Annotated in this window: 93 protein-coding genes, 1 tRNA gene and 2 pseudogenes; 36 read left to right on the top strand and 60 right to left on the bottom strand. The window is 67.5% G+C overall.

Annotated elements, in window-relative coordinates:
• Positions 1-311: 311 nt before the first annotated feature.
• From AC1DK4_RS19290 to AC1DK4_RS19270, 5 genes and pseudogenes are all read right to left on the bottom strand, one after another.
• Positions 312-785, bottom strand: a complete 474-nt coding sequence (locus tag AC1DK4_RS19290) for a DUF6130 family protein (protein ID WP_441620640.1) — start codon at positions 783-785, stop codon at positions 312-314.
• Between the two features lie 337 nt (positions 786-1122).
• Positions 1123-1323 (bottom strand): annotated as a pseudogene (locus AC1DK4_RS19285) (porin); the annotation flags it as partial.
• Positions 1324-1357: 34 nt separating this feature from the next.
• The gene (locus tag AC1DK4_RS19280; RefSeq protein WP_441620639.1) at positions 1358-2512 is read right to left on the bottom strand and encodes an FAD-dependent oxidoreductase; all 1155 of its coding nucleotides are present in this window, start codon (positions 2510-2512) and stop codon (positions 1358-1360) included.
• A gap of 10 nt (positions 2513-2522) precedes the next feature.
• Positions 2523-2690 (bottom strand): rubredoxin, encoded by a 168-nt coding sequence (locus AC1DK4_RS19275; RefSeq protein ID WP_441643368.1) that lies wholly within the window; start codon positions 2688-2690, stop codon positions 2523-2525.
• A 99-nt stretch (positions 2691-2789) separates the two neighbouring features.
• Positions 2790-3476, bottom strand: a complete 687-nt coding sequence (locus AC1DK4_RS19270; protein ID WP_441620635.1) for a M24 family metallopeptidase — start codon at positions 3474-3476, stop codon at positions 2790-2792.
• A gap of 185 nt (positions 3477-3661) precedes the next feature.
• Here AC1DK4_RS19270 and AC1DK4_RS19265 point away from each other — a divergent pair, with 185 nt between their 5' ends.
• The 3 genes and pseudogenes from AC1DK4_RS19265 to AC1DK4_RS19255 form a co-directional block, all read left to right on the top strand.
• Entirely contained in the window at positions 3662-4888 is a 1227-nt protein-coding gene (locus tag AC1DK4_RS19265; protein ID WP_441620633.1) for an MBL fold metallo-hydrolase, read from the top strand.
• Between the two features lie 423 nt (positions 4889-5311).
• Positions 5312-5851, top strand: a complete 540-nt coding sequence (locus AC1DK4_RS19260; RefSeq protein ID WP_477131706.1) for a Tar ligand binding domain-containing protein — start codon at positions 5312-5314, stop codon at positions 5849-5851.
• A gap of 13 nt (positions 5852-5864) precedes the next feature.
• Positions 5865-6710, top strand: a pseudogene (locus AC1DK4_RS19255) (methyl-accepting chemotaxis protein); the annotation flags it as partial.
• Positions 6711-6889: 179 nt separating this feature from the next.
• On the opposite strand, the gene AC1DK4_RS19250 reads toward AC1DK4_RS19255, so the two are convergent.
• The 3 genes from AC1DK4_RS19250 to AC1DK4_RS19240 form a co-directional block, all read right to left on the bottom strand.
• The gene (locus AC1DK4_RS19250; protein ID WP_441620629.1) at positions 6890-8437 is read right to left on the bottom strand and encodes a sensor domain-containing diguanylate cyclase; all 1548 of its coding nucleotides are present in this window, start codon (positions 8435-8437) and stop codon (positions 6890-6892) included.
• Positions 8438-8946: 509 nt separating this feature from the next.
• On the bottom strand, positions 8947-10353 hold the full coding sequence (locus tag AC1DK4_RS19245) for a sensor histidine kinase (protein ID WP_441620627.1): 1407 nt from the start codon (positions 10351-10353) through the stop codon (positions 8947-8949).
• Positions 10337-11017, bottom strand: coding sequence for a response regulator (locus AC1DK4_RS19240; protein WP_441643367.1), 681 nt, complete (start codon positions 11015-11017; stop codon positions 10337-10339). Before AC1DK4_RS19240 ends, AC1DK4_RS19245 begins: the two co-directional genes overlap by 17 nt.
• Before the next feature lie 93 nt (positions 11018-11110).
• Here AC1DK4_RS19240 and AC1DK4_RS19235 point away from each other — a divergent pair, with 93 nt between their 5' ends.
• Positions 11111-12205 (top strand): ABC transporter substrate-binding protein, encoded by a 1095-nt coding sequence (locus AC1DK4_RS19235; RefSeq protein WP_441620623.1) that lies wholly within the window; start codon positions 11111-11113, stop codon positions 12203-12205.
• 2 nt (positions 12206-12207) lie between these two features.
• Here AC1DK4_RS19235 and AC1DK4_RS19230 read toward each other — a convergent pair whose 3' ends face one another.
• From AC1DK4_RS19230 to AC1DK4_RS19215, 4 genes are read right to left on the bottom strand one after another with little or no spacing between them, the layout of a single operon-like run.
• Positions 12208-13419: an ABC transporter substrate-binding protein gene (locus AC1DK4_RS19230; protein WP_441620621.1), complete on the bottom strand. Its 1212-nt coding sequence runs from the start codon at positions 13417-13419 to the stop codon at positions 12208-12210.
• Between the two features lie 12 nt (positions 13420-13431).
• Entirely contained in the window at positions 13432-14745 is a 1314-nt protein-coding gene (locus AC1DK4_RS19225; RefSeq protein WP_441620619.1) for a CitMHS family transporter, read from the bottom strand.
• A gap of 18 nt (positions 14746-14763) precedes the next feature.
• Entirely contained in the window at positions 14764-17463 is a 2700-nt protein-coding gene (locus AC1DK4_RS19220) for a CoA-binding protein (RefSeq protein WP_441620618.1), read from the bottom strand.
• 21 nt (positions 17464-17484) lie between these two features.
• Positions 17485-18759, bottom strand: coding sequence for an ATP citrate lyase citrate-binding domain-containing protein (locus AC1DK4_RS19215; RefSeq protein WP_441620616.1), 1275 nt, complete (start codon positions 18757-18759; stop codon positions 17485-17487).
• A gap of 757 nt (positions 18760-19516) precedes the next feature.
• Here AC1DK4_RS19215 and AC1DK4_RS19210 point away from each other — a divergent pair.
• Complete coding sequence (locus AC1DK4_RS19210; protein ID WP_441620614.1) at positions 19517-21583, top strand: di-heme oxidoreductase family protein; 2067 nt, start codon at positions 19517-19519, stop codon at positions 21581-21583.
• Between the two features lie 69 nt (positions 21584-21652).
• Positions 21653-22606, top strand: coding sequence for a glycosyl hydrolase (locus tag AC1DK4_RS19205; RefSeq protein WP_441620612.1), 954 nt, complete (start codon positions 21653-21655; stop codon positions 22604-22606).
• A 38-nt stretch (positions 22607-22644) separates the two neighbouring features.
• Here the strand turns inward: AC1DK4_RS19205 and AC1DK4_RS19200 are convergent, their stop codons facing one another.
• From AC1DK4_RS19200 to AC1DK4_RS19155, 10 genes are all read right to left on the bottom strand, one after another.
• Entirely contained in the window at positions 22645-23040 is a 396-nt protein-coding gene (locus AC1DK4_RS19200) for a VOC family protein (RefSeq protein ID WP_441620610.1), read from the bottom strand.
• Between the two features lie 20 nt (positions 23041-23060).
• Positions 23061-23411: a ribbon-helix-helix domain-containing protein gene (locus tag AC1DK4_RS19195; RefSeq protein ID WP_441620608.1), complete on the bottom strand. Its 351-nt coding sequence runs from the start codon at positions 23409-23411 to the stop codon at positions 23061-23063.
• 41 nt (positions 23412-23452) lie between these two features.
• Entirely contained in the window at positions 23453-25018 is a 1566-nt protein-coding gene (locus tag AC1DK4_RS19190) for a GMC family oxidoreductase (protein ID WP_477115755.1), read from the bottom strand.
• Positions 25019-25126: 108 nt separating this feature from the next.
• Positions 25127-25744 carry a twin-arginine translocation signal domain-containing protein gene (locus AC1DK4_RS19185; RefSeq protein ID WP_441620604.1) on the bottom strand — a complete coding sequence of 206 codons (618 nt, stop codon included), beginning with the start codon at positions 25742-25744 and terminating at the stop codon, positions 25127-25129.
• A gap of 73 nt (positions 25745-25817) precedes the next feature.
• Positions 25818-26126 (bottom strand): c-type cytochrome, encoded by a 309-nt coding sequence (locus AC1DK4_RS19180; RefSeq protein ID WP_441620602.1) that lies wholly within the window; start codon positions 26124-26126, stop codon positions 25818-25820.
• Between the two features lie 458 nt (positions 26127-26584).
• A complete protein-coding gene (locus AC1DK4_RS19175; protein ID WP_441620600.1) occupies positions 26585-27550 on the bottom strand; it encodes a tripartite tricarboxylate transporter substrate binding protein in 966 nt (321 codons plus the stop codon).
• A 25-nt stretch (positions 27551-27575) separates the two neighbouring features.
• On the bottom strand, positions 27576-28484 hold the full coding sequence (locus AC1DK4_RS19170) for an amidohydrolase family protein (protein ID WP_477131705.1): 909 nt from the start codon (positions 28482-28484) through the stop codon (positions 27576-27578).
• Positions 28477-29670, bottom strand: a complete 1194-nt coding sequence (locus AC1DK4_RS19165) for a CoA transferase (RefSeq protein WP_441620596.1) — start codon at positions 29668-29670, stop codon at positions 28477-28479. The genes AC1DK4_RS19170 and AC1DK4_RS19165 overlap by 8 nt, the downstream gene beginning before the upstream one ends.
• Before the next feature lie 37 nt (positions 29671-29707).
• Positions 29708-30658, bottom strand: coding sequence for a tripartite tricarboxylate transporter substrate binding protein (locus AC1DK4_RS19160; protein WP_477131708.1), 951 nt, complete (start codon positions 30656-30658; stop codon positions 29708-29710).
• A 78-nt stretch (positions 30659-30736) separates the two neighbouring features.
• Positions 30737-31615, bottom strand: coding sequence for an HpcH/HpaI aldolase/citrate lyase family protein (locus AC1DK4_RS19155; RefSeq protein ID WP_441620651.1), 879 nt, complete (start codon positions 31613-31615; stop codon positions 30737-30739).
• Positions 31616-31711: 96 nt separating this feature from the next.
• Between AC1DK4_RS19155 and AC1DK4_RS19150 the strand changes: the two genes are divergently transcribed.
• Together AC1DK4_RS19150 and AC1DK4_RS19145 are read left to right on the top strand one after the other, a co-directional pair.
• Positions 31712-32587 (top strand): LysR family transcriptional regulator, encoded by an 876-nt coding sequence (locus AC1DK4_RS19150; protein ID WP_441620594.1) that lies wholly within the window; start codon positions 31712-31714, stop codon positions 32585-32587.
• A gap of 376 nt (positions 32588-32963) precedes the next feature.
• The gene (locus tag AC1DK4_RS19145) at positions 32964-33938 is read left to right on the top strand and encodes a homocysteine S-methyltransferase family protein (RefSeq protein ID WP_441620592.1); all 975 of its coding nucleotides are present in this window, start codon (positions 32964-32966) and stop codon (positions 33936-33938) included.
• Between the two features lie 21 nt (positions 33939-33959).
• Here AC1DK4_RS19145 and AC1DK4_RS19140 read toward each other — a convergent pair whose 3' ends face one another.
• A complete protein-coding gene (locus AC1DK4_RS19140) occupies positions 33960-34742 on the bottom strand; it encodes an IclR family transcriptional regulator (protein WP_441620590.1) in 783 nt (260 codons plus the stop codon).
• Positions 34743-35025: 283 nt separating this feature from the next.
• Here AC1DK4_RS19140 and AC1DK4_RS19135 point away from each other — a divergent pair, with 283 nt between their 5' ends.
• The gene (locus AC1DK4_RS19135) at positions 35026-36120 is read left to right on the top strand and encodes an NADH:flavin oxidoreductase (protein ID WP_441620588.1); all 1095 of its coding nucleotides are present in this window, start codon (positions 35026-35028) and stop codon (positions 36118-36120) included.
• Positions 36121-36334: 214 nt separating this feature from the next.
• Positions 36335-38269, top strand: a complete 1935-nt coding sequence (locus AC1DK4_RS19130) for an FTR1 family iron permease (RefSeq protein WP_441620586.1) — start codon at positions 36335-36337, stop codon at positions 38267-38269.
• 109 nt (positions 38270-38378) lie between these two features.
• Here AC1DK4_RS19130 and AC1DK4_RS19125 read toward each other — a convergent pair whose 3' ends face one another.
• On the bottom strand, positions 38379-39290 hold the full coding sequence (locus AC1DK4_RS19125; protein ID WP_441620583.1) for a LysR family transcriptional regulator: 912 nt from the start codon (positions 39288-39290) through the stop codon (positions 38379-38381).
• A 146-nt stretch (positions 39291-39436) separates the two neighbouring features.
• On the opposite strand from AC1DK4_RS19125, the gene AC1DK4_RS19120 reads away from it, so the two are divergent.
• From AC1DK4_RS19120 to AC1DK4_RS19095, 6 genes are all read left to right on the top strand, one after another.
• Positions 39437-40399, top strand: coding sequence for a tripartite tricarboxylate transporter substrate binding protein (locus AC1DK4_RS19120; RefSeq protein ID WP_441620581.1), 963 nt, complete (start codon positions 39437-39439; stop codon positions 40397-40399).
• Between the two features lie 5 nt (positions 40400-40404).
• Positions 40405-41328: an isocitrate lyase/PEP mutase family protein gene (locus tag AC1DK4_RS19115; protein WP_441620579.1), complete on the top strand. Its 924-nt coding sequence runs from the start codon at positions 40405-40407 to the stop codon at positions 41326-41328.
• Positions 41329-41523: 195 nt separating this feature from the next.
• Complete coding sequence (locus AC1DK4_RS19110) at positions 41524-42084, top strand: carboxymuconolactone decarboxylase family protein (RefSeq protein ID WP_441620577.1); 561 nt, start codon at positions 41524-41526, stop codon at positions 42082-42084.
• A 39-nt stretch (positions 42085-42123) separates the two neighbouring features.
• Entirely contained in the window at positions 42124-42324 is a 201-nt protein-coding gene (locus AC1DK4_RS19105; protein WP_441620575.1) for a hypothetical protein, read from the top strand.
• Positions 42325-42864: 540 nt separating this feature from the next.
• Positions 42865-43695 carry an MlaA family lipoprotein gene (locus tag AC1DK4_RS19100; RefSeq protein WP_441620573.1) on the top strand — a complete coding sequence of 277 codons (831 nt, stop codon included), beginning with the start codon at positions 42865-42867 and terminating at the stop codon, positions 43693-43695.
• 256 nt (positions 43696-43951) lie between these two features.
• Positions 43952-44080 (top strand): hypothetical protein, encoded by a 129-nt coding sequence (locus AC1DK4_RS19095; protein ID WP_441620571.1) that lies wholly within the window; start codon positions 43952-43954, stop codon positions 44078-44080.
• An 11-nt stretch (positions 44081-44091) separates the two neighbouring features.
• Here the strand turns inward: AC1DK4_RS19095 and AC1DK4_RS19090 are convergent, their stop codons facing one another.
• The 3 genes from AC1DK4_RS19090 to ku all read right to left on the bottom strand — a co-directional run bounded on the left by AC1DK4_RS19090 (position 44092) and on the right by ku (position 46401).
• The gene (locus AC1DK4_RS19090; RefSeq protein ID WP_441620569.1) at positions 44092-44490 is read right to left on the bottom strand and encodes a hypothetical protein; all 399 of its coding nucleotides are present in this window, start codon (positions 44488-44490) and stop codon (positions 44092-44094) included.
• 171 nt (positions 44491-44661) lie between these two features.
• Complete coding sequence (locus AC1DK4_RS19085) at positions 44662-45480, bottom strand: tetratricopeptide repeat protein (RefSeq protein WP_441620567.1); 819 nt, start codon at positions 45478-45480, stop codon at positions 44662-44664.
• A gap of 30 nt (positions 45481-45510) precedes the next feature.
• Positions 45511-46401 (bottom strand): non-homologous end joining protein Ku, encoded by an 891-nt coding sequence (ku, locus tag AC1DK4_RS19080; protein ID WP_441620565.1) that lies wholly within the window; start codon positions 46399-46401, stop codon positions 45511-45513.
• 203 nt (positions 46402-46604) lie between these two features.
• Here ku and AC1DK4_RS19075 point away from each other — a divergent pair, with 203 nt between their 5' ends.
• The 3 genes from AC1DK4_RS19075 (at position 46605) to AC1DK4_RS19065 (ending at position 49264) form a co-directional block, all read left to right on the top strand.
• Positions 46605-47735: a methyl-accepting chemotaxis protein gene (locus AC1DK4_RS19075; RefSeq protein ID WP_441620563.1), complete on the top strand. Its 1131-nt coding sequence runs from the start codon at positions 46605-46607 to the stop codon at positions 47733-47735.
• Between the two features lie 364 nt (positions 47736-48099).
• Complete coding sequence (locus tag AC1DK4_RS19070; protein ID WP_441620562.1) at positions 48100-48465, top strand: RcnB family protein; 366 nt, start codon at positions 48100-48102, stop codon at positions 48463-48465.
• Positions 48466-48943: 478 nt separating this feature from the next.
• Positions 48944-49264, top strand: coding sequence for a high-potential iron-sulfur protein (locus AC1DK4_RS19065; RefSeq protein ID WP_441620560.1), 321 nt, complete (start codon positions 48944-48946; stop codon positions 49262-49264).
• Between the two features lie 74 nt (positions 49265-49338).
• Here the strand turns inward: AC1DK4_RS19065 and AC1DK4_RS19060 are convergent, their stop codons facing one another.
• Complete coding sequence (locus AC1DK4_RS19060; protein WP_441620558.1) at positions 49339-50784, bottom strand: M81 family metallopeptidase; 1446 nt, start codon at positions 50782-50784, stop codon at positions 49339-49341.
• Between the two features lie 2 nt (positions 50785-50786).
• A complete protein-coding gene (locus AC1DK4_RS19055; protein ID WP_477131704.1) occupies positions 50787-51767 on the bottom strand; it encodes a tripartite tricarboxylate transporter substrate binding protein in 981 nt (326 codons plus the stop codon).
• A gap of 197 nt (positions 51768-51964) precedes the next feature.
• On the opposite strand from AC1DK4_RS19055, the gene AC1DK4_RS19050 reads away from it, so the two are divergent.
• Positions 51965-52903 carry a LysR family transcriptional regulator gene (locus AC1DK4_RS19050; RefSeq protein ID WP_441620554.1) on the top strand — a complete coding sequence of 313 codons (939 nt, stop codon included), beginning with the start codon at positions 51965-51967 and terminating at the stop codon, positions 52901-52903.
• Here the strand turns inward: AC1DK4_RS19050 and AC1DK4_RS19045 are convergent.
• The 3 genes from AC1DK4_RS19045 to AC1DK4_RS19035 all read right to left on the bottom strand — a co-directional run bounded on the left by AC1DK4_RS19045 (position 52900) and on the right by AC1DK4_RS19035 (position 56037).
• A complete protein-coding gene (locus AC1DK4_RS19045) occupies positions 52900-54258 on the bottom strand; it encodes a BON domain-containing protein (RefSeq protein WP_441620552.1) in 1359 nt (452 codons plus the stop codon). The two genes, AC1DK4_RS19050 and AC1DK4_RS19045, sit on opposite strands and share 4 nt — an antisense overlap.
• 265 nt (positions 54259-54523) lie before the next feature.
• On the bottom strand, positions 54524-54937 hold the full coding sequence (locus tag AC1DK4_RS19040; RefSeq protein WP_441620550.1) for a MarR family transcriptional regulator: 414 nt from the start codon (positions 54935-54937) through the stop codon (positions 54524-54526).
• A 338-nt stretch (positions 54938-55275) separates the two neighbouring features.
• Complete coding sequence (locus AC1DK4_RS19035; RefSeq protein WP_441620548.1) at positions 55276-56037, bottom strand: metallophosphoesterase; 762 nt, start codon at positions 56035-56037, stop codon at positions 55276-55278.
• A gap of 295 nt (positions 56038-56332) precedes the next feature.
• Here AC1DK4_RS19035 and AC1DK4_RS19030 point away from each other — a divergent pair, with 295 nt between their 5' ends.
• A complete protein-coding gene (locus tag AC1DK4_RS19030) occupies positions 56333-57682 on the top strand; it encodes an MFS transporter (protein ID WP_441620546.1) in 1350 nt (449 codons plus the stop codon).
• A 30-nt stretch (positions 57683-57712) separates the two neighbouring features.
• Here AC1DK4_RS19030 and AC1DK4_RS19025 read toward each other — a convergent pair whose 3' ends face one another.
• The gene (locus AC1DK4_RS19025; protein ID WP_441620544.1) at positions 57713-58690 is read right to left on the bottom strand and encodes an aldo/keto reductase; all 978 of its coding nucleotides are present in this window, start codon (positions 58688-58690) and stop codon (positions 57713-57715) included.
• Positions 58691-59028: 338 nt separating this feature from the next.
• Between AC1DK4_RS19025 and AC1DK4_RS19020 the strand changes: the two genes are divergently transcribed.
• Entirely contained in the window at positions 59029-60249 is a 1221-nt protein-coding gene (locus tag AC1DK4_RS19020) for an MFS transporter (protein ID WP_477131707.1), read from the top strand.
• 87 nt (positions 60250-60336) lie between these two features.
• Positions 60337-60867, top strand: coding sequence for a MarR family winged helix-turn-helix transcriptional regulator (locus tag AC1DK4_RS19015; protein ID WP_441620542.1), 531 nt, complete (start codon positions 60337-60339; stop codon positions 60865-60867).
• 48 nt (positions 60868-60915) lie between these two features.
• Here AC1DK4_RS19015 and AC1DK4_RS19010 read toward each other — a convergent pair whose 3' ends face one another.
• From AC1DK4_RS19010 to AC1DK4_RS18965, 10 genes are all read right to left on the bottom strand, one after another.
• Positions 60916-61440, bottom strand: coding sequence for an aromatic-ring-hydroxylating dioxygenase subunit beta (locus tag AC1DK4_RS19010; protein WP_441620540.1), 525 nt, complete (start codon positions 61438-61440; stop codon positions 60916-60918).
• Between the two features lie 5 nt (positions 61441-61445).
• A complete protein-coding gene (locus AC1DK4_RS19005) occupies positions 61446-62735 on the bottom strand; it encodes an aromatic ring-hydroxylating dioxygenase subunit alpha (protein ID WP_441620538.1) in 1290 nt (429 codons plus the stop codon).
• A 13-nt stretch (positions 62736-62748) separates the two neighbouring features.
• Positions 62749-64035: an NAD(P)/FAD-dependent oxidoreductase gene (locus AC1DK4_RS19000; protein WP_441620536.1), complete on the bottom strand. Its 1287-nt coding sequence runs from the start codon at positions 64033-64035 to the stop codon at positions 62749-62751.
• A gap of 11 nt (positions 64036-64046) precedes the next feature.
• Complete coding sequence (locus tag AC1DK4_RS18995; protein ID WP_441620534.1) at positions 64047-64364, bottom strand: non-heme iron oxygenase ferredoxin subunit; 318 nt, start codon at positions 64362-64364, stop codon at positions 64047-64049.
• An 85-nt stretch (positions 64365-64449) separates the two neighbouring features.
• A complete protein-coding gene (locus AC1DK4_RS18990; protein ID WP_441620532.1) occupies positions 64450-65508 on the bottom strand; it encodes a branched-chain amino acid ABC transporter permease in 1059 nt (352 codons plus the stop codon).
• Positions 65508-66392 (bottom strand): branched-chain amino acid ABC transporter permease, encoded by an 885-nt coding sequence (locus AC1DK4_RS18985; protein WP_477131703.1) that lies wholly within the window; start codon positions 66390-66392, stop codon positions 65508-65510. The genes AC1DK4_RS18990 and AC1DK4_RS18985 overlap by 1 nt, the downstream gene beginning before the upstream one ends.
• A gap of 77 nt (positions 66393-66469) precedes the next feature.
• A complete protein-coding gene (locus tag AC1DK4_RS18980; protein ID WP_441620528.1) occupies positions 66470-67201 on the bottom strand; it encodes an ABC transporter ATP-binding protein in 732 nt (243 codons plus the stop codon).
• Positions 67198-67965 (bottom strand): ABC transporter ATP-binding protein, encoded by a 768-nt coding sequence (locus AC1DK4_RS18975; RefSeq protein ID WP_441620526.1) that lies wholly within the window; start codon positions 67963-67965, stop codon positions 67198-67200. The genes AC1DK4_RS18980 and AC1DK4_RS18975 overlap by 4 nt, the downstream gene beginning before the upstream one ends.
• A complete protein-coding gene (locus AC1DK4_RS18970) occupies positions 67962-69239 on the bottom strand; it encodes an ABC transporter substrate-binding protein (RefSeq protein ID WP_441620524.1) in 1278 nt (425 codons plus the stop codon). Before AC1DK4_RS18970 ends, AC1DK4_RS18975 begins: the two co-directional genes overlap by 4 nt.
• Positions 69240-69425: 186 nt before the next feature.
• A complete protein-coding gene (locus tag AC1DK4_RS18965; protein ID WP_441620522.1) occupies positions 69426-71030 on the bottom strand; it encodes an MFS transporter in 1605 nt (534 codons plus the stop codon).
• Between the two features lie 278 nt (positions 71031-71308).
• On the opposite strand from AC1DK4_RS18965, the gene AC1DK4_RS18960 reads away from it, so the two are divergent.
• The 8 genes from AC1DK4_RS18960 to AC1DK4_RS18925 all read left to right on the top strand — a co-directional run bounded on the left by AC1DK4_RS18960 (position 71309) and on the right by AC1DK4_RS18925 (position 80378).
• Positions 71309-72271, top strand: coding sequence for an amidohydrolase family protein (locus tag AC1DK4_RS18960; RefSeq protein WP_441643365.1), 963 nt, complete (start codon positions 71309-71311; stop codon positions 72269-72271).
• Positions 72272-72309: 38 nt separating this feature from the next.
• The gene (locus AC1DK4_RS18955; protein WP_441620518.1) at positions 72310-73062 is read left to right on the top strand and encodes a maleate cis-trans isomerase family protein; all 753 of its coding nucleotides are present in this window, start codon (positions 72310-72312) and stop codon (positions 73060-73062) included.
• A gap of 23 nt (positions 73063-73085) precedes the next feature.
• Positions 73086-73931 carry an alpha/beta fold hydrolase gene (locus AC1DK4_RS18950; RefSeq protein ID WP_441620517.1) on the top strand — a complete coding sequence of 282 codons (846 nt, stop codon included), beginning with the start codon at positions 73086-73088 and terminating at the stop codon, positions 73929-73931.
• Between the two features lie 26 nt (positions 73932-73957).
• The gene (locus tag AC1DK4_RS18945; RefSeq protein WP_441620515.1) at positions 73958-75004 is read left to right on the top strand and encodes a 2,5-dihydroxypyridine 5,6-dioxygenase NicX family protein; all 1047 of its coding nucleotides are present in this window, start codon (positions 73958-73960) and stop codon (positions 75002-75004) included.
• A 14-nt stretch (positions 75005-75018) separates the two neighbouring features.
• Entirely contained in the window at positions 75019-75660 is a 642-nt protein-coding gene (locus tag AC1DK4_RS18940) for an isochorismatase family protein (protein WP_441620648.1), read from the top strand.
• 247 nt (positions 75661-75907) lie between these two features.
• On the top strand, positions 75908-78370 hold the full coding sequence (locus AC1DK4_RS18935) for a xanthine dehydrogenase family protein molybdopterin-binding subunit (RefSeq protein ID WP_477131702.1): 2463 nt from the start codon (positions 75908-75910) through the stop codon (positions 78368-78370).
• Positions 78371-78372: 2 nt separating this feature from the next.
• Positions 78373-79200 (top strand): FAD binding domain-containing protein, encoded by an 828-nt coding sequence (locus AC1DK4_RS18930; protein ID WP_441620511.1) that lies wholly within the window; start codon positions 78373-78375, stop codon positions 79198-79200.
• Positions 79201-79208: 8 nt separating this feature from the next.
• A complete protein-coding gene (locus AC1DK4_RS18925; RefSeq protein WP_441620509.1) occupies positions 79209-80378 on the top strand; it encodes a xanthine dehydrogenase family Fe-S subunit in 1170 nt (389 codons plus the stop codon).
• A gap of 89 nt (positions 80379-80467) precedes the next feature.
• Here AC1DK4_RS18925 and AC1DK4_RS18920 read toward each other — a convergent pair.
• A tRNA-Met gene (locus AC1DK4_RS18920) sits at positions 80468-80543 on the bottom strand.
• A 325-nt stretch (positions 80544-80868) separates the two neighbouring features.
• Positions 80869-81111: a hypothetical protein gene (locus tag AC1DK4_RS18915; RefSeq protein WP_441620507.1), complete on the bottom strand. Its 243-nt coding sequence runs from the start codon at positions 81109-81111 to the stop codon at positions 80869-80871.
• A gap of 192 nt (positions 81112-81303) precedes the next feature.
• Here AC1DK4_RS18915 and AC1DK4_RS18910 point away from each other — a divergent pair, with 192 nt between their 5' ends.
• The gene (locus AC1DK4_RS18910) at positions 81304-82107 is read left to right on the top strand and encodes a 5'-3' exonuclease (RefSeq protein ID WP_441620505.1); all 804 of its coding nucleotides are present in this window, start codon (positions 81304-81306) and stop codon (positions 82105-82107) included.
• A gap of 69 nt (positions 82108-82176) precedes the next feature.
• On the opposite strand, the gene AC1DK4_RS18905 is transcribed toward AC1DK4_RS18910, so the two are convergent.
• The 5 genes from AC1DK4_RS18905 to AC1DK4_RS18885 all read right to left on the bottom strand — a co-directional run bounded on the left by AC1DK4_RS18905 (position 82177) and on the right by AC1DK4_RS18885 (position 88742).
• Positions 82177-83625 carry an FAD-binding oxidoreductase gene (locus tag AC1DK4_RS18905; protein WP_441620504.1) on the bottom strand — a complete coding sequence of 483 codons (1449 nt, stop codon included), beginning with the start codon at positions 83623-83625 and terminating at the stop codon, positions 82177-82179.
• Between the two features lie 123 nt (positions 83626-83748).
• Positions 83749-84552: a 4-hydroxy-2-oxoheptanedioate aldolase gene (gene hpaI, locus AC1DK4_RS18900; protein ID WP_441620502.1), complete on the bottom strand. Its 804-nt coding sequence runs from the start codon at positions 84550-84552 to the stop codon at positions 83749-83751.
• Between the two features lie 61 nt (positions 84553-84613).
• Positions 84614-86092, bottom strand: a complete 1479-nt coding sequence (locus AC1DK4_RS18895) for an NAD-dependent succinate-semialdehyde dehydrogenase (protein WP_441620500.1) — start codon at positions 86090-86092, stop codon at positions 84614-84616.
• Positions 86093-86146: 54 nt separating this feature from the next.
• Positions 86147-87715 (bottom strand): UxaA family hydrolase, encoded by a 1569-nt coding sequence (locus AC1DK4_RS18890; RefSeq protein ID WP_441649855.1) that lies wholly within the window; start codon positions 87713-87715, stop codon positions 86147-86149.
• A gap of 7 nt (positions 87716-87722) precedes the next feature.
• Positions 87723-88742, bottom strand: coding sequence for a tripartite tricarboxylate transporter substrate binding protein (locus AC1DK4_RS18885; RefSeq protein WP_441620497.1), 1020 nt, complete (start codon positions 88740-88742; stop codon positions 87723-87725).
• A 157-nt stretch (positions 88743-88899) separates the two neighbouring features.
• Here AC1DK4_RS18885 and AC1DK4_RS18880 point away from each other — a divergent pair, with 157 nt between their 5' ends.
• Positions 88900-89838, top strand: coding sequence for a LysR substrate-binding domain-containing protein (locus tag AC1DK4_RS18880; protein WP_441620495.1), 939 nt, complete (start codon positions 88900-88902; stop codon positions 89836-89838).
• Positions 89839-89994: 156 nt separating this feature from the next.
• Here the strand turns inward: AC1DK4_RS18880 and AC1DK4_RS18875 are convergent, their stop codons facing one another.
• Complete coding sequence (locus tag AC1DK4_RS18875; protein WP_441643364.1) at positions 89995-90861, bottom strand: class I SAM-dependent methyltransferase; 867 nt, start codon at positions 90859-90861, stop codon at positions 89995-89997.
• A gap of 391 nt (positions 90862-91252) precedes the next feature.
• Between AC1DK4_RS18875 and AC1DK4_RS18870 the strand changes: the two genes are divergently transcribed.
• Positions 91253-92023, top strand: a complete 771-nt coding sequence (locus AC1DK4_RS18870; protein ID WP_441624350.1) for a ferredoxin--NADP reductase — start codon at positions 91253-91255, stop codon at positions 92021-92023.
• Between the two features lie 74 nt (positions 92024-92097).
• Here the strand turns inward: AC1DK4_RS18870 and AC1DK4_RS18865 are convergent, their stop codons facing one another.
• Positions 92098-92355: a hypothetical protein gene (locus tag AC1DK4_RS18865; protein ID WP_441624348.1), complete on the bottom strand. Its 258-nt coding sequence runs from the start codon at positions 92353-92355 to the stop codon at positions 92098-92100.
• Positions 92356-92617: 262 nt separating this feature from the next.
• Between AC1DK4_RS18865 and AC1DK4_RS18860 the strand changes: the two genes are divergently transcribed.
• Positions 92618-93715, top strand: a complete 1098-nt coding sequence (locus tag AC1DK4_RS18860; protein WP_441624346.1) for an LLM class flavin-dependent oxidoreductase — start codon at positions 92618-92620, stop codon at positions 93713-93715.
• A 28-nt stretch (positions 93716-93743) separates the two neighbouring features.
• A complete protein-coding gene (locus tag AC1DK4_RS18855) occupies positions 93744-94715 on the top strand; it encodes an ABC transporter substrate-binding protein (RefSeq protein WP_441624352.1) in 972 nt (323 codons plus the stop codon).
• 19 nt (positions 94716-94734) lie between these two features.
• On the opposite strand, the gene AC1DK4_RS18850 is transcribed toward AC1DK4_RS18855, so the two are convergent.
• From AC1DK4_RS18850 to AC1DK4_RS18815, 8 genes are all read right to left on the bottom strand, one after another.
• A complete protein-coding gene (locus AC1DK4_RS18850) occupies positions 94735-95469 on the bottom strand; it encodes a GGDEF domain-containing protein (RefSeq protein ID WP_441624344.1) in 735 nt (244 codons plus the stop codon).
• A 17-nt stretch (positions 95470-95486) separates the two neighbouring features.
• A complete protein-coding gene (locus AC1DK4_RS18845) occupies positions 95487-95876 on the bottom strand; it encodes a DUF1987 domain-containing protein (RefSeq protein ID WP_477131701.1) in 390 nt (129 codons plus the stop codon).
• Positions 95877-95897: 21 nt separating this feature from the next.
• Positions 95898-96467, bottom strand: coding sequence for a SiaB family protein kinase (locus AC1DK4_RS18840; RefSeq protein ID WP_441624340.1), 570 nt, complete (start codon positions 96465-96467; stop codon positions 95898-95900).
• 59 nt (positions 96468-96526) lie between these two features.
• Positions 96527-97777, bottom strand: coding sequence for a SpoIIE family protein phosphatase (locus tag AC1DK4_RS18835; protein WP_441624338.1), 1251 nt, complete (start codon positions 97775-97777; stop codon positions 96527-96529).
• A 187-nt stretch (positions 97778-97964) separates the two neighbouring features.
• A complete protein-coding gene (locus AC1DK4_RS18830; RefSeq protein ID WP_441643363.1) occupies positions 97965-99131 on the bottom strand; it encodes an acyl-CoA dehydrogenase family protein in 1167 nt (388 codons plus the stop codon).
• Position 99132: 1 nt separating this feature from the next.
• Positions 99133-100017 (bottom strand): SDR family oxidoreductase, encoded by an 885-nt coding sequence (locus AC1DK4_RS18825; protein WP_441643362.1) that lies wholly within the window; start codon positions 100015-100017, stop codon positions 99133-99135.
• A gap of 37 nt (positions 100018-100054) precedes the next feature.
• A complete protein-coding gene (locus AC1DK4_RS18820) occupies positions 100055-101041 on the bottom strand; it encodes a tripartite tricarboxylate transporter substrate binding protein (RefSeq protein ID WP_441624333.1) in 987 nt (328 codons plus the stop codon).
• A 54-nt stretch (positions 101042-101095) separates the two neighbouring features.
• Positions 101096-101833 (bottom strand): acetate--CoA ligase family protein (locus tag AC1DK4_RS18815; protein WP_477131700.1); only part of this gene is annotated, 738 nt, incomplete at its 5' end.

Raw genomic sequence — 101833 nt, 5'->3', positions numbered from 1 at the left:
GCCAACGTCAATGTCAACGTCAACCAGAACATCCTCCAGCTGCAGAGCGTCAACGTGAACACGCTCAACAACGWCGGCGTGATCGGCTCCGGCCTCGGGCTGGCGATCGATGTCAATCCTTCGCAATGGGCTGCCACCCACGCCAAGGTCTGAACGACACGCGCCGCGCCCCGTGGAAGCCCGCTGGCTTCCACGGTAATTCGCTCATGGCTACGCAGGAAACGGGGCAACCCTGGTTTCGCGAAGCGAAGCAACGGTCGGATTCGCCGATGGCAAGGTACCCCGGGACGATCCCTTTCCTGCGCGGGCTATCAGTGCTCGTGGGGTTTGGATGGCTTTAGCTCCGGGACGGTAACGGCGACAGTTTCGCTGGTAATGATCTTGTGAACCGGATCGGACAGCTCGAGCAGGATCTTGTGCGCGCCGGGTTTCAATCCAACCAGGATGATCGGATCCTCGCTTGTGTGGGCCCAGGTTCCGTGCCAATCATCGACCGTCACGTGAAGGTGGCCGAGATGCGGCGATACCTCAACGGCGTTCTTGCCGAATACCGGCATGATTCGCATGTTCTCGGTCCGGTACTGAATGATGACGACCCCGCGAGCCAATGCCTCGGCTAGCGGCGGATACGCAATGAGTTTTGGCGCCGGCTCCGATTCCACGGGAATCACAGCCGGCGGACGGCCTTCCGCGGTCTTGGCCGGCTCCGCGGCATGGGCAGCATTGGCGAGGACGCTGATCGAGAGAGCGAGCGTGGCCGCGAAAAGAGCGTTTGAGCGCTTCATGGGGAACTCCTGGGTTGCGAACGGAAAAAGCGCCAGACCAATCGACTGGAATTGATCGCGGCAATGTTGGTCACAGTCGGCGCGCAGCGGAGGATCGCATTGATGCTGCTCGCTGCCGGGCTACCGGACGCATTTGACGCGACGGATGTATCCCGCCTGTAGCGCGCGAGGGGCGTCGACGTAAGGGCATGTGTCGCCACCGCGGGGAGATACACACCGATACGAAAATCCTGCTTCAGGGGCCAGCACGTTCCTTGAGCGGATCCAGTGTTTTCCCTTGTTGCCGCAAGGAGAGGATTCCCGCTATCCCTGACGGTTAGTTCGTCAAATCAGTGGGTCGATAGCCGGCCACCACCTTGGCCTTGCCAACGGTGTAGCCGGCCGCTGCGGCAGCCTTCTTGACCGTTCCCGTATTGCCCGTTGCGGTGAGCGTCGGGTTGTACTGGTCGTAGGCGGCCGTGACGCCGAAAGGACCCGCACTGTAGGCCAGGCCGGCGCCATGGCCGGAATCGCGCCGGAACTGTCCCGGAACTGTCCCGGAACTTCGCCACCCCCCTGGCACGCGCGAGAAACTACTGCGGCGTGTAGGGCGTGCCAAGCGCCTTCAGGAGTGCCTGCTGCGCGGCGACGGCCTTGTCGCTGACGGCGAATCCGTGCAGTACGCCGCTGTCATCCTGGAACACGAGCCGGCGGCCGCCGTCGACGGTTTCCTCCTTCCAGGTCCCGGCCGTGGACTGCGGAGGCCGTACCACCGAGATCGGGTAGGCCGGCGTCTTCACCATGATTGGCATGGCAGGAAAGTCAATCGGGGTGCGCGTGCCGGCGATGGTGGCAGCGATGCTGCGGGCAGCGACCAGGATCGGGCGGATGTAGGGCAACCAGCGGCCATCGGCGTACTGCGCGCAGTCGCCCATCGCGTAGACGTTGGGTGCGCTGGTCTGGCCGTGATCGTCCACGCGGATGGCGTGATCGACGGCGATGCCGGAAGCCGCCGCCAGGTCGGTGCGCGGACGCAGTCCGATGGCCGACAGCACGGCATCCACGTCCTCGTGGCTGCCATCGGCCAGCGACACGCGATAGCCATCGGCGGTGCGGTCGATGCGGCGCACGGTCGTGCCGAGTTTCCACGCGACGCCCTCGCGCGACAGCGCGCCGCGCATGCCTTCGCCCAGGGTCGCCGGTACCAGCGATGCCAATGGCTGGGGCGACGGGTCCACCATCACCGACGCGATGCCGCCATGGACAAGGTCGTTGGCGAACTCGCAACCGATCAGGCCGGCGCCCATGATCAATACGCGGCGCGCGCCGTCGATCCGCGCGCGGAATGACTGGTAGTCGTTGAAGGTGTTGACTGACATCACGTCGGCAGCGCCATCGCCTTCGATGGGCAGCCTGACAGGTATCGCGCCCAGCGCCAGCATCAGGTCGCTATAGGCGTGGGTGCCGGCGGATGTGTGCACGCAGCGGCTTGCGGTATCGATCCGTTCCACACGCGTCTGGCGGAGCAGCGTGAGATTCAGCCGCTCGATCATCGCCTCGTAGGTGCCCGTGATCAGGTCGCCGAAAGCCTTGTTCTGCGCGAACGCGTTGGAGATCATGGGTTTACTGTACGCATCGCCGCCATCTTCGGTGATCAGCAGGATCGGCCGGGTGGCGTCGAGCTTGCGATACGCGCCTGCAAATGCAAAGGCGCCATGCCCGGCGCCAATAATGATCAAAGGGTCCATGGTTTGTTCTTTAGCCAATTTCAGTCATTTCGAAGGCTTCCTTGCTGAGGCCGCATTCCGGGCAGGCCCAGTCGTCCGGCACATCGCTCCAGGGCGTGCCGGGAGCAAGCCCGTGCTCGGGGTCGCCGAGGGCCTCATCGTAGACGAGGCCACAGACGATACATTGCCAGACTTTCATGAGAGGTTCCTTCTTAAAATGAGGTGACGACGTGCCGCCCGCGCGGAGCGGCACCGTGGTGTGAAGGGAAGTCGACCGCACCGGCGGACAGGGCCGCGCTTACAGGTAGTCTTCGTCTTGCAGCAGCATGTCTTCGAAGAACGCGCCGAATCGCTTCTGCGGATCGCGTACGTGGATCTCGAGGATCCAGCGCATGGACGACGGGCTGGCTTCGAGTTCGGCCAGCGAGCCGGTGTGGATCGTGGCATGAGGGAAGTCCGACACGCGGTGACCCGGCAGGTCGAAGTTGAGCTCCCAGCCCATCGACCTGGCGATGCGGTCGGCTTCCGCATAGAGTGCCTGGCCGGTCAGGCGGTCACGCTTCCAGATATTGCGTACCTCGTGGAACAGCGCCTCGGCATCGCGCGCGCAACGCTCGTATTCCTCATGCTGACCCACCACGAACGACGCACCGCCGTCGCCTTCCCATGCATCCACGCGCGGGGCGATGTCGACGAAGAAGATGTCGTTTTCCTGCAGGATCACGCCGGGCTCGGAAGCCTGCTTCATCGGCTTGATGGTGTTGCGGCCGAAGCGGACGCGCGTGGGGTGCCAGCTGAGGGCGAGGCCGGCGTCGAGCATGACGCGCTTGGCCATTTCGACGGCATCTTCCTCGACCATGCCCGGCTTGACGCGCGAGGCGATCCTGGCGACAGCCTCGCGGGTCTTGTTGCGGGCCAGCAGCATGCCATCGACGGAAAAGGCCGGGCCGACGCGCTCGGCGAGGGATGCGGGAACTGCGCTCATTCTGTTTTCTCCAGTGGGAAGGCCGAAACGGCTTCGAACCTTGGGTGAGATTGTTCCCGCGATCACCTTGGAAGACAGCGCTGACGGACGGCCGGGAAGCGCCAATCTGCGTGGCTTTCATGCCAGCTGCGGCTGCTCATGACGGTAGTCGTGTTTTTCGTGCCAAAAGGCGTGGGATTCCGGCTATGCGCATCGTGGGCAACGACATGCGGCAGATCTTCAGGAGACGGTTCGGGGTGTCGCCGCAGCAATATCGAGCAGGAACGTCTCCACGCCGGCCGCGGCCCGGCTGTCCACGCGCGCCGAGATCGATCCGGGGACTGGCCGAAAACCACCGCCATTTGGCCGGAATCCCCCTCTGCGGCGATGCCGCCGCGCGTCCGCGATCGCCATACTCGTCCGCGATGCGCGCAACCCGGCTCGCATCCACTCATTTGGCAGACGACGTCATGTTCAAGCGATCCTCCCTGTTTATCCTCATTGTGGCGAGCCCCTTGCTGGCCTCCGCGCTGGCCAGCGCGGCTACCGCCGAGCCCGCCGAAGTCACGCCCGACGACTACTTCCATACCGGCGCAGGGGCCCGGTATCTGCGTCGCGCTGACGCAGATCTCGTGGTTCAACCCTTGCGCGGGAACATCACCGTGCTGATGGGTTCCGGCGGCAACATCACGGTCCTTTCCGGCAAGGAAGGAAAATTCCTGGTCGACGCCGGCATCAGCAAGTCGCAGGAGAAACTGCGCGCGGCGCTGTCGAAGATCAGCCCGTCACCGCCGAAGTTCGTCGTGAACACGCATTGGCACTGGGATCACACCGACGGCAATGCCGGCATGCATGAGGCGGGCGCCACCATCGTCGCGCAGGAGAACACCTTCCGGCATCTGACCGAGACCACGCATGTAAACGCGTGGAACTGGACCTTCGATCCGGTACCGGAAGCCGCCCGCCCGACGCTGCTGGTCAAGAACGAAAAGACCTTCGATTTCGGCGGTACCCGGGTCGAGGTCGAGAACTTCGGCCATGGGCATACCGACGGCGATCTGTGGGTCTACTTCCGCAAGGCGGATGTACTGGCTCTCGGCGATACCTTCTGGAACGGCTTCTACCCCTATATCGACAACGAGGATGGCGGCAGCATCGATGGCGCGATCAAGTGGGCCAACCAGGCCGTAGCCCGTACCACCGCGCGCACCATCGTCATTCCCGGTCACGGTGCGGTCGGCACGCGCACGCAACTGATCGAATTTCGCGACATGCTGGTCACGGTCCGCAACAACGTGGCCACACTGAAGCAACAGGGCAAGTCGCTCGACGAGATCATCGCCGCCAGGCCGACGGCCGCCTTCGACGCGAAATGGGGCAACTTCGTGTTCAACGGCGACCAGTTCACGAAAATGGTCTACGCCGGCCTCTAAGGGCATCCGCCGCCCCCCGCCAACGGGGGCGGCGCGATGTCCCATCATCACCCCCGCATGAAGCAGATGTTCCCGATATTGAGTTCGTGACGCGCCCGCCCGAACTGCTGACGACGCGGCAAGTCCGGGGTCTGTTCAGCTTCAGTTGCTCCGCGGATCGCCATTGCGGCAACAGCCCCTCAACAAACACTCATCAGCTCCACGGGACGGGAATCGAAAGATTGCACTTCCCCATCGCGTGGCGATCGCCGTGGGAACGGTGATGGCAGGAGCCATTGGCGCTTGTTACGAAGGAACCACAAGCGCCCTAAAGATTGGCGCGGCCTTGCCGTTGAAACCGTAAATCGGAGCAAGGCGCGCTATCTGCCCCGTCGAGCCATCGCCCACCGGGTGGGATCGATTCCCCCCCTACATTGAGAGTGAATGATGAAGCACTTGCGGGTTAGCACCAGTTTGATGGTCATACTTGGCTTATTTGTCGTCCTCATGGCGATCAACAGTCTCCTGGCTTGGCGAGGCCTGCACGACACCACCGGATCCCTCGCGCGCATGATCCATTCGACCGAGGAAATCCAGGCCGCGAACGCGGCGTTTGCCGCCACGCAGCGTGCCCGTGTCTCCCTTGCGGGCACGCAGAGCGCCGCGCGCTCGGGTCAGGAGGATGCCGCCAAGGATCTGATCAAGACGGTGGCCGCGCGGCTGGAGCAGGGGCAGCGGCAAATCGAGGTGTTCGCCGCGTCGCCCAGGGATAACCCTGAGGACGTCGAACTTGCCAAGAGGGTGGTGGCTACGTACCAGGCGCTCAATGAGAGCGTCAGGGCCGAGCAGAGCGCCGTTGTCGCGGGCGACACCGCGCTGTATGACAAACTTTCCGCGGTCCAGAGCATTGCCGCATCTCGCGCCTTCAATGCCGAGCTTGAAAAGCTCGCCAAGCGCTCGGCACTCAAGAGCGATACGGGGTAGTTTCGAACAGAACGCGGACAATGAGATCGGTGCGCTCGCCGCCGCCGGGAAGCGCATGCAGGACGGCCTCATCGAGGTGATTGGCTCTGTCCGTGCGTCCACCGAATCGGTTACGGTCGCGTCCCGACAGATCGCGGCCGGCAACGCTGATCTGTCGGCACGCACGGAACAACAAGCCAGCTCCCTCCAGGAGACGGCTTCGTCCATGGAAGAGCTCACCGCCACCGTCAGGCAGAACGCCGACAACGCTCGCCAGGCGAATCAGCTTGCGGTCTCCGCATCGGACGTCGCCGCCAAAGGCGGGGCGGTAGTGTCCGATGTGGTACAGACCATGGAGTCAATCGACGCGTCGTCAAAGAAGATTGTCGACATCATCAGCGTGATTGAAGGCATCGCGTTCCAGACAAACATCCTGGCGCTGAACGCGGCCGTGGAAGCCGCGCGCGCTGGCGAACAAGGCAAGGGCTTTGCGGTGGTGGCCGCCGAGGTCCGCAGTCTGGCGCAGCGCTCGGCGTCCGCGGCCAAGGAGATCAAGGCACTGATCGACGATTCGGTGGAGCAGGTCACCACCGGCAGCCAGCTCGTCGAGCAGGCGGGCGCGACGATGAACGAGATTGTCCAGAGCGTCAAGCGAGTCACCGACATCATGGCCGAGATCTCGGCGGCAAGCCAGGAGCAGACATCGGGCATTGAGCAGGTCAACCAGGCAATCACGCAGATCGATGAAGTGACGCAGCACAATGCCGCGCTGGTCGAGCAGGCAGCTGCCGCCGCCGGCTCGCTGGAAGATCAGGCAGGCAGGCTCAAGCAAGTGGTGAGCGTGTTCAATATGGGGATTGGGCCGAGGCTCGCACGGTAAGCTTGCCTGCGTTCAGGCAGATAGGAGCCCTCGCATCAGTCCGGCGGAGTAGTGGCACGTTTGCAAGCGCGAAATTGAACCCACCTGGCATTTGCGGCTGAGCGTGGGCAGGCTTGCTTGCGCAACCACCATTTGCGGACGCAAGCACGATGGACAACGAGAGCCAAGGTGAGCCGAAACTAGTGCCCGCAATTCTGGAAAGCAATCCGGGCATTCTCGCGCGACTCAACCACGCAGTCACGTCCTTCGCGTTTTGCCAGGTAGAGAGCTTCGTCTCCGACACGGAAGAAGTGCCGCAGGTCAGCAAAGGTACGGCATCCGAGTTTATCTTGAGCGTCCGTTGCGACCCCAATGCTGACGGTCAATTTCGCCGGAACACTGCTGGCCCCGATATGCAGACTTTGAACCGCGACCCGGATGCTGTCGGCAACCATGACCGCACCCTGCGCATCGGTATCCGGAAGCAAGATGGCGAACTCTTCGCCTCCGTAGCGACCTGCATAGTCGCCCGGTCGGCGGATATGTTGCTGGATGCAGTGCCCGACGGCGGCCAGGGCGTCGTCACCGGCTAGATGACCGTATCGGTCATTGAACTGCTTGAAGTGGTCGACGTCGACCATCAGCAAGGAGAGCGGCGTACCGGCGCGCCGGGCCCGACGCCATTCCTTGTCTGCGGCGTCGTCAAGAGCCCGCCGGCTTCCAACGCCGGTGAGCCCGTCAGTATCGACCATCCATCGCAGATGGTCTTCCATCTTGAGGCGGCGCTGCCACTGACGCGACAGCATGACAGCGAGGCCAATGATCAAGGTGCCAACGCCAACGACAAGACCAGCAAACAACCACGCTCGCCGATGCCACTGCGCAAGGACATCATGAACGGAGAGGCCAACCACGATCACAAGCGGATAGTCGGGAACCCGACGATAGCTGTAGAGACGTCGCACGCTATCGACCGCGGCCACACCGATGAAGTTGCCATCGGTGCCCTGGAGCAGGGGCCCAAAGGAGGCGCTATCTGAAATGTTGCGTCCAATATCGTCCTCACCGTACGGCCGGCGCATGATGACGGTGCCGTCGGTCCGGAGCAAGGTGAGGGTTCCGCCCGCGCCTAGATTGACGCCGTCAAAGAGCTTGCGAAAGTAGTCCAGGCGAAGCGTGCCGACTACGATGCCCGAAAAAGTGCCGTCGCGGGTCTCGAGGCGTCGGCTCAGTGCGATGGACTTGTTTTCCGTTGTCAGTCGCGGTTGAAACGGCCGGCTAAGAAACACGCCGCTGTATGCCGCTTCGGCATGGACCTGAAAGTAGTCCCTGTCCGAGACGTTGTTGCGCCGAGGCGGCCAACTCGTAGAATCCAGCACGAGGTTTCCCTGCGCGTCGGTTGCTAGCAGCGAACCCATATCCTCGGCGTTCATGGAGCGGTCAAAGATAACGCGTTGCCGCAACTGGGCAGGCATCGCCATGACTACCGGATCCTGCATGGTCTCCATGACGCCACCGAGCGCTAGCTCATAGATGTGCAGGTTGCGCGAGATGCTTCGTTCCAAAGTCAGGGCGACGTTCGAAGACGCCTCGCCGGCGCCGACCAGGGCGTCGCTGCGCATCTGGATGAGCGCGAATGCAACCAATCCCGCAACGGCACACGTCAGCGCAATCGCAGCCGGAACGATGAATGCTGCAGGGGAGTGGCGAGGACGACGCTTCTTTGGTAAGTGACTAAATAACCTCATCCACTCTTCCGTTCTCTAATCAGGCGTCATTGTAGTGCCGCTTGGACTTGCGATGACCGCCGGTGAGTATCGCGCACGGATGGCGTGGGCAGCTAACGGCCGACGGCCTGGCTCGTCTTGGTTTTGCGTGGCATGACATGCGCCTAGGCGACATGTTGTGCCCTAAGCACAAAATTCCTGACGGGCCCGTCTACGCACCGTACTGGCGGCGGCCCGTATTGCCGGGGCGGCGCGTGCCTGCAAAACCGTGTTCGCAAACACATTCCGTAGTGCGATTCGGCAATACACACGCCTCCCGCAAAATGGGACAAGCCCAAGAACGACGAAGCTCGCTCCATTCCCGATGAAAGGGAAAGCACATGTCGATGGAAACGAAATGCCCGTTCATGCATGCCGCGGGCAGCGGCACGTCGAACCGGGACTGGTGGCCCAATCAACTGAACCTGAAGATCCTGCACCAACACTCGCTCCTCTCCGACCCCATGGGCAAGGACTTCAACTACGCCGTCTCAATCGAGTCGCTTGCCATCCCGCGCTGCCGACGGCCGGGACGACGGAAATCGCACGCGCACGCGCAGGCCTGCGTTGCCGGGGGCCTGGCCCAGTTCGACATGGGCACCGTGCCGGTCGGCAATCTGCTTGACGATCGACAGCCCAAGGCCGCAGCCATCGGCCCGCGCGCCGCGTGCGCGATAGAAGCGGCCGAAGACCTTGTCTCGCTCGTCGGGCGGGATGCCCGGCCCGTTGTCATCGACTTCAAGCACGGCGTCACCCGCCGCATCACGCGTGACCGACACATCGATCTTCCCGCCCTCAGGCGTATAGCGGATCGCATTGTCCACAAGATTGGAGGCAAGCTCGCGCAGCAGCAGGGCCTTGCCTGTCATCCACACGGGTGCGCTGCCGTCGAAGCCGAGGTCGATCCGCTTGTCGAGTGCCTGCGGCAACAAATCAAAGCTCGCCTGACGGGCGAGTTCCACCAGATCCAGTTCCTCGTCGTCGACAATATGCCCCGCCTCGCTGCGCGCCAATGCCAGCAGTTGCTGGATCATGCGCGAGGTGGCATCGGTACTGTCGTGTATCTCCTCGACGATCTGGCGCATGCGTTGCGCATCGGACTGCGCCAGCGCCTGCGCGGCCTGGGTCCTGAGCACCGCGAGCGGCGTCTTCAGCTGGTGCGAGGCGTCGGCGATGAATTGCCGGTGCGCCTCGTTGATCTGGCGCTGGCGCTGGGTGTGCAGGTTGATTGCCTCGACCAGCGGAACCACTTCGCGCGGCACGGTCTGCGTCGCGATGGGCGTGAGGTCGGTCTCGTCGCGGCCCTTGATCTCGTCCCGGATGCGCCGCAAGGGCAGCAGGCCGCGCCGCACGCCGAGCGCGATCAGCAGCGCAGCCACAACGATCAGGGTCAGCTGCATCGCGCTGGCGTCGACCAGGATGCGCTTGGACAACGCCTCGCGGGCGCCCGTGGTCTCGCCGACCTCGATCAGTAACGGGCCGCAGATCCTGGCGTCGTAGACGGGCCGCCGCAGCGCCACCAGCCGCACGGGTTCCGCGTTGTACACGGCGTCGAGGAACAGCGGCGCATCGTCCTGCGGCGGCCTGGGTGGATCGGGAAGGTCTTCGTGGCCGGTGAACACCTTGGGCGGGTCGAGACAGCTCACCTTGTAGAAGATGCGGTCCTGCGAGCGGGTTTCCAGCATCTCCAGCGCGGCGTATGGCACGTCGACGCTGAGCTCGCCGTTCTGCACCGATACCCGCTCGGCGATGGCGAGCGCCGAGCCAAGCAGCGTGCGGTCGTAAGCCTGGTTGGCCTGCTCCAGCGTGCGCACGTAGCTGATGCAGAATCCGACCGCCCAGACGATCACCAGGGGAATCAGCAGCCACCGAAGAAGATGGTTACGCAGCCGGATCATCGCTGGCTTCCAGGCGATAACCCAGTCCGCGCAAGGTGCGGATCAGCGTGCCGCTGCCCTCCAGGCGCTTGCGCAGCCGGTGCACATAGATTTCCACGGCCTCCGCGCTGACGGCGTCGTCCAGCGAGCACAACTGCGCGCACATCTCCTGCTTGCTGACCGGCCGGCCGGCGCGGGTGATCAGCGTTTCCAGCACGCCGTGCTCGCGCCGCGGCAATACCAGCGGCTGGCCCGCCACGGTGAACTCCATGGCCACGCTGTCAAAGCACAGGCGGCCGAGTTCGAACAGCGCATGGGTGCGTCCCTGCCGGCGCCGCGCGATGGCGCGCAGGCGGGCGACCAGTTCGGTCAGGTCGAATGGCTTGGGCAGGTAGTCGTCGGCGCCGGCATTCAGCCCGCGCACGCGATCGGGCGTCTCCCCCGAGGCGGTAAGGATCAGGACCGGGACATCGTCGCCGCGCGCCCTGGCGCGGCGCAGCACCTCGATGCCGCTCAGGCCCGGCAATGCCAGGTCGAGTACGACCACGTCGTAGCTTTCGGCCTGCAGCAACTGATCGGCATGGAGCCCGTCGGAAACCACATCGAGCACCATGCCTGCGGCTCCCAGCGCCTCCATCAGCGAGCGGGCCAGTTTCGGGTTGTCTTCGACGAGTAGTGTGCGCATGGGCTTACTCCCGGGAGGAAACGCCAGCGCCCGCGGGAAATGCATTGGCGTAGATATAATGATGCGCCGACTCGGGCAGACTTGGGGGGGAACATGGCATTGAGAGCATGGTTGAGCGGTCTCCTCTTGTTGCTGACACTGGTCACGGCGAAGGCGCAGGTCCCGCAGAATTATCCCGGTGACTATGCGGCAACCATCACGGCCGCCCGCCAGGAGGGCAGGGTCGTCGTCTATTCTCCCACCGACATGGCCGAGGCCAGGTACCTGATTGCCGATTTCAAGTCCATGTACCCCGGCGTGGAGGTGGAGTACCACGACCTCAACAGCACCGAGATCTACGACCGCTTCCTGAGGGAAATCCAGAGCCGCAGCGCCACGGCCGACGTGCTGTGGAGTTCGGCCATGGACCTGCAGGTCAAGCTGGTCAATGACGGCCATGCCTTGCAGTATGCCTCCCCCGAACGCGCCCACCTGCCGGACTGGTCCGTGTGGAAGAACGAGGCCTGGGGCACGACGCTGGAGCCGGCCGGCTTTGCCTATAACAAGCACGCGCTGCCCGCGGCCGAGGTGCCACGCACGCATGCCGGTTTCATTCGCTTGCTCAAGGCGGATCCCGCGCGCTTCAAGGGCCGCGTCGTCACCTATGACCCGGCGGCCTCCAGCCTCGGCTTCCTGTTGGCCACGCAGGACGCCAAGGCGTCCGGCATGCTGTGGGAGGTAGCGCAGGCGCTGGGTGCCAGTCGCGCGCGGCAGGCGCCCAGCACGGATGCCATGCTGCAGAGCCTGTCCTCCGGTGAAAGCCTGCTGGCGTACAACGTGCTCGGTTCCTACGCTGCCAGCAGGATGCTCGCCGATCCCGCCATCGGCCTGGTCTATCCGCAGGACTACGTGCTGGTCGGCTCGCGCATTGCCTTTATCCAGCGACGCGCGGCGCATCCCAATGCCGCCAGGCTCTGGCTCGACTACATCCTCTCGAAGCGCGGGCAGGGCGTGCTGGCGAACAAGATGGGCTTGTTTGCGTTGCGCAGCGATGTGGCCGGCGGCGGCAACGCGGCGGTGTTTCGGCTTGACGCAGGCAGCAACATCCGGCCGATCGCAATCGGGGTCGGCCTGATGGCCTACCTCGACCGAAACAAGCGGCAGGACTTCCTAAGGCGCTGGAACGATGCGCTGGCGCGCTCGCCCTGACCCTATGGGTGCGCGAGCGCTTGCCGCCATTGCAGGATGAAATCCCGGTAGTTCTGATTGTTGAGGTAACCGATCAGGTCGGGGCCGACCGCGATCGGCCGCAGGCTGGCGCCAAGCGTCTGTCTCAGGCGCGCCGCGGTGTCTTCGCCTTCGACGTCGTCGCGCACGGCGAACAGGCGCGCGTTATTGGCAATCACGGTCTGGCCGCGCTTTGACAGCAGATAGTCGACCCACAGCTTCGCGGCATTCGGATGCGCCGCCTTCTTGCTCACCACCATGATGCGCGACATCACCAGCGTGTAGTCCTTCGGAAACACATAGCCGATCGATGGGTTCCTGCGCGCCTGCGCGAGCGTGTATGCGCCGAGCAGGTTGTAGCCGATCAGGGCCTGGCCGGAAGCCACGCGCCTGACCATGGCGTCGGTGGTCAGGTCGAGCCGCACACTGCTCTTGCCCAGGGCGCGGGCGACATCCCAGAAGTCCTGCGACACGGCGACATCCTGCGTTGCCAGGAAGAAGCCGAGCCCGGACTTCTCGATGTCGTAGCTGACCACCTTGCCCTGGAAGCGTTTCGGGTCCGCATTCAGCAGCCGCGCCAGATCCGCGTGCGTCTGCGGCACCTCGCCGGCTTTCAGTTGCGCCTTGTTGTAGGCAAGGACGACCGGCTCGTAGGTGGTGGCGAAGGCCTGGTCCTTCCAGTTCGCCCACTTGGGCAGGCTGGCCTTCTCCGGCGAGTCGTAGCGCATCGCGTAGCCATTGCTGACCAGCGCCGCCTGCTGGTCCATGGCCGAACTCCACAGCACGTCGGCCGATTCGCCGCCAAGCTGCGTTTCGGCGACGAACCGGTGGTATAGCACGGTGCTGTTCAGGTCCTCGTACGTGACATCGATGCGCGGGTACATCGTCCGGAAATCCGCGATCAGGACGTTGGCGACGCTGGCATCGGTGGTCGAGTAGATCACCAGCCGCCCTTCGTCTTCAGCGGCCCGGACGGTCGTCGCATAGGCCGGTGCATAGCCTGCCGGCACCCTGCCTCTGGCCGCATAGCCCATCAGCTCCCCGGATTCCCCCGGTTCCTGTGCCTGGCCGAGCGAACACAACAGTCCCAGTCCCATGGCGACAAGGAGCTTCATGCCTTGCCTTCGGGTGCGTACGGTGCGCGCAGCGGCGGCAATCGCCTGCGTGGACGGGATGGATTGGATGTCGTCGTGCATGGAGGGATGCCATCAAGGCGCATGGCCAACGAGGGGAATGACGCCGAGTACGACGGTGGCGATCAGCATGACCAGCGCCGCCGACAGCGCCCAGAGCATGGTGTAGCGCTGGTGGTCGCCGAACTCCACCTCGGCCAGGCCCACCAGCAGATAGGTCGAAGCCACCAGCGGGCTAAGCAGATGCACCTGCTGGCCGATCAAGGATGCGCGTCCGATCTCGGCGGCGCCGATGCCGTAGACCGCGGCCGCCTTGGCGAGGATCGGCAGGATGCCGAAGTAGAATGCGTCGTTAGAGATGAAGAAGGTGAAGGGGACGCTCAGCACGCCGGTCACGATCGCCATGTAAGGACCCATCCAGGGCGGCACCGCGGCAATCACGCTGGCCGCGATCGCATCGACCATCTTGGTGCCCGACAAGATGCCCACGAAGATGCCCGCCGCGAAGATCAGGGCCACCACCGGCACGATATTCCCCGCATGCGTGCTGATTCGTTCCTTCTGTTCGGCGAGGTTCGGGTAGTTGATCATGATCGCAATGGCCGAGGCCACCATGAACAGGACCTGCAGCGGCAGCGTGCCGAGGATCAGCAGTACCATCAGCACCACCGTCAGCAGCAGGTTGACCCACAACAGCCTGGGCCGGGCGATGCTCGGGTCGCCCATCGCCACGTCGGGCGCGGCAAGGCCGGCGGCCGCGCCGTCCAGGGCGATCGCACCGAGCCGCCTGCGTTCGCGACGCCCAAGGATGAACGCCACGAACAGGCCCCAGCAACCGGTAACGACCATCGGCAGGATCATCGGCACGAAGATCAGGCCCACGTCCACGCCCAGCGCGCTTGCCGCGCGCGCGGTGGGTCCGCCCCAGGGCAGGATGTTCATCAGCCCGCCGGCCATCATGATCACGCAGGCCAGCACGAGGCGGCTGATGCCCAGCCGCTTGTAGAGCGGAAGCATGGCGGCGCAGGTGATCATATAGGTGGTCGACCCGTCGCCGTCGAGCGACACCAGCACCGCCAGCACGAAGGTACCGACCACGATCTTCATCGGATCGCCGCCCACCAGCCGCAGGATCCGGCGCACGACAGGGTCGAACAGCCCGGCGTCGATCATCAGGCCGAAATACAGGATGGCGAACATCAGCATCACGCCGGTCGGCGCGAGCTTCTTGATGCCATCCAGCATCATCGGGCCTAGTTGCATGCCGAAGCCCCCGATCAGCCCGAATACGATCGGCACCAGGATCAGGGCGACCATGGCCGACAGGCGCTTGGTCATGATCAGCGCCATGAACACGATGACCATCGAGTAGGCAAGCAGGGTCAACATACCGCGTTCCTCCTGTTCCTAGGCCACGAACTGGCACTTGGAAGCCGCCGTGCGCGTATCCATGTTCCGGCCCCGGTTGAGGTGATCGTCGATCTCGGCGGCGCAGCCGAGCATGCGCGGGTACAGGAAGATCGTGAAGGCAGCCGTCTCCAGCGCACTTTCCGTGTATTGCCCGCTCTGGTAAGGCTGCCACAACATCTTGAGCAGCAGCGCGGCGATCACGGCGTCGATATTCACGCAGTAAACATTGCGCGACACACCCTCGTCGAACAAGGTCTGCACCAGTGTGCGGTAGAACGCGTGGAACACGTTGTACTCGCCGCGCTCGGCGAACAGCGTCGCGATGAACACTTCACGCGGGTCGTGGTTCACTGGTTTGTCCTTGAACACCGGGTGGTTGACGCCAGGGATTTTCTGGATGTCAAGGCTGCCCGTATTCTTCTTGTTTGCCTTGTAATCAGCATAGTGCTTGACGTAGCGCTGCGCGAGTGCTTTGAGGTCGATGCCGTGGTTGGGGTTGCCCGGGTCCTTGAGTCCCGCATCCCTGAACTGCTCGATCAGGAACGCGATGCCCTCGTAGCCGTTGCCGCCATGCGCATAGCCGGTGTGGGTCAGGAAGCCGACCAGCCCCTTGTTGAGCTGCACGCGCTCCGGGTCTTCCGGGCCGTCGGCGGACACCGCGCCCTTGGCGCCCTGCGCCGAGATCGTGCCCGGCCCGTTGCTCAACAGCAGCCCGACCAGCACCTGGAATGCGTGCAGATCTGCCGCATTGGCCGGCAGGCCCAGCAGTGCGATGAAGGCAACCTCGCTGATCGAGCGCTGCTCGAGGATGTCGCGGGTCGCCATGCCGCAGAAGCCATCGGCCGTGTGCTGGTCCGCCGGAACGGAGGCGCCGATCAGCGCGCCGAACAGGCGTATCCACCATGGCAGGCTCTCCGCGGTGATCCGCGACACGCGCTTGCGCTTGAGCGGGCCCCAGGCCAGCGTGGTGGCGATGGCGGCCAGTACGGCATCTTCCGTCGGATGTCCGGGCAAGGCCTGGAGGTAACGCACGAACACCGATCTGGCCCCCCGCGCTTCCAGCCCTTTGAGCATGGCGGCAGCACGGTCGTCGGGCCGATCCGCGACGAACAGGCCCGGCGATTCAAGCCGGACCCTGCCGGTGTCGAAGTCTTCGTCCATCGCGTCACCGAGGCCGGCCGCGGCGAAGGCGTCGATCAGCATGCGCGTCAGGGCGCGCGCGCGCTCCTGCGTGCGTGGACCGAGGATGCTGGCGGCCGCGGCCAACACGCTGTTGGGCGCATTGCCGGCATCGCGCGAGGCTTGGGCCGCCGCCAGGGCAGGGTGGCCGTGCAGGTTCAGCGAGGCAGCCACGGCCACGTTGATCAGCTTCTGATCGTTGATGCCGCCGGGCTCGTGCAGCAGCGCAAGGCTTACGTTGACTTCCAGCGGATACTGCGCCGCATCGAGCATCGATACCCCGTGCAGGCTGGTCAGCTGCGTCCTGGCATCCATCTGCGAAACGCCCGAGGTRTCCTTCATCGGCTGGCGCGGCAGCACGGCGCCGATCTGCTGGTCGAGCGCGCTGATCTGCTGGCCGTACGGCGCGGGYGCCTGCACCACGGGCAGGTCGAGATCGGCCGGCAGCGACAGGCCCTGGCTGGAGCTGAACCAGGGCTTTAGCTCCATGGTGCCTTCGGGCTCGAAATCGGGTTCCACGCCGTTGGCGCGCATCACGGCGGTCAGTGCGGCAGGAATGTCGGCAATATTGACCACAACCGCGCCCTTGGCCGAGAACACCGGGTTCCTGGGCGTGAACAGTCCGTCGACGCCGAACTTCTCCATAAACCAGCGTTCCTTGGATTCGGCGTCGTCGCCGCCGCCCGCCATGGCGCCGGCATGGCCGACCGCGCGGGTGAGCCTGCTCTTCCAGCGCCCCACCACGCAGGCCACCACCGGCTTGGTGAAGGTGGCATCGCGCTCATAGAAGCCGCCTGGCTCGCAGTACAGCACGGCAGCCTTGCTGCGATCATCGTTGGCCAGCGCGTGGGCGAATTCCGGCGCGGCATAGTGGATGTAGACGTCCTTGCCGCTCGATATCAGCGTGGTCGTGCCCCAGCCCGCCATGCGCATGTACTGCGCAATGGTGGTGGTGAAGCTGCCGGAGTTGGACAGGATTGCGATCGAACCCTTGCGCAGCGTATCGCCCGGCGCGTCGCCGCCGAGGGCRCCGCCGATGCGTACCTGGTTCCAGGCATCGGCCACGCCGAGGCTGTTGCCACCGAAGATATCGATGCCGTTCAACTGGGCCAGGGCCCGGATCTCGCGGGCATCGTGCACCGACATCTTCTCGGTCGGGATAAAGATCTTCTTCAGCTCCGGATTGACCCGCACCAGTTCGACCACGCCATCGTCGGCCGCGGACGGCGGCAGGTAGACCACGCCGCAATTGAAGCGATGCCCTGCCTCCAGGCCTTCCCGCACGTTGTTGTAGACGGGAATCGGCCCGGCGGGGGTGTCGAGCACCTGGCCCCTGCGGCCGGGCGAGGTGCCGAACACCACATTGCCGCCCGAGTAGGCATGGCCTACGGGCGTGACGTCGCTGGATTCCCCTCCCATGATATTCAGCACACACACGCGATCTTCGCGTGTCGCCACCTCGGCCAATGAATTGATGCCGACGAARTACTTGAAATCGCTTACACCCTTGATGCGCATCGCAGTCTCCAGACAGTGACTTCAGGCGGTCACATTCAATCGGGCCGCGACYTGCTCACGGCCACCGGCTTTCATCCACGCATCCACCTTGCGGGCATGGTCGACCACCTCGCTCATGGCCGAGTCGAAGCCAAAGCTGACGTAGGGAAGGCCCAGCGACTCGCAGGTGTCGCGCAGCACGGCCATGCCGCGCACCAGGTTCGGGCCGCCGCGCCCGACCACCACATACAGCGGTGAGGGGCCGTATTTGCCGAAGTGCTCACGCAACGCGTCGGCCATGGCACGGAAGGTCTCGAAGATGTCCGTGTTGTTGGACTTGCCGCCGATGATGAACAGGACGTTGCTCTGCTTGAGCCAGTGCTTGAAGCAGATACTGGCGACAGCCTTCATTTTTTCGTACGGTGGATTGCCGCCGAAATCGGATGAGATGATCGCGTCGTCGCCCAGCATCTGCGTGACCAGCGAGTTGGCGCCGCCACCGAACGTCGGGGCCAGGATGGTTCCCTTGTCGTTGATGATGTACACGTCGCTCTGGCCCTGGTACGTGCGCAGCTGATTGATCTCCTGTTCGAAGGGCGATGTGTCGGCGGCGAACAAATGCGCGGGCAGGTTCAGGCGTTGCCAGCGCGGATCGTCGTGGTCGAAGCCGCATTTGAAGTCGCAGGCCACCGGCGTAAGCCGCCCGCGCTTGTCGGCGCGCATGCGGATCGGGTTGAGTTCCAGCGTGGTCATGCCGTAGTCGTGGAACAGGTCCCACAGGTTGGGCAGGAACTGCACCAGCGGGGAAATGATTTCCTTCGGTGCGTTCAGGCGGCTCAGCGCGTTCGCCACCACGAAGGCCTTGAGACCGGTCAGCGGGCTGAACGGCACGCGCGCGATCTGGCTGTTGTCGAGCTCCTCGATCTCCATGCCGCCGTGATGGGTCAGGGTCATGGTCGGCGCGCGGAATTCGGTGGAATCGGTCAGCGAGAAATAGATTTCATGGTCGGAAGGCACGCCGCCTTCGAACGTCACGCCATTGGCCTTGGCGCGCTGGTAGCCGTGCTGGTGTTCGACGAAATACAGGCGTTCCTTTTCCTTGAGCGCCGAAGCCAGGTCGCTGACGCGGCCAAGCAGGCCGGCCTTGCCCTTCTTGCCGACGCCCCCGCGGAAGACGGGCTTGATGAAGACTTGCTTGTGGCGTTCGATCAGGTCCTTGATCTGGTCGTCGTTGGCGTCGGGCCCGAGCACTTCAGCGGTGGGAAAACCCACGAGCTGCAGCAACCGCGCGCCGTGAAGCATGCCGGTGATTTGCATGGTGTCTCCTACATCTATTGACCACTGATGGGAACCAATGCTAGTTCACCGAAGCTTTCGCCAGCCTTTCATCCGGGGCTAGGGGATTTCCCGCATGCCTGCCGCGCGAGCGGCGCCTCGCATGAGCACTGCGTTGCGCTTTTTCCCGCGCGCGGTTCGCGGACAAGCCCCGCTGCCTTCATGCACGGCAGGTTGCGGCCGGGGGCGAGTCAGTCGAGTGAGGTCACGGCACCCGAGCCGGCGCCGAAGTGGATCTCCCGCCGCACGCGATCTGCGTCAGCGCCAATCCGGAACGGTATTGCCATGGCGGCCGTATTCCGTCTGCCCGAGCCGGAATCGGTTGAATCCAGATCCATCCGTCGATGGCGGCATCAGATGCAGATCCACTCCGGTTGAAAAAAAACTACAGCCTTTCAAATACGCCGGCCGACTGATGAATAAGACAAATTGAATAGGGGCAGGCATAAAACCGGCGTGGGCAATACGAATGACAATCTTCGTGACCAGACATGAAAAATTTGTCACCTCGCGTGCTAAATCATGTCAATTGACATCGATTTAGGTGTCAACCATGATCGCTCGCGGCCACAGGGAACGGTGGCCTTATCCCGCGAATTGAATGGTGAAATGTGTTCGCCGGATACATATAAGACATAGATAAATCTAGCGTTCCCATATAAAAAGAAGGGTCAACAACGCCATGCAATTCCTTGCTCATCAACGTGGGCCGGCCTCCCTATTGGCCGCGATTTTCCTTGTGACCGCATGTGGCGGAGGCGGCGGTGGCGATGGCGCCGCGGCACAGTCGTCCACGCCGCAGGCGCAAGCCTATACGCCGCTGTTCACCTCCGATACGCCGCTCATGGAGCAGATCCAGTATCGCGAACCGGACGGCACACTCGTGACCTTGATGGGCTCTCGCCCGACCGAGCGTCACGCGCGCGAGCGCGGGGAACCATGGGACGCGCCCGATGCGGGTCCCGGCCGCTACCTGACGTTTCCGACGTTCTACTTTCAGAACCGTACGTTCGGCATCGAGATTCGCGACGGCGTGCCTGCCGGCCGCCAGCGCATCGAGATGTACCTGCGCGTCAACCAGGGCATCTTCGATGGCACCACGTTCAGTCTCTTCCGCAATGTGCTCGACCCCACGGTGCGCGACTACGGTTGGTCGCTGAACTATGGCTTCAATAATCCGAAGGAAGGTGGGCTGCCGATCTGCCGCGAGGCCCAGCCACGCGAAGACTGCATGATGGTCGTCGATTCGAACTGGCGTACGGATCCGCATAGTCCGCTGAAGATTGGCGACAAGGTCGAACTTGCGCCGGCGCCGAGGCTCAAGCGCGATCCGGTCGTCGATGGCGGGGGCAGCCGCTACTATTCGTTCGAACAGCTCTACATCGTGGGCGTGGGCATGCGCCCGTGGTACGGCATTGCGCCCAATCTCGACTCCGAGCCGTTGCCCGACGACACGCTGCTGGGCGGCCAGGCCAGCATTTCGTACAACTACTCGGAGGAGCCGATGCGGGTCTTCCAGCAGATGGCGAACAACATCGGCATTGCCAATACGCAGCGTTTTGTCGAAGGTCGCCGCCTGTTCCACACGTCGTTCGCGGATGGCACGCACTCGGAGCACGACAAGGACAACCCGGTATTCACGGCGCACATCGGCCAGCTCGGCCCGCGCTACAACCAGCCGCGCTGCATCGAGTGCCATACCAACAACGGGCGCAGCAAGGCGTCGGGCATTGGTGCCGGGCTTGATACGATATCGTTCCTGACGGCAACGGCCGATGGCAAGCCGGATCCCGTCTATGGCCACAACGTGCAACAGCATGCGCAGAACCCCGCCGCGCCTGCCTATGACGTGACCGTGCAGTCGTACGAGACGACGGTGCGCACATTGCCCGAGGGCGAGAAGGTGGAACTGGTCAAGCCGGTCTATGCGTTCAAGGGCCCCACGCCGGCGAGCTTTTCGACGCGCCAGGCGCCGCAGGTCATCGGCATGGGCCTGCTCGAGGCCGTTGCCGAACCAACCATTCTCGCCCTGGCCGATCCGGACGATGCCAATGGCGACGGCGTGAAAGGCGTGCCGAACTTCGTCGTCGATCCGGAGACGGGCAAGACGCACCTTGGCCGGTTCGGCTGGAAGGCCTCGAAGGGAAGCATCCGGCAACAGGCGGCGGATGCGCTGATGAAAGACATGGGTGTCACCTCGCCGGTACTGCCGGATCGTGGTTGCCAGCGTGGCGCGCCGGATTGCCGCGGCTCGACCGTCCCCACCTCGGTCAGCGAGACTGAACTGCAGCGCCTGTCGACCTATCTGTCGCTCATCGGCGTGCCCGCCCAGCGCAAGCTGCGCAGCGGCTTCCCGGATGGCGTGCGCGTGTCGCCCGAGCATGATGTCGACCCGCCATTGATCGCACGCGGCGGCGATCTGTTCACGCAAGTCCGCTGCGTGGCCTGCCACACCCCGACCATGAAGACCGGCAATACGCACCCGTTTGCCGAACTGCGCGAACAGACGATCCATCCATACAGCGATCTGCTGCTGCACGACATGGGTCCGGGGCTGGCCGACACGCTGGCGGAAGCACGCGCCTATCCCAGTCAATGGCGGACCGCGCCGCTGTGGGGCATTGGGTCGCTGCGCTTTGTCCAGGGCGCCGACACCAGTGTGCGCCTGCTCCATGACGGTCGGGCGCGCAGCCTGGCGGAAGCCATCCTCTGGCACGGGGGGGAGGCGACGGACAGCCGCACGCGCTACGAGGCCCTCCCGAAGGACGACCGCAACGCGATCGCAGCGTTTCTGCAGTCCTTGTAATCCGGGTCGCCTGCTCGCTCCCGCAGATTGGCGTGAGCAGGCTCTCACAGTCTTCTTTCGGAATTTCCAATGAATGCGCGCAACGTGATCGGCCACGGTCTGCTGGCCATGGCGATGGCCTTCGCCATGGCGGCATGCGGTGGCGGCGAGGATGCCTCCGCACCGAACAGCGGCAACGGAGCCGCCGGCAATGGGGGGAGCATCGCACCCGCCACGCCTGCCACGCCGCCTGTATCGACGCCAACCATCAACAAGAGCGCCAAGCGAGGCGTGGTCTACGATCTGGCCAGCGCGGCCGACTTCGCCGCTCTCGCACCCGGCGTATCCTGGTGGTACAACTGGGCATCGCAACCGGCTGCCGCGGCGCCTGCCGACGTCAAGGCTGCCTATGGGATGGACTACATTCCCATGCTCTGGAACGGGAGCTTCGACGCTGCCGCCATAGAGGCGTATCTGCGCGCCCATCCAGGGATCCGGTATCTGCTGTTGATGAACGAGCCGAACCTGGTCGACCAGGCCAACCTTGCGCCAGCCGCCGCCGCTGCCGCGTGGCCTCGCTACGAGAGCATTGGCGCCCATACCGGCGTGAAGCTGGTGGGTCCCACCGTGACATGGGGAACAATGCCTGGCTTCGAGGATCCGGTGACGTGGCTCGACGCGTTCTACACGGCGTATCGCGCAGCCAACGGCAACCGGGATCCGCAGATCGACTACCTGGCCTTCCACTGGTATGACTATGGCCTGGGCGGTCAGCTCGATCGCCTTGCCAAATACGGAAAGCCGTTCTGGGTAACCGAGTTTGCCAACTGGCACTCAGGCAGCGATGGCGCGCAGATCGACACGCCGGACAAGCAGAAGCAGCAAATGCAGGACATGGTGGCGACATGCGAGCAGCGCCCCGACGTGTTCCGGTACGCGTGGTTCACGGGTCGATGGGGCAGCGATGTCCATTTCACGGGCCTGCTTGCCGCCGACGGCCAGTTGACGGCGCTTGGCCGGTACTACCTGAGCTTGCCGTACTGATTCGACTCGGGGCCGGTTCCCTGTTAGACCAGCCGCATTCAGCGATAGTGGCCATGGCGCTCCAGCACCTCGATCTTGTAGCCATCGGGGTCCTGGATGAAGAAGAAGCGGGCCAGCAGCGTGTCGCCGTCCTTGAACTCCTTGACGGCAAGCGGCTGGTAGCCGGCCTGGACCAGTTCGGCATGCCGGGCCGCCACATCGTCCACGACGACCGCAACGTGGCCGTAGCCGTCACCATGGGTGTAGGGCTCCTGGCGGCCCTTGTTCCAGGTGAGCTCGATCTCGGCATCGTTCTCGGCATTGCGCAGGTACACCAGCGCGAAATCGGGAAAGTCCAGCGTATGCGACGGCGTCATGCCGAGGACGTCGCGGTAGAACTTCATGGACGCTTCGAGATCGCGCACGCGAATCATCGTATGAATGAACTTGGCCATGGTGATGGGCTCGAGGAGCGTTAGTGGGTGATGCGCGATGGCTTGGGGTGCGGGAACACCTGGGCTTCGGCCGGGCTGTCGGCGGGCCTGGCGCCGCCCTCCAGCCGGTCGCATTTGCGGCGCAGGTAGCGCAGGCAGGTCACGCGCAGGAAGGAGGTGAAGTTCAGCACGTCGCCCCTGTGCCGCAGGATCTCGTCGTGGAACTGCACGATCAGCGCATTGGTGGTCATGCCTTCCTCCGCGGCCAGCGTCGAGAGCGTGTCCCAGACGAAGTTCTCGAGCCGGATGCTGGACTGCACGCCATGAATGCGGATGGAGCGCGTGCGCGATTCGTACAGGATGGGATCGGCGGTGATGAAGAATTCGCACATGGGCGGCTCCTGGCGGGATCGGTGCTGAATGCTCGAGGTGCTCAGATCGAGCGTCGCGAAATCTGCGAAGCGATGTAGTCGGCCTGGCGGATCGCCAGGGTGACAATGGTCAGCGTCGGGTTCTCGGCGCCACCGGTAGTGAACTGGCTGCCGTCACTGATGAACAGGTTGGGGATGTCGTGGGTCTGTCCCCATTTGTTGCAGACCCCGTCCTGCGCACGCGCGCTCATGCGGGCGGTCCCCAGGTTATGGGTCGACGGATACGGTGGTGTGCGGAAGGTCTTGATTGCCCCCACCGCTCCGTAGATGCGTTCGGCCTGGGTATAGGCGTGGGTGCGCATGGCGACATCGTTGTCGTGGTCGTCGAAATGCACGTTGGGCACGTAGTTGCCAAACTGGTCCTTCACGCTGGTGTTCAGCGTGACGCGGTTGCTTTCGCGGGGCATGTCCTCGCCCACCAGCCAGGCGCCGGCCAGGTTGGTGTACCGGTCCATCCACCAGGTGAAGTCCGCGCCCCAGCCGCCGGGGTTCAGGAACGCCGCCATGAACGGGAGGCCGAGCGACAGCGTCTCCAGCTCGTAGCCGCCTGCGAATCCCCGCCGCGTGTCGTTGCGCGCCTCGTCGCGCACGATGCCGGCCATGGTGGTGCCGCGATACATGTGCACCGGTTCGTTGAATGCGGCATAGACCGACCCCGTCATGTGGCGCATGTAGTTGCGCCCCACCTGGCCCGACGAGTTGGCCAGGCCGTCCTTGAACAGGTTCGACGACGACAGCAGCAGGCGCGGCGTTTCGATGGCATTGCCGGCCACGCAGACGATGCGCGCCATCTGGCGTTGTTCCTTGCCGTCCTGGTCGATGTAGACCACGGCGTTGACACGGCCCTTGTCATTGTGTTCGATCCGCGTCACGTGCGATTGGGTGCGCAGCTCGAAGCGGCCGGTGGCGTCTGCCTGGGGCAGTTCGGTGTACAGGGTCGACCATTTGGCGCCGCTCTTGCAGCCCTCGAAGCAGAAGCCGAGCTGCATGCAGCTCGCGCGCCCCGCGCGAGGGCGGCTGTTGATCGCCATGTTGCCGGTGTGCACTTCCTTGTAGCCCAGCTTGGTGGCGCCGTTGTACATGACCTTGAAGTTGTTGTTGCCTGGCAGCCCCGGAATCCCGCTGGTGCGGGTGACGCCCATCTTGTCCTCGGCCTTCGCGTAGTAGGGTTGCAGTTCCTTGAGCGTCAGCGGCCAGTCCATCAGGTTGGCGCCCTTGATCTCGCCATACACCGTGCGCGCGCGGAACTCATGATCCTGCAGGCGCAGCGAGGCGCCGGCCCAGTGCGTGGTGGTGCCGCCCACGGTCTTGCAGGTCCACGCGGGCAGGCCGGCGAAGTCCTTGGCCACGCGCCAGCTGCCCGAGGTGGTGCGCTTGTCCAGCCAGGCCAGCTGGCTGAAGGCCTTCCATTCGTCGTTGATGAAGCTGGCACTGGATTGCTTGCCACCAGCCTCCAGCACCACGACCTTGATGCGCTTGCGGCAGAGCTCGTTGGCCAGCGTGCCGCCGCCCGCGCCAGAGCCGATGATGACCACCACCGAGTCGTCCTTGAAGTCGAACTTCGCCATGCTTGTCTCCTATGTCGAACCCCGGCGCCTGGCCCGGGCCCGCTTTTGTCCGGCACGCCATGGCGCCGGACCGGGATATGCACTTGCCGCGGCGACCTTGTGCGGCGGTCAGCCCATGTAGGGGGCAGGACTGGCTTTGGCCGGCGGATCGGGCAGCCACTTCAGGTCCTGGAAGCCGCGCGCGATATAGCCGCCTTTTTCCCAGGACGAGCCGGGGTAGCCGAAGGTGGCGAATGCCATCTCGTTGTCGTAGAGGGAGGTCACGCACTTGCCGCGCACGGTGTCGAAGAAGGGCTTGCCCTCCAGCGCCTTCACCGCCGCGAGCCGCTGCTCGGCGCCGGCCTTGACGAAGCTGCCGCCGGCCTGCTGGTTCAGCGCGGCAATGCCGTCCTGCAATTGCTTGGCCACCTGCGCGTCGGCGGTGGCGGCCTGGTCGAGGTCCTTGGCCAGCAGCGCGTAGACCGCATCGGGCAGCTTGTCGTGGGGGAATAGCACGCGCCCCATCTGGAGCAGGGTGTCGCCATCGGCCTTGCTCAGCGTCTTGAGCTCGACCGCCCACACGGTGGAGGGCGCCAGCAGCGCCAACGGGCTGCCCACGGCCAACGTGCCGATCAGCACGCCCGTGCCCTTGAGCAGGTTCCTGCGTGTGATGGCGAGTGTCTTGCGGGGCGCGACGGTGCCGCCATCGGGCGCTTGCGCAACCGGGAAAACGGGGATGATTTGCATGGTGGGGGTCTCCAGCGTGTTGGTCGTGGCCGTCCTGTGCCGGCCCGGTACCGCATGGATGCGATGCAGGCGGTTACTTGTCGGGGCTTCCGTCCGGCACCTGCCGCGCCAACACCCTGGCAGCGGCATCCGACAGGCCCGGCCGGGGCGGCATTTCAGGCTGGCCCCGCTTGCCCTTTTTGCGCGCCTGGATGCTGGCGGCCAACATCGCCGGATCCATCCCCTCGTACTTCGCGGCGGCCTCCCTGTACGCAGGCCCGGCCGCCAGCCATGCGCCGCCGGCCAGTGTGGCAGCAGCCTGCTTGCGAATGCCATGCCCGCGCGCTGCCGCGCCAGGGCATGGCGCGGGCCTTCGCGCTGACGATGCGGGGATCGATGTCATGGGGGGAGCTCCTGAATAATCTGCTGTACCCGTTCGGTGCGGGACTGGATTTGACTATAGGAGCAAGCTGGCATACGCGGGTCACAGCCCGCTATTCGCAGGGAAAACCCTGAGGGGCAGCCACGTTGCGCTGGCTATCCCGTTGGCGGCAACGCGCGCCGACTCGCGTGAGCCGGAGCGGCGATTCTGCTGCGCGCCCGCGCACGGCATGCGGGCTGTTGCATAGCAGCAAGAAACCGTGCCGCCGCGTTGCCGTGCCGGGCGGGTTCAGTCAGTCCTTGATGTGTCCCGCCTCGCGCTCGCCGCGATGCCGTGGCGCGAGGCCGGCGGGAACCGCCGCGCCATCCTATGAGAATCGCCTGGAGCCTGCCTTGATTCTCGTCTCAGGCGATGCGCCTCGCGCCTGCCCGGGCCGGGCAATAGCGGGTGAAGCGGCGGCGCAGCGAAGGCAGCCGGTGTTATTCGACCCGGATGCTGCGGGCCTTGACCAGTGCATGCCAGCGCAAGGACTCTGTCTGCAGGAAGCCCGCGAAGGCCTGCGGGGCGTTCCCGACCGGATCGAGCCCGGCCTGCTGCAGCCTGGCACGCACGCCTGGATCGGCAACTGCCTTCTGCGCGGCGTTGGCGATGGCCTGCATGCGGTCCGGTGCGGTGCCCTTGGGCAGGAACAGGCCGTTCCATTCGAGCACTTCGTAATCGGGCATGCCGCTCTCGGCCAGGGTCGGCGTATTGGGCAAGGCCTTCATCCGCGTCCTGGAGGTCACCGCGAGCGCCCTGAGCTTGCCGCCGGTAACGTATTGCAGCGTCGAGGCCGTGTTGCCGAAATAGGATGCGACCTGTCCCCCCATCACATCGGTGAGCGCCGGCGCTCCGCCTTTGTACGGCACGTGCAGCAGCTCGATCCTTGCCTGTTCGTTGAACATCTCCGCGGCAAGATGCGACCCGGTCCCTGCGCCGGCGGACGCGTAGGTCAGCTTGCCGGGCGCCTTCTTGGCCGCGGCAACGAAGTCGGCAACGGACTTGTAGGGTGCGTTTGCTGCTACCACGAGGATCTGCGGCGCGGTTGCCACCAGCGAGACGGGAATGAAATCCCTGGCCGGATCGAACGGAAGCTTGCGCAGGGCCCCGTTGACCGCGAATGCCGATGCGTCATAGAGCACGGTGTAGCCGTCTGGCGTGGCCTTCGCCACGGCGTCGGCGCCGATGACGCCGCCGGCGCCCGGCTTGTTGTCGATGACGATCGTTTGCCCCAGGATCTCTCCCATCTTCTGCGCCACGATACGCGCGGTATTGTCGGCACCGCCGCCCGCCGAGTAGGGCACCACCATGCGGATCGGCTTGTCGGGGAAGGCGAGCGCGCCGAGCGGCAGCAGGGCGGCCAGGATGGCCAGGCTCTTGCCAAGGCCATGCAGCGTCTTTTTCATATTGTCTCCTTTGAGGATGGCCGGCTTATGCGGCCTCGAATCCGTACAGCAAGGCAGGGTTGTCCACCAGGATCTTGCGGCGGACCTCCTCGCTGCCCGACCAATGGGTGAGCAAGTCGTACAGCAGCGCATCGTCCGGCTTGTGCCGGGTCTCCGTGGGGTGAGGCCAGTCGCTGCCCCAGACCAGTCGGTCGGGGGCGGTTCGCACCCATGCCATTGCCACCGGATCGATATCCGCATAGCGCCCGGCGGCGCCGGCGAGGGAGTCGAGGTAGGCGCCGGACAGCTTCAGCCAGGCCTTGCCGCCATCCAGCAGGCCGGACACGACGGCAAACGCGGGGTGGGCAGTTCCCCCGGGCAGGGGCAAGCGGGCCAGGTGATCGAAGACCAGGGGGGTGTCCAGCCGCGACAGCAAGTCACGGTGTCCGACGATCTGGTCCGCGGTCCAATGCAGCTGCAAATGCCATCCGAGCCCGGCGACGCGGCTTGCAAGGGATTCCACCATGTCGAATCCCACCACGGCGTGTGCCGCCGTGTAGAGCGAAAAGCGTATCCCCCGGATGCCGCCCGCGTGGAGCGCGAGCAACGCATCGTCCGTGATATCGGGCCGTATCACCGCGACGCCGCGCGTGCTGGCGGCGCCCAGCCGCCGGATCGCGTCGAGCGTGGCGCTGTTGTCCGTCCAGTAGCAGCGCGGCTGCACGATGACCGCGYGGGTGGTGCCGGTCAATGCCTGCACGCGACGGTAGTCTTCCACCGTGGCCTGCGCCAGAACCGGGGCGACCGCGGCGAAACGCGTGTCGTAGATGTGCAGGTGGGAGTCGCAGGCATCGGCGAGCGCCGCGCTGCGCGGGGCGCCAGTCGCCGAGCTGTTGGGCACCAGCGGCACCGGCGGCACCAGCGGCCCGGTGCGGCCCGCCATGGGATCAGGCATCGCGTCCCAGCCTGTCCGCTGCGTCGCGGACCTTGTCGCCATGCTGATCGAGCGTAGGCGCGGCGAATGGCTCGGGGCCGGGCGTACGGCCGAACCTGATGGCGCGCGTGAAGCCGCGATAGCGGCCGACCACGGGGTGGTCGAACGTGGTGACCATGTCCTCCGCGGCGACCTGCGGGAAGTCGAACATGTCTTCCACCGAGCGCGCGGCCGCGCATGGAACTTCTTCGCCGAACACGGCTTCCCAGTCCAGGGCCGTCCGTCCCTCCAGGGCGGCGTGCAGCCGGGGCACGATTTCCTCTTGGTGCTCGGCTCGCTTGCGCACGGTATCGTAGCGGTCGGTCGACAGCAGCTCGGTCAGGCCGGTCTTCTCGCACAGCGCCTTCCAGAAATGCGGGGTATTGGCGGAGATGTAGATATAGCCCTCTCTGGTGGGATGGATGCCCGTGATCCCGCCGGAGCGCATGTCGCGCCCGACCTCCCGGGGTTCCGAGTCGGCCCACACCATCCGTGCCGACTGCATGGTCAGCGCCGCACGCAGCAGCGACACGCCCACATATTGCCCCACGCCGCTCTTCTCGCGCTCGTAGAGCGCCGAGCCAACCGCTCCCGCGACCAGCGCCGCCGCGTAGTAATCGACCACGGAGCCGTACAGGATCTCCGGCGGGCCGCCGTGCTTGCCCTGCAGCGTGCACATACCCGTCATGGTCTGCAGCACCTGGTCGTAGCCGGCCTTGTCCTTGAGCGGGCCCGTCTCGCCGTAGCCGGTGACGGCGCAGTAGATCAGGCGCGGATTGATGGCGCGGAGCTGCTCGTAGCCGATGCCGAGCCGGTCCGGGACGCTGGGGCGGAAGTTGTGGACCAGGATGTCCGCGTTGCGCACCAGCGCAAGCAGCCGCTCCAGGCCGGCCGGATCTTTCAGGTCGAGCACCACGCCCAGCTTGCTTCGGTTGACGCCCAGGAAGGCCCGGCTCTCGGCTTCCAGCGTCGAAGGATACTTGCGCAGGTTGTCGCCCGCCGGCGGTTCGACCTTGAGGACCTCCGCGCCCTGGTCCGCGAGCAGCGAGCAGCCATACGGGCCGGCGATATAGGCGCTCAGGTCGAGCACGCGCACGCCGCTCAGCGGGCCAGGCTGTCCTGGCCGCGATGCGCCGAATGCGCCGAATGCGCAGTCTGCGGCAGTCATGTTGGTTTGCATAAAGCCTCCGGATGCGGATGGAAACTCAGTCCGCGACAATGTTCTGCTGCCTGGCAAGCTGCTTCCACCTGGCGACATCGGCGGCGATGGTGTCGGCGAATTGCCTGGGGGTGACGGGTTTTGCCTCGGCGCCTTCCTTGAGGATGGCGGCCTTGACGGATGGCTTGGCCAGGGCCGTGTTCACTGCCGCATTGAGCCGGTCGACGACCGCCGCGGGTGTGCCCGCGGGCGCGAGAAAGCCCCACCAGAGTTCAAACTCGTAGCCCGGGACGGCGCTGGCCATGGGGACCAGGTCCGGCGCGATGGGGCTGGGCTTCAGGCTGGTGATGCCAACGGCCCGGACCTTGCCGGCCCTGACCATGGGCAGCAGCGAGGGGCCGCTCGAGATCAGCACCTGCGTCTGGTTGCCGATCAGGTCGGTGATGGCTGGCCCCATGCCGCGGTAGGGCACATGTGTGATGGCGAGTTTCCCGGCCCTGGCCTTGAGCAGTTCCGTGCCGAACTGATTGACGCTTCCGGGGCCCGAAGACGCATAGTTGAACTTGCCCGGATTGGCCCGGATCGCGTTGACCAGATCCTGCGGCGTCCTGGCGGGAAAGTCATTGCTGACCGCCACGATGAAGGGGCCCTGGGCCAGCATCGCTACCGGCGCAAAGCTCTTGATCGCGTCGTAGGGCAGCTTGCTCTGTATGRCCGCGTTGGTCGTCATGCTCGAGGACACCGCGACCAGGGTGTAGCCATCGGACGCCGCCTTTGCCACGATCCCGGTACCGGTGTTGCCGCTTGCGCCGGGCCGGTTGTCGATGATCACCGGCTGCCTGAGCTCCTCGCCGATTTCCTTCGCCACGATCCGCGCGAAGGTGTCATTGGAGCCGCCTGGCGGATAGGGAACGACGATGGTGATGGGCTTGGACGGATATTCCTGCGCGGCGTGCGCATGGGGCGACGCGGCCAGCGTGCCGGACGCGGCGATCAGCGCGAAATATGCGGCGGCATGGCTTGACGTTGAGGTCTTCACGGTCTGTCTCCTGTATTTCTTGTGTGTATTGCCGCTTCAGGCCGCGACCAGTCCCAGTCGCCTGCCGATATCGACGATGGCCTGCGCCCGCCGCACGAAGGGCGCGTCGATCATCTTCCCGTCGACGACATAGGCGCCGATCCCCTTTTCCTGCGCCTGGGCGGCGGCCTGCACAACCCGCAGCGAATGCGCGATCTCCTCGTCGGACGGGCGATAGACCTCGTTCGCGAGTGCGATCTGGCTCGGGTGGATGCAGCTCTTGCCGACAAAGCCCATCTGCCTGGACATTTCCGCCTCGGCCCGGAAGCCCGCGGCGTCCCGGATGTCGGCGAACACGGTATCGCAGGCAAAGACATTGGCTTCGGCGGCGGCCATCCGCACGGCGAACATGGCCGCCGCGATGGCTGCCGGGTTGCGTCGATGGATGCCCGCAGGCTCGAAGAGATCCCCGAGCCCGAGCTGGAGCCCCGCGACACGCGGATGCGCGCAAGCCAGCTCGGCGGCGCGACGCAGCGCCGCCGGCGACTCGATGTTGAGCAGCAACCGGACCTTGGCGTCGGCCTCGGTGAAGCCGTTGGCCCGCTCCGCCTGCTCGACTGCCAGCGCCGCGCGGCGGACGTCATCGGCGGATTCCGGCTTCGGCACGTTCACCAGATGCAGTCCGGGCACCACGACAGCAGCAAGGTCCGCCTCGAAGTGCGCCGTGGCGATGCCGTTGACGCGAACGATCAGCACCTTGCCGGCCGCCCGTGCCTCGCTGGACCGCAGGAGCCGTGACAGGAGGGATCTGGCATCGGCCTTCCTCTCCTCGGCGACCGCGTCTTCCAGGTCGAAGGACAGGGCATCCGCGTCGCCTGCCAGCGCCTTCGGGAAGAACTCGGGGCGCGACCCGGGGACGAATAGCTTGCTTCTCATGGCCAACACCGTTGTTCTGTGGGAATGCAGTGCAGTGTGGGACATGCGATAACGAAGATAAACTATGCTTTTCTATATTCGTACAATAGAGAATCTATGGAAACCGCATATCTCAGGGCGTTTTCGCTGGTCGCCGGGACAGGGTCGCTGGCCGAAGCCGCACGACGGCTTGGCGTCACGCCGGCGGCGATTTCCCAGCAGATCCAGGTGCTCGAGCGAGAACTCGGGACCAAGCTGCTCGGGCGGGCCGGCAGGACCGTGGCGCCCACGGAGTCGGGGCGCCGTCTTGCCGAGCGCTGCGTATCGCTGCTCAGGGAGGTCGATGGCCTGCGCGGATGGGTGAACCAGGCCGACGAGGTGCGCGAGCTTCGCATCGGAACCATCAACACCGCGCTCCACAGCCTTCTGCCGGATGCGCTCGCGCGCTTCACGGCAGAACATCCCGGCGTGTCGGTCTACATACAGTCGGCGATGTCGGGCGAGCTTTACGACGCGATCAAGCAGTCGGAGCTCGATGCCGCCGTCTGCCTGCATCCGCCTTTCCCGATCCCGAAAGCCATCGCCTGGCAACTGTTGCGCCAGGAGCCGCTGGTGGTGCTGGCCGCGGAGCGCGACCGGCGCGTCGCGGCGCATGAGCTGCTGCGGACCAGGCCGCTTATCCGCTATGACCGGAACCTCGGCGGAGGGAGGCAGGCCGACGAGTACCTGCGCAAGGCTGGCATCGTGCCATCGCAAGAGCGCTTCGAACTCAGCTCCCTGCTCGCGATCGCGATGATGGTGGATCGCGGCCTGGGTGTCTCGCTGGTTCCGGATATCGCGTCGCCGCTCACCTCGGCGCTGCGTATCGTGAAGCTTGCGTTGCCGTCGGAGCCGGAGCCGCGCCGGTTCGGCGTGCTCTGGCGAAGGACGTCGCCGCGCGCCGCCCTGATCAGATCGTTCCTCGAGCAGGCCCGCCTCGCGGCGCGGACCTGAAGCGGGCACAGGCCTGTGGCACATCCGCGAACGCCGCCGGATGTGCACCATCGTGTCGCCACGCGGTCGGCCGGCACGAGGTGCGCCTCAAGGCTGCGGCCGTGTCGTTTCCGGCATCCGGCCACGGCGCCTGCCGCGCGACCGGTGCGCGACCGGTGCGCATCTGCGCCGCGCTACTACTATGCTATGGACAGACGAGGAGGATGCCCGGCGCGCAAGCGGATGGCCGCGTCTTCCGGGCCCTTCGCGGCGGCGCCGCCGGCAGGCGCGCCACCTGTGGCGCAATAGCGGCTTGGCCGCGGCGCACGGTCCACGCCACGCGGACGCGGCTGCCGCTCGCATTCGAGTCATGGCATTCAGTTCTGGAGGTGCCGCCATGCCACGCGCTTCACATTCCCTTCCCAGGCTGGGCGGTCCCCTTTATCTGACGGATGGCGGGCTCGAAACCACCCTGGTGTTCCTGGAGGGGATCGAGCTGCCATGCTTTGCGGCGTTTCCGCTGGTACTGACCGATGAGGGGCGCCAGCGGCTCGGGCATTACTTCGCGCCATACCTTCGCACGGCCGCCGAGCGCGGCCTGGGCTTTATCCTCGATACCCCGACCTGGCGGGCGAACCCCGACTGGGGCAAAAGGCTCGGCTTCTCGCCTCAGGCCATTGCCGACGCCAACCGCCGCTCGGCGGCGTGGGCCGCCGGGCTCGGACAAGCCCATGCCACGGCAACGACGCATATCGTCATCAACGGCGTGGTGGGCCCGCGCGGGGACGGCTACGAGGTCAGCGCCCGCATGAGCGATGCTGAAGCGCAGCAATATCATGCCTTGCAGATCGAGGCGCTCTGCGACGCGGGGGTGGACATGATCACCGCCGTCACCATGACGTATCCGGAAGAGGCGATCGGCATCGTGCGTGCCGCCAGGGCAGTCAATGCGCCGGTGGTGGTGTCCTTCACCGTGGAGACGGACGGCAGGCTGCCGTCGGGCGACGCGCTGGGCGAGGCGATCGGGCGCGTCGACCGGGACACCGCCGACGGGCCGCTCTACTACATGATCAACTGCGCGCACCCGAGCCACTTCGATGGCGTGGTGTCGGGCGGGACCGGGTGGGCCGGGCGCATCGGCGGCGTGCGGGCAAACGCATCCACCAAGAGCCACGCGGAACTCGACGAGTCCGACACGCTTGACCCGGGCGATCCCGCCGACCTTGCCGGGCGCTACCTGGGGCTGTGCCGGCACCTGAAGCAACTCGCGGTGGTTGGCGGCTGTTGCGGCACCGATCACCGGCATATCGTCGCGATCTGTGACGCCTTTGCGCAGAATCCCCGCGCGCGCCAGGGCGGCGCCGGCGCCTGATAGCGCGTCCGTCGGGCCGGGCTACAGCCGCGCCCCGAGCCGCCCGAGCACGCCGAGGCCGGGCTGGCCGCCAAGCGCCTCGGAGATGTCCGCCGCCGCCGCAATCACCAGCGCGGCGCACGCGCCCAGGTCCGCCTGGCGCACGCGCTCGGCCGGCCCTGAAATGCCCACCGCGGCGATCACGGTGCCGCGCGAGTCCAGGATCGGCGCCGCCACACCCCATACGGTCTCGCGCCATTCGCCGCGATTGACGGCGTAGCCCTGCTCGCGCACCGTGCGCATTTCCTTCATGAAGGCCGCCGGCCGCGCGATGGTATGCGGCGTTTGCGGCTGCAGGTGGCGCGCCATCTCCGCGAGCACCGATTCCCCGGCAAACGCCAGCTGTGCCTTGCCCGTCGCCACGCAGTACGCCGGTGCACGGCCGCCGATCTGCGTGTACGCGCGCACGGGCGCCAGGCTTTCCACCTTGTGCACGTACACGACCTCGCCGCGGTCCAGCACGGACAGGTGCACGCTCTCGCCGGTCCGATTCAGCAGCGCCTCCATCTGGCGCTCGGCGTGGCGGCGCAGGTCCAGCCGCGCCAGCACCGCCGAGCCCAGCTCCCATAGCTTGATGGACGCCGAGTATGTGCCGCTGTCCTCGTCGCGAATCACATAGCGCAGCCCGGTCAGCCCTTGCATGAGCCGGTGCACATTGCTTTTCACCATGCCGAGTTCGGTGGCGATCTGGGTCAGGTTGAGGGGGCGGTCGGCGCGCGAGAGCAATTCCAGCACGGCCAGCCCCTTGAGCAGGGTGTTGTTCATGTTCCCGAATATAGAACACTCGTACCGCTTTTGAGAAAGTGTGCCTGTGTTCGATACATCGACAGGCAGACCTGCATGGCCGGCGCCACCGCCAATGATGGCAGCCCGGCCGGGCCACCATCCGGTGCGGACCGGCGCTGGCGCGGCATCTGGCATATTTGTCCGGTTGCGCCCGGCACTATCGAGCCGGTGCACACGGTGAATGCACCGGCCGCATAAGCATGGCGCTTGGAGAAAAGCCGGCTTAATCTTGCGCTCCTGACCTGACCAGCAAGGAGCCCAGATGTCGGCCAGCCCGTTGTTTGAACCGTTCCAGTGCAAATCCCTTCGCTTGAAGAACCGGATCGTCATGGCCCCCATGACCCGCTCCTTCTCGCCGCGCGGTGTGCCTACCGCGGACGTTGCCGCCTACTACGCGCGCAGGGCGGCGGCGGAGGTGGGCCTGATCGTGACCGAGGGCACCGCGGTGGAACGCCAGGCGGCGAAGAACGACCCGGACGTGCCGGATTTCCATGGCGAGGCACTGCCGGCCTGGCGCAGCGTGGTGCAGGCGGTGCACGGGCAGGGCGGCGTGATCGCGCCCCAGTTGTGGCATGTCGGCGCCGTGAGGGGCCGCCATGAACACTACAAGCCGCAGCCGGTAGATTCGCCGTCCGGCATGTCGAGGCCCGGCAAGGTCTTCGGTGCGCCCATGACCGAGGAGGCCATTGCGGATACGGTAGCGGCATTCGGGCGCGCGGCCAGGGATGCGGTGGCACTGGGTTTCGATGCCATCGAACTGCACGGCGCGCATGGCTATCTGATCGACCAGTTCCTCTGGGCGGGCACCAACACGCGAGCAGACCAATGGGGCGGCCAGAGCCTGGCCGAGCGGGCGCGCTTCGCGGCGGCGATCGTGCGCGAGACGCGCAGGGCCATCGGCCCCGACGTACCCCTGATCATTCGCCTCAGCCAGTGGAAGCAGCAGGACTACACCGTGCGGCTGGCCGCGACGCCGGAAGAGATGCGGCAATGGCTCGAGCCGCTGGCGGACGCCGGCGTGGACATCTTCCACTGCTCGCAGCGGCGCTTCTGGGACGCGGAATTCGACGGCTCGGACCTGAACTTCGCCGGCTGGGCGAAGAAGCTGACCGGCAAGGCCGTCATCACGGTTGGCTCCGTTGGCCTGAGCGGCGATTTCATCGGCGCATTCGGCGGGGAGAGTTCCCGCCCGGCCTCGATCGAGGCGCTGCTCGAACGCCTCGACCGCGGCGAGTTCGATCTGGTGGCGGTCGGACGCGCGCTGCTGGCGGACCCGGAATGGGTGGTCAAGATCAAGGAGAACCGGACCGCGGAGCTCGGTGATTTCGAGCGCGCCAGCATGGCAACGCTGTACTGAGCAGGGCCGGCCCTTTCTGGGGGAATCGGGGGAGGGCCGGCCGGGACGCATCGGGCAGTTGCGCGCCGCGAGTGCAATGGCAGGCACTGACCTGGCGATACGGCACTGCCCCGCGTCACATTGAGACGATGGGGCAAACGATTGCGGGTTCCTGTCGGTGCCGGCGCGGCCGGTCTAAGTACAATGCTTATCATTTCCATTTGAAAAGCATCGTATGCGGACGACCGTGAAATTCTGCTGGATCGGCGCGCTGTGCTGGGCGTTGCTGGCCGGAGCCGCCACGGCCCAGCCCGTGGCACCCGTCGCCGACGCGAAGCAGCTCTGGCAATTGCTCGACTATGTCGCGGTCGACTACCACGGCGCGGTCGCCAATGGCGCGGTGGTCAGTGACAGCGAGTACCGCGAGATGCTGGATTTTGCCGAGGACGCGGCCCGGCAGGCCAGGGCGCTGCCCGATGGCGCGGCCAAGGCCAAGATCGCGGGGATCATCGAACAGTTGCGCGCCGCCATCGTGCGCAAGGCCGATGCCGCCGAGGTGGCGGGCCTTGCGCACCAGGCCAACGCATTGCTGGTCGGTGCGTATGCGATACCGGTCTCGCCGGCGAAGCCGCCGGAACTGGCCCGGGGAGCGGCGCTCTTCGCCGCGCAGTGCGCGGCCTGCCACGGCGCGGCCGGTGCCGGCGACGGTCCGTTGGGCGCCAGGCTGGAGCCGCCACCGATTGCCTTCACGGATGCGGGGCGCGCGCGCTCGCGCAGCCTCATGGCGCTGTACCAGGCCATCACCCAGGGTGTGAAAGGCACGGCGATGCCGGCCTTTGCGACCTTGCCGGACGAAGACCGCTGGGCGCTCGCCTTCTTCGCCGGCGGCTTGTCGCACAGCGACGCCATGCGCGAACGCGGCAAGGCGCTGTGGAAATCCGATGCCGCGGCCCGGGAGGTCTTTCCCGATCTCGGCGCCATGACAGGCGCGACCGAGGCCGAGGCGGCGCGCAAGCTGCCCGAGGGCAGCGCGCGTGACGTGATGGCCTATCTGCGCGCGCACCCGGAAGTCATCAATGCGGGCAAGCCGTCCGGTCTTGCCCTGTCCCGCCAGCGCCTGCAGGAAAGCGTTGCCGCGCTGCGCGCGGGCGAACGCGACAATGCGTCGCGCTTTGCGTTGTCGGCCTACCTGGATGGCTTCGAGCCGATCGAGCCGACCGTGGGCGCGCGGAACAAGGCGCTGCTCGCCGAGGTCGAGGAGGCCATGCTTAGCTACCGCTCCGCCATCTCGAAGGGGACGCAGCAGGAGGCAGAGCAGGGCGCACAGCGGCTGGAACAATTGTTCGGCCGGGTCGAGCGCGAGCTGGAGGATACGCCCGCCAGCCCGACGGCGACCTTCCTGGGTGCGCTGACGATCCTGCTGCGCGAAGGCCTGGAGGCGCTGCTGATCGTGGTCGGCATGGTTGCGGTGCTCAAGCGGGCCGATCGCCGCGACGCACTGCGCTACGTGCACGGCGGATGGATGGCGGCGCTGGTGGCGGGCGCGCTGACCTGGGCGGCGGCAACCTACCTGGTCACCATCAGCGGCGCCAGCCGGGAACTGACCGAGGGGGTCGGATCGGTCTTCGCCGCGCTCGTGCTCCTGAGCGTCGGCCTGTGGATGCACCAGAAGAGCAGCGCCGGCCGCTGGCAGGCTTACCTAAAGGAGAAGCTCTCGTCGGCGATGGACCGGCGCTCCGCGTGGGCGCTGTTCATGCTGTCGTTCGTCGCGGTCTACCGGGAAGTGTTCGAAACCGTCCTGTTCTATTCCGCCCTGGCGGCGAACGGCAGCCATGCGGCCTTGCTGGCAGGCTTTCTCGCCGCCGCCCTGGTCCTGGTCGTGGTGGGCTGGATCCTGCTTCGCACCAGCGCCCGCATCCCGATCGGCAAGTTCTTCTCCGTGACGTCGATACTCGTCGGCGTGCTGTCCGTGGTACTGATCGGCAAAGGCGCGGTGGCGCTGCAGGAAGCCGGCTGGATCGGCGCCACGCCGATCGACGGACCGCGGCTCGATATCCTCGGCTTGTTTCCCACGGTGCAGACCCTCGGCGCGCAGCTTGCCGTGCTGGCGATCGTGCTGCTCGGGTTTGGCTTCAATGTGATGACGGCGCGCAAGTCCGGGGCGAAATGAGCATGCACCGACGCGAGGCGCCGGACCGTCCGGCTGCTGAGGCGGCGCTGGTCCGGCACGACGCGCCGGCAGAGGGTGGCCGGCGTCGCCTTGCCCGGCGGGTGCCTCGTCAGTGCGTGCCGGGCCACAAGGCGGACGTTGCCGAGAAATCCGCCTCTTCGCCGGCAATTGCCCTCAGGTTCGATACCAGCGACCGGGCATCGCCGCCGCGCCAGTGAAAGCAATACTTGAGGTTCTGCGGGGCCGGGGTGCTGGCGAGTTCAGCCAGCTTGCCGGCGCGGACGAGCGGCGCGACGTAGGCGCGCGGAAACAGGCTGATGCCCACGCCGGCGATCACCAGCGCGATCAGCGCCGCCAGGCTGTTGCACACGACGGCCCGCGAAATGACGATCTGCTGGCTGTCGGCCCAGTTTTCCAGCGCGCGTGACAGGCCGGCCTCGGCGCTGAGCATGATCACCGGATTGTCTTCGAAGTGCGCCGGTGTCAGGACGGTCCCCGGCGCAAGCCGCTGTGGCGCGGCCATCCAGCGGTATTCGAGCTCGCCCAGGACGTCGAAGGAGAGCGCCATCGAGGCAATCGGGCCGGGCACGATCGCAAAGTCCAGTTCGCCCCGCTCGAGCCGCTTTTCCAGGTTTCGCGTGAGGTCGACCTGTGGTTCGAGCACAAGGTTCGGATGCAGGTCGCGCACGCGCGCCACGAAGCGCGGAAACCAGGTCGAGGCGACCAGTTCGCTGATGCCGAACCGGGTGCTGCCGCGTAGCGAAGCCGCCACGTCGAGGTCGGCCCGGATCCGGCTCTCGATGTCCAGCATGCGCATGGCGTGCTCCACCAGTTGCGCGCCGGCATCCGTCAGCACGGCGCGTTGCCCGGTGCGGTCGAACAAAGCCTTGCCGAGGTCGCTTTCCAGCTCCGCGATCCGCTTGGACAGCGTCGATTGCGTGACGTGCAGGCGCTTGGCCGCCACGGAAAAGCTGCTGAGCCTGGCGGCCCAGAAGAACGCTTCCAGCTGTTTGAGTGTCATCGGCATCCTCGCTTGTCGACAGGAACGGAGCGGAACGCATCATATTCCTTTTGTTCATATGCCATATTGAATAATTGTCGCTTTCTTCATCATCCGGTGCTGCGTATCGTTGGCGCATTGTTCGACGATGCCTGGTGAGGAATGACATGAAACGTGGTCTGCGCATATTGCTTTGTGGTCTGCTGGCGTGCGGCTGCGCCGGGGCGTTCGCGGAGTGGCCCAACGACCGGCCGATCCAGGTGTTTGTCGGCTTTGCGGCCGGCGGCGGCACCGACACCATGGCGCGCACCATGGCGCCCTTCATCCAGAAGCACCTGGGCGGCCATGCCACGCTGGTCGTGCAGAACAAGCCGGGCGCCGCGGGAGAGATCTCCAACATCGGCCTGATGCATGCGGCGGCGGACGGCTACACCGTCGGCGTGGTGAACCTGCCCGCCATGGCATTCGGGCCCCTGTACCGCAAGACGCAGTTCGACCCCAATGCGCTCCAGCTCGTCGCCCGCGTGCTGAGCGATCCCACCATTCTCGTCGCCAGGAAGGACATTCCCTACAACTCCCTGGGCGATGTGGTGGCAGCGCTGAAGAAGCGCCCCGGCTCGCTGTCGTTCGGCCATAACGGCGTGGGTACCAACGGCCACCTTGCGCTGTTGCAATTGCAGAATGCCGGCGGCGTGAAGCTGAACGACATTTCCTTCAACGGCACCTCGCAGTCGAAGACCGCGCTGTTCGGCGGCCATATCGATTTTGCCGCCGTCACCACGGGCGAGATGCAGGACGCGGGCAAGGAGGCGGTACCACTGAAGATCCTCGCGCAGATGAGCGACCGGCGTGCCGCCTCGATGCCGAACGTTGCCACCGCGAGGGAACAGGGCATCGACGACGTGATGCCGGCGGAGCGCGGTATCGCCTTGCCGGCGGGCGTTCCGCCGCAACTGGTGGCGAAGCTGAGGCTGGCGATCCAGGCGACGCTCAAGGACCCCGAATACCTGAGGAAGGCGGGCAACGACGCGCCCGTGCTCGCCTATCTGAACGGCGACGAGTGGGCCAGGGAGATCGCGGGCCGCCGGGCGGTCATGCGCAAGCTGGCCGACAGCATGCCGAAGGAGTGATGGCGATGCGTGCAGCAACACCGGCTTCGACGAAGGCGTCCTTGCGCAAGCTGCTCCGGGAGGAGTCCTTTGTCGTCGCGCCCGCGGTGCATGACGTCTTCAGCCTGCGGCTGGTCGAGCAGGCCGGCTATGCGAGCGCATGCATCAGCGGCGCGATGCTCTCGTACGCCATGCTGGGCGTGCCGGATATCGGGCTGCTGAGCCTTACGGAAACGGTCGAGCATTGCCGTCGCCTCGCGCGCGCGTCCTCGATCCCGATCACCGCGGATGGCGACGCCGGCTTCGGCAACGCAAGAGGGGTGCACCACGCCGTGGCGCTGTTCGAGGAAGCCGGCGCGGCCGGGCTCAACCTCGAAGACCAGGTGGTGCCGAAGCGTTGGGGCGCCACGGCGCCGAAGGAAGTCGTCTGCGTGCCCGAGATGGTGTCGAAGATCCGGGCGGCATGCGCAGCCCGCCGCGACCCGGACTTCCTCATCATTGCCAGGACCGATGCTTTCGCCTGCGAGCCGGCGGAACAGGTGATCGCGCGCGCCAGGGCGTATGAGCAGGCGGGTGCGGACCTGTTGCTGCCGATCGCGCCGCGCTCCGGGGAAAACGTGGAAAGGCTGGTCAAGGCACTGGAGATTCCGGTCACGCTCAGCATCGGGACAGGCCTGGCGCCGAGTCCCGCGTCGGCCAGCCTGTCGCTGCAGCGGATCCGCAGCCTGGGCGTGCGCAGGGTGAGCCTGACGACGCTGCTGCCCGGTGCCGCGACCCAGGGCATGGCCGACGGCCTCGACGCCCTGCGCCGCGCACTGCAAGGCGAGATCCCGGGGCCCGGGGATGCGCCGGCGGTGCGGGGCGTGCGCAGCTTCGATGCGCTGTTCGATGCGCCTTCGCAGGCAGCGTTCGAGGCATCGTTGCTTGACGGGCTGCTCCAGGTGCCTTAGCCGCCTTGGCCGCCCGGACTTTCAGTGGCGGCCGGTAGCTGCCACTGGTTGCCGCCGGTTGCCGCCGGAGGGGGGCGGCACGGCCACATGTACGAAGCAAAGACGCAACAGCAAGAAATCGCGACGTTGGCGCATGGCCGCGCGCACCGGCGCACCGCACACTCGGCTCGTGTCCAACGCCATCTCCCATACGCCATGACCCGCCTGCCGATCCAGACCGCAGAAACTGCACCCGAAGCCAGCCGTCCCTTTGTCGACCGCGCCATCGCGAGCAACGGCTTCCTGCCGAACCTGATCGCTGTCCTTTCCAATGCGCCCGCCGCGGTGGAAGCCTACCTGACACTATCGGAGATCAACAGCCGCGGCTCGCTGACGCTGGCCGAGCGCGAGGTGGTGCAGATCACCGCCGCCACCACGCATGGTTGCAGCTTCTGCGTGGCCGGCCATACGGCGATTGCCATCAAGAAGGTGAAATTCGATGCCGACACGGTCGGCGCATTGCGTGCCCAGGCCGCCTTGCCGGACGCCCGCCTCGAGGCACTCGCCGAATTCACCCGCGCGGTGATCCGCGACCGGGGCGCGGTACCGCAAGCCGATTTCGATGCCTTCGTGGCGGCCGGCTTCGGCGCCGGCCAGGCGCTCGAGGTGGTGCTCGGTGTCAGCCTCGCCACACTGTGCAACTTCGGCAACAACCTGGCGCAAACGCCGCTCAATCCCGAGCTGGAAGCCTACCGCTGGACGCGCGCCGCCGCGTGACGCCAGGCGCCACGGGCCGCGCGTCGCGGCCCCTGCGCAATGCGTAGCGGCATGCAGTCCGGGGGTGGGGGAGGCGCCCGGTCCGGTCCCGGACACGTTGCGCTGAAGCTCACGCCGGTGTTCTACGTGGCGCTGGGCAGGATGGCCGGCGGCAAGCCGCCGGTGGACAAGCACCACAGCCATGCGCGGCCGCTGCACGTCGCGCACGCGTCGTCGGCGCCGGCGGCTCCGGCCAGGTAGTCCTTGCCCGGTGCCACCGCCGGAGGATCTCGCCGGGGCAAAAAAAAGCGCAGCGAAAGCTGCGCTTGAAGCAGAACCAGACTGTTGTCACGGAGAGGAGCACAACAAGCTTGCTGCTTCCAGTAAGGACAGAAAAGGACGCTTGCGTTCCACGTCGGGACCCGGGGAGGAGGATGCCGGGCCTTGTGCAGCACGATATCAAGCGGGGCCGCGCGGAAAAAGCCGCCGGACGGGAACACACTGTTCTGCGATTGCCAACAACGGGGCGCCTGGCTGACTTGGCGGACGCTGCGCGCCCTCGCGCATCTGCCGGCCTCTTGTGCCTGACTGCGGGGTCACTTTCGTTTTGTCGTTGGAATCGAGATAAAGAATCCCATTTCCGACCATTTATCCGCGGGCATCCGGCAACCATAATCCCTGCACCGGATACCTTCAGGTGCCGGTTCCCGGCAGGACGATTGTCCGGCCGGGATGGAAAGACACCGAACGCACATCACCGATCCCGGGACCGGGCGTTCCAACCCCCGTCACGAGATCGCCATGTATCCCAGCTCTTCCTCAACCCGCCCGCTGTTGCGCAACGGGGCCGCCTTGCTCCTGATCGCCGCTGCCACCATGTCCGCGGCCTACGCCAACACGCCGGCCACGCCGTCCGACCCATTGGAACCGGTGAACCGCGCGGTCTTCGCCTTCAACGACCATCTCGACCAATATGTGGCCGCGCCGATCGCCAAGGGCTACAAGGCCGTGACGCCCAGCCCCGTGCGCACCGCGGTGAGCAATGTCTACTCCAATCTCTCGGACGTCGGCAACTTCGCCAACAACCTGCTGCAGGGCAAGGGCGTGGCGGCTTCGGAAAGCCTGATGCGCGTGGCGATCAACTCCGTATTCGGCATCGGCGGCCTGATCGATATCGCGACGCCGGCGGGGCTGCAAAAGCACTCGCAGGACTTCGGCCTGACGCTCGGCGCGTGGGGCGTGCCGGCCGGGCCGTACGTTGTCCTGCCGCTGTTCGGGCCGAGCACGGGGCGCGACGGCGTCGGCCTGCTCGCGGACCATTGGCTGGCGCCCGTCAGCTACCTGGATCCCGCCTGGCGCAATAGCGCGACGGATACGGCCATCGTCAACGGGCGCACCAACGTGCTGGGCGCTACCGACCTGCTCTCGCTGGCTGCGCTCGACAAGTACACCTTCGTGCGCGATGCGTATCTGCAGCGCCGCAACTATCTGCTGAGCGACGGCAAGACCGAGCTGCCGGTCTATGACGATCCCGACGCCGGTTCGGCGCTTGCCGCCTCCACTTCCGAGCCGGTGCCGGAGCCGGGAACGGCCGCGGCGCCGGCGCCGGCACCGGCGCAGGGCGGCGACTGACCGGTGCGCGCCGGCCGGACATGAACCAGCGGGCCGCCGCACGGCGGCCGCCTTACCGGAGTGACGAAGATGGACCTGAAGAGTTGTGCAGCCATTGTGTGCGGATGGCTGGTGGTATGCGTGGGTTGTGGCTGGCTGACCGGCGCATTCGCGCAGTGGTTCTCGATGTCGTAAGGGCAGGCCTGACGACTGGCTATTGTCACGGCACAGACGAGTATCCCCGGCCGGAGGCTTTCCCGCGGCCGCATCCAGGCGCATGGTGCCGGCATTCGCTTTTCCCCACGCCCATGCTGCAATCACCTCGTATCAACCGCCCGAGGTCATCGCGGCGATGCTGCTGCCCGGCATTCAACTCGCGCGCAGGCAGCAGGTGCAGGCGGAATGACGGCGGTGCGCTCAGCGCGCCTTGTCTGCGGCCGGGGTGGTGGGGCGCCGCGCGGGCAGGTTGCGGACGATGCAGTCCACCGCCCGCGTGTCGGACTTGCCCTGCCCGAGCCCGCCGGTCACGGAGTCGCGGTACTGGGCCGGCGTGATGCGCTGGTAGTAGAGCCGCGAGGTCTGGTCCAGCCAGTAGACGTAGTCGCTGCCGCCCTGTGCGCCGTTGGTGCGCAGCCATTCGCTGACATTGTTGTCGCCGATCATCATGTTCGGGCATTCGCGCCGCAGGCCGTCCAGGTAGGCGTCGAAACCGCGCGCCTGGATGTTGTCGATGGCGTCCGGCGCGCAGGCGGCGCTCAGCAAGGCTGCACAGGCGGCGGCGAGCCTGGCGAAAGCAGGGAGGCAAGGTGCGGACATGGCGGTAGCAGGATTGTCTGCCATGCGTGAAGGGGTGGCGACGCCGCGGTTGCATGGGCAAGGATAAGCCGGCGTGCCGCCACCGTGGCTGCCTCGCGAAACTTTTCACATGGGGACCGGAAACGCTTGAATCGCCCGCCGGACCAGCCAGCAGGCCGGCTCGCAGCGCGCTCAAGAGCGCGGCTGCAGCTTGCGGTAGTGGTTGAAATGCCGGATCGCGCCGCGTGCATTGCCCAGTTCCTGGTGCAGGCGGGCCGCGTTGAAGTGCGCGTCGGCGAAGTCCGGCAGCTGGGCGATGCAGCGCTCGTAGCTGGCCAGCGCTTGGCGCGGGTGGCCGTCGTCCTCCAGCGCCACGGCCAGGTTGAAGTGGAGCAGCGGCTCTCCAGGCAGGTGCGCCAGCGCTTCGCGGTACAGCGTGATGGCGTCGGCGTAGCGGCCCGCGTCGCAGAGCATGCAGCCGAGGTTCAAGTAAGCGTCCAGGTAGCCGGGAAAGGCCGCGAGCGCCTGGCGGTATGCCGCCTCGGCTTCGGCGGGCGCGCCGGCCTCCAGTTCGCAGGCAGCCTCGAAGTGGTCCACGGCCGCCCTGGGACTGGCCTCGGGCGAGGCGGGCCGCTGCAGCGGCGCCACGCCGGCATCCGCCTCGGGCTCGAAATCCATCAGCAGCTGGCCCGAATCCACATGCCATTGCAGCCGGCCCTCGCGTGCGGCCACCTGGTTGCCCACCGCGATCACGCGCACGCCGGACAGCGGCTGCCCGTCGCCGCGCGACGCTTTCAGGTGTGCCAGCGAGCGCAGGATGCGCCGGCTCGGGATCTTGGCCGCGCGCAGCGAACGCGCGGTGCGCAGCATGACCACGTCGCGGAAGGTGAAGCGGAATTCGCGTCGCGCGCCGCGCGAAGGCGTGACGATGCCCGCGGCGATCAGCCGGGACGCGACGGCCCGGGAAATGCCGAGCATGGCCTGCACTTCCCGCAGGGTATAGGTGGGCATCCGCGCTACCTGTTCGCGCTACCTTCCGCGCTATTTCTTGGCCGCGGTGCGGCGGGCCGGGGCGGGCGCCGCGGGGGTGGCGCGCTTTGCGCTCTTGCGCTCCTTCGGCTCGGCGGTGGCTGCGGTGGCCGCGGCGCGCTTGCGCTGGCCGACGCTGGCGCGCAGCGCTGCCATCAGGTCGATCACTTCGGCGCCGCCGCCTTCGGCCGTGCGTTCCTCGGCCACCGTGATCTTCTTGCCGGCAATCTTCTTGTCGATGGCGGCCAGGATGCGCTCCTTCTCCTCGTCGACATAGGCCGACGAGTCGTAGCCGTCCACCGAGTTCTGCTCGATCAGTTGCTGGGCCAGCGCGAGCTCGGCCGGCTGCACGTCCGCCTTCTCCACATGCAGGTCGGTCATGGAGCGGACTTCATCGGCGTACAGCAACTGCTGCAGGATCAGCCCGTCTGCGCCCACGCGCACCTGCACCATGGCCTGCTTGCCTTTCCAGACCCAGCGCGCCAGCGCGCAGGTGCCGGTCTGCCGCATCGCTTCGGCCAGCAGGTTGTACGGCTTGGCGCCGCGCCGGTCCGGGCCGAGGTAGTAGGCCTTCTCGAAATAGATCGGGTCGATGGCGCCGGACGGCATGAACGAGACGATGTCGATGGTGTGCTGGGCCGTTGCGTCCAGCACTTCGAGCTCTTCCGGCTCGAACACCACGTAGTGGTCCTTCTCGAACTCGTAGCCCTTGACCATGTCGGCACGGTCCACCACGACGTCCTCGCGCAGGCAGACATATTGCTGCTTGAGCCGCGAGCCGCAGCCCTTGTGCAGCAGGTTGAAACTCACGCCGGCCTTGCTTTCCGTGGCGGAGTACACCTTGACCGGGATCGAGACGAGCCCGAAACTCAGCGAGAGAGAGGCGATGGAGCGCGCGGCCATGGCAGTCCCCTTGGGTCGGGAGCCGGTACGTGCGCCGTACCGGAACGATATCGTCCAGCTTATACCGTGCCCGCGCCGCGCGGGCACCGGGGCTGGAGCGCGCACTGCACATTGTGGCGAAAAATCCCTAAAGTTCTGCCGTCCCGCGTCGTTATCCAGTCGGACGAAACGGGCGAAGTCCATGACAACGGGGAGATAGAGCAATGATGTCTTTTGGCAACCTGAGCATCCGCGCGCGACTGGGCGCCGGCTTCGCGGTGGTGCTGGTGCTGATGGCGGCGGGGATCGCGGCGGGGCTGGGCAGCCTGCCGGATGCGTCGGGCGGTGACCTGGCGCAGGCGGTCGCATCCGCGCGGACCTGGATGTACGGGCTATGGGTGGTGGCGCTGCTGGCCGCCGCCGTCTTCACCTTCGGCATCGCGCGCGGGGTGGAGCAGCCGCTGGGCGAGGCGGTCTTCATTGCCGAGACGGTGGCCTCCGGCGACCTGAGCCAGGAGTTCGAGACCGAGCGCGGTGGCGAGTTCGGCCGCCTGCTGCGGGGCATGGGCGAGATGGAGGACATGCTGACCGACCTGGTCAGCCGCATCAAGGGTTCCACCGATTCCATCACGGATGCATCCAGGCAGATCGCGGTGGGCAACACCGATCTGTCCCAGCGCACGGAAGAACAGGCCGCCGCGCTGCAGGAAACCGCCTCGAGCATGGGCGAGCTGACCGCCATGGTCCGCCAGAACACCGAGCGCGCGCATGCGGCCAACGACCTTGCCGCCAATGCCTCCGAGATCGCGCAGCGCGGCGGCGCGGCGGTGGGCGAGGTGGTGCAGACCATGCAGGCGATCAGCGCCAGCTCGAAGAAAGTGGTGGACATCATCGACGTGATCGAGGGCATTGCGTTCCAGACCAATATCCTCGCGCTCAACGCGGCCGTGGAAGCCGCACGTGCCGGCGAACAGGGGCGCGGCTTTGCCGTGGTGGCGGGCGAGGTGCGCACGCTGGCGCAACGCAGCTCTTCCGCCGCCAAGGAAATCCGCGCGCTGATCGGCGACTCCGCCGACCAGGTGCGCAACGGTTCCGTGCGGGTGGAGCAGGCCGGCGAGACCATGCGCGAGATCGTGGCAGCGTCGCGCCAGGTGACCACCATCCTCAAGGAGATCTCGGTGGCTTCGGCGCAGCAGAGCAGCGGCATCGACCAGGTCAACCAGGCCGTGATGCAGATGGATTCGGTCACGCAGCAGAACGCGGCGCTGGTCGAGCAAGCCGCGGCCGCGTCGTCGGCGCTGGCAGAGCAGGCACAACAACTGCAGGCTGCGGTAGGCGAGTTCAAGCTCGACTGAGGCCGTACCGGGACGGGCCCGCGCGATGCGGGCCCGTTCGCGCAGCTTTGCACGTGGATTGAAATTTTTACCTGCCGCGCGGGCCGTTCGTGCCCGCCGCACTCCCGGGCCGCCGTGCCCGCCCGCCAGCCGGATCTCGCGCGCCTGAAGCGGCGCATGGCGCCGGTATTGCGCGCCACGGTCACTCTCCAGCCACTATCCTTGAACCGGGCATCGATGTTGCGAGCCATCCTGGTGCGACGAGTCACCGCGCGTGGCTAGCTCGTGACATGGCGCGTGCCCGGACGGACGTGTCGACGCGCCGCCACCGCGCGGCCACCGCGGCTATCGTGGCCGACCAAAGGAGTGCTCTATGACAAAAACCGTGAAAAGCAGATTGCTGGCGGGTCTCCTGCTAGCCTCCGGGCTGGTGGTCTGCGCGCAGGTCAGCGCGCAGCCCGGCCCCGAGCGCGGCTATCAGTACCAGGACAAGTCCGGTGAGGACCAGCGCCGCCCCGGTGGCCCGGGGCCCGGTGATGACCGCAACAACAACCGCATGACCCCGCAGCGCTGGCACAAGGGCGACCGGCTCCCGACGGAGTACCGCGACCGCCAGTACATGGTCGAGGACTGGCGCCAGTACAACCTCCCCGCGCCGCCGAAGGGACGCCACTGGGTGGGCGTCGGCGCGGACTTCTATCTGGTGGCGCCCAACGGCGCGATCATGGACATGGGACCGGGCGGCCGCTAGGCGGTCGATTCCTCTCGCCGGCGGTCCGGCGGCCCATGCCACCACGCTTGCCCCGCGCACGATGAACGTGTAGCCGGGCAAGCAGGCCGGCGCGCACCTTTTCTCGCACGCCGGCTTTCCGTTCGGCTTGCCTTGTCCCCCGCTTTTTTCCGTGTTTTTCCGTCTTTCCACGCCTTTTCCGCGCTTTTTTCCGCTTTCCATTGGCCTGCGTCAAAGCCGGTGCGACGCGCGCGCCAGGCCCTGGGCGCCGCGTTATTGCCGTGGCCTAGAATCAATCCAGCACCGGCCGGCGGCACGGCGCCCCCCGCTGCGTTTCCAGGTGTGTCTGGCGCCTGGATACCCGCAGCAGCGCGCGCCGTGCTCCGGCTGGTGCAGCGGTGCGCCGCATGGCGCGCCGCAAGCCGACGGGCCGGCCGCGCCGCGCGCTTGCGCGCGTGTTCCCGCCCGGGTTGTTCCCCCACAGAAAAAAGGAATAAAGATGTCAACTCGCCGTCATTTCCTGAAAGGCATCCCAATCGTCGCCGCCGCGGGCGCGTTGGGTTTTTCCGTATCGGCGCGCGCGCAGGGCAGCGGGCCCATGGTGGATGAAAAAGACCCGCAGGCTGTCGGACTCGGCTACAAGGCCGATACCACCAAGGTGGACAAGGCCAAGTACCCGAAGCACGAGGCCAGCCAGCATTGCGGCAACTGCCAGCTGTTCCAGGGCAAGGCGACCGATGCCAGCGGCGGCTGTCCGCTGTTCGCCGGCAAGCAGGTCGCCGGCAAGGGCTGGTGCAGCGCGTGGGCGAAGAAGGCCTGACCGGGTGCCTGGGCAGGGCCCGGTGAAGTCAGGCAGGCGGGCGCGCATCCAGGCGCGCCCGCCTGTTTTGCCTTTCAGCGGTCGACCGGCCAGAGGGGCCGGCGTATGCGGCGATAGGGCAGCGTGCGCAGGTCCAGCGCCACCGAGCCCGGCGCGTCCGCGTAGATGACCTTGCGCGCCACGCCCGCGAACGCGGCGTTGAAATGCTGCGCCGACTTGACCACGATCAGCGTCTTGTCCTCGAGCCGGCAGCCCAGCTGCGTGAACACATCGGTGTGCAGGGCCTGCGCGCGCAGCGTGATCAGCACGATCTCGATGCCGTCGGCCTCCACCAGCGCCGCGTTGCCCACCGGCGCCGGCGCTCCCGACAGGCCGGTCATGACCATGTCCGGCACCAGTGCCTTCACCGTGCAATCGAGATCGATCGGGTCGCCCGACATCGGGCTGACCTTGCCGCCGATGCGCAGCGGCAGCCGCGCGCCCGTGCCGGCGCTGAACGCGATGCGCACCGCCACCGGATCCCACAGCGGGCCCAGCGCCACGTTGCGCACGCCGCGCGCATGCAGCCGGCGCAGCAGGAAGGTGGCATCGCCAGCGCCGCCGCCGCCGGGGTTGTCGCCGGCATCGGCAATCACCACCGGCGTGGCGTCGGCGGCCAGCGCCTCGTCGATGGCTTCGTCCGGGCCGGGACAGGCCGGCATGAGCAGTTCACGCAGGCCGGCCAGCTCGGCGGCCAGGCGCTGCGCGAGCCGCTGCGCGGCGGCGCCGTCGCCGTCCGCGTAGACCAGCAGCCTGGTGCCCATGTCGGGCACGTCGCCCCAGGGGAATCCGTGCGCGACGGAGATCGAGAGGATGCCGTCACGGCCTTCGAGCGCCATCAGGCGGTCGACATAGCTGCGCGCCGGTTCCTGGTTGGTGCGGATGGTGACGATCATGCCGCAGTCGGCCACCGCCGCCACCGGCGCGATGCGCCCGGCCACCTGCGCCGCGCACAGGTCCACCAGTTCCAGCGCGCGCTCGCGGATATCGGTGTGCGGATATTCCTTGTAGGCCACCAGGATGTCCGCCTGCGCCACCATGGCCTCGGTGAGGTGGCTGTGTGGGTCGATCTCCGCGCCGATCACCACGCCGGGGCCGGCCAGCGCGCGCACGCGCGCCAGCAGGTCGCCCTCGCAGTCTTCATAGCCATCGGCCACCATGGCGCCGTGCAGGCCCAGCAATACCATGTCCACCGGCAGCGCGCGGCGCAGGTCCGCCAGCAGTTCGTCGCGCAGGGTCTCGTAGGCATGGCGCGTGGTCACGCCGCCCGGCTGCGCGCCGGCGGCCATGCCCTCGATCACTTCCCAGCCATGCTCGCGCGCGCGCTGGCGCGCGGCCCACAGCGGGCCGCTGAACACGGCCATCTCGGGCGGGTGCGTGCCGGCGGGATAGTAGCCGCGGTCGACGAAGGCTTCCAGCGAGGTGGGCAGCGGGGCGAAGGTGTTGGTCTCGGTGGCGAGCGAGCCGGTGAATACGCGCATGGTCACTCCGGGGTCGCGCCCGAGTTGCGCACCACCGCGCCCCACTTGGTGATTTCGGCGGCCACGTGCTGGCGCAGCGCATCGGGGCTACCGCCGCCAGGCGTGGCGACCATCGCGGCGAGCTTCTCGCGCGTGTCCTTCTCGGCCATGATCGCGTTGACCTCCTTGTTGAGCGTGTCGACGACGCCGGCCGGCGTGCCGGCGGGCACGAACAGCGCGTACCACGAGGTGACTTCATACCCCTTCAGGCCGCTGGCATCCACGGTGGGGATCTCCGGCGCGGACGGGTCCCTGGTGGCGCTGGTCACCCCGAGCGCGCGCAGCTTGCCGCTCTTGATCAGCGGGATGACCGACGGCGCGGTGTCGAACATCACCTGCACCTGGYCGGCCATCAGGTCGGTAAGCGCCGGCGCGCTGCCCTTGTACTGTACGTGCTCCATCTGGATGCCCGCCATCATCTTGAACAGTTCCGCGGACAAGCGCGTGGACGAGCCCGCGCCCGAGGAGGCGAAGAAGATCCCCTTCGGATGCGCCCTGGCATAGCTGATGAATTCCGCCACCGTGGTCGCCGGTACCGAAGGGTTCACCGCCATGATGTTGGGAAAGCGCGTGAGCAGCGCCACCGGCGCGAAGTCCTTCTGGAAATCGAACGGCAGTTTCTTGTACAGCGAGACATTGATGGTGCTGGCGTTGGAGCCCAGCAGGATGGTGTAGCCATCGGCGGGCGCGCGCGCCACGCCGGCGGCGGCGATATTGCTGGCGGCGCCGGGCCGGTTCTCGACCACGAAACTCTGCCCGAGCCGCTCGGACAGCCGGTTGGCGACCAGCCTGGCCACGGCATCGGAGGAGCCGCCCGGCGCATAGCCCACCACGATCTTGACCGGYTTGTTCGGGTACGCGCCGTCCGGCGGGGCCGCGCTTGCCGGTTGCGCGCAGAACATGCCGAGGGCCGTGGCGGCCAGGAGGGAAGCAAAGGGTTTCATGAGTGTGGGTGCGAGGAGTTCGTGGCCACTGATTATTCGCAATTCCGGTGTCCTGAATCAATGTAAGCTATCCGGAATTTTGTTGCCTATTTGGCAACGATCGGGCGGCGGCGGACCGGCCCTTGACAGCCCCGGACAGCCCCGGACAGCAGCAACGAAGAGACGCACGGAAAACGAAGTGAACCAGGAGGGAAGCGATGGAGGGAGGGCTGAGCGCGCGGCGCCTGCAGTATTTCTTCGAGGCGGTGACCGCCGGCTCGGTGCGCGGCGCGGCCGAACGGCTGGGCGTGGAGCCATCCATCGTCAGCCGGCAGATCCAGTTGCTGGAGTCCGAACTGGGCGTGGCCCTGCTCGAGCGCAAGGGCAGGGGCATCGTGCCTACCGAGATGGCCTCGATCGTGATGGACCATTACCGGGACCGCCAGGCCAGCGAGCAGGCGATGATGGCGCGGCTCGACGAGGTCAACGGCCTGCAGCGCGGCGATATCCACATCGTCGCCAGCGAAGGGTTTGTCGATATCCTGATGGGCGGGGTGGTGGACGCGTTCTGCCGCGAGTTTCCCGGCGTGCGCGTCTCGCTGCGCGTGGCCGGCGCATCGGACGCGGTGCGCGCCGTGGCGCATGACGATGCGCATATCGGCGTGGTGTTCGGGCCGCCGGCCGATCCTGCCGTGCGCGTGGTCAGCGCGCGCAACCATCCGCTGTGCGTGATCGCCTGGCCGGATCATCCGCTTGCGCGCCAGCGCAGGCGCGCCACGCTCAAGGATGTGGCGCGCTACCCGGTGGCGCTGATGGCGCCAGGGTTCGGCCTGCGCCAGCTGATCCAGATGGCGGAGCTGTCCGAGAACATCGTGTTGACGCCGAGCTTCGTCGCCAACTCCATCGTGACGCTCAAGCGCTACGTGGAATGCCGGCTCGGGCTGACCTTCACCTCGGCGAATTCGGTGGTGAAGGAGGTCGCCCGCGGCGAGCTGGTCGCGCTGCGCACCAGCAATCCGATCTTCGAAGCCGCGCAGTCGCGCTTGCTCGTGCGGGCCAACCGGCCGCCAACCAGCGCGATGCGCGCGATACTCGCGCGCATCGAGGCGTCGGCCCTGTTCGACGGCGGCGGGCGGGCGCCCCGGGCTGGCGTCTAGTCCGGCGTCCAGGTCTTCAGGTCGGTCATCCTGGCTGGCGTGGCGGTCGATGCGGCGACGCCGCTGCCGTTGCCGCCCGATGGCGCCACTGCCGCGCTCGACGTGCCGGCCCCGGGCGAGGGGGCGGCGCCGGTTGTCGGTCCGCTGGTTGCCGGTCCGCTGTTTGCCGGTCCGCTCTTCGATGCGGTCGCGGCGCCATATCCGCTGACGCCGGCGCCGCCGTCCCGCTGCACGCGGATGCTGTTCTGCACCTCGGTCACGCCGAACACATGGTCGGCCAGGTCCTCGATATCGTATTTCTCGCTGCGGCTGCGCACGATCCCGCTCAGCGTGGCCACGCCTGCGGTCACCTCCACGCCGACCTGGCTGACATCCACGCCGCGCGCGTAGGCGAGCTGCTCGCAGATGGCTTCCCGGATGCGCTCGTCGCTGCGCTGGTAGCCCTTGGGGCCCATGCGCCGGGTCGGGGCCTGGCCTTCGCGCCGGGCTTCACGCTCATCGGAGCGGTCGCTGTCGTTGCCGAAGACTTCGCCCACCACCTCGCCTATGCGGCGGCCGAGGTTGTAGAGCGCGCCGTGCTCCTGCCCGCCGTCGCGGAAATCCTCGCGCGGGTCGTCGCGCTCGCCGCGATATCCGCGACGCGGATCGTCATGGTATGCGTCGCCATATTCGTCACGGGATGGCCGGCCATATGCATCGCCGCGCTTGCCGCCGGACTCGCCATACCCGCCGCCTGCCCCGCCGCTTGCCCCGCGGCCATATTCGCCGCCATACCCGCCGGCGTACTCGTCGCCACGCTGGTTGCCGTAGGCACCCCGGTACGGCATCGTGTACCCGTGGCCTTGCCGCTCGCCTTCCGGCGCGTTGCCATAGCCGCCGCGCTCGCCGCGCCCGCCGATATCGCTGAAGTAGCCGCGTGCGGCGTGCCGGCGCATGTCTTCATAAGGCCGGTCGACCTCGCGCAGCCACTCCTGGTCGCGGTTGCCGGATCCGTAGCTCTCGCCCAGCCGCCAGGCCTCCTCGTCGGCGCGGTCGTACTGGCCGTTGAGGCCATAGCGCAGGTCGCTGCGGTATTCGCCGCGGCGCTGGTCTGCCCGCTCGGACGGGTGGTCCGGATAGCTGTCGCGCCCGTATTCGCGCCCGTACTCCTGCCTTTGTTCGCGCCCGTAGCTGCGTTCGTCGCGGGCCGCTCCGCCGTCGCTCAGTTGTCCGGGCGCCAGGCGCTGGCGGCGGCGTTGCGCTTGCCAGTCGTCGGCATCGGATTCGGGCTGCCGTGCATCGCGGTCCGTGCCGCCCTGCTCGTAGCCGCGCCAGGCCTGGCCGCGGCGATAGCGTTCGTTGTAGCGGTCGTCCATGCTTGTCTCCTAGTGTCGGGTTGGCCATGGGCGCGCAAACGACGCGCGCCGCACGGGAACTCCAGAAGAGGCGCAAGAAACGTACCGCCGCCGCGTGGGTGCGGGGCAGGCCACAGGCGCGGGCTGCGGGCGCGCGCGCAAGGCGCGCGAGTGCCTGTACCGGCGGGGGAGATTGGAAGCATTGGCGGGTGCTTGTGTAAATCCTGCGCGATGGCGTGCGCGGATTCGGGCGGGCGATGTGCCTGCCCGGACACCCGGCCGATCGTCAGTGCTGCGATTCGACCTGGCGCTCGGCTTGCCGGCCGCGGCGCACGCTATGGTCGTGCAAGGTGGCTTTCATGCGCAGCAGCGAGGCCGTGAGCGCGGTGCGCTCTTCGCTGCTGAACGGCGCCACCGAGACCGAATGCAGCGCTTTCAGTGCGCTGTAGACGCGGTCTACGCGGGGCAGGGCGGTGGCCGGGACGAAGGGCTGGCCGGCCGGGTCGAAGGCAATCCAGCCATCGGCCTGCAGCGCGCCGAGCATGGGTTCGGATTGCGTGACGGAAATCAGCATCAGCCCGAAATAGGGCGCATGGCGCACGAATTCTTCCTGGCGTATCGCGCGCAGCAGGATCCATCCTGGATAATCGAGACCGACTTCGGAAAGGGTCTGGTCGAGCGCACCCTGCCACTCACGCACGCTCTCCATCAAGGCAAGAAGCACGGACTCAGTCGGTTCTAGAGCCTTAGGCCGCATTGATTTGTCTCCTGTCTTTGGGCATTGCCGCAGACCAGCGCCGGTGCTTGGCCGGCCCGGGCGGCGCGGGAACGCGGCGCTCCTCCTCCCCCCGCGTTTCCTGCGGATGCGACATTAGCAGACAATGATGACAATGGCGCAATCGAGTGCCCGCGTGACGGGCCAAAAAAGGCACGACACTGCGCTTGGCGCACTAAACCAAGGGAAAATCCCAAGCCCGGGCTTGTGCCTGCGGGCTTCACCGCGCCGCGGCGCGGATGTGCCTTCGATCACGCGGGCGCTCAGATTTCGAGCACCAGGCCGGGATCGAACTTCGGATTCTCCAGCTTGCCCTCGCGCGCATAGCCGCGCGGGTTGCACACCACGCGGGTGGCGCCCACCCGATAGTCGAAGCTGTCATGGGTATGGCCATGCACCCACAGCGCGGGCTGCCATGCCTCGATCTCGCGGCTCAGGTCGGAGACAAAGCAGGCGTTGAGCGCGGAACCGGCGAACTGCGGGCTGATGCTCTGCGGGGATGGCGCGAAGTGCGTGATGACCACGGTCTTGCCATCGTGGCCGGCCGCGAAACGCTCGCGCAGCCAGGCCACCGATTCGCGGAACAGGGCCTGGGAAACCGCCGGCGTGAAGCGGTCCTCGAAATCCGGCGCGATACGGATGCGCGAAAAGTCCCGCATCAGCGTCTGGGCGTCGCGCAGCCCTTCCTCGCGCTGCTGTGCGGACGCGAACAGGCTGTAGTCGGACCACAGGGTGCAGCCGAGGAAGCGCACGCCGCCGTGATGCCACTCCGAGCGCTCCAGCACCCGCACGCGCGTGCCGGCCGCGCCTGCGCGCAGGGCGTCCATGGTGGTGGCGAGGTCGCCGCCGTAGAACTCGTGGTTGCCGGCCACGTACAGCGTGGGCACGGGGGCGGCGGCGGCCCAGGCCATGGCTTCCCTGGGGCGCCAGATATCACCGGCCAGCACCATCACATCGACATCCGGGGTGGGGTAGTCCATCGGATGGACGGATAGGTGCAGGTCCGATACCAGGCCAATCTTCACTGGGGTCTCCTTGGTGGCGTTTTTCTTGGGTGTCTCGCTGGGACGCATTATGCCGTTCCGGCGCTAGGTGCGACGGGGCAGGGCGAGCGCGCCTTCAGCAGATATTCGCGTTTTCCCTTATCGTGTCGGCTTGCCGCGGCCTTTGGCCGGTCCAGCGCTGAACCGCGGTCCATGTATCAGACATGGTGGGCGGATGGCGCGCGATGCGCGCGCGCCGCGTCCGAAGCGGTCACGGGCAGAGACAGTGTCGAATTTAGCGGATTCCAACCTCGCAGCGCGCGCAGCGGACGCGCGCATGACATCGATTGAGCGCCGCGGCATGGCCGCCATCCTGCTGGCGGTGTCGCTCGCCACGCTGGATACGGCGATCGCCAACACGGCGCTGCCGGCCATCGCGGCCGACCTGCACGCCACGCCGGCGGCCTCGGTCTGGATCATCAACGCCTACCAGCTCGCGATGGTGGCGACGCTGCTGCCGTTCGCGGCGCTGGGCGGCATCGTCGGGCACCGGCGCGTCTACCTGGGCGGGCTGGTCCTGTTCATCGGCGCCTCGGTGGTATGCGCGCTGGCGTGGTCGCTGCCCACGCTGGCGGCGGCGCGCCTGCTGCAGGGCGTGGGCGCGAGCGCCATCATGAGCGTGAACGCGGCGCTGATCAGCGCGATCTTCCCGCCGCACCGCCTCGGGCGCGGGGTGGGGCTGAACGCGCTGGTGGTGGGGGTGTCGTTCGCGGTGGGACCCACGGTGGCGTCGATCATCCTGTCGCTGGGGCCGTGGCCGTGGCTGTTCGCGGTGAACCTGCCGATCGGCCTGCTGGCGCTGTTCATCGCGTGGCCGTCGCTGCCGCACACCGCGCGCGGCAAGCACCGCTTCGACCGCGTGGCGGCGGGGCTCAACGTGGTCACCTTCGCGGCGCTGATCTTCGCGCTGGGCGAGGGGGCGCAGCGCGCGCCCGTGGGCCAGTCGCTGGCGGCGGTGGCGGTGTTCGCCGTGGCCTTCGTGCTGCTGTTGCGCCGCGAGCGCGGCCACCCCGCGCCGATGCTGCCGGTGGACCTGATGAAGCGGCCGATGTTCGCGCTGTCGACCATGACGGCGATCTGCTCGTTCGCGGCGCAGGGGCTGGCCTTTGTCTCGCTGCCGTTCTTCTTCGAGAGCGTGCTGGGCCGCAGCCCGATCGAAACCGGATTCCTGATGACGCCGTGGTCCGCCGTGGTGGCGCTGATGGCGCCGCTTGCCGGGCGCTTGTCGGACCGCTATCCGCCGGGTCTGCTCGGCGGCGTGGGGCTGGCGGTGATGAGCGCGGGCATGGCGTCGCTGGCCTTGATGCCGGCGCATCCGAGCGCGCTCGATATCGGCATCCGCATGGCGATCTGCGGCGCGGGCTTCGGCTTCTTCCAGTCGCCCAACCTCAAGGCGCTGATGTCGAGCGCGCCGCGCGAGCGCGCTGGCGGCGCCAGCGGCGTGATCGCCACCGCGCGCCTGCTGGGCCAGGCCACCGGCGCGGCGCTGGTGGCGCTGAGCTTCGGCATTGCCGGGCGCCACGGCCCCACGCTGGCGCTGGGGCTGGGCGCGGGCTTCGCTGGCGTAGCGAGCATTGCCAGCGGCCTGCGGCTGATCACGCGCGATCCCGGCACGGCGAAGGCGTAGCCGGCCCGCGGGCCGGCCGCCGCAGTCTGCTCAGAACCCGACGGGTGCGTGCGGCACGTAGGGCGCTTCGAGCGCCTTGATCTCGTCGGCGGTGAGGCCGAGCGACAATGCGGCCACCGCATCTTCCAGATGGTGCGGCCTGGATGCGCCGACGATGGGCGAGGTGATGCCCGGTTTCTGCAGCACCCACGCCAGCGCCACCTGGGCGGCGGGCACGCCGCGCGCCTGCGCGATGGCATGCACCTGCTCCACCACGGCACGGTCCGAGTCCTCGGCGCCGTGGTAGAGCGTATTGCCGAATTCGTCGCTCGCTTCGCGCGCGCTGCCGGCCTGCCAGGGGCGCGTCAGGCGGCCGCGCGCCAGCGGGCTCCACGGCATCACCGCGATCCCCTCGGCCGCGCACAGCGGCAGCATCTCGCGTTCTTCTTCCCGGTTGAGCAGGTTGACATGGTTCTGCATGCTGACGAACTGCGTCCAGCCGTGCAGGCGCGAAGTGTAGATGGCGCGCGAGAACCGCCAGGCGAACATCGATGACGCGCCGATATAGCGGACCTTGCCGGCCTTGACCACGTCGTGCAGCGCTTCCAGCGTTTCCTCGATCGGCGTGTTCGGGTCCCAGCGGTGGATCTGGTAGAGGTCGACGTAGTCGGTGCCAAGCCGGCGCAGGCTGTTGTCGATCTCGGCCAGGATGGCGCGGCGCGACAGGCCGGCGCCGTTGGGGCCGGCGCGCATGCGCCCTTGCACCTTGGTGGCGATCACCACGTCGTCGCGATGGGCGAAGTCCTTGAGCGCGCGGCCCACGATCTCTTCCGAGGTGCCGTCCGAGTAGACATTGGCGGTGTCGAAGAAGTTGATGCCGGCTTCCAGCGCCTGGCGGATCAGCGGGCGGCTGGCTTCCTCGCCCAGCGTCCACGGATGTTTGCCGCGCTCGGGCACGCCATAGGTCATGCAACCCAGGCAAAGCCGCGATACCTTCAGTCCTGTCGAGCCAAACCGCACGTAGTCCATCTTGCCACTCCTTGCCGTTGATCGATGCCATGGATGCCGGCCAGCCCGCGCGGCCGCCGACGCACCCCCGGATGGTATGCGAATCCCCGCATGCCTGCAGGCGGCCGCACGGCGCCCGGGCGATGGCGTCCCCCGGCGCTTTTTCCTCGCGCCGTTGCGGCGTTCCATGGCGTCGTGCATCCGGGCGCATGCCGCGAGAGTAGAATCTCGCCACATTTTTCCGCCCGGCGGAACAACGGATGCACGGAAGACGGGACACAGGGATGGGGAACATGACTCAGGGCAACGCTGGCGCCGGGACGGCCGGCATGGGCGCGGGCGCCGCGCACACCGCGGACATGGCGCACGCCGCGCGCAGCGAGCGGGAACAGGATGCCTATGCACGCAAGGCGGTCATCGCCTCGGCGGTCGGCTACGCGCTGGATGGCTTCGACCTGCTGATCCTCGGCTTCATCCTCAGCGCGGTCTCCGCCGGGCTGGGGCTGACCAGCACCCAGGCGGGCTCGCTGGTGACCTGGACCCTGGTGGGCGCGGTCGCCGGCGGCATCTTCTTCGGCATCCTGAGCGACTATGTGGGGCGGGTGAAGGTGCTGACCTGGACCATCCTGCTGTTCGCCGCCTTCACCRGCCTGTGCGCGCTGGCCCAGGGCTACTGGGACCTGCTGGCCTACCGCACCATCGCCGGCTTCGGCCTGGGCGGCGAGTTCGGCATCGGCATGGCGCTGGCCACCGAAGCCTGCCGGCCTGGCCAGCGGGCGCGTGTCTCTTCCTATGTCGGGCTGGGGTGGCAGGCGGGCGTGCTGGCCGCGGCGCTGCTCACCCCGGTGCTGCTGCCGCATATCGGCTGGCGCGGCATGTTTGCCGTGGGCGTGCTGCCGGCGCTGGCATCCTTCGTGGTGCGGCGCTTTATCGGCGAGCCCGAGGTCTTCGTGCAGGGCAGCAAGGCGCCGCGCAAAGGCAACCCCCTCAAGATGCTGGTGGCCGATGCCGCCACGGCGCGCGCCAGCCTCGGCGTGGTGATCCTGTGCTCGGTGCAGAACTTCGGCTACTACGGGCTGATGATCTGGATGCCGACCTACCTCTCCAGGCAGTTCAACTACTCGCTGACCAAGTCGGCGCTGTGGACGTCGGTGACCATCGTCGGCATGGCGATCGGCATCTGGGTCTTCGGCCAGCTTGCCGACCGCATCGGCCGCCGGCCTACCTTCCTGATCTACCAGGCCGGGTCGGTGGTCATGGTGCTGGTCTACTCGCAACTGGTCTCGCCGTACGCGCTGCTGTTTGGCGGGGCGGTGATGGGGCTGTTCGTCAACGGCATGATCGGCGGCTACGGGGCGCTGATCTCCGAGCTTTACCCGACACAGGCGCGGGCGACCGCCCAGAACGTGCTGTTCAATATCGGGCGTGGCGTGGGCGGCTTCGGCCCGCTGGCGGTGGGAGCGCTGGCGGCCAGCTATTCGTTCGATACCGCAATCGCCGTGCTGGCTTCGATCTATGTGCTGGATATCGTCGCCACGCTGTTCCTGATTCCCGAGCGCAAGGGCGCGGTGCTGGCGTGAAGGGCCGGGGCGCGGCGCGCGTGCAATGCCTTGTCCGCCGCATCCCTGGTCTATACTTGTCAGCATGCTAACAATTTGGTGAGTGGAATGTCTGCAACGAAACGCCAAGCGCCGCGCCCGGCAGCCCAGGCCGAGGCACCGGCCTCACCCGACGCCGATCCGGCCAAGGAGCTCCTGTGGGCACGCCCTGGCTTCCTGGTGCGCCGCCTGCACCAGATCCATGTGGCGATGTTTTTCGAGGAGTGCAAGTCGGCGAGCATCACGCCGGTGCAGTACGCCATCCTGACGGTATTGTCCGTGCTGCCCGGACTGGACCAGACCGCGCTCGGCCAGGAAGTGGGGTTCGACCGCACCACCACCGCCGATGTCGTGCGCCGGCTGGAAGAGCGCGGCCTGCTCGAGCGCAAGGACAATCCGGCCGACCGGCGTACCCGCCACGTGCACCTGACCAAGGAAGGGCAGGCCGTGGTGGCGTCGCTGCGCGCGGACATGGAGCGCGCGCAGGAGCGCATGCTGGCGCCGCTGCGCCCGGCGCAGCGCAAGGTGTTCATGGAGTTGCTGTCCACGCTGGTGGAAGCCAACAACGACTACAGCCGCACGGTGCTGCGCATCTTGTGATGCGCGGCCCGGCGGCCGCGGCTTCGTTGCCGGCCCGGGCAGGGTGGTCTAGACCGGGTACACCAGGTCGTTGGCGATGATGGTGGTGTCGTAGATGACCTGGCGTTCGGCCAGCAGCAGCCCGTCGCCGGCGCGGGCGAAGCGGTCGTGGTAGCTGCCCGCCATGTGGATGGTGGTGGCGCCTTCGACCAGCGTCTGCAGCAACAGGAAGCTGGCCTGGGCGTGGATCGAGCCATCGGCGCTTTCGTCGGTGACGCGTGTATTGGTGACCAGGTGCAGCATATAGCGCGGGGCGAACATCTGGGTGCGGGAGATGGCCACTGCGCGGTCGTGCATCATGCGCCGGCCTTCGGCGTAGACCAGGCCGACCGGCATGTCGAGTTCCGCGTTCTCCCTCGAGGTGACGCGGTAGATGCAGTCCTCGGTGAAGAAGTCCGGCCACGACTCCACCAGGCCGGCGTCGAGCACGGCGCAGTATTCGGCGTGGAAGGCTTCGACCTCCATGCGCAGGGGCAGGGCGCGCGCGGCGGGCAGCGTGCGGGGGCGGTAGAGCGTATGCGTCGTCGGTGTCATGGTGCTCAGAATCCCATCACGCTGCGGTAGTACTGGTACATGGCGCGGATCGCGGATTCCGAGATCAGCGAGTTGGCGGTGCCCACGTGGCCCGGGTCCAGCTTGAGCACGTTGACGTCGCTGCTGGAGCGGCGCACGCCTTCCTGCACGAACTTCATCGCCTCGTTGTCCTCCAGCCCCAGGAAGCCGGCCGGGCCCATCAGGTTGCCCTGGCGCAGGCGGTGGCGGGTCATTTCCTCGGTGTCGTCCTCATAGCCGAACATGGTCCACAGCATCAGCATGCTGTCCGGGCCGTTGGGCACGATCTGGCGCACGCCCAGCGTGTTCATCTCGCGTTGCACGACCAGGTTGGGCCAGATGGTCTGCATCGTCACCGACCACGGCGAATCGAACTCCTTCACGTACTCCAGGAAGCGGTCGTCCTGCAGGCGCATGCCTTCGTGGAAGGAGCGCATTTCCTTCTTGTTCTCCTCGCTCACCGCGGCGTACTTGTCTTCCTTCTTGGCCGAGGCCATGGTGCCGTGGCGGCCGTGCACCGGATCCGCGATCATGGCCGACTCGTTGCCGGCCACCAGCAGGCCGAACACCACCAGGAAGGAGTGCAGCAACGTGGCGTGGTACGGGTCCTTCAGGTTCTCGTGGTACATCTTCCAGTTGCACGGCAGCTCGTTCTTGTAATACCCGAGTATCTTGAGCGGCTTGCCGTTGAAGACCACGTCGAAGTCCTTGCGGATCTCCGGCGTGAGGTATTCCTCGATGCTCTCCATGTCGCTGGCGTACGAGGCGAAGATCACGCCGTTGCGCGTGGTCACGTTGAGCTTGACCAGGCCGTGGTCCTCGTTGCGGAAATCCTTGGGCATGCCGCCGGCGCGGTTCACGCCGCGCTTGAACGGCACGCCCTGCAGGTTGCCCTTGAGATCGTAGGACCACTGGTGGTACGGGCAGACGAATTCCTTGGCGTTGCCCTGGCCATGGCGGCAGAATTCCGCGCCGCGGTGGGCGCAGCGGTTCTCGAAGACATTGATCGAGCCATCCTCGGCGCGCGCCACCACCACCGGCGTTGGCCCCACGTAGGAGCGCTTGAAGTCGCCCGCGGCGGGGATCTCGGCTTCCAGGGCGACGAAGTTCCACGAACGGCCGCGGAAGATCTTCTCCAGTTCGCGGTCGTACACGGCGTTGCTGGTGTACACCCAGTCCGGGATGAAGTGCAGGGCGTCGTCGGGCCATCGGCAGGCGGCCAGTTCGGCATCCTTGGCGCGCGGCGTGCGGTTGATGACCGCATGGGTCTGGTACATGTCTGTTCCTCGTTCAGGATGGGGTTTGGCACGCAGGCGCGGCGGTGGCTTCGCGCACCGCCTGCTTCAGGGGCAGGGTGGTGTCGCAGAGCCGCGCGATATCGCAGGCGGCGCGCGTATCGATCAGGCTGCGCAATTGCCTCAGGTCGCCGCCCGCGTTGACGGCGATGGCATGGCGCAGTCGCGCGCCATCCATGCCAAGCAGCAAGAATTTGTCGTGCTCCGCCGAGGTGCTGCCGCGCAGGGTGTAGTGCAGGTCCGGTGCGAAGGCGCCCAGCATCTGGATATTGCAGCCGAGCTGGTCGGTCCAGAACCAGGGCACGGCGGGCGGCGCGGTGTCCACGCCGAGCATGGCCGCCGCCGCGATGCGGGCCTGCTCGTTGGCGTTCTGCCACGACTCCAGCCGCATCTCCTGGCCGAACAGCGGCTGGTACTGGCTGGCGCAGTCGCCGGCGGCGAACACGCCATGCGCGCTGGTGCGGCACCGGGCGTCGACCCGGATGCCGCCGTTGGTGGCGTGGAGCGCCAGGCCGGCGGCCTGCGCCAGGGCAACTTCGGGCTGCAGGCCGATGGCCACCACCGCCAGCGGTGCCTGCAGGGCGCTGCCGTCCGCCAGCGCCACGCTGACCTGCTGCGCGCCGGTCTGCACCGAGGCGATCGCGCTGCCGAGGCGCAGGTCGATGCCCAAGGCGCGGGCGCGCTCCGCCAGCCAGGCAGAGAACACTGCCGGCACCGCGCGCTGCAGCAGCAGCGCAGCGGCTTCGATCACCGTGACCTGCAGGCCCAGGGCGCGCGCGGTGGAGGCCGTCTCCAGCCCCAGGAAGCCGCCGCCGATCACCAGCAGGCGGCCGCCGGCATGGGCCGCGGCACGCATGGCCGTGCGCAGGCCGCGCGCATCGCCGAGCGAGCGCAGGTAGTGCACGCGCGGCGTGCCTTCGGGCAGGGCGGGCAGGGTGCGGGCGCGCCCGCCGGTGGCCAGCAGGCAGCGGCTGAAGCGGATCGATCCGCCGTCGGCGAGGTGGGCGGTGCCGGTGGCGGGATCGAGCGCGGCAATCGTGGTGCCCAGGCGCAGGTCGATGCCCTGCTCGGCGTAGAAGCCCGCGGCATGCACGCCGATGCGGGCGTCCTGCTCCTCGTCCGCCAGCACGGCTTTCGACAGCGGCGGCCGCTCATAGGGTGCGTGCGCCTCGCCGCCGGCCATGACGATGCCGCCGGCATGGCCCAGCGCGCGCAGCGCGGCAGCCGCGGTGGCGCCAGCCTGGCCGGCGCCGATGATGAGGATGGGGGCGTCGTGTGACATGGCCGCGGGCCTCAGGCTGCCACCAGGACATCGACCATCACGTCGGCGCCTTCGATCCTGACCGGGTAGACGCGGATCGGCTGCGTGGCGGGCGCGCACATGGCCTGGCCGGTGCGGATATCGAAGCGGGCCTGGTGCAGCGGGCATTCGATGCAGCCGTCTTCCAGGTAGCCGTCGGACAGCAGGGCGTACTGGTGGGTGCAGACGTTGTCGGTGACGAAGAACTCGCCTTCGCTGCGGTAGAGGGCCAACTGGGCGTCGCCGAGCGTGAGCGGCATCACTTCGTCGTCCTGAAGCTGGCCGGTGGTGGCAATCTTGGTCCAAGCCATGATGCATCTCCTTTGTTCAGTACACTGAGTATTTATATTCAGTGTACTGATTTAAATTGGCAACTGAATCAGCGTAAACCCTTGGCTAGCCCTCGGGCGTGCCGGCGGAGGCGGAAGCGGCATGGAACGGCGTGTTGCCGCCTGGCGCGCGCGGCCGCGCGGCAGCCGCGCGCCGTGCGAACAAGGCCTGCACTTCGCCCATCACGCCGCGCCGGAAGGTCAGCACGCACACCACGAAGATCAGCCCGGTGACCATGCTGACCGATTCGCCGAGCGTGTTGAACCAGTCCACGCCTGTCAGCGCGGCCAGGCCGCTGCCGAAGTCGCCCAGCTTGTTCTCCACCGCGACGATCACCAGCGCGCCAAGCACCGGCCCGGACAAAGTGCCCATGCCGCCGACCAGCGTCATCAGGATGACCGAGCCCGACATGGCCCAGTGCACATCGGTCAGGGTGGCAAAGCCGAGCACCAGCGTCTTGAGCGCGCCGGCCAGTCCGGCCAGCGCCGACGACAGCACGAAGGCCAGCAGCTTGACGCGGTCGGTGTCGTAGCCAAGCGAGATGGCGCGCGGCTCGTTTTCCTTGATGGCGCGCAGCACCTGCCCGAACGGCGAGTTGACCACGCGCGCGATCAGGGCCAGCGCGGCTACCGTGACGGCCGCCGCCACGTAGTACATGGAAAGGTCGTTGTCGAGCGGCAGCAGGCCGAACAGGCGGCCGCGTGGCACGCCTTGCAGGCCGTCCTCGCCGCCGGTGACCGGCGCCTGCAGGCAGAAGAAGTAGAACATCTGCGCCAGCGCCAGCGTGATCATGGCGAAGTAGATGCCCTGGCGCCGGATCGCCAGCGCGCCGAAGGCCAGGCCGAGCAGCGCGCCGAACGCGGTGCCGGCCAGCAGGCCCAGCTCCGGCGTGACCTGCAGCGATTTCATGAGGTAGCCGCAGGCATAAGCCGCGCCGCCGAAGAAGGCGGCGTGGCCGAACGACAGCAGGCCGGTGAAGCCCAGCAGCAGGTTGAAGGCGCAGGCAAACAGCGCGAAGCACATCAGCTTCATCGCCAGTACGGGGTAGGCGCCGAGGAAGGGCGCCAGCGCCACGGCCGCCAGCAGCGCGGCCAGGACCAGTCTTGCGCGTGAATCGTTGCTCATCATTTTTCCTTTCCGAACAGGCCGGCGGGGCGCACCATCAGCACGCACACCATGGCGACGAAGACGACGGTGGCCGAAGCCTCCGGATAGAACACCTTGGCCAGCCCTTCGAGCACGCCCAGGCCCAGGCCGGTGAAGATCGAGCCGAGGATCGAGCCCATGCCGCCGATCACCACGACGGCAAAGACCGTGATGATCAGGTTCTGCCCCATCAGCGGCGACACCTGCATCACCGGTGCCGCCAGCACGCCGGCAAAGGCGGCCAGCCCCACGCCGAAGGCGTAGGTCAGCGTCACCAGCAAGGGCACGTTGATGCCGAATGCCTCCACCATGCGCGGGTTTTCGGTGCCGGCGCGCAGGTAGGCGCCCAGGCGTGTCTTCTCGATCACGAACCAGGTGGCGAAGCACACCGCCAGCGAGGCCAGCACCACCCAGGCGCGGTAGTTGGGCAACACCATGAAGCCGAGGTCGCTGGCGCCGCCGAGCGCGTCCGGCGTGGCGTACGACAGGCCGGACACGCCGTAGCCGGAGCGCACCAGTCCCTCGATCAGCAGCGCGATGCCCAGCGTSAGCAGCAGGCCGTAGAGGTGGTCGAAGCGATAGAGCCGGCGCAGCATGGTGCGTTCCAGCRCCACGCCSAGCGCGCCGGTGACGAGCGGGGCGAGCAGCAGCATCAGCCAGTAGTTCAGCCCGAGGTATTGCAGCCCGGCCCAGGCCAGCATCGCGCCCAGCATGAACAGGGCGCCGTGGGCGAAGTTGATGACGTTGAGCAGGCCGAAGATCACGGCCAGGCCCAGGCTGAGGATGGCGTAGAACGAGCCGTTGACGAGGCCGAGCAGCAACTGGCTCAGCAGCGCGGGCATGGGAATGCCAAGTAATTCCATAAGGGGTCTTCCTGGGGAGCTTGTATCGGGGAGGGCGAGGCGGCGCGCGGGCGCCGCCGCCGTTGAAGCGGGCCGCCTTACACGCCGAGCAGGGCGTTGAGCGTGGGCATCTTGCGTTCGAGCGCCGCGGCATCGAAGGACTCCACCATGCGCCCGTGCTCCATCACGTAGAAGCGGTCCGCGAGCGGCGCCGCGAAGCGGAAGTTCTGCTCCACCATCACGATGGTGTAGCCGCGCTTCCTGAGCGTGGTGATCATCCGCGCCAGCGTCTGCACGATGACCGGCGCAAGGCCTTCCGAGATCTCGTCGAGCAGCAGCACGCTGGCGCGCGTGCGCAGGATGCGGGCCACCGCCAGCATCTGCTGCTCGCCGCCGGACATGCGCGTGCCCTGGCTCTTGCGGCGCTCCCACAGGTTGGGGAACATGGCGTAGATCTCGTCCAGCGGCATCGGCTCGCGGCCGCCGGCCGCGCCGGTCTCCTTGAAAACGGGCGGCAGCAGCAGGTTCTCCTCGCAAGACAGGCTGGAGAAGATGGCGCGCTCCTCCGGGCAGTAGCCAAGGCCCAGCGGCGCGATACGGTGCGTCTTCATGCCGATGGTCTCGGTGCCGTTGACGCGCACCGAGCCTTTGCGCGCGCCGACCAGTCCCATGATGGCGCGCATGGTGGTGGTGCGCCCGGCGCCGTTGCGCCCCAGCACGGTGACCACCTCGCCCGGCTGGACGGTGAGGTCCACGCCGTGCAGGATGTGCGATTCACCGTACCAGGCGTGCAGGTCCTTGATGTCGAGGGCGGGGGTGGGGCGGCTCATTGCACCGTCTCCGCCGTCGTGCCCATGTAGGCCTCCATCACCTGCGGGTTGCGCGTCATTTCGTCGTACGAGCCTTCGGCCAGGATGGCGCCACGCTGGAGCACCGTGATGCGGTCCGCGATGGAGGACACCACGTTCATATTGTGCTCGACCATCAGCACCGTGCGTCCGGCGGACACCTGCTTGATCAGGGCGGTCACGGTTTCCACGTCTTCGTGGCCCATGCCCTGGGTGGGCTCGTCGAGGAGCATGAGTTCGGGGTCCATGGCCAGGGTGGTGGCGATCTCCAGCGCGCGCTTGCGGCCGTAGGCCAGCTCGGCGGTGGGCAGGGCGGCGAAGCTCTCCAGGCCGACCGCGCGCAGCAGGGCCAGCGCGCGCTCGTTGAGTTCGTCCAGCGCGCGCTTGCTCTTCCAGAAGTGGTAGGTCGTGCCCAGCTTGCGCTGCAAGGCCACGCGCACGTTCTCCATCACCGTGAGCTGCGCAAACACCGCGGAGATCTGGAACGAGCGGATCACGCCCTGGCGGGCAACCTGCGCCGGCCGCTCGCGCGTGATGTCCGCGCCGTTGAACAGGATCGCGCCGGCGGACGGCGCATGGAACTTGGTCAGCAGGTTGAAGCAGGTGGTCTTGCCGGCGCCATTGGGCCCGATCAGGGCATGGATGGCGCCGCGCCGCACGCGCAGGTTCACCTGGCTGACCGCGGTGAAGCCCTTGAACTCCTTGGTCAGCCCGCGCGTTTCCAGGATCACGTCGGACTGGCTCATGCAGGATCCTTGCTCTTGTCGTTGCGTGCCTCCATGCCCTTCTTCAACAGCGGGCACTCGCTTGCGGACAGCGGGCGGAAGGCCGAGTCGCCCGGGATGGTGCCGATGTACTTGACCAGGTCCCACGGGCCCTTGGATTCGGCCGGCGACTTGGCCTGCGCCAGGTACATGTCGTGCACCATGCGGCCGTCGGCGCGCACCTTGCCGCCATGCACGAAGTCGTCGTTGACGGCGAGCGCGCGCATCTTCTCCGCCACCGCCGGGCCGTCCACGGTCTTGGCTGCCTCGACCGCCTTCAGGTAGTGCAGCACGCCCGAGTAGACGCCGATCTGGCCGTGCGTGGGGTAGGCCTTGTGCTTGGCGTAGAAGCGCTCGACGAAGGCTTTCGACCTGGCGTCCAGGTCGGTCTTGAACGGGTCCACGTAGGTCAGCCCCTGCGCCACGCTGGGGCCGAGGCTCTTGAGGTCGGTGATGAAGGTGGACGGCGTGATCACGGTCTGCCCGCCCTTGATCAGGCCGAATTCGCCGGCCGCCTTGACGCCGTTGATCATGTCGTTGCCGGCGTTGGCCAGCACCACCACCTTGGCCTTGGAGGCGGAAGCCGCCACGATGGGGCTGCTGAAATCGCTGGCGTTGAGCGGGTGCTTGGTGCTGCCCACGTTCTTGCCGCCGCTGGCGTCCACCTCCTTGCGGAAGTCCGACTCCAGCGACTGTCCCAGCGCGTAGTCCACGGTGATGTAGTACCAGGTGCCCTTGCCCTGCTCGATCAGGCGCTTGACCAGCGGCGCCGACACCGAATACGTGTCCCAGCCCCAGTGGAAGCCGGTGGGCGAGCAGTTCTGGTTGGTCAGCGCCATGGCGCCGCCGGTGGAGACGATGTTGATCTTCTGCTTCTGCTTGGCGATCTCCTGCACCGCCAGCGCGGTGGAGGAATTGGGGAAATCGATCACCATGTCCACGCCGTCGGTGTCGAACCAGCGCCGCGCCAGCGACGAGGCGATGTCGGCCTTGTTCTGGTGGTCGCCCGACAACACCGTGACCGGCTTGCCAAGTGCCTTGCCGCCGAACTCGTCCACCGCCATCTGCGCGGCCAGCACCGAGCCGCGGCCGGAGAGGTCGGCGTAGGAGCCGGACATGTCGGTGATTACACCCACCTTGACGCCGTTGGCGTCGGCCCACGCGGCGGTGCTGCACAACAGCCCGACCAGGGCCGGCAGCAGGGCGGGAATCACGGTGAGGCGGGATGCTGCATGCAGAGACTTCATGGGCTTCATGGGGGCGCTCCAGACAGGTTTCAAGGGAAGGTGGGCATGCTGTCCCGCACCGTTTTCCTGCGCGGCCCGCGCTGCGGGCCTTGCCTTGGTGCATCGATCAGCATGCTGATTAATAATGCAGTGTACTGAGCAAATTCCGGGCCATGCGGCGCGGGTCGTGAATCGGTTTCGGGCCTTGGCCGCGCTTCAGGTATCCAGGTCGCGCCCGCGGGTTTCCGGCACGAACAGCATGCCGATCACGAAAGCCAGTGCCGCGATCGAGACCGGATACCACAGGCCGAAGTAGACATTGCCGCTGGATACATTCATCGCCGTCACCACGAAGGAGAGCATGCCGCCCACCCAGCCGGCGCCGAGGTGGAAGGGCAGCGACAACGAGGTGTAGCGGATGCGGGCCGGGAACAGTTCCACCATGAAGGCCGCCAGCGGCCCGTACACCATGGCGAGGAACAGGATGGGGATCAGCAGCAGCAGGAACAACATCGGCCGGTTGATGGCGGCCGGGTCGGCGCGCTCCGGCCAGCCGGCCGCCACCAGGGCCTGCTTGATGGCGGCCCTGTCGAAGTCCTGCAGGACCTGGCCTCCGACCCGCAGTTCGGGCGCCGGCCGAGCGTCGTCCTGCGTGAACTCGTAGCCCACGCCGAGATCGGTCAGGTAGCCCTTGACCTTGTCGCAGGCCGACACCGGCTCGGCGAACAGGCGGAAATGGCAGTCGCCGGCGCGCAGCTGCACGGCGTTGCGCTGCTGGAACTGCTCCAGCGCCGGGTTGGCATAGTGCGTCAGTCCCTTGAAGATGGGCTGGGTGCCCAGGGCGGCCAGCAGGCAGGCGGCCATCATGATGTGCTTGCGGCCGATCCGGTCCGACAGCCAGCCGAAGAACAGGTAGCAGGGCGTGGCGACCACCAGCGCGATGCCGATCAGCATGTGTACCAGCTCCAGCGGCACATGCAGCGTCTTGTTGACGAAGAACATGGTGTAGAAATGCCCGGTGCCGAAGATGGCGCCAAGCCCGGCCGACACCACGAACAGCAACAGCACGTACTTCAGGTTCGCCCAGTTGGTGAAGCTGTCGAGGATGGGCGATTTCGAGGTGTTGTTGCCGGCCTTCATGCGCGCGAAGATCGGCGATTCGTGCAGCTTGCCGCGGATGTAGACCGACACCACCAGCATGACGAAGGACACCAGGAAGGGCAGGCGCCACCCCCATTCGCGGAACTGCGCCTCGCTCAGGAAGGTCTTGAGCAGGTACACCACCAGCAGCGAAGAGAGCAGGCCGAGCGTGGCCGTGGTCTGCAGCGAGCTGGTGTAGAGCCCGCGCTTTTCCATCGGCGAGTGCTCCGCCACGTAGGTGACCGCGCCACCCACCTCGCCGCCCAGTGCCAGGCCCTGCAGCAGCCGCAGGGACACCAGCAGGATGGTGGCGGTGATGCCGATGTGCCCGTAGGTGGGCAGCAGGCCCACGCCGACCGTGGCAATGCCCATCAGCAGGATGGTGACCAGGAAGGTGTACTTGCGCCCGATCAGGTCGCCCAGGCGGCCGAACAGCAGGGCGCCCACGGGTCGCACCAGGAAGCCCGCGCCGAAGGTGGCCAGGCTGGCGAGGAAGGCAGCGGTCTCGTTGCCGGGCGGGAAGAACAGTGCGCCGAAATAGACCGCGAGCGCGGCGTAGATGTAGAAGTCGTACCACTCCATCAAGGCCCCGAAGGAGGACGCAAGGATCACCTTGCGCTCCTCCCGGGTCATGCCTTGCGTGCGCGCGGCGGTGCCGTCGCTGGTGAGGCTTGCTGTCATGGTCGTACTCTCCGGGGGCGTCGCAGCCGTGCTGTCGTGCTTTGCTCTACACTGTCAGCATGCTGATTAATTTCGATCAGTGTACTGATCAGAATTTGTGAGTGTTATGAGGGTTAACCCCTCGCCGTCACGGTCTGGACATTCGATATCGCGGTTGCTATGCTAAAAATACTCAGCATACTGATCAATTAAGCGGAAAGCCCGTGAAAGACGCCTTCGCTGCGATGTCACAGGCCTTGCGCATGCCCGCCCCCACCACCCTCAGGAGCCGTCCCAGCATGACGAGAATCCGCAAGATCGCCCTCGAAGAACACTTCATGACGCCGGATTTCCAGGCCTATTCGAAGGGCTATCTCCAGCATATCGATGCCGCAGTCATGGCCGACCTTGCCAGGCGCCTGGCCGATTTCGACGATATCCGCATCGGCGAGATGGACCGCGCCGGCATCGATATCACCGTGCTTTCGCAGACCGGCCCGGGCGTGCAGGCCGAAGCCGACCACGCCGCCGCGGTGCGCCGCGCGCAAGAGAGCAACGATTTCCTGGCGGCGCAGATCGCGCGCCATCCCACCCGTTTCGCCGGCTTCGCCGCGCTGCCCATGCACGATCCGCGCAAGGCCGCGCAAGAGCTGGAACGCGCGGTCACGCAGCTCGGCTTCAAGGGCTCGCTGGTCAACGGCCACACGCAGGGGGTCTACTACGACGACCCCGCCTACGACGCCTTCTGGGAACGCATGCAGGCGCTCGACGTACCCATGTACCTCCACCCCACCGATGCCTACGTGGCGCCGCACGTGTACTCGGGCCATCCCGAGATGGCCGGTGCGTCCTGGGGCTGGGGCGTGGAAACCGCGGGCCATGCGCTGCGCCTGCTGTTCGGCGGCGTGTTCGACCGCTTCCCGCGCCTGAAGATCATCCTCGGCCACATGGGCGAGGGTCTGCCGTACCAGCGCTGGCGCTTCGACAGCCGCTTCGCCGTCTACTCGCACGGCATCAGGCTGGCGCGCGCGCCTTCCGAATACATCGGCAGCAATATCGTCATCACCACTTCCGGCGTGTGCTCGCCGGCCGCGCTGGCCGGCGCCATCGGCGAGATGGGCGCCGACGCCGTGCTGTTCTCGGTCGACTATCCCTACGAATCCACCGCCATCGCAGCCGATTTCATCGAGCAGGCACCGATGGACGAAGCGACCCGCCGGCTGGTCTGCCACGGCAACGCCGAGCGCCTGCTCAAGCTTTGAACACCGACTTCCCTTCCTTTTCATAACGGAGCGCCCCCGTGCAAAAGACTTTCCGGATCGGCCAGATCGTGCCGAGTTCCAACACCACGATGGAAACCGAGATCCCCGCCATGCTGACCGCGCGCCAGCTGGTGCGGCCCGAGCGGTTCACGTTTCACTCCAGCCGCATGCGCATGAAGAAGGTGGTCAAGGAGGAGCTGGCGGCGATGGATGCCGAGTCCGACCGCTGCGCGGTCGAGCTCAGCGATGCGCGCGTCGATGTGCTGGGCTATGCCTGCCTGGTGGCGATCATGGCGATGGGACACGGCTATCACCGCGTCTCGGAGAAGCGCCTGCAGGCCCATACCGCGGCCAACGGCGCCGATGCCCCGGTGATCACCAGCGCCGGCGCGCTGGTCGATGCGCTCAAGGTGATCGGCGCGAAGCGCATCGCGCTGGTGGCGCCGTACATGAAGCCGCTCACGGAACTGGTGGTGGACTACATCCGCAACGAAGGCTACGAGGTGGTGGACTGGCGCGCGCTGGAAATTCCCGACAACCTCGAAGTGGGCCGCCATGATCCCGCGAAGCTGCCGGGCATCGTCGCGCAGATGAACACGAAGGACGTGGATGCCATCGTGCTGTCCGCCTGCGTGCAGATGCCGTCGCTGCCGGCCGTGGCCAGGGTGGAAGCCATGACCGGCAAGCCGGTGATCACCGCCGCCATTGCCACCACCTACGCCATGCTCAGGTCGCTCGACCTGGAGCCGGTGGTGCCCGGCGCGGGCGCGCTGCTGTCCGGCGCGTATTGAGCGCGGGCACAGGGAGCCAAGCGATGACCAATCTTGTCTGCGGCGGCAATGTCCAAGCCAATGGCATCCGCCAGCACTACCTGCGCTACGGTGGCAGCGACGGCGCGCGCGCACGGCGCGACCCGGTGATCGTGGTGCCGGGCATCACCAGCCCGGCCATCACCTGGGGCTTTGTCGGCGAGCGCCTGGGCGAACAGTTCGATACCTACGCCCTCGACGTGCGCGGCCGCGGCCTGTCGTCCGCGGGCGATACGCTCGACTACAGCCTCGATGCGCAGGCGGCCGACCTGCTGGCCTTTGCCGAAGCACTCGGTTTGCAGCGCTACAGCGTGCTGGGCCACTCCATGGGCGCGCGCATCGGCATCCGCGCCGCGCGCAGCCGGCCGGCTGCGCTGGCGCGCCTGGTGATGGTGGACCCGCCGGTGTCCGGCCCGGGCCGCCGCGAGTATCCCGCGCAACTGGCCTGGTACGTGGATTCGATGGCGGTGGCGCGCCACGGCGTGGATGCGCACACCATGCGTCGCTTCTGCCCCACCTGGACCGAAGCGCAGCTCGCGCTGCGCGCCGAATGGCTGCACACCTGCGACGAGCGCGCGGTGCTCGCCAGCTTCCAGGGCTTCCATATCGACGATATCCACGCCGATGTGCCGCGCATCGCGGTCCCGACGCTGCTGATGACGGCGGGGCGCGGCGACGTGGTCCGCCCGGGCGATATCGCGGAGCTGCGCGCGCTGCTGCCGGCGCTGCAGACCAGCCATGTGCCCGGCGCAGGCCACATGATCCCGTGGGACGACGAGGAAGGCTTCTACGGCGCACTCGGCGATTTCCTTGGCGCCGGGCTTGGCTCCCCAAGCGCTGCCGCAGCCTGAGCCGCCCCCAACCGCAGAGAACGAACATGCCAGTCAGCGATCACGCCCTTATCCAGGCCTGGAAACAGGTCCTCACGCTGTCCCGCCTCGAAGCCGGGCAGACCGTCACCATCCTCACCAGCGCGGCCACGCATCCGCAAACGCTGTCGTGCGCGCTGGTCGCCACGCAGGCCATGGGCGCCATCGTCAACCGGCTCGACCTGCCGCCGGTCAACGGCGACAAGGCCCTGAGCCGCGATCCGCTGGCTTACCTTGGCACCACGGCGCTCACCGGCAACCGCGCCGCCATCGCCGCGCTCAAGGAGAGCGACCTGGTGCTGGACCTGATGACGCTGCTGTTCTCGCCCGAGCAGCACGACATCCTCAAGACCGGCACCAAGATACTGCTGGCCGTGGAGCCGCCCGAAGTGCTGGTGCGCATGGTGCCCACCGAGGCCGACCGCGAGCGCGTGGCCAGCGCCAACGCGCGCCTGTCGCGCGCGAGGGAGATGCATGTGACCTCCGCCGCCGGCACCGATCTGCGCTGCCCGCTCGGTGAGTTCCCCGTCATCAGCGAGTATGGTTTCGTCGATGAGCCCGGGCGCTGGGACCACTGGCCCAGCGGCTTCGTGCTGACCTGGCCCGACGAAGGCGGCGCCAGCGGCCGCATCGTGCTCGACCGCGGCGACATCCTGCTGCCGCAGAAGGGCTATGTGGCGGACCGCGTGGAGCTGACCGTGGAGAACGGCTTCGCCACGCGCATCGAGGGTGGCCTGGACGCCGAGCTGCTCAACGACTACATGGCCTCGTTCAACGATCCGCAGGCCTATGCCATCGCGCATATCGGCTGGGGCCTGCAGCCGCGCGCACGCTGGTCCACGCTCGGCCTGTATGACCGCGAGGCCTCCATCGGCATGGACGCGCGCGCCTACGAGGGCAATTTCCTGTTCTCGCTCGGCCCCAACAACGAAGCCGGCGGCAGCCGCACCACCGCCTGCCATATCGATATCCCGCTGCGCCATTGCACCGTGCGCCTGGACGGCGAGGAAGTGGTCAGGCAAGGCAAGGTATTGGACGGATGGACATCGCAATGACCGCAATGACTGTAATGACTGCAAGCACCACCGCGCACAGCGAACTCCCCACCTACGCGCGCCAGGGCTTCGGCACGCAACTGCCGTTGCAGGCGCCCGTGGGCCTGCTGATCGTCGACTTCGTCAACGGCTTTGCCGATCCGGCCGTGTTCGGCGGCGGCAACATCGCTGCGGCGATCGCCAATACGGTGCCGCTGCTGGCGGCGGCGCGCGCGCAGGGCTGGGCCGTGGCGCACAGCCGCATCGTCTTTGCCGACGACGACGGCGACCACAATATCTTCACGCTCAAGGTGCCCGGCATGCTCACGCTCAAGGAGCATGCGCCGGCCAGCGCCATCGTGCCGCAGCTCGCGCCGCGCGCGGGCGAGCTGGTGGTGCGCAAGACCGTGCCGTCCGCCTTCTTCGGCACCGGGCTGGCGGCGTGGCTGACGCAGCGCGGCGTGCGCACCTTGCTGGTGGCCGGCGCGGTGACCAGCGGCTGCGTGCGCGCCAGCGTGGTGGATGCCATGTCGCACGGCTTCCGTCCGCTGGTGGTGTCGGATTGCGTGGGCGACCGCGCCCTGCAGCCGCACGAGGCCAACCTGTTCGATATGGAGCAGAAGTACGCGGCAGTGATGCCGCGCGAACAGGCGCTGGCCGCACTGGCCGCGCTGTGAGCGGCGGCGGGATCGGCTGAAGTCCCGATTGACGCGTGCCGCACGCTTCGCCAATCTGGCGATAAGTTCAGTGCACTGAATATGTGCGCTGCGGGGCGTACGGAAATTGCTTTGGAGGCCTCCTTTGGAGGCCGCATCAGGCTTCTTCCGGTTTCCCGGCCTGGTCGCGATCCACGAACCCCACAAACAGCCCCGGCGGCCACCCAGGCGGCAATGCCGGACTGAATAATGTATGGACAAAGACGACATGGACAAGCAAGGAGCGCACGCCAGCCAGGGCGGCGGCGGTGATCACAGCGATCACGGCGATCACGGTGGCCGCGGCGGGCAAGGCGTCGGCGCGCGCGTGGCGCGCAAGGAAGATGCGCGCCACCTGCACGGCAAGGGCCGCTTCGTGGCCGATATCGCCATGCCGGGCCTGCAGGAAGTGGCCTTCCTGCGCAGCCCGATGGCGCATGCGCGCCTGCTCTCGGTGCGCAAGCCGCAGGGCATGGAGGCATCCGTGATCGTGCGCGAAGACATGCAGGGCGCGCGCGATATCGTGGCGGACTCTGCTTTCCCGTCGTACCAGCCCTCCGCGCAGCCGCCGCTGGCGGCCGGCAAGGTGCGCTTCGTCGGCGAGCCGGTGGCGATGGCCTTCGCGCCCACGCGCGCCGAGGCCGAGGACATCGCCGAGGCCATCGTCGCSGAGCTGGACGAACTGCCGGCGCTSACCGAYGTSGAAGGCGCSCGSCAGGSCAGCGCCAYCGCGCGCGTGCACGAACACTGGAAGGACAACCACTTCCTCACCCTCAGCGCCGACAAGAACTTCGACGCGCTGAGCCGCACCGCCACGGTGGTGGTCAGCCGCAAGATCGACCTGGCGCGCCAGTGCATGGTGCCGATGGAAGGCAAGGCCGTGCTGGCCTACTGGGACCACCAGTTCGACCAGCTCATCGTCTACAGCGCCACCCAGGTGCCGCACATGATCCGCACCGTGCTGAGCCATTGCCTCGGGCTCGAGCAGGAAAAGGTGCGCGTGATCTCGCCCGACGTGGGTGGCGCCTTCGGCTACAAGTGCGTGTTGCAGCAGGAAGAGCTGTGCATCGCCTGGCTGGCCATGACCTACCGCAAGCCCTTCCGCTTTATCGAGGACCGCCGCGAGCACCTGACCGCCGGCGCCAACTCGCGCGAGCACCACTACGAGGTGACCGCCTATGCCGATGCGCGCGGCCGCCTGCTGGCGCTGGACGCGAAGATCGCCATCGACGGCGGTGCCTACTCGGTATGGCCCTTCACCATCGGCCTCGAGCCCGGCCAGGCCATCGGCAACCTGCCCGGGCCCTATGCCTTCGACGGCTACCGCTGCATCACCGAGTGCGTCGCCACCAACAAGCCGGGCTTCGTGCCCTACCGCGGCGTGGCGCGCACCGGCGTGTGCTTTGCCATGGAGCTGCTGATGGATGCGCTGGCGCGCGAGGTCGGGCGCGAGCCGTGGGAGATCCGCTGCGAGAACCTGGTGCAGCCCGAGGCCATGCCCTACGTCAACGTCACCAACAAGCACTTCGACGGCGGCGACTACCCGGCCAGCGTGCGCAAGGCCGCGGAAATGATCGGCCTGGCGCGCGTGCGCGAGCGCCAGCGTGCCGGCCCTGACGGCGCGCGCTACCTGGGCGTGGGCTTCGGCACCTACACCGAGCAATCGGCGCACGGCACCTCGGTGTTCGCCGCCTGGGGCACGCCGGTGATTCCGGGCTTTGACTCCGCCACCGTGCGTATCACGCCCGATGGCGGCCTGGAAGTGCGCGTGGGCGTGCATTCGCACGGGCAGGGCATGGAGACCACCTTCGCCCAGATCGCGCACGAGATCCTCGGCATCGACGTGGCGCGGGTCAAGGTGGTGCACGGCGACACCGGCATCACGCCGTTTTCCACCGGCACCTACGCTTCGCGCTCGCTGGTGATGTCGGGCGGCGCGGTCTCGCGCGCCTGCAAGGCGCTGGTGCCGCGCCTGCTCAAGATCGGCGCGCACATGCTGCAGCAGCCCGAGCACGAGGCGGCGCTCGGCAGCGGGGCGGTGAAGGCCGGCGATGCGGCCGTGGCCATCGCCGAGATCGCCAATGCCTGGTACATCAACCCCCAGCGGCTGCCCGCGGATGTGGACCCCGCCGGGCTGGAAACCACCATGGGCTACAAGCCCGGGGTGGATACCGGCAGCTTCACCTACTCCACGCACGCCGCGCTGGTCGAGGTCGACATCGACTCCGGCCACGTGGAGATCCTGGACTACGTGGTGGTGGAAGACTGCGGCACCATGGTCAACCCGATGGTGGTGGAAGGGCAGACCTACGGCGGCGTGGCGCAGGGCATCGGCACCGCGATGTTCGAGGAGATGCGCTACGACGGCAACGGCCAGCCGCTGGCCTCCACGCTGGCCGACTACATGCTGCCCGGGCCCACCGAGATCCCGTCGATCCGCATCCATCATTTCGAGACGCCGTCGCCGCACACCGAGTTCGGCGCCAAGGGCATGGGCGAGGGCGGTGCCATCGCGCCGCCGGCCGCCATCTTCAACGCGGTCAACGATGCCCTTGGCCAGTTCGGCGTGGAGCTGCTGGAAACGCCGCTCACGCCGCGCAAGGTGCTCGAAGCGCTGGCGCGCGCGGAGCAGCAGGCGCCGCGCAGAACCGCGCCATCTCCGCAACCCGTGCCGGCGAGGGAGGCGGCCTGACCATGAAAGCAGCTGCATTCACCTATCACGCGGCCCCCACGCTGGCCGCCACCTGCGCCGAACTGGCGCAGCGCACCGACAACGCCAAGGTCATGGGCGGAGGCCAGTCGCTGGGCCCCATGCTCAACCTGCGCCTGACCCGGCCCGACACCATCTATGACCTGTCGAAGCTCGAAGAGCTGCGCACGGTCGGGCCGCAGGGCCAGCGTGTGCGTATCGGCGCGGCGGTCACGCACGCGCAGATCGAGGACGGCGTCTTCGCCGAGCTGCGCGGCGCCATGCTGCAGTCCGTGGCGCGCGGCATCGCCTACCGCGCCATCCGCAACCGCGGCACCATCGGCGGCAGCCTTGCCCATGCCGATCCCGCCGCCGACTGGGTGGTGGCGCTGACCGCGCTGGGCGCCGATATCGAGCTGGCCAGCGCGGCCGGCACACGCATGGTGCCGATGACGCAGTTCATGCTGGGCGCCTACACCACCGCGCTTGGCGAGGGCGAGGTCATCGCCGCCGTGCACGTGCCGCGCCAGGGCGATGGCGCGCGCTGGGGATACCACAAGCTGTGCCGCAAGACCGGCGAGTTCGCCGAAGCCAGCTGCGCCGCGTATTTCGATCCTTCCGCGCGCTTCGCCCGCATCGTGCTCGGCGCGCTCGACGGCGCGCCCGCGCTGCTGCCCGGGCTGGCGCGCGAGGTCGCCACGCGCGGTCCAGCCGCGCTGGACGCGCAGGCCATCGCTGCCGCCGTGGCCCAGGCCACGCCAGGCAAGGACGCGATCGACCGCAAGCTCTACTGCACCGCGGCGACGCGCTGCATCGAACAACTTTTCAACTGAGGGCCGCAGTGGAAACCATTGCACTGACCATCAACGGCCGCGCCGCCAGCGGTGCCTGCGCGCACCGTACCCACCTGGGCGACTTCCTGCGCGACGGCCAGGGCCTTACCGGCACCCACCTCGGCTGCGAGCACGGCGTGTGCGGCGCGTGCACCGTGCTGGTGGACGACAAGCCGGTGCGTTCCTGCATCACCTTCGCCGCCGGCTGCGCCGGCAGCAAGGTGGTGACCATCGAAGGCTATGACGAAGATCCCGTGATGCGCGAACTGCGCGTGGCCTTCAACCAGCATCACGCGCTGCAATGCGGCTACTGCACGCCCGGCATGCTGGCCACCGCGCGCGATATCGTGCTGCGCCTGCCGCATGCCGACGAGGCCACCATCCGCCACGAGCTGTCCGGCAACCTGTGCCGCTGCACCGGCTACATGGGCATCGTGGCCGCGATCCGTTCCGTGCTGGCGCAGCGGCAGCCACCCGCCGCGGCAAACGCAGCGCAGGCGGCACCAGGGGGCACGCCCCGCGGCTTCGCCTGTTTCACGCCGGACGCCGATGGCGCCGCGGTCGCCGCGGGTGCGGCCCCGGCCCCGGAAGAGTCGGGGCGCAGTGCCGACAAGAAGGGCTGGTCGCGCATCGACGGCGGCTTCAAGGTGCCGTTCCCGGTCGACGACGTATGGCGCTTCATGGCGGACTTGCCGGCCGTGGCGAGCTGCCTGCCTGGCGCCGCGCTGACCGAGCAGGACGGCGAGCGCGTCAAGGGCCATGTGGCCATCAAGTTCGGCCCCATGGCCGCGCGCTTCAACGGCGCCGCGCGGCTGGAGCGCGACGAGCAGAACCGGCGCGGGGTGCTCAAGGGCGCCGGCCAGGACTCGCTGAGCAACTCCAAGGCGGCCGGCGACATCACCTACGTGCTCAAGGCCGTCTCGCCGGCCGAGACCGAGGTGCTGATCGACCTGCAGTACTCCCTGCAGGGCCCGCTCGCGCAGTTTTCCCGCTCGGGCCTGGTGCGCGATTTCGTGCGGCGCATGATGGCGGACTTCGGCAAGAACGTCACCCGCAGGATGGATCCGTCGCTCTCGGAGAGCGAGCGGAGCAAGGCGGCGACCATGAACCCGGTGGCCATGATGCTCGGCGTGATGTGGGAACGCGTGAAGCGCCTGTTCGGCGCGGGCGGGGATTGAGGCGGGCGGCCGCGCCGGCGCGGCCGGCCAAGGCAAAAAGCCCAATGCAAAAAGCCCGTACGGGGTGAACCGTACGGGCTTTGGGAATCTGGTTGCGGGGGCAGGACTTGAACCTGCGACCTTCGGGTTATGAGCCCGACGAGCTGCCAACTGCTCCACCCCGCGAAACGAAATATACCCGGATCGGGGCGTAATGGAAAGTCCTCATTGGATTTTCTTTTTTCGTCGCAGGTGGGAGTGGGGCGTGAATTCAGCCGTTCCAGCGCGCAAAGATCCCGAAACGCCCGGCATCTGCGCGGTACGAAGTGGGAAAAACCGCATTCGCGGTCAACGTCGAGGCGTGCGGGGAAGCGCCCGGCCGCTGCTGCGCAGGCAAAATGCCGCCGGCTCAGGGGCCGCAAGGCGCTCACAAGAGGCACCAAGCGGCCATAGGCGGCCACAAGCGGCCACAAAGGATCGCAGGATCCCCACTCGCGCAGGGAACGCAGACTTAGCCGGTGCTGCCGTCCGCCTTCTGTACGGGCGCCAGCGTGAACCGGGCCGACAGGTCGGCTTCCCCGCTGAGCGGATCCTGGGGTTGGACGATGCCCTTGGTGCTGAGCTTGGTCAGCGTGCGCGCGGCCTGGATCGGGCTTACGCCCGCGGCCTTGGCGACCTGATATGCATCCATCGGGGTGCCCGTTTTCTGCAGGGCGTCGATTACTGCCTGTCGGGTGTCGTGATTGTTGTTCATTTCCGGGCGCGGGTTGGATTTGCTCAGACTAGACGGACTGAGGCGCGCGCGCAAGCCCGGGTTCTCGCCAATCCCGCCGGTGCCGTCGCTGTTTTATGCCGGCCTGCGCGGCTGCGCGCCGCGCGGCGCGGTTGCGCCGCCGGCCCGGCACGTCAGAATAGAGGGTCTGACGCAAGATGCACCACAAGCACAATGACGCAAACTCTCCTGCTGATCGACGGCCTGAACATCCTGCGCCGCGTCTACGAGGCCAACCCGGCGCAAGACATCCCGGCCAAGGTCGAGGGCGCCGTGATCTCGGCGCTGGCCTCGTTCCGGCGCGCGCTCACCGAGTGCCGCACCACGCATGCGCTGGCTGCCTTCGACGCCGGCGGCAAGACCTGGCGCCACGATCTGTACCCGCAGTACCGCCAGCACCGCAAGCCCATGGATCCCGAACTGGCCGAGGTGATTCCCGATTTCCGCCTGACGCTGACCGAGGTGCTGGGCCTGCAGACCGTCGCCATCGACGGCTACGAGGCCGACGACATCATCGGCACCGCCTACTACCGCTGGATTGCCGCCAAGGACGGCGCGGCGATTCCCGTGAGCACCGACAAGGACGTGCTCCAGCTCATCGCCGACGGCGCCGTCGTGCGCAACCACTTCGCCACCGCGAAGAACGGCGAGCGGTCCTGGTTCGACGAGACCTACGTGATGGACAAGTTCGGCGTGGCCAGCCACCAGCTGGCGGACTATCTTGCCCTGCTGGGTGACAGTTCGGACGATATCCCCGGCATCAGCAAGATCGGCGCCAAGACCGCCGCCCGGCTCCTGGTGCAGTACGGCGACCTCGAAGGCGTGCTTGCCAACGCGGGCGAGGAGAAGGGCGTGATCGGCAAGAACCTGGCGGAACAGGCCCATCTCGCGCGCCTGTCGCGCCAGTTGCTTTCGCTCAGGACCGATGCGCAGCTCGGGCTCACATGGAACATGCTGCGGCTGCCCGAGCAGGCCTAGCGGCGATGCCGCGACGTGGCTCCCGCATGCCCTGCGCACGCCTTGCGCATGCCGTGCCCGCGGCCTCGCCTAGTCGAGCGCGGGCAGCATCTTGGCCGGGTTGAGCAGGTTCTTGGGGTCGAGCGCGCGCTTGACCTGCCACATCAGCTCCAGCTCCACCGGCGACTTGTAGCGCTTCAGGTCGTCGCGCTTGGCCACGCCGATGCCGTGCTCGGCGGAGATCGAGCCATGTTCGGCGTGCGCCAGCGAGTCCACCGCCTCGGTGATGGGCGCATACCACCGGCCAAGGAAATCCGCCGCACTGGTGTCCCTGGGCCGCAGCGGGTTGAAGTGCACGTTGCCGTCGCCCATATGGCCGTAGATCACCATGCGCGCGGCCGGCTCGAGCGCCAGCACCCTGGCCGACGCCTCGCCGATAAAGGCGGCGATGCGCGACAGCGGCACCGAGACATCGCACTTGATGCTGCCGCCGGTGCGGGTCTGCGCGTCCGAGATTTCCTCGCGGATGCGCCAGAAGGACTGCGCATCCGCCACGCTGGCGGCCACTGCCGCGTCCTGCACCAGTTGCTGCTCCAGCCCGGCTTCCAGGATTTCCATCAGGGTGGCATCCAGGCTTTCGCTGCTGCCGCCGGAGGTCAGCTCGATCAGGACCATCCAGGCCGGTTGGCCGGACAGCGGCGAGGCCACGTCGCCCAGGTATTCCAGCACCAGCTCGAGCGCCGGCGCGGAGATCAGCTCGAAGGCGGTGACAGCCTGGCCGCCATGCTGCTTGGCCAGGCCCAGCAGCCGCACCGCGGCCTCCGGGTCCGTCACCGCCACCAGGGCCACGGCGCTGGCGCGCGGCAGCGGCATCAGCTTGAGCACGGCGGCCGTGATGATGCCGAGGGTGCCTTCCGAGCCGATGAAAAGCTGCTTGAGGTCGTAGCCGGTATTGTCCTTGCGCAGCCCGCGCAGGGACGAATAGATGCGGCCATCGGGCAGCACCGCCTCGATGCCCAGCACCAGGTCGCGCATATTGCCGTAGCGCAGCACGGCGGTGCCGCCCGCGTTGGTGGCCAGGTTGCCGCCGATCTGGCACGAGCCCTCGGAGCCGATGCGCAGCGGAAACAGGCGTTGTTCCTGCTCGGCGGTGGTGCGCGCCGCGTTGAGCGTCACGCCGGCCTGCACGGTCATGGTGTCGTTGACGGTGTCCACCGCCAGCACGCGGTTCATGCGCGCCAGGCTGAGCACCACGGCGCTGCCGCTGGCGTCCGGCACCGCGCCGCCCATCAGCGAGGTGTTGCCGCCCTGCGGCACCACCGGCACGTCGTGCGCGTGGCACCACGCCATCACCGCGCTGACCTGCTCGGTGGTGGAGGGCAGCACGACCACCTGGGCCTTGCCGCGATAGAGGCGGCGGTAGTCCGTGACGAAGGCTTCGGTGTCGGCGTCGCCGCTGAGGCAGGCGCCGGCGCCGACGATGGCGCGCATGGCTTCGAGCGTGGTTGCGGGGCTGTGGTCGGGGGTGGTGGCAGGCATGTCGGTGTGTGGCGTGGCCAGGAGGGCAGGCGCGGCGCGCGCGCGGGTGTCGCGCGCGGCCGGGCGCTCAGGAGAGCGGAGAGCGGAGGTTGAGCGGGAAATGAGCCGGTTGGCGGGCGGCGTTCAGTAGGCTGCCGAAGGGCCGGCGGCCGGCGCCGCGGCGGAACCGATGAATTCCGCGGCCAGGCGGCGCGCCGCGCCGGCATAGAGCATCACGTCCACGCCGGTGGCCACGAAGGTGCAGCCCAGCTCCAGGTAGCGCCGGGCCAGGCTGGTGTCGGAGGTCAGCGTGCCGGCGGCCTTGCCACTGGCGACGATGGTGCGCATGGCGCCCTCGATGGCGGCCTGCACCTCGGGATGGCCCGGGTTGCCGCGGTGGCCCATCGACGCGGCCAGGTCGGCCGGGCCGATGAACACGCCGTCCACGCCGTCCACCGCGCAGATGGCTGGCAGGTTCTTCAGCGCGGTCACGGTCTCGGCCTGCACCAGCAGGCAGATCTCATCGTCGGCCACCGCCAGGTAGTCGGTGCGCGCGCTCCAGCGCGAGGCCCGGGCGATCGCGCTGCCCACGCCGCGCACGCCCTGCGGCGGATAACGCGTGGCAGCCACCATGGCGGCCGCCTGCTCGGCGGTATCCACCATCGGCACCAGCAGGCTCTTGGCGCCGATATCGAGCAACTGCTTGATCAGCGGCACTTCGCCCGCCACCGCGCGCACCACGGGCTGGGAGGGATAGGGCGCGATCGCCTGCAGCGCATGCAGCATGTCGCCCAGCTCGTTGGGCGCGTGCTCGCCGTCGACCAGCAGCCAGTCGAAGCCGGCCGTGGCCGAGACTTCGGCCAGGTAGGGCGATGCCATCGACAGCCACAGGCCGATCTGGGGCTTGCCGGCCGCGAGCGCGGCCTTGAAGGGGTTGTTTGCGGGCATGATGTTCCGGATGGTGTTGGTCGGGTTGYGGCGGTGGGTGGCCTGAAGTTTAGCGCGCCTCTCAGCCCAACTGGCCCTGGCAGATGTATTTGGTGTGCATGTAGTCATCCAGCCCGTGGCGCGATCCCTCGCGGCCGTAGCCCGATTCCTTCACGCCGCCGAACGGCGCCGCCTCGGAGGCAATGGCGCCTTCGTTGACGCCGACGATGCCGGTCTCCAGCGCCTGCGCCACGCGCCAGATGCGGCGCACGTCGCTGGAGTAGAAGTAGGCCGCCAGGCCGAACGGCGTGTCGTTGGCGTCGCGCACCACTTCGTCTTCGTGCGTGAAGCGGAACACGGCGGCCACCGGGCCGAAGGTCTCCTCGCTGGACAGGGCCATGTGCGGGGTGGCGTGGGTGAGCACGGTGGGCGCGTAGTAGTGCGGGCCGTCGTTGCGGCGCACGCGTTCGCCGCCGACCACCAGGCGCGCGCCCTTGGCGACGGCGTCTTCCACGTGGCGGGCGATCTTCTCCACCGCGCGGGCATTGATCATGGGGCCGATCTGGGCCGCTTCCTCGGTGGCCGGGCCCACGTGCAGCGCCGCCACGCGCAGCGCCAGCCGCTCGACGAAATCGTCGTGCACGCCGGCCTGCACGTAGACCCGGTTCGGACACACGCAGGTCTGGCCGCCGTTGCGGAACTTGGACGCCATCAGGCCGTCGACCGCGGCATCGAGGTCGGCATCGTCGAACACGATAAAGGGCGCGTTGCCGCCCAGCTCCAGCGAGAGCTTCTTGAGCGTGCCGGCGGATTCGCGCGCGAGGTGCTTGCCTACCGGCGTGGAGCCGGTGAAGGTGATCTTGCGCACGCGGCTGTCGGCCAGCCAGCTGTCCACCACCGCCGGCGTGCCTTCGCGCGAGGCGGTGACGATATTCAGCACGCCCGCGGGGAAGCCCGCCAGCTCGGCCAGGTAGACCAGCGCCAGCGCGGTCAGCGGCGTGTCCTCCGCCGGCTTGGCCACCACCGTGCAGCCGGCGGCCAGCGCCGGCGCGATCTTGCGCGCGATCATGGCCAGCGGGAAATTCCACGGCGTGATCGCCGCCACCACGCCGACCGGCTCCCTGAGCACCAGCATCTTGCGCCCGGGCACGGCCTCGGCCACGATCTCGCCGCTGATGCGGGTGGCTTCCTCCGCAAACCACTCCACATAGGACGCGCCATACAGCACTTCGCCGCGGCTCTCCTGCAGAGGCTTGCCTTGCTCACTGGAGATGATGCTTGCCAGGTCGTCGCGGTGCTCGAGGATCAGCGCGTGCCAGCGCTTGATCAGTTGCGCCCGCTCGCGCGCCGGGCGGCGGCTCCAGGCCGGGAAGGCGGCATGCGCGGCATCGGCGGCGCGCGCCGCGTCGGCGGCGGTGCTGTCGGGCACGCAGGCGAAGGCGGCGCCGGTGGCCGGGTTACGGACGTCGAAGCGCTGGCCGGCATCGCTGGCGCACCATGCGCCCTGGATGAAGTTGCCGGTGCGCAGCAGCGCGGGATAGGACAGGGGAAGCGAGGTCATGGGCTTGCCGGGATTCAGGGGTTGTTCGGGTTTGGCGCGCGTTTGGGCGGGGACTCAGCTGACGATGCCCAGGTGCCAGGGCACGAACTCGTTGTCGCCCAGGCCCAGCGCTTCGCTCTTGGTTGCCTCGCCCGAGGCGGCCCGCAGGATATGCTCGAAGATCCGCTGGCCCATCTCGGCCACGCTCAGCTCGCCGTCCAGCACCAGCCCGCAGTTGATGTCCATGTCGCCTTCCAGGCGCGTGTACATCGGCGTGTTGCTGGCCAGCTTGATGGTGGGCGCTGGCTTGGAGCCGAACATGGAGCCGCGCCCCGTGGTGAAGCAGATCAGGTTGGCGCCGCTGGCGATCTGGCCGGTGGCGGCCACCGGGTCGTAGCCGGGCGAGTCCATGAAGACAAAGCCCGCCTGGTCGATGGGCTCGGCGTATTCGTAGACGGCCTGCAGCGGCGTGGTGCCGCCCTTCATGGCCGAACCCAGCGATTTCTCGAAGATGTTCGCCAGCCCGCCCTGCTGGTTGCCGTGGCCCACCACGCCGTTGAACTGCGCGTTTTGCCCGGCGGTGTAGCGCTCCCACCAGGCCAGGCGGTCGAGCAGCTTCTGGCCCACCTCCGGGGTTACCGCGCGGCGCGTGAGCATGTACTCGACGCCATGGATTTCCGGGGTCTCGGACAAGATGGCGGTGCCGCCGTGGCGCACCAGGATGTCCATCGCCGCGCCCAGCGCCGGATTGGCGCTGATGCCTGAGAAGCCGTCCGAGCCGCCGCACTCCAGGCCGATCTTCAGGTGGCTGGCCGGCACCGGCTGGCGCACCGCGGCGTTGGCTTCGGGCAGCATTTCCTCGATGGCGCGGATGCCCGCCTGGATGGTGGCGAGCGTGCCGCCGACTTCCTGCATGACCATGGTGCGCACGTGGCTGCCGGGCACCAGGCCCTGCGATTCCACCAGCGCCGCCACCTGGTTGCGCTCGCAGCCCAGTCCGACGATCAGCACGCCGGCCAGGTTGGGGTGGCGCGCATAGCCCGCCAGCGTGCGGCGCAGCACGTCGAAGTGTTCGCTGGGCGACGACATGCCGCAGCCGCTGCTCTGCGCGAAGGCCGCCACGCCGTCCACGTTGGGATAGGCCGCCATGCGCTGCGGCGTGAAATGGTCGGCGATATGCCGGATCACCGTGGCCGAGCAGTTCACCGAAGACAGGATGCCGATGAAATTGCGCGTGCCCACGCGGCCGTCGGGCCGCACGAAGCCCATGAAGGTGGCGCGCTCGGCCTCGGGCACGTAATCCACCGGCCGCACGTCCTCGCAGAAGGCCGGGTCGCGGTAGAAGTCCACCAGCGCCAGGTTGTGCGAATGCACGTGGTCGCCGGCCTCGATATCGCGCGCGGCCACGCCGATCACGGTATCGAACTTGCGTATCTGCGTGCCCTTGGCGATCGCGCAGGCGGCGATCTTGTGCCCGGCCGGCACCTGGGCGCGCACGCGCAGTCCCAGCCCGGGCAGGCTCTGGCCAAGCGCGAGCGCATCGCGGGCAATCAGCACGTTGTCGTTCGCGTGCAGGCGGATCAGGCAGCCGGGGGCTGCGGGCGTGGCGGGCGTGGCGGGCGTGGCGGGGGCGGCAGTGTTCACGGGGCGGTCAACCTTGTTGCAGCAGTTCTTTGAGCTTGAGGCGCTGGATCAGGTGGGTCTCCTGTTCGTACACCGTGCTGACGTAGCGCTTGTATTCCGGGCCGTCCAGGTACATCACGGGCGCGTCGATGCGCGCCGCCACCTGCTGGAATTCCTTGCTGGCCACGGCCTGGCGGAACGCATCGCGCAGCGTCTTCTCGATGGCCGGGTCCAGTCCCACCGGCGCGCCGATGCCGTTGGGCGCTTCCACCACCACGTTGTAGCCAAGCTCCTTGAGCGTGGGCGTGTCCTTGAAGCGGGGCGTGCGCTGGGCACCCCAGGTGGCCAGCAGGCGCAGCTTGCCGGCTTCCACGTGCGGCGCCCACGAGCTGGAATCGGCCAGCAGGTCGACCTGCCCGGCCAGCACATCCTGCAGGGCCTGCGCGCCACCCTTGTAGGCGATCGCATTGAAACGGATGCCCGCGGCCTGCGCGAACTCTTCCATGCCCACGTGGGTGGCGCCGCCGATGCCGGCATGCGCGTAGGTGAGCTTGCCGGGGTGCGCCTTGGCCTCGGCCACGACTTCGCCGAGCGACTTGAAGCGCGAACCCGCCGGCACCGCGATGCCGAAGGTCTGGCCGGAGGTGCGCGCCAGGTAGGTCAGCTCGCTGCGCGGGTCCATCTGCAGCATGCCGAGCTGCGAGAAGCGCGTCACCGAGATCGGCACCTGGCCGATGGTGTAGCCGTCCGGCTTCGCGCGCGCCAGTGCCTTGGTGCCGATCATGCCCGAGGCGCCGGCGCGGTTCTCCACCACGATCGACTGCTTGAGCACGACCGAAGCCACCTGGCACAGCGCGCGCATGGACTGGTCGGCCGTGCCGCCCACGGGCCACGGGCAGATGAAGGTGATCGGCCGCTCCGGGTACGCGGCGGCCCGGGCCAGGGCCGGCAGCAGCAGGCCGGCGCCCGAGACCGAGGCAGCGGTGGCAGCGGCGCCGCCGATGAGCAGGCGGCGGCGTCCGGGATTGAAGCCGTGGGGTGCGGTCATGTGTCGTCCTCGCAGGTCGTTATAGGTGTCGTGGGCCGGATGGATCGCGCAGCAACGGTTGCGCATCGGCGAGGCCCGATTGTGGGGGTCCGCTTCATAACAATCCAATCAAAGATCGGAATGGCTTCATAACCTGAAAGTTAAGTAGAATCGGTCCATGCCCCAGATCGACCGCGCCCTGCGCTCCAATATCAAGCTGCGCCACCTGCAACTGGTGGTGGCGCTGGACGAGTTCCGCCACCTCGGTCACACCGCCGACTTCCTCTCGGTGAGCCAGCCGGCGGTGTCCAAGATGCTCACCGAAGTGGAGAAGACGCTCGGCCTCACGCTGTTCACGCGTTCCACGCGCGGCACCGAGCCCACGCCGGCGGGCGCATCGCTGGTGCGCTTTGCCCGCTCGGTGCTGGCGCAATACGAGCGCACGCGCGACGAGATCGCCGCGGAGGCCAGCGGCGCCGCCGGCCGCACGCGCGTGGGATCGATGGGCGCCGCGCTGCCGGTGCTGCTGGCGCAGGCCGTGAGCCTGCTCAAGCAGCGCTCGGCACAGGCCACCGTGCTGGTCGAAGAGGGCGACCTGCCGCACCTGCTGCCCAAGCTGCGCCTGAGCGAGCTGGACCTGATCGTGGGCCGGCTCGAGCCTGGCTACGCGGCGCCCGACCTGCTCACCGAAGCGCTCTACAACGAGCCCATGGTGGCGGTGGTACGCAAGGGTCACGCGCTGGCGCGCAAGCGGCGTCCGGGCTGGCCGGACCTGGCCGGCGTGCCGTGCGTGGTGCCGCCGCCGTGGGCATCGCTGCGCGTCAAGATCGAGCAGGAGTTCTACCGCCATGGGCTGCAGCCGCCCACCGACCTGATCGAATCCTCGTCCTACCTGGCCATCAGCACCTTCGTCGGCCAGGGCGAGGCGGTGGGCTTCCTCGCCCGCTCCGTGGCGCGGCAGCTCGAGCGCGAGGAGCGCGTCCACGTCCTGGCCATGGACCTGTCGCTGGAACTGCCGCCGGTCGGCGTGATCACGCTGCGCGAAGGCCGGCCCACGCCCAGCAGCGTCCAGCTGGTGGCGTGCCTGCGCGCGGCCGCGGCGCAACTTGCCGCCTGATATCGCGGCCTCGATAGTCGCCTGCTTCGCGCCTCGCGCGGGCGAATCCGGCCGGACCCGATCGTTCGCCACCCCCTTGCGCGGCGGGCGGAATTGGCTGGCCGGGCGGTTTCCGGAGATTGCGCCGGCGCCACGGATGAGCGCACGGCGGCGAGACTAAGGCTGGCTCGCGGGCGGCCTGACGAACTTGAGCGTCATGCGGTCCGATTCACCGATGGCCTGGAAGGCCGCGCGGTCGCGATCGCCGCCGCGCAAGGTGGGCGGCAGCGACCACACACCGTCGGGGTGGTCGTGGTCGTCGCGCGGGTTGGCGTTGATCTCGCTGCGGCCGGCCAGGGCGAAGCCCGCCGCGCGCGCGTGGTCGATCACGAAATCCTCGGTGACATAGCCGGTGGCGATCATCTGCTCCAGCGACGTGCCCGGCGGGGCGCGGTGCTCCTCCACGCCCAGCACGCCGCCGGGCTTGAGCACCGCATGGAAGGCGCGCAGGCTCTCGTCCAGGTGGCCATCCTTGATCCAGTTGTGGATATTGCGGAAGGTCAGTACCAGGTCGGCGCTGCCGGCCGGGGCGAAATCGCCGGCACTGCGCAGCGGCAGCGTGCCGACCACCACCTTGTCGTAGCTGGCCGGATCGCGCGCCAGCTTTTGCGCGAAGTTCGCCCTCGATTTCATGCTTTCCTCGCTGGCCGGCCCCACCGCGTAGTGCGCGGCGTACAGCTTGCCGTGTTCGCGCAGCGTGGGCGCCAGGATTTCCGTGTACCAGCCGCCACCCGGTGCGATCTCCACCACCGTCTGGCCTGGCTGCAGGCCAAAAAAGCGCAGCGTCTCGCGCGGATGCCGCCAGGCGTCGCGCGCTTTATTGGCCGCGCTGCGCTGCGGGCCGGCAATGGCCGCGGCCAGCGCGGCATCGCCGCCCGCGGCCCCGACGCTGCGGGCGGCACCGGCCGCCAGGCCGAGCGCGGCGGCGCACGCCAGCAGCACGGCTTTGCGCGCCGGGATGTGCAGTGAAGACATCTGGATCATGGTGTTCCTTGTCTGAGGCAGGGCGCGGCGGCGGCCGCGCGGCGTGCTGAAGTGCATCATCGCACACGATTCCGGACGCGGTGCTGCATCGTGTCAAGCATGCATAAGTGTCTTTTGGATCACCGCAAAGCAGGGCGGGCAGCGCGAAGGCGCGCGAAAAACGCCGGTGCGGACGCCCCGAAACCCGCATAAGACCATGTTATCGGGCATGAATTGGCACGCGGCCTGCGTTTTCTCCTAAAATCCGCTATCTTTCTCACTTTTGAGTCGGCGTGTCTTCCAGCCTTCGGACCGGAGCCGCCTTGTTGAACGCAACCGGCAAGCTTTCGCCCGCCATTGGCACGAGGCCCTTCGACGCCGGCGCTACAAAGCGCTCTCCAGCGCCTTTTTCATGAGCAATCTCAACCAGCAAAGCATCCTCTCCGTCCACCACTGGACCGACACGCTCTTCAGCTTCACCTGCACCCGCGATCCTGGCTTCCGCTTCGAGAACGGCCAGTTCGCCATGGTGGGCCTGGAGGTCAACGGCCGCCCGCTGCTGCGCGCCTACAGCATCGCCAGCGCCAACTACGAGGAAACGCTGGAATTCTTCAGCATCAAGGTGCCTGACGGCCCGCTGACCTCGCGCCTGCAGCACCTGCGCGAAGGCGACCAGATCTTCGTCGGCAAGAAGCCCACCGGCACGCTGCTGGTCGACAACCTGCTGCCTGGCAAGACCCTGTGGCTGCTGGCCACCGGCACCGGCCTGGCCCCGTTCCTGTCGATCATCCGCGACCCGGAAGTGTACGAGCGCTACGACAAGATCGTGCTGACCCACACCTGCCGCTTCGTCGAGGAACTGGCTTACCGCGAACTGATCCAGGAGCACCTGCCGCAGCATGAATACCTGGGCGAACTGGTGCGCGACAAGCTGGTGTATTTCCCCACCGTGACCCGCGAGGAATTCGACAACCAGGGCCGCATCACCGACCTGATCGCCTCGGGCGAACTGTTCGAGCGCCTGGATGTGCCCTCGTTCTCGCTCGAGAACGACCGCATCATGCTGTGCGGCAGCCCCGACATGCTCAAGGATGTGCGCAACATCCTGGTCGAGCAGCACTTCGTCGAAGGCAATATGAACCACCCGGGCCACTTTGTGCTGGAAAAGGCCTTCGTCGGCTGAGCCTGCCGCTCACACCTGATACGACGGGCGACAGGGATGTCGCCCTCGCTTCCCGGCGGGGTTTTTCCCGGCGGCTAGGCCTGCTGGCGGGACATCACCCAGAAGTGCATGCCCAGGGTGGTCAGGAAGACCCCCGCCAGTTGCATCCATCCCGAGTCCGCTCCCAGCGCCAGGCATAGTCCCGCCGCGCCTGCGGCCGCGCCTGCGCGCCCGCGCCAGGCGCCGCGCCGCACGCCATGTCCCGCGCACGCCGGACCACCCGCTTCGTCAGCCGGTACGGGGCCTGCCGCCCCTTGCGCGATCGCGCTCGCTTGTTCCGTCGTTCGTTCCATTGCCTTGCTTCCCCGCTTTGCCGGCAAGGCCGTCATGCCTCGCGCCCGGCAGGCTACCGCGCGCCTGAGCGCCGGCGCAAAGAAGGAAACTGCCCATCGATATGCGCCCACCGGCTTTGGGCGCCCTGGCGTGAACCGCATATTCACTTGCGTTCTTATTCGTTAAGAACCGCGCAGGCGCGGCGTATGTTCACGGCTTGTCCGCGCGGACCGGGCCCATCGCCCATGCCGCCGCATCCCGAACCAGGAACAGGAGTCTTCGATGAGCGTGGAAATCATTGGCATGATCCAGACCCAGAAGCAGTCGGAGATCCATCCGGCCAGCGGGCCGGTGGTGGATCGCGACTATGTGCGAGCCTTCGCGCAGGCGCACGAACAGGCCGGCTTCGACCGCGTGCTGGTGCCACATCACTCCACCGGGCCCTCGGCCACGCTCACCATTTCCTACGCGGCGGCCGTGACCGAGCGCGTGCATTTCATGCTGGCGCACCGGCCCGGCTTTACCGCGCCCACGCTGGCGGCGCGGCAGATCGCCTCGCTCGACCAGTTCAGCGGCGGCCGGCTCGGCGTGCATTTCATCTCCGGCGGCTCGGACTCGGAGCAGCAGCGCGACGGCGATTTCCTCAGCCATGACGAGCGCTACGCGCGCACCGATGAGTACCTCGGCATCCTGCGCCGCATCTGGACCGAGGACAAACCGTTCGATCATGAAGGCAGGTACTACCGCTTCACGCAGGGCTTCTCGGAGGTCAAGCCAGCGCAGCGCCCGCATGTGCCGGTCTTCTTCGGCGGCGCCTCGGACGCCGCCATCGAGGTCGCCGGGCGTCATGCCGATGTCTACGCGCTGTGGGGCGAATCGCTGGACCAGGTGCGCGACATCACCACGCGCGTGCGTGCCCAGGCCGCGCAGAACGGCCGGCAGGTGCGTTTCTCGGTCTCGTTCCGCCCGATCCTGGCGCAGACCGAAGCGCTGGCCTGGGAGCGCGCCGAGCGCATCCTCGCGCAGACGCGCAGCCTGCGCGACGCGGCGGGCCTGGGGCAGGGCGGCCCGCAGCAAAGCGAAGGCGCGCGCCGCCTGCTGGCCGCGGCCGGGCAGGGCCCGCGCGTGGACAAGCGCCTGTGGACCGAGATCGCGAAGCTGACCGGCGCACGCTCCAACTCGACCGCGCTGGTCGGCACGCCCGAACAGGTGGCCGATGCGCTGCTGGACTACTACGACCTTGGCGTCACCACCTTCCTGATCCGCGGCTTCGATCCGCTGGAAGACGCGGTGGACTACGGCCGCGAGCTGATCCCGCGCGTGCGCGAACTGGTGGCGCAGCGCGAGGCGGCAACCGGCGCCGGGCGCCGCGCGGCGTGACGACGACAGGCATATGACGAACCGCAACATGACGGCATCCAGAAGACAATTCCTGCGCCTGGGCGCGGCGGCGGGCGTGGCAGTGGCAAGCGGCACGCTGCCGCTGGCCGCGGCGGCGCAGGCGCGTCCCGTGCTCAAGGCCGGCGACCAGAAGGGCGGCCTGCGCGCCTTGCTGGAGAGCGCGGGCGAACTGAAGAACCTGTCCTACGACATCCAGTGGACGGAGTTTCCCGCCGCCGCGCCACTGGCCGAAGCGCTCAACGCCGGCGCGGTGGATTGCGGCCCCATCGGCGACGCGCCGGTCATCTTCGCGCTGGCCGCGGGCACGCCCATCAAGATCATCGGCGCCAACCGCTCGGACCCGTTCGGCACCGCCGTCCTGGTGCGCGCGGATTCGCCCCTGAAGACCGCGGCGGACCTGCGCGGCAAGAACATCGGCACCAACCGCGGCTCCATCGGCCACTTCGTCACGCTCAAGGCGCTCGCATCGGCGGGGCTCAAGCCGGAGGACGCCAACCTGCGCTTCCTGCCGCCGGCGGACGCCAAGCTGGCGCTGGTCAACGGCTCGATCGATGCCTGGGCCACGTGGGAGCCTTACACCGCGCTGGCCGAGACCAGCGGGCACGCGCGCGTGCTGGTCAACGGCCGCGGCCTGTGGTCGGGCCTGAGCTACCTGGCCGCCACCGACAGCGCGCTGGCTGCCAGGCGCGAAGTGCTGCGCGACTTCCTGCAGCGCGCGGCGCGCGCGCAGGCGTGGTCCTACCAGCATGTGGATGGCTTCTCCGCGGCGCTGGCGCGCATCATCGGCATCCCGCCCGAAGCGGCACGGCTGCAGTTCGAGCGGCGCCGCACGCAGTGGCGCAATATCGATGCCACGCTGATCGCGGAGCAGCAGCGCACGGCGGATTTCTACCTGAAGGCGGGTTTGCTCCGGCAGCGGCTGGATGTGCGCACCACCTTCGATACGGGCTTCCCGCTGGCCGCCCAGGCGGCGGCGTAGCCAGCCGCCGGCCCGGCGCTCAGAGCGGCAGGACGGGTTCGGGCGCCAGCGCGCACACCACCCGGTTGCGGCCACTGCGCTTGGCTTCGTAGAGTGCTTCGTCGGCGCGCCCGTAGGCGTGCTCGAAGCTGGTGCCGCGCGGGTTCCAGCTCACGCCGAAGCTCGCCGTCACCTGCAGCCCGGGCGCCTCGGCAAAGACACAGGCCGCAATGCGCAGGCGGATGCGGTCGGCCAGTTCCATCGCGGCGGCGAGCGAGCGCGCCGGCAGCAAGGCCGCGAACTCCTCGCCGCCCATGCGCCCGACGGTGCCCGCATCCAGTACGGCCTGCGCCAGGCAGTCGGTGATGCCGCGGATCACCGCGTCGCCCACCGGGTGGCCGAGTGTGTCGTTGACCCGCTTGAAGTGGTCGATGTCCAGCACGATCAGCGCCATGCTGCCGCCGGCCAGGACCATGCCGGCCTGCTCGATCACCGCGCCGCGGTTGAGCGCGCCGGTGAGGGTGTCGCGCGTGGCGCGGAACGCAAGCTCGCGCGCCAGCTCCTGCAGGCGCTGGTTGAGCCGGTTCATTTCCAGTTCCTCGCGGTCGCTGCGCCGGATCAGGCGCCGCGTCTCGCGCATCAGCCGCTCGTAGTGGCCAATCAGCTCGCCAAGCGTGCGGCGGTACGCCTCGGCGCTGGCGCGCGGGTCGCCGAAGACCGCGCGCGCCCCGGCCAGGGCGCTGTTCTCCGACTCGAAAAGATCAGGCTCGGACATCGGCGGATCGGCGCGTATCAGCCTGCGGTGGTGGCGTGGTCGATGAACTCGATGGCAGGGAAATCGGCGTGCAGCTCCTGCCCGAACTCCAGGATGGTGTCGTCGTCGACGTCGTGGTACCAGTTCACGATCACGTGGTTGCCCTTGTCGGCGGCKTCGTTCAKKGCGTCGAACATGCTGAACAGCAYCTTGGTGCTSGAGCTGTTGAAGTAGGTCAGCGCCACATGCGCGGTGACCTCGGTGTCCTCGCAGGCGGCCAGGTACTTGCGCAGGCGCACGATCACATCGCCGTAGAACACGGCGGCGTTCTCGGGATAGGACTCGCCCTTGAGCGACAGCGTATGCCGCGCGAAGTCGAGATTCACCTCGGGCGAGGAGGGGGTTGCGGCGATGAACAGGTTTTCCATGACGTTCTTTTCTCGTCCTGCTCAGATCGTGGCGACCAGGTGGAACATGGTCGAAGCCGGATCGGCGTCGATCGGCTGGAAGTTGTACTCCAGGGGCGCGCTGGCGTCGCGCGCCACGGTCAGGAAGCCCAGGCCGGCGCCCTTGCTTCCCTCGGGTGCCTCGGCCCGCATGGTCTCCTTGTAGGCCTGCTTGATCTGGTCCAGCGTCATCGTGCGCAGCGGCTCCAGCGCGGCGCGCAGCTGTGCCACGCGCGAGATCGCCACGGGGTTGGAGCACATCAGGCGGTAGCGCTCGTCGATCATGCTGATGCACACCGAGCCGTGGCGCAGCTGGTTGGTGTCCTGCGTGGGTGGCGTCAGCGCGTCAGACGAGTAATGGACGATGTTCTGCGCCATCTCCACGAACGACGAGAACAGCTTGCGCCGCGTGCCGTTGTCCACGCCGCTGACCGCCAGCTGAAGCCGCACCGCGTCCGACATGGCAGCGATGATGTTCTGGGAGAAATAGCCCACGTAGTAGAAGATCACGTTGCGTTCCCGGGCCATTTCGAAGAAGGCCCCGTATTCATGGTCAATCGAAGTACCGCTCATCGGCGTTGTCATCGACGTTGTCATCGGCGTTGTTGTCAGGCCCCGCCACGCATTCCCGGCTATTGAACGCGGAAGCAGAAGAAGGTGAGGTCGTCGCGGCGGCTCTGCTGGCCTTGCCAGGCGCCGTACTGCGCCAGCACGGCCTGGTTGATGCGCGCGGCCGGCTCGAGCCGGGCGGCCCGCACCGCCTCGCGGATACGGCGCTTGCCGAAGGCGATCTCCTTGGGCCCGCCGATCTGGTCGACCAGCCCGTCGGTGGTCACGAACACCAGGCTGCCCGGCGCGGTCTGCACGGTGCGGTTGCGCCATGCGAAATCCATGCCGGTGTCGACATAGCCCGCGCCCATGCGCTCGCCGTCCACCATCTCGCCGTCGTCGTCGCCCGCATGCAGCACGAACAGGGAGCTCTTCGCCCCCGCGAAGGACAGCCGCCGGCTGGCGTTGTCGAACCAGAAGAAGGCCGCGTCCAGGCCGTCATTGGATTCAGGCGTATCGCCGTTGCATTCCACCTGGCCGAGCATCTGCTTGATGCCGCGGTTGACCGCCATCAGCAGCGCGCCGGGGTCGCGCGGGCCGCGCTGCTCGATCGCCTGCGTCAGGATGGACGAGGCGATCAGCGTCATGAAGGCGCCCGGCACGCCGTGCCCGGTGCAATCCGCCAGGGCCGCGAACCAGCCGTCCTCGAATGCCGCGAAGTGATAGAAATCCCCGCCCACCACGTCGCGCGGCTCCCACACCAGCCCGGCATCGCCGAGCGTGCGGGCCATGGCCTCGCGCGAGGGCCGCAGCATCGAGCGCTGGATGATGCTGGCGTAGTCGATGCTGTGCATGATCTGGCGGTTCTTCTCCGCCTGCATGTCGGCCACCACCCGCATCAGCTGCAGGCCACGCCCGAGGCCGAGGAAATGGCCGTCGCGCGCGATGATGAAGCCGTCCGCGAGCGCCTTTTCACCGTATTCCACCGCCTTGAAGGTGAGCGCCTCGATGCTCATGGCCGCGTCCACCACGAGCGGCTCCTTGTCCATGAAGGCGATGCAGCTCTTGCGGTTGTACAGTTCCCGGTGATAGGGCTTGCTCATCTGCGACATGAAGATCGCGCGGTTGATCAGCCCGATCGGCCTGTCATCCTCGGTCACCGGCAGGCTGTCCAGGTCGCGGTGCTTGCCGAAGACATCCAGGACGTCCTGGTTGGTCTGCTCCGTGGTCACGGATGGCGTGGCGGCGCACAGATCCTCCGCGCAAGGCTGCCGGAAGCGGGCACGCCCTGCACGGGTTTCAACCCCACTGGAACCGGCCGGAACGTCAGACATCGCCAGGGAATCCGGATGATTTGGAAACCGCCGATTCTAGGAGTGGCGTATGTCGGCTTTGTGACGGTTTGAAGAAAAGAGGGGATTTACGGGGGTATTTCAAGAAGGACCGCTCCGGCCGCCGACACGCGCCGGCACGCGCCGGCCCGCTGCGACGGGCTCGCGCGGCGGAGTGGCGGGCGCGCCTTCAGAGGCCGAGCTGCCGCGCGGCCAGGTCCTTCATGATCTCCTCGGCGCCGCCGCCGATCATCATCACCTTGACCTCGCGATACAGGCGCTCCACCCGGCTGCCGCGCATATAGCCCATGCCGCCGAGCAACTGGACTGCGCGGTCGGCGCAGAACTGGAAGGTCTGCGTGGCGAGGTTCTTCGCCATGGCGATCTGCGCCACCGGCGCCGCGCCGTCGTCGAGCCGGCTGGCCAGGTCGTCCAGCATGGCGCGCGTCGATTCGATACGGGTGGCCATATCGATGAACTGGTGCCGCACCACCTGGTGTTCCACCAGCCGTTTGCCGAACGTCTGCCGCTCGCGCGCCCACGCCAGCGCGTCGTGGAAGCAGACCTGCGCGTAGCCGCAAGCCGCCGCCGCGAGCGCCAGGCGCTCATGATTGAAGTTCTTCATGATCGCGGCAAAGCCCTTGCCTTCCTCGCCGATCAGGTTCTCCGCCGGCACCCGGCAGTCTTCGAAGAACAGCTGCGCGGTGTCGGAAGCCCACCAGCCCATCTTCTTGAGCGGCGTGCGCGTGAAGCCCGGGGTATCGCGCTCGATCAGCAGCAGCGAAACACCCCTGGCATCCGGGCCGCCGGTGCGCACCGCCACGGTGAAATAGTCGGCCCGCATGCCCGAGGTGATGTACAGCTTGGTGCCGTTCACCACGTAGTGATCCCCGTCGCGCCTTGCGGTGGTGGCCAGGTGCGCGACGTCGGAGCCCGCCGCGGGTTCGCTGATGGCGAGCGCGGAGATCTTCTCGCCCGCGAGGATCTGCGGCAGGACCCTGGCCTTGAGCGCTTCGCTGCCGGCCGCGGCGATCGGCGGCGCGCCGATCGTGTGCGAGAACAGCCCCGACGCGATGCCGCCGGAGCCGCCCCAGGCGCGCTCCTCGAACAGGATCATGCGATAGAACGCGTCGCAGGGCGCGCCGCCATAGGCCTCGGGAAAGCCGGGTTGCAGCAGGCCCGCCTCGGCGGCCTTGCGGTAGAGCTCGCGCGGAAAGCTCTCGGCCTCGTCCCAGGCCTCGGCATTGGGCGCGACTTCCTTGTCGAAGAAGCGCCGCACGGAGGCGCGGAAGGCCTCGTGCTCGGCGGTGTAGTAACGGGGGTTCGGCGGCTGCAGGATCATATCGTGGCTGGGCATCTCATTGTGCGGACGGGTCCAGGCATTGCGGTGCCTGGTAGAGCGGAAAGCCGTCGAACGGCACCGAGCGCCGGTGCTCGGGCAGCGGCCAGGTGTGCTTGGCATTGGGCACGCCGCCATCCACGCGCAGCGTCGATCCCGTGATGAAGGCCGCCGCCGGCGAGAGCAGGAATACCACGGCGGCCGAGACCTCCGCCTCGGTGCCCAGGCGCTGCAGGGGGACCTTGCGCCCGAGTTGCCGGATTTTCTGCTGGAACGCCTCGGGGTAGGTATCGAAGCCGGAAGAGGCGATCCAGCCGGGCGCCACCGCATTGACGCGCACCCCCGACGCCGCCCATTCGCACGCGGCCGTCTCGGTGAACGACAACATGCCGGCGCGCGCCGCGCCGGAGTGCCCGAGGCCCGGCATGCCGTTCCACATGTCGGCGATGATGTTGACGATGGCGCCGCCGTTGGCCTCCATCCATTGCGTGAAGCATTCGCGCGCGACCAGGAAGCCGCCTGTCAGGTTGTTGCGCACCACGGCTTCCCAGCCCTTGAGGCTGATATCGCGCAGGGCCGACGGATACTGGCCCCCGGCATTGTTGAAGAGGCCGTCGATGCGGCCATGTGCCGCCAGCGCCGCGGCCACGGTGTCGCGCACCTGGGCTTCATCGCGGATGTCGCAGGCGTGCACGCTGACCCGGCCGGTAGCATCCGGCTGCGCGGCGACGATCTCCGCGCGCACCTGCTCCAGCTTCTCGAGCTTGCGCCCGGCCAGCGCCAGCCGGCAGCCGAGACTGGCCAGTTCGTGCGCCGTGCAGCGGCCGATGCCGCTGCCGCCACCGGTGATCAGCACCGTCTGCCCGGCGAACAGGTCCCGGTGGAATACGGATCGGTATTGCATGCCTTGTCCTTTCGGTTGGATTCGCGATGGATGTCGTTCAGCCGGCGCTCAGTCCCAGCCGCTTGACCAGCTTGCCCTGGCTCTCGAAGCGCTGGCGCGCGAACGCCGTGTAGTCGGCGCTGTCGAGGTACGCCATTTCCTGGTCGAGCCGGTCGAGCAGCCTGGCCGTGGACGGCTCGTAGAGCGCGCTTTTGAAGGCGTCGTGCAGCACGCGCACCACCTGCGGGTCCATGTCGCGCGGGCCGGCGATGCCGAACGGGCCGGTCGAGACGATATCGATGCCGAGGTCGCGCAGCGTGGGCACGGCGGGCCAGTGGCGCGAACGCCGGGCCGTCCACAGCACCAGCCAGCGCGCCTTGCCGGCATCGACGTAGCTGCCGATGGTGCCCGCGGTGATGCCCAGGTCGATGTGCCCGCCGAGCGTCGCCGTGATGATCTCCGCCTCGCCCTTGTAGGGCACGTGGTTGAGCTGGATGCCCGCCTTCTGGCAGATCTCCTCCATCGTCACGTGCATGGTGCCGCCCGTGCCGGTGGTGCCGTAGCTGATCTTGCCGGGGCGCCGCCTGGCGTCCTCGACCAGGTCCTGCCAGGTCTTCCAGGGCGTTTCGCTGCGCGTGGCCACGCCGAGCGGATAGCCGCTGAGATGGATGATGTAGGTGAAGTCCTGGAGCGGGTCGAACTGCGTCTTCTGCAGGTGCGGCAGGCGGAAGACCGGCTCCGGCATCACGGTGAGCGTATAGCCGTCGGGGCGGGCGCGCGCCACCAGGTTCGCGCCGAGCAGCCCGGACGCGCCCGGGCGGTTTTCGACGATCACGGGCTTGCCCAGGGTCTTGCCCGCGCTTTCCGCCAGGGCGCGGATGACGGTGTCGGTGGCGCCGCCCGCGCCGAAGGGCACGGTGAGCGTGACCGGCTGGGCCGGGAATGCGGCCGCTGCCGCGTGCCGCGAGAGCGCCGGCAGGGCAGTGCCGAGCGCCAGCGTCAACATGGTCTGGCGGCGTTTGCGATCGAAGGCTGCTGGTTTCATCGGTGTCTCCGTCTTGATTTTGTGGTTCCGATCAGCGAGGTACTGCGCGCGGTTTCAGTCGTGGTGCTCCTGGAGAACGAGTGCGTCGAGCGCCACCGCGCCGTGGCCCGCCGCCTTGACCAGCAGCGGGTTGATCTCCAGCTCCGAGAGCGTGTCGCCCAGCGCGAGGGCGGCATCGGAAACCGCGGCGATCGCGCGCGCCGCCGCCTCGACGTCGGCGGGTGGGCGGTTGCGGTAGCCGGTCATGAGCCGATAGCCGCGCAGCTCGGCGAGCATCGCGTGCGCGATCTCCTGGTCCACCGGCAGCAGGCGGTGCGACACATCCTGGAACACCTCCGTGAAGATGCCACCCAGGCCGACCGTCATCGCAAGCCCGAACACGGGGTCGCGCGTGACGCCGACGATCAGCTCGCACTCGCCGGCTTCCATCTTCTGCACCAGCACGCCGCGCAGCTCCGCCGCGGGCGCGGCCCGGCTCGCGGCCGCCGCAATCTCCCCGGCAGCCGCGCGGACCGATGCGGCGTCCGCGAGGTGCAGGCGCACGCCGCCCACCTCGGTCTTGTGCGGGATATCGGGGCTCAGGATCTTGACCACCACCGGGTAGCCAAGCGCCTCCGCGGCGTCCGCGGCCGCCGCGGGCGTGGTGGCCGCGCGCACGTCGCCGACCGGCACGCCATGGGCGCCGAGGTATTGTTTCGCCTCGTACTCGTCCATGCGCGCGCACGACGGCGCGGGCGCCGGCAGCGTGCGCGCCTGGCCGCGCGCGGCACGCAGCGCGCCCCAGTGCGCGCC

The organism is Cupriavidus sp. 05N38 (assembly GCF_056397345.1).
This window is presented reverse-complemented; position numbering and strand designations above follow the sequence as displayed.

What these genes read in the sequence shown, in the direction of transcription:
- AC1DK4_RS19290 (WP_441620640.1), bottom strand. Translation starts at nt 785, where the DNA reads ATGAAGCGCTCAAACGCTCTTTTCGCGGCCACGCTCGCTCTCTCGATC.
- AC1DK4_RS19280 (WP_441620639.1), bottom strand. Translation starts at nt 2,512, where the DNA reads ATGGACCCTTTGATCATTATTGGCGCCGGGCATGGCGCCTTTGCATTT.
- AC1DK4_RS19275 (WP_441643368.1), bottom strand. Translation starts at nt 2,690, where the DNA reads ATGAAAGTCTGGCAATGTATCGTCTGTGGCCTCGTCTACGATGAGGCC.
- AC1DK4_RS19270 (WP_441620635.1), bottom strand. Translation starts at nt 3,476, where the DNA reads ATGAGCGCAGTTCCCGCATCCCTCGCCGAGCGCGTCGGCCCGGCCTTT.
- AC1DK4_RS19265 (WP_441620633.1), top strand. Translation starts at nt 3,662, where the DNA reads ATGCGCATCGTGGGCAACGACATGCGGCAGATCTTCAGGAGACGGTTC.
- AC1DK4_RS19260 (WP_477131706.1), top strand. Translation starts at nt 5,312, where the DNA reads ATGATGAAGCACTTGCGGGTTAGCACCAGTTTGATGGTCATACTTGGC.
- AC1DK4_RS19250 (WP_441620629.1), bottom strand. Translation starts at nt 8,437, where the DNA reads ATGAGGTTATTTAGTCACTTACCAAAGAAGCGTCGTCCTCGCCACTCC.
- AC1DK4_RS19245 (WP_441620627.1), bottom strand. Translation starts at nt 10,353, where the DNA reads ATGATCCGGCTGCGTAACCATCTTCTTCGGTGGCTGCTGATTCCCCTG.
- AC1DK4_RS19240 (WP_441643367.1), bottom strand. Translation starts at nt 11,017, where the DNA reads ATGCGCACACTACTCGTCGAAGACAACCCGAAACTGGCCCGCTCGCTG.
- AC1DK4_RS19235 (WP_441620623.1), top strand. Translation starts at nt 11,111, where the DNA reads ATGGCATTGAGAGCATGGTTGAGCGGTCTCCTCTTGTTGCTGACACTG.
- AC1DK4_RS19230 (WP_441620621.1), bottom strand. Translation starts at nt 13,419, where the DNA reads ATGCACGACGACATCCAATCCATCCCGTCCACGCAGGCGATTGCCGCC.
- AC1DK4_RS19225 (WP_441620619.1), bottom strand. Translation starts at nt 14,745, where the DNA reads ATGTTGACCCTGCTTGCCTACTCGATGGTCATCGTGTTCATGGCGCTG.
- AC1DK4_RS19205 (WP_441620612.1), top strand. Translation starts at nt 21,653, where the DNA reads ATGAATGCGCGCAACGTGATCGGCCACGGTCTGCTGGCCATGGCGATG.
- AC1DK4_RS19200 (WP_441620610.1), bottom strand. Translation starts at nt 23,040, where the DNA reads ATGGCCAAGTTCATTCATACGATGATTCGCGTGCGCGATCTCGAAGCG.
- AC1DK4_RS19195 (WP_441620608.1), bottom strand. Translation starts at nt 23,411, where the DNA reads ATGTGCGAATTCTTCATCACCGCCGATCCCATCCTGTACGAATCGCGC.
- AC1DK4_RS19190 (WP_477115755.1), bottom strand. Translation starts at nt 25,018, where the DNA reads ATGGCGAAGTTCGACTTCAAGGACGACTCGGTGGTGGTCATCATCGGC.
- AC1DK4_RS19185 (WP_441620604.1), bottom strand. Translation starts at nt 25,744, where the DNA reads ATGCAAATCATCCCCGTTTTCCCGGTTGCGCAAGCGCCCGATGGCGGC.
- AC1DK4_RS19180 (WP_441620602.1), bottom strand. Translation starts at nt 26,126, where the DNA reads ATGACATCGATCCCCGCATCGTCAGCGCGAAGGCCCGCGCCATGCCCT.
- AC1DK4_RS19175 (WP_441620600.1), bottom strand. Translation starts at nt 27,550, where the DNA reads ATGAAAAAGACGCTGCATGGCCTTGGCAAGAGCCTGGCCATCCTGGCC.
- AC1DK4_RS19165 (WP_441620596.1), bottom strand. Translation starts at nt 29,670, where the DNA reads ATGACTGCCGCAGACTGCGCATTCGGCGCATTCGGCGCATCGCGGCCA.
- AC1DK4_RS19155 (WP_441620651.1), bottom strand. Translation starts at nt 31,615, where the DNA reads ATGAGAAGCAAGCTATTCGTCCCCGGGTCGCGCCCCGAGTTCTTCCCG.
- AC1DK4_RS19150 (WP_441620594.1), top strand. Translation starts at nt 31,712, where the DNA reads ATGGAAACCGCATATCTCAGGGCGTTTTCGCTGGTCGCCGGGACAGGG.
- AC1DK4_RS19145 (WP_441620592.1), top strand. Translation starts at nt 32,964, where the DNA reads ATGCCACGCGCTTCACATTCCCTTCCCAGGCTGGGCGGTCCCCTTTAT.
- AC1DK4_RS19140 (WP_441620590.1), bottom strand. Translation starts at nt 34,742, where the DNA reads ATGAACAACACCCTGCTCAAGGGGCTGGCCGTGCTGGAATTGCTCTCG.
- AC1DK4_RS19135 (WP_441620588.1), top strand. Translation starts at nt 35,026, where the DNA reads ATGTCGGCCAGCCCGTTGTTTGAACCGTTCCAGTGCAAATCCCTTCGC.
- AC1DK4_RS19130 (WP_441620586.1), top strand. Translation starts at nt 36,335, where the DNA reads ATGCGGACGACCGTGAAATTCTGCTGGATCGGCGCGCTGTGCTGGGCG.
- AC1DK4_RS19125 (WP_441620583.1), bottom strand. Translation starts at nt 39,290, where the DNA reads ATGACACTCAAACAGCTGGAAGCGTTCTTCTGGGCCGCCAGGCTCAGC.
- AC1DK4_RS19120 (WP_441620581.1), top strand. Translation starts at nt 39,437, where the DNA reads ATGAAACGTGGTCTGCGCATATTGCTTTGTGGTCTGCTGGCGTGCGGC.
- AC1DK4_RS19115 (WP_441620579.1), top strand. Translation starts at nt 40,405, where the DNA reads ATGCGTGCAGCAACACCGGCTTCGACGAAGGCGTCCTTGCGCAAGCTG.
- AC1DK4_RS19110 (WP_441620577.1), top strand. Translation starts at nt 41,524, where the DNA reads ATGACCCGCCTGCCGATCCAGACCGCAGAAACTGCACCCGAAGCCAGC.
- AC1DK4_RS19105 (WP_441620575.1), top strand. Translation starts at nt 42,124, where the DNA reads ATGCGTAGCGGCATGCAGTCCGGGGGTGGGGGAGGCGCCCGGTCCGGT.
- AC1DK4_RS19100 (WP_441620573.1), top strand. Translation starts at nt 42,865, where the DNA reads ATGTATCCCAGCTCTTCCTCAACCCGCCCGCTGTTGCGCAACGGGGCC.
- AC1DK4_RS19095 (WP_441620571.1), top strand. Translation starts at nt 43,952, where the DNA reads ATGGTGCCGGCATTCGCTTTTCCCCACGCCCATGCTGCAATCACCTCG.
- AC1DK4_RS19090 (WP_441620569.1), bottom strand. Translation starts at nt 44,490, where the DNA reads ATGTCCGCACCTTGCCTCCCTGCTTTCGCCAGGCTCGCCGCCGCCTGT.
- AC1DK4_RS19085 (WP_441620567.1), bottom strand. Translation starts at nt 45,480, where the DNA reads ATGCCCACCTATACCCTGCGGGAAGTGCAGGCCATGCTCGGCATTTCC.
- ku (WP_441620565.1), bottom strand. Translation starts at nt 46,401, where the DNA reads ATGGCCGCGCGCTCCATCGCCTCTCTCTCGCTGAGTTTCGGGCTCGTC.
- AC1DK4_RS19075 (WP_441620563.1), top strand. Translation starts at nt 46,605, where the DNA reads ATGATGTCTTTTGGCAACCTGAGCATCCGCGCGCGACTGGGCGCCGGC.
- AC1DK4_RS19065 (WP_441620560.1), top strand. Translation starts at nt 48,944, where the DNA reads ATGTCAACTCGCCGTCATTTCCTGAAAGGCATCCCAATCGTCGCCGCC.
- AC1DK4_RS19060 (WP_441620558.1), bottom strand. Translation starts at nt 50,784, where the DNA reads ATGCGCGTATTCACCGGCTCGCTCGCCACCGAGACCAACACCTTCGCC.
- AC1DK4_RS19050 (WP_441620554.1), top strand. Translation starts at nt 51,965, where the DNA reads ATGGAGGGAGGGCTGAGCGCGCGGCGCCTGCAGTATTTCTTCGAGGCG.
- AC1DK4_RS19045 (WP_441620552.1), bottom strand. Translation starts at nt 54,258, where the DNA reads ATGGACGACCGCTACAACGAACGCTATCGCCGCGGCCAGGCCTGGCGC.
- AC1DK4_RS19030 (WP_441620546.1), top strand. Translation starts at nt 56,333, where the DNA reads ATGACATCGATTGAGCGCCGCGGCATGGCCGCCATCCTGCTGGCGGTG.
- AC1DK4_RS19025 (WP_441620544.1), bottom strand. Translation starts at nt 58,690, where the DNA reads ATGGACTACGTGCGGTTTGGCTCGACAGGACTGAAGGTATCGCGGCTT.
- AC1DK4_RS19015 (WP_441620542.1), top strand. Translation starts at nt 60,337, where the DNA reads ATGTCTGCAACGAAACGCCAAGCGCCGCGCCCGGCAGCCCAGGCCGAG.
- AC1DK4_RS19010 (WP_441620540.1), bottom strand. Translation starts at nt 61,440, where the DNA reads ATGACACCGACGACGCATACGCTCTACCGCCCCCGCACGCTGCCCGCC.
- AC1DK4_RS19005 (WP_441620538.1), bottom strand. Translation starts at nt 62,735, where the DNA reads ATGTACCAGACCCATGCGGTCATCAACCGCACGCCGCGCGCCAAGGAT.
- AC1DK4_RS19000 (WP_441620536.1), bottom strand. Translation starts at nt 64,035, where the DNA reads ATGTCACACGACGCCCCCATCCTCATCATCGGCGCCGGCCAGGCTGGC.
- AC1DK4_RS18995 (WP_441620534.1), bottom strand. Translation starts at nt 64,364, where the DNA reads ATGGCTTGGACCAAGATTGCCACCACCGGCCAGCTTCAGGACGACGAA.
- AC1DK4_RS18990 (WP_441620532.1), bottom strand. Translation starts at nt 65,508, where the DNA reads ATGAGCAACGATTCACGCGCAAGACTGGTCCTGGCCGCGCTGCTGGCG.
- AC1DK4_RS18980 (WP_441620528.1), bottom strand. Translation starts at nt 67,201, where the DNA reads ATGAGCCGCCCCACCCCCGCCCTCGACATCAAGGACCTGCACGCCTGG.
- AC1DK4_RS18975 (WP_441620526.1), bottom strand. Translation starts at nt 67,965, where the DNA reads ATGAGCCAGTCCGACGTGATCCTGGAAACGCGCGGGCTGACCAAGGAG.
- AC1DK4_RS18970 (WP_441620524.1), bottom strand. Translation starts at nt 69,239, where the DNA reads ATGAAGCCCATGAAGTCTCTGCATGCAGCATCCCGCCTCACCGTGATT.
- AC1DK4_RS18965 (WP_441620522.1), bottom strand. Translation starts at nt 71,030, where the DNA reads ATGACAGCAAGCCTCACCAGCGACGGCACCGCCGCGCGCACGCAAGGC.
- AC1DK4_RS18960 (WP_441643365.1), top strand. Translation starts at nt 71,309, where the DNA reads ATGACGAGAATCCGCAAGATCGCCCTCGAAGAACACTTCATGACGCCG.
- AC1DK4_RS18950 (WP_441620517.1), top strand. Translation starts at nt 73,086, where the DNA reads ATGACCAATCTTGTCTGCGGCGGCAATGTCCAAGCCAATGGCATCCGC.
- AC1DK4_RS18945 (WP_441620515.1), top strand. Translation starts at nt 73,958, where the DNA reads ATGCCAGTCAGCGATCACGCCCTTATCCAGGCCTGGAAACAGGTCCTC.
- AC1DK4_RS18940 (WP_441620648.1), top strand. Translation starts at nt 75,019, where the DNA reads ATGACTGCAAGCACCACCGCGCACAGCGAACTCCCCACCTACGCGCGC.
- AC1DK4_RS18930 (WP_441620511.1), top strand. Translation starts at nt 78,373, where the DNA reads ATGAAAGCAGCTGCATTCACCTATCACGCGGCCCCCACGCTGGCCGCC.
- AC1DK4_RS18915 (WP_441620507.1), bottom strand. Translation starts at nt 81,111, where the DNA reads ATGAACAACAATCACGACACCCGACAGGCAGTAATCGACGCCCTGCAG.
- AC1DK4_RS18910 (WP_441620505.1), top strand. Translation starts at nt 81,304, where the DNA reads ATGACGCAAACTCTCCTGCTGATCGACGGCCTGAACATCCTGCGCCGC.
- AC1DK4_RS18905 (WP_441620504.1), bottom strand. Translation starts at nt 83,625, where the DNA reads ATGCCTGCCACCACCCCCGACCACAGCCCCGCAACCACGCTCGAAGCC.
- hpaI (WP_441620502.1), bottom strand. Translation starts at nt 84,552, where the DNA reads ATGCCCGCAAACAACCCCTTCAAGGCCGCGCTCGCGGCCGGCAAGCCC.
- AC1DK4_RS18895 (WP_441620500.1), bottom strand. Translation starts at nt 86,092, where the DNA reads ATGACCTCGCTTCCCCTGTCCTATCCCGCGCTGCTGCGCACCGGCAAC.
- AC1DK4_RS18885 (WP_441620497.1), bottom strand. Translation starts at nt 88,742, where the DNA reads ATGACCGCACCCCACGGCTTCAATCCCGGACGCCGCCGCCTGCTCATC.
- AC1DK4_RS18880 (WP_441620495.1), top strand. Translation starts at nt 88,900, where the DNA reads ATGCCCCAGATCGACCGCGCCCTGCGCTCCAATATCAAGCTGCGCCAC.
- AC1DK4_RS18875 (WP_441643364.1), bottom strand. Translation starts at nt 90,861, where the DNA reads ATGATCCAGATGTCTTCACTGCACATCCCGGCGCGCAAAGCCGTGCTG.
- AC1DK4_RS18870 (WP_441624350.1), top strand. Translation starts at nt 91,253, where the DNA reads ATGAGCAATCTCAACCAGCAAAGCATCCTCTCCGTCCACCACTGGACC.
- AC1DK4_RS18865 (WP_441624348.1), bottom strand. Translation starts at nt 92,355, where the DNA reads ATGGAACGAACGACGGAACAAGCGAGCGCGATCGCGCAAGGGGCGGCA.
- AC1DK4_RS18860 (WP_441624346.1), top strand. Translation starts at nt 92,618, where the DNA reads ATGAGCGTGGAAATCATTGGCATGATCCAGACCCAGAAGCAGTCGGAG.
- AC1DK4_RS18855 (WP_441624352.1), top strand. Translation starts at nt 93,744, where the DNA reads ATGACGGCATCCAGAAGACAATTCCTGCGCCTGGGCGCGGCGGCGGGC.
- AC1DK4_RS18850 (WP_441624344.1), bottom strand. Translation starts at nt 95,469, where the DNA reads ATGTCCGAGCCTGATCTTTTCGAGTCGGAGAACAGCGCCCTGGCCGGG.
- AC1DK4_RS18840 (WP_441624340.1), bottom strand. Translation starts at nt 96,467, where the DNA reads ATGAGCGGTACTTCGATTGACCATGAATACGGGGCCTTCTTCGAAATG.
- AC1DK4_RS18835 (WP_441624338.1), bottom strand. Translation starts at nt 97,777, where the DNA reads ATGTCTGACGTTCCGGCCGGTTCCAGTGGGGTTGAAACCCGTGCAGGG.
- AC1DK4_RS18830 (WP_441643363.1), bottom strand. Translation starts at nt 99,131, where the DNA reads ATGCCCAGCCACGATATGATCCTGCAGCCGCCGAACCCCCGTTACTAC.
- AC1DK4_RS18825 (WP_441643362.1), bottom strand. Translation starts at nt 100,017, where the DNA reads ATGCAATACCGATCCGTATTCCACCGGGACCTGTTCGCCGGGCAGACG.
- AC1DK4_RS18820 (WP_441624333.1), bottom strand. Translation starts at nt 101,041, where the DNA reads ATGAAACCAGCAGCCTTCGATCGCAAACGCCGCCAGACCATGTTGACG.